This window comes from Serratia sp. A07 (assembly GCF_058725505.1).
This window is the reverse complement of record NZ_JBZXDO010000007.1, coordinates 1-113,535: the sequence shown is the minus strand read 5'-3', so window position 1 is coordinate 113,535 and position 113,535 is coordinate 1. Positions and strand designations below refer to the sequence as shown.

At 60.8% G+C, this 113,535-nt stretch carries 106 protein-coding genes; 66 read left to right on the top strand and 40 right to left on the bottom strand.

What is annotated here, in order from left to right:
- Positions 1–136: 136 nt before the first annotated feature.
- From gntR to gntK, 3 genes are all read left to right on the top strand, one after another.
- On the top strand, positions 137–1,132 hold the full coding sequence (gene gntR, locus AC4PR2_RS10105) for a gluconate operon transcriptional repressor GntR (protein WP_060424481.1): 996 nt from the start codon (positions 137–139) through the stop codon (positions 1,130–1,132).
- 340 nt (positions 1,133–1,472) lie between these two features.
- Entirely contained in the window at positions 1,473–2,789 is a 1,317-nt protein-coding gene (gene gntT, locus AC4PR2_RS10100) for a gluconate transporter (RefSeq protein WP_033636339.1), read from the top strand.
- A gap of 101 nt (positions 2,790–2,890) precedes the next feature.
- Positions 2,891–3,418 (top strand): gluconokinase, encoded by a 528-nt coding sequence (gntK, locus tag AC4PR2_RS10095; RefSeq protein WP_033649350.1) that lies wholly within the window; start codon positions 2,891–2,893, stop codon positions 3,416–3,418.
- A gap of 30 nt (positions 3,419–3,448) precedes the next feature.
- Here gntK and AC4PR2_RS10090 read toward each other — a convergent pair whose 3' ends face one another.
- Entirely contained in the window at positions 3,449–4,042 is a 594-nt protein-coding gene (locus tag AC4PR2_RS10090) for a YhgN family NAAT transporter (RefSeq protein ID WP_025159894.1), read from the bottom strand.
- A 192-nt stretch (positions 4,043–4,234) separates the two neighbouring features.
- On the opposite strand from AC4PR2_RS10090, the gene asd reads away from it, so the two are divergent.
- From asd to glgP, 6 genes are all read left to right on the top strand, one after another.
- Complete coding sequence (asd, locus tag AC4PR2_RS10085) at positions 4,235–5,338, top strand: aspartate-semialdehyde dehydrogenase (RefSeq protein ID WP_016930397.1); 1,104 nt, start codon at positions 4,235–4,237, stop codon at positions 5,336–5,338.
- 443 nt (positions 5,339–5,781) lie between these two features.
- On the top strand, positions 5,782–7,968 hold the full coding sequence (glgB, locus tag AC4PR2_RS10080) for a 1,4-alpha-glucan branching protein GlgB (protein ID WP_060441400.1): 2,187 nt from the start codon (positions 5,782–5,784) through the stop codon (positions 7,966–7,968).
- Positions 7,965–9,947, top strand: a complete 1,983-nt coding sequence (glgX, locus tag AC4PR2_RS10075) for a glycogen debranching protein GlgX (RefSeq protein ID WP_060424485.1) — start codon at positions 7,965–7,967, stop codon at positions 9,945–9,947. The genes glgB and glgX overlap by 4 nt, the downstream gene beginning before the upstream one ends.
- A gap of 15 nt (positions 9,948–9,962) precedes the next feature.
- A complete protein-coding gene (glgC, locus tag AC4PR2_RS10070) occupies positions 9,963–11,240 on the top strand; it encodes a glucose-1-phosphate adenylyltransferase (protein WP_004930810.1) in 1,278 nt (425 codons plus the stop codon).
- Between the two features lie 135 nt (positions 11,241–11,375).
- Positions 11,376–12,806: a glycogen synthase GlgA gene (glgA, locus tag AC4PR2_RS10065; RefSeq protein ID WP_049202834.1), complete on the top strand. Its 1,431-nt coding sequence runs from the start codon at positions 11,376–11,378 to the stop codon at positions 12,804–12,806.
- A gap of 141 nt (positions 12,807–12,947) precedes the next feature.
- Complete coding sequence (gene glgP / locus AC4PR2_RS10060; RefSeq protein WP_055311829.1) at positions 12,948–15,395, top strand: glycogen phosphorylase; 2,448 nt, start codon at positions 12,948–12,950, stop codon at positions 15,393–15,395.
- Between the two features lie 62 nt (positions 15,396–15,457).
- Here the strand turns inward: glgP and glpD are convergent, their stop codons facing one another.
- The 6 genes from glpD to ulaG form a co-directional block, all read right to left on the bottom strand.
- The gene (gene glpD, locus AC4PR2_RS10055) at positions 15,458–16,966 is read right to left on the bottom strand and encodes a glycerol-3-phosphate dehydrogenase (RefSeq protein WP_197803736.1); all 1,509 of its coding nucleotides are present in this window, start codon (positions 16,964–16,966) and stop codon (positions 15,458–15,460) included.
- Positions 16,967–17,214: 248 nt separating this feature from the next.
- Positions 17,215–17,973, bottom strand: a complete 759-nt coding sequence (locus AC4PR2_RS10050; RefSeq protein ID WP_004930797.1) for a DeoR/GlpR family transcriptional regulator — start codon at positions 17,971–17,973, stop codon at positions 17,215–17,217.
- Between the two features lie 50 nt (positions 17,974–18,023).
- Positions 18,024–18,860: a rhomboid family intramembrane serine protease GlpG gene (gene glpG / locus AC4PR2_RS10045; protein ID WP_084827091.1), complete on the bottom strand. Its 837-nt coding sequence runs from the start codon at positions 18,858–18,860 to the stop codon at positions 18,024–18,026.
- 171 nt (positions 18,861–19,031) lie between these two features.
- Positions 19,032–19,358, bottom strand: coding sequence for a thiosulfate sulfurtransferase GlpE (gene glpE, locus AC4PR2_RS10040; RefSeq protein ID WP_004930790.1), 327 nt, complete (start codon positions 19,356–19,358; stop codon positions 19,032–19,034).
- A gap of 84 nt (positions 19,359–19,442) precedes the next feature.
- Positions 19,443–20,198 (bottom strand): HTH-type transcriptional regulator UlaR, encoded by a 756-nt coding sequence (gene ulaR, locus AC4PR2_RS10035; RefSeq protein WP_060424494.1) that lies wholly within the window; start codon positions 20,196–20,198, stop codon positions 19,443–19,445.
- Positions 20,199–20,308: 110 nt separating this feature from the next.
- On the bottom strand, positions 20,309–21,373 hold the full coding sequence (ulaG, locus tag AC4PR2_RS10030; RefSeq protein WP_060424495.1) for an L-ascorbate 6-phosphate lactonase: 1,065 nt from the start codon (positions 21,371–21,373) through the stop codon (positions 20,309–20,311).
- Between the two features lie 354 nt (positions 21,374–21,727).
- Between ulaG and ulaA the strand changes: the two genes are divergently transcribed.
- From ulaA to AC4PR2_RS10000, 6 genes are read left to right on the top strand one after another with little or no spacing between them, the layout of a single operon-like run.
- Positions 21,728–23,125: a PTS ascorbate transporter subunit IIC gene (ulaA, locus tag AC4PR2_RS10025; RefSeq protein WP_060424498.1), complete on the top strand. Its 1,398-nt coding sequence runs from the start codon at positions 21,728–21,730 to the stop codon at positions 23,123–23,125.
- Positions 23,126–23,139: 14 nt separating this feature from the next.
- On the top strand, positions 23,140–23,448 hold the full coding sequence (gene ulaB, locus AC4PR2_RS10020; RefSeq protein ID WP_047729673.1) for a PTS ascorbate transporter subunit IIB: 309 nt from the start codon (positions 23,140–23,142) through the stop codon (positions 23,446–23,448).
- 10 nt (positions 23,449–23,458) lie between these two features.
- Positions 23,459–23,929 (top strand): PTS ascorbate transporter subunit IIA, encoded by a 471-nt coding sequence (gene ulaC, locus AC4PR2_RS10015; protein WP_047729674.1) that lies wholly within the window; start codon positions 23,459–23,461, stop codon positions 23,927–23,929.
- 12 nt (positions 23,930–23,941) lie between these two features.
- Entirely contained in the window at positions 23,942–24,598 is a 657-nt protein-coding gene (locus AC4PR2_RS10010; protein ID WP_197803738.1) for a 3-keto-L-gulonate-6-phosphate decarboxylase UlaD, read from the top strand.
- A 9-nt stretch (positions 24,599–24,607) separates the two neighbouring features.
- Positions 24,608–25,462: an L-ribulose-5-phosphate 3-epimerase gene (locus tag AC4PR2_RS10005; protein WP_197803739.1), complete on the top strand. Its 855-nt coding sequence runs from the start codon at positions 24,608–24,610 to the stop codon at positions 25,460–25,462.
- A 4-nt stretch (positions 25,463–25,466) separates the two neighbouring features.
- A complete protein-coding gene (locus tag AC4PR2_RS10000; RefSeq protein WP_197803770.1) occupies positions 25,467–26,153 on the top strand; it encodes an L-ribulose-5-phosphate 4-epimerase in 687 nt (228 codons plus the stop codon).
- Positions 26,154–26,156: 3 nt separating this feature from the next.
- Here AC4PR2_RS10000 and malT read toward each other — a convergent pair whose 3' ends face one another.
- Positions 26,157–28,871 (bottom strand): HTH-type transcriptional regulator MalT, encoded by a 2,715-nt coding sequence (gene malT / locus AC4PR2_RS09995; RefSeq protein ID WP_060424501.1) that lies wholly within the window; start codon positions 28,869–28,871, stop codon positions 26,157–26,159.
- A gap of 460 nt (positions 28,872–29,331) precedes the next feature.
- Here malT and malP point away from each other — a divergent pair, with 460 nt between their 5' ends.
- Positions 29,332–31,737, top strand: coding sequence for a maltodextrin phosphorylase (gene malP, locus AC4PR2_RS09990; RefSeq protein WP_055311831.1), 2,406 nt, complete (start codon positions 29,332–29,334; stop codon positions 31,735–31,737).
- Positions 31,738–31,746: 9 nt separating this feature from the next.
- Positions 31,747–33,837 (top strand): 4-alpha-glucanotransferase, encoded by a 2,091-nt coding sequence (gene malQ / locus AC4PR2_RS09985; RefSeq protein WP_141960474.1) that lies wholly within the window; start codon positions 31,747–31,749, stop codon positions 33,835–33,837.
- A gap of 69 nt (positions 33,838–33,906) precedes the next feature.
- Here malQ and nfuA read toward each other — a convergent pair whose 3' ends face one another.
- Together nfuA and gntX are read right to left on the bottom strand one after the other, a co-directional pair.
- Positions 33,907–34,482, bottom strand: a complete 576-nt coding sequence (gene nfuA, locus AC4PR2_RS09980; RefSeq protein ID WP_033631902.1) for a Fe-S biogenesis protein NfuA — start codon at positions 34,480–34,482, stop codon at positions 33,907–33,909.
- Between the two features lie 58 nt (positions 34,483–34,540).
- Positions 34,541–35,224, bottom strand: a complete 684-nt coding sequence (gntX, locus tag AC4PR2_RS09975) for a DNA utilization protein GntX (protein ID WP_149571542.1) — start codon at positions 35,222–35,224, stop codon at positions 34,541–34,543.
- Between the two features lie 40 nt (positions 35,225–35,264).
- Here gntX and bioH point away from each other — a divergent pair, with 40 nt between their 5' ends.
- On the top strand, positions 35,265–36,035 hold the full coding sequence (gene bioH, locus AC4PR2_RS09970) for a pimeloyl-ACP methyl ester esterase BioH (protein WP_060424507.1): 771 nt from the start codon (positions 35,265–35,267) through the stop codon (positions 36,033–36,035).
- 270 nt (positions 36,036–36,305) lie between these two features.
- Positions 36,306–36,590 (top strand): YdgH/BhsA/McbA-like domain containing protein, encoded by a 285-nt coding sequence (locus tag AC4PR2_RS09965; RefSeq protein WP_049202818.1) that lies wholly within the window; start codon positions 36,306–36,308, stop codon positions 36,588–36,590.
- 41 nt (positions 36,591–36,631) lie between these two features.
- Here the strand turns inward: AC4PR2_RS09965 and AC4PR2_RS09960 are convergent, their stop codons facing one another.
- From AC4PR2_RS09960 to greB, 5 genes are all read right to left on the bottom strand, one after another.
- Positions 36,632–36,871: a FeoC-like transcriptional regulator gene (locus tag AC4PR2_RS09960; protein WP_048232091.1), complete on the bottom strand. Its 240-nt coding sequence runs from the start codon at positions 36,869–36,871 to the stop codon at positions 36,632–36,634.
- On the bottom strand, positions 36,871–39,186 hold the full coding sequence (gene feoB, locus AC4PR2_RS09955) for a Fe(2+) transporter permease subunit FeoB (RefSeq protein ID WP_049272751.1): 2,316 nt from the start codon (positions 39,184–39,186) through the stop codon (positions 36,871–36,873). Before feoB ends, AC4PR2_RS09960 begins: the two co-directional genes overlap by 1 nt.
- Before the next feature lie 72 nt (positions 39,187–39,258).
- A complete protein-coding gene (gene feoA, locus AC4PR2_RS09950; protein WP_038878234.1) occupies positions 39,259–39,483 on the bottom strand; it encodes a ferrous iron transporter A in 225 nt (74 codons plus the stop codon).
- 606 nt (positions 39,484–40,089) lie between these two features.
- Positions 40,090–42,423: a Tex family protein gene (locus tag AC4PR2_RS09945; RefSeq protein WP_443014554.1), complete on the bottom strand. Its 2,334-nt coding sequence runs from the start codon at positions 42,421–42,423 to the stop codon at positions 40,090–40,092.
- 157 nt (positions 42,424–42,580) lie between these two features.
- Positions 42,581–43,054 (bottom strand): transcription elongation factor GreB, encoded by a 474-nt coding sequence (gene greB / locus AC4PR2_RS09940; RefSeq protein WP_038878177.1) that lies wholly within the window; start codon positions 43,052–43,054, stop codon positions 42,581–42,583.
- Between the two features lie 230 nt (positions 43,055–43,284).
- On the opposite strand from greB, the gene cbpA reads away from it, so the two are divergent.
- From cbpA to envZ, 4 genes are all read left to right on the top strand, one after another.
- Positions 43,285–44,247 (top strand): curved DNA-binding protein, encoded by a 963-nt coding sequence (gene cbpA / locus AC4PR2_RS09935; protein WP_070913842.1) that lies wholly within the window; start codon positions 43,285–43,287, stop codon positions 44,245–44,247.
- 5 nt (positions 44,248–44,252) lie between these two features.
- Positions 44,253–44,558, top strand: a complete 306-nt coding sequence (locus AC4PR2_RS09930; RefSeq protein ID WP_049202813.1) for a chaperone modulator CbpM — start codon at positions 44,253–44,255, stop codon at positions 44,556–44,558.
- A gap of 257 nt (positions 44,559–44,815) precedes the next feature.
- Positions 44,816–45,535 (top strand): osmolarity response regulator transcription factor OmpR, encoded by a 720-nt coding sequence (gene ompR, locus AC4PR2_RS09925; protein WP_004709363.1) that lies wholly within the window; start codon positions 44,816–44,818, stop codon positions 45,533–45,535.
- On the top strand, positions 45,532–46,902 hold the full coding sequence (envZ, locus tag AC4PR2_RS09920) for a two-component system sensor histidine kinase EnvZ (protein WP_038881686.1): 1,371 nt from the start codon (positions 45,532–45,534) through the stop codon (positions 46,900–46,902). Before ompR ends, envZ begins: the two co-directional genes overlap by 4 nt.
- A 34-nt stretch (positions 46,903–46,936) precedes the next feature.
- Here the strand turns inward: envZ and AC4PR2_RS09915 are convergent, their stop codons facing one another.
- From AC4PR2_RS09915 to AC4PR2_RS09885, 7 genes are all read right to left on the bottom strand, one after another.
- Positions 46,937–47,416, bottom strand: a complete 480-nt coding sequence (locus AC4PR2_RS09915; RefSeq protein ID WP_015379310.1) for a type II toxin-antitoxin system VapC family toxin — start codon at positions 47,414–47,416, stop codon at positions 46,937–46,939.
- Positions 47,413–47,673: a FitA-like ribbon-helix-helix domain-containing protein gene (locus AC4PR2_RS09910; RefSeq protein WP_015379309.1), complete on the bottom strand. Its 261-nt coding sequence runs from the start codon at positions 47,671–47,673 to the stop codon at positions 47,413–47,415. Before AC4PR2_RS09910 ends, AC4PR2_RS09915 begins: the two co-directional genes overlap by 4 nt.
- Before the next feature lie 126 nt (positions 47,674–47,799).
- The gene (gene pckA, locus AC4PR2_RS09905; protein ID WP_015379308.1) at positions 47,800–49,419 is read right to left on the bottom strand and encodes a phosphoenolpyruvate carboxykinase (ATP); all 1,620 of its coding nucleotides are present in this window, start codon (positions 49,417–49,419) and stop codon (positions 47,800–47,802) included.
- A gap of 194 nt (positions 49,420–49,613) precedes the next feature.
- The gene (gene hslO, locus AC4PR2_RS09900) at positions 49,614–50,492 is read right to left on the bottom strand and encodes an Hsp33 family molecular chaperone HslO (RefSeq protein ID WP_015379307.1); all 879 of its coding nucleotides are present in this window, start codon (positions 50,490–50,492) and stop codon (positions 49,614–49,616) included.
- 25 nt (positions 50,493–50,517) lie between these two features.
- A complete protein-coding gene (gene hslR, locus AC4PR2_RS09895) occupies positions 50,518–50,925 on the bottom strand; it encodes a ribosome-associated heat shock protein Hsp15 (RefSeq protein ID WP_197786628.1) in 408 nt (135 codons plus the stop codon).
- Positions 50,922–51,602, bottom strand: a complete 681-nt coding sequence (gene yrfG / locus AC4PR2_RS09890) for a GMP/IMP nucleotidase (protein ID WP_025304546.1) — start codon at positions 51,600–51,602, stop codon at positions 50,922–50,924. The genes hslR and yrfG overlap by 4 nt, the downstream gene beginning before the upstream one ends.
- 98 nt (positions 51,603–51,700) lie before the next feature.
- A complete protein-coding gene (locus AC4PR2_RS09885) occupies positions 51,701–53,836 on the bottom strand; it encodes an IgaA/UmoB family intracellular growth attenuator (RefSeq protein WP_197803744.1) in 2,136 nt (711 codons plus the stop codon).
- A gap of 445 nt (positions 53,837–54,281) precedes the next feature.
- Between AC4PR2_RS09885 and nudE the strand changes: the two genes are divergently transcribed.
- Positions 54,282–54,836, top strand: coding sequence for an ADP compounds hydrolase NudE (gene nudE / locus AC4PR2_RS09880; RefSeq protein WP_038878156.1), 555 nt, complete (start codon positions 54,282–54,284; stop codon positions 54,834–54,836).
- Between the two features lie 51 nt (positions 54,837–54,887).
- Here the strand turns inward: nudE and mrcA are convergent, their stop codons facing one another.
- A complete protein-coding gene (mrcA, locus tag AC4PR2_RS09875) occupies positions 54,888–57,446 on the bottom strand; it encodes a peptidoglycan glycosyltransferase/peptidoglycan DD-transpeptidase MrcA (RefSeq protein WP_047729686.1) in 2,559 nt (852 codons plus the stop codon).
- 121 nt (positions 57,447–57,567) lie between these two features.
- Here mrcA and pilM point away from each other — a divergent pair, with 121 nt between their 5' ends.
- The 12 genes from pilM (at position 57,568) to trpS (ending at position 67,598) form a co-directional block, all read left to right on the top strand.
- Positions 57,568–58,401: a pilus assembly protein PilM gene (gene pilM, locus AC4PR2_RS09870; RefSeq protein ID WP_060424519.1), complete on the top strand. Its 834-nt coding sequence runs from the start codon at positions 57,568–57,570 to the stop codon at positions 58,399–58,401.
- Positions 58,401–58,940 (top strand): PilN domain-containing protein, encoded by a 540-nt coding sequence (locus AC4PR2_RS09865; RefSeq protein ID WP_060424521.1) that lies wholly within the window; start codon positions 58,401–58,403, stop codon positions 58,938–58,940. The genes pilM and AC4PR2_RS09865 overlap by 1 nt, the downstream gene beginning before the upstream one ends.
- Positions 58,933–59,427, top strand: coding sequence for a hypothetical protein (locus AC4PR2_RS09860; protein WP_149571539.1), 495 nt, complete (start codon positions 58,933–58,935; stop codon positions 59,425–59,427). The genes AC4PR2_RS09865 and AC4PR2_RS09860 overlap by 8 nt, the downstream gene beginning before the upstream one ends.
- Positions 59,420–59,782: a HofP DNA utilization family protein gene (locus AC4PR2_RS09855; protein WP_048232072.1), complete on the top strand. Its 363-nt coding sequence runs from the start codon at positions 59,420–59,422 to the stop codon at positions 59,780–59,782. Before AC4PR2_RS09860 ends, AC4PR2_RS09855 begins: the two co-directional genes overlap by 8 nt.
- On the top strand, positions 59,779–61,023 hold the full coding sequence (hofQ, locus tag AC4PR2_RS09850; RefSeq protein WP_102985414.1) for a DNA uptake porin HofQ: 1,245 nt from the start codon (positions 59,779–59,781) through the stop codon (positions 61,021–61,023). The genes AC4PR2_RS09855 and hofQ overlap by 4 nt, the downstream gene beginning before the upstream one ends.
- A gap of 349 nt (positions 61,024–61,372) precedes the next feature.
- The gene (gene aroK, locus AC4PR2_RS09845) at positions 61,373–61,894 is read left to right on the top strand and encodes a shikimate kinase AroK (RefSeq protein WP_004391482.1); all 522 of its coding nucleotides are present in this window, start codon (positions 61,373–61,375) and stop codon (positions 61,892–61,894) included.
- A 106-nt stretch (positions 61,895–62,000) separates the two neighbouring features.
- Positions 62,001–63,101, top strand: coding sequence for a 3-dehydroquinate synthase (gene aroB, locus AC4PR2_RS09840; protein WP_149571537.1), 1,101 nt, complete (start codon positions 62,001–62,003; stop codon positions 63,099–63,101).
- Between the two features lie 156 nt (positions 63,102–63,257).
- Positions 63,258–64,271, top strand: a complete 1,014-nt coding sequence (locus AC4PR2_RS09835; protein ID WP_330113112.1) for an SPOR domain-containing protein — start codon at positions 63,258–63,260, stop codon at positions 64,269–64,271.
- Positions 64,272–64,355: 84 nt separating this feature from the next.
- Positions 64,356–65,168 carry an adenine-specific DNA-methyltransferase gene (gene dam / locus AC4PR2_RS09830; RefSeq protein ID WP_038878140.1) on the top strand — a complete coding sequence of 271 codons (813 nt, stop codon included), beginning with the start codon at positions 64,356–64,358 and terminating at the stop codon, positions 65,166–65,168.
- Positions 65,169–65,219: 51 nt separating this feature from the next.
- Positions 65,220–65,897 carry a ribulose-phosphate 3-epimerase gene (gene rpe, locus AC4PR2_RS09825; RefSeq protein ID WP_019456160.1) on the top strand — a complete coding sequence of 226 codons (678 nt, stop codon included), beginning with the start codon at positions 65,220–65,222 and terminating at the stop codon, positions 65,895–65,897.
- The gene (locus AC4PR2_RS09820) at positions 65,890–66,588 is read left to right on the top strand and encodes a phosphoglycolate phosphatase (RefSeq protein ID WP_038878137.1); all 699 of its coding nucleotides are present in this window, start codon (positions 65,890–65,892) and stop codon (positions 66,586–66,588) included. Before rpe ends, AC4PR2_RS09820 begins: the two co-directional genes overlap by 8 nt.
- Before the next feature lie 2 nt (positions 66,589–66,590).
- On the top strand, positions 66,591–67,598 hold the full coding sequence (gene trpS / locus AC4PR2_RS09815) for a tryptophan--tRNA ligase (RefSeq protein WP_025304534.1): 1,008 nt from the start codon (positions 66,591–66,593) through the stop codon (positions 67,596–67,598).
- A 51-nt stretch (positions 67,599–67,649) separates the two neighbouring features.
- Here trpS and cysG read toward each other — a convergent pair whose 3' ends face one another.
- Genes cysG through nirB form a run of 4 tightly spaced genes read right to left on the bottom strand, consistent with a single transcriptional unit; the run spans position 67,650 to position 72,793 of the window.
- Entirely contained in the window at positions 67,650–69,053 is a 1,404-nt protein-coding gene (gene cysG / locus AC4PR2_RS09810; protein ID WP_087762468.1) for a siroheme synthase CysG, read from the bottom strand.
- A 50-nt stretch (positions 69,054–69,103) separates the two neighbouring features.
- The gene (gene nirC, locus AC4PR2_RS09805; protein ID WP_087762469.1) at positions 69,104–69,904 is read right to left on the bottom strand and encodes a nitrite transporter NirC; all 801 of its coding nucleotides are present in this window, start codon (positions 69,902–69,904) and stop codon (positions 69,104–69,106) included.
- A gap of 16 nt (positions 69,905–69,920) precedes the next feature.
- Positions 69,921–70,247, bottom strand: a complete 327-nt coding sequence (nirD, locus tag AC4PR2_RS09800) for a nitrite reductase small subunit NirD (RefSeq protein ID WP_038878129.1) — start codon at positions 70,245–70,247, stop codon at positions 69,921–69,923.
- Positions 70,244–72,793: a nitrite reductase large subunit NirB gene (nirB, locus tag AC4PR2_RS09795; RefSeq protein ID WP_492175076.1), complete on the bottom strand. Its 2,550-nt coding sequence runs from the start codon at positions 72,791–72,793 to the stop codon at positions 70,244–70,246. Before nirB ends, nirD begins: the two co-directional genes overlap by 4 nt.
- A gap of 303 nt (positions 72,794–73,096) precedes the next feature.
- On the opposite strand from nirB, the gene AC4PR2_RS09790 reads away from it, so the two are divergent.
- Positions 73,097–74,365 (top strand): cytosine deaminase, encoded by a 1,269-nt coding sequence (locus AC4PR2_RS09790; RefSeq protein ID WP_207188402.1) that lies wholly within the window; start codon positions 73,097–73,099, stop codon positions 74,363–74,365.
- A 54-nt stretch (positions 74,366–74,419) separates the two neighbouring features.
- On the opposite strand, the gene tsgA is transcribed toward AC4PR2_RS09790, so the two are convergent.
- The 4 genes from tsgA to AC4PR2_RS09770 all read right to left on the bottom strand — a co-directional run bounded on the left by tsgA (position 74,420) and on the right by AC4PR2_RS09770 (position 78,492).
- Positions 74,420–75,604: an MFS transporter TsgA gene (gene tsgA, locus AC4PR2_RS09785; protein ID WP_033636290.1), complete on the bottom strand. Its 1,185-nt coding sequence runs from the start codon at positions 75,602–75,604 to the stop codon at positions 74,420–74,422.
- A 191-nt stretch (positions 75,605–75,795) separates the two neighbouring features.
- Positions 75,796–76,776 carry a LacI family DNA-binding transcriptional regulator gene (locus AC4PR2_RS09780; RefSeq protein WP_038878117.1) on the bottom strand — a complete coding sequence of 327 codons (981 nt, stop codon included), beginning with the start codon at positions 76,774–76,776 and terminating at the stop codon, positions 75,796–75,798.
- 73 nt (positions 76,777–76,849) lie between these two features.
- Positions 76,850–78,157 carry a 6-phospho-beta-glucosidase gene (locus tag AC4PR2_RS09775; protein WP_492175075.1) on the bottom strand — a complete coding sequence of 436 codons (1,308 nt, stop codon included), beginning with the start codon at positions 78,155–78,157 and terminating at the stop codon, positions 76,850–76,852.
- The gene (locus AC4PR2_RS09770) at positions 78,154–78,492 is read right to left on the bottom strand and encodes a PTS lactose/cellobiose transporter subunit IIA (protein ID WP_038878111.1); all 339 of its coding nucleotides are present in this window, start codon (positions 78,490–78,492) and stop codon (positions 78,154–78,156) included. Before AC4PR2_RS09770 ends, AC4PR2_RS09775 begins: the two co-directional genes overlap by 4 nt.
- A 353-nt stretch (positions 78,493–78,845) precedes the next feature.
- Here AC4PR2_RS09770 and ppiA point away from each other — a divergent pair, with 353 nt between their 5' ends.
- The 3 genes from ppiA to btsR all read left to right on the top strand — a co-directional run bounded on the left by ppiA (position 78,846) and on the right by btsR (position 81,982).
- The gene (gene ppiA, locus AC4PR2_RS09765) at positions 78,846–79,415 is read left to right on the top strand and encodes a peptidylprolyl isomerase A (RefSeq protein ID WP_038878108.1); all 570 of its coding nucleotides are present in this window, start codon (positions 78,846–78,848) and stop codon (positions 79,413–79,415) included.
- Positions 79,416–79,571: 156 nt separating this feature from the next.
- Positions 79,572–81,257 (top strand): sensor histidine kinase, encoded by a 1,686-nt coding sequence (locus AC4PR2_RS09760; RefSeq protein ID WP_033636285.1) that lies wholly within the window; start codon positions 79,572–79,574, stop codon positions 81,255–81,257.
- Entirely contained in the window at positions 81,257–81,982 is a 726-nt protein-coding gene (btsR, locus tag AC4PR2_RS09755) for a two-component system response regulator BtsR (protein WP_047729698.1), read from the top strand. The genes AC4PR2_RS09760 and btsR overlap by 1 nt, the downstream gene beginning before the upstream one ends.
- Here btsR and AC4PR2_RS09750 read toward each other — a convergent pair whose 3' ends face one another.
- Together AC4PR2_RS09750 and AC4PR2_RS09745 are read right to left on the bottom strand one after the other, a co-directional pair.
- Entirely contained in the window at positions 81,983–82,261 is a 279-nt protein-coding gene (locus AC4PR2_RS09750) for a type II toxin-antitoxin system RelE/ParE family toxin (protein ID WP_197803755.1), read from the bottom strand.
- Positions 82,262–82,278: 17 nt separating this feature from the next.
- A complete protein-coding gene (locus AC4PR2_RS09745; RefSeq protein ID WP_142110622.1) occupies positions 82,279–82,548 on the bottom strand; it encodes a hypothetical protein in 270 nt (89 codons plus the stop codon).
- Between the two features lie 210 nt (positions 82,549–82,758).
- Here AC4PR2_RS09745 and AC4PR2_RS09740 point away from each other — a divergent pair, with 210 nt between their 5' ends.
- The 3 genes from AC4PR2_RS09740 to argD all read left to right on the top strand — a co-directional run bounded on the left by AC4PR2_RS09740 (position 82,759) and on the right by argD (position 86,282).
- Positions 82,759–84,285, top strand: a complete 1,527-nt coding sequence (locus AC4PR2_RS09740; protein ID WP_033649312.1) for a helicase HerA-like domain-containing protein — start codon at positions 82,759–82,761, stop codon at positions 84,283–84,285.
- Positions 84,286–84,357: 72 nt separating this feature from the next.
- Entirely contained in the window at positions 84,358–84,933 is a 576-nt protein-coding gene (locus AC4PR2_RS09735) for an aminodeoxychorismate synthase component II (protein ID WP_049198366.1), read from the top strand.
- Between the two features lie 131 nt (positions 84,934–85,064).
- Complete coding sequence (argD, locus tag AC4PR2_RS09730; RefSeq protein ID WP_060441376.1) at positions 85,065–86,282, top strand: bifunctional acetylornithine/succinyldiaminopimelate transaminase; 1,218 nt, start codon at positions 85,065–85,067, stop codon at positions 86,280–86,282.
- 40 nt (positions 86,283–86,322) lie between these two features.
- On the opposite strand, the gene AC4PR2_RS09725 is transcribed toward argD, so the two are convergent.
- The gene (locus tag AC4PR2_RS09725) at positions 86,323–88,401 is read right to left on the bottom strand and encodes a YccS/YhfK family putative transporter (protein ID WP_443014552.1); all 2,079 of its coding nucleotides are present in this window, start codon (positions 88,399–88,401) and stop codon (positions 86,323–86,325) included.
- A 50-nt stretch (positions 88,402–88,451) separates the two neighbouring features.
- Positions 88,452–89,084, bottom strand: a complete 633-nt coding sequence (crp, locus tag AC4PR2_RS09720; protein ID WP_004090925.1) for a cAMP-activated global transcriptional regulator CRP — start codon at positions 89,082–89,084, stop codon at positions 88,452–88,454.
- Positions 89,085–89,466: 382 nt separating this feature from the next.
- Here crp and AC4PR2_RS09715 point away from each other — a divergent pair, with 382 nt between their 5' ends.
- Positions 89,467–89,874, top strand: coding sequence for an OsmC family protein (locus tag AC4PR2_RS09715; RefSeq protein ID WP_004930372.1), 408 nt, complete (start codon positions 89,467–89,469; stop codon positions 89,872–89,874).
- A gap of 38 nt (positions 89,875–89,912) precedes the next feature.
- Here AC4PR2_RS09715 and AC4PR2_RS09710 read toward each other — a convergent pair whose 3' ends face one another.
- The 3 genes from AC4PR2_RS09710 to AC4PR2_RS09700 all read right to left on the bottom strand — a co-directional run bounded on the left by AC4PR2_RS09710 (position 89,913) and on the right by AC4PR2_RS09700 (position 92,144).
- Positions 89,913–90,782 carry a phosphoribulokinase gene (locus tag AC4PR2_RS09710; protein WP_033636275.1) on the bottom strand — a complete coding sequence of 290 codons (870 nt, stop codon included), beginning with the start codon at positions 90,780–90,782 and terminating at the stop codon, positions 89,913–89,915.
- Positions 90,783–90,933: 151 nt separating this feature from the next.
- A complete protein-coding gene (locus tag AC4PR2_RS09705; RefSeq protein WP_004930376.1) occupies positions 90,934–91,167 on the bottom strand; it encodes a YheU family protein in 234 nt (77 codons plus the stop codon).
- A complete protein-coding gene (locus tag AC4PR2_RS09700; RefSeq protein ID WP_047729705.1) occupies positions 91,164–92,144 on the bottom strand; it encodes a hydrolase in 981 nt (326 codons plus the stop codon). The genes AC4PR2_RS09705 and AC4PR2_RS09700 overlap by 4 nt, the downstream gene beginning before the upstream one ends.
- A gap of 119 nt (positions 92,145–92,263) precedes the next feature.
- On the opposite strand from AC4PR2_RS09700, the gene AC4PR2_RS09695 reads away from it, so the two are divergent.
- From AC4PR2_RS09695 to tauD, 6 genes are all read left to right on the top strand, one after another.
- A complete protein-coding gene (locus AC4PR2_RS09695) occupies positions 92,264–92,866 on the top strand; it encodes a LysE family translocator (protein ID WP_060424559.1) in 603 nt (200 codons plus the stop codon).
- Positions 92,867–92,876: 10 nt separating this feature from the next.
- Positions 92,877–93,659 carry a PhzF family phenazine biosynthesis isomerase gene (locus tag AC4PR2_RS09690; RefSeq protein ID WP_197813620.1) on the top strand — a complete coding sequence of 261 codons (783 nt, stop codon included), beginning with the start codon at positions 92,877–92,879 and terminating at the stop codon, positions 93,657–93,659.
- Positions 93,660–93,773: 114 nt separating this feature from the next.
- Entirely contained in the window at positions 93,774–94,769 is a 996-nt protein-coding gene (tauA, locus tag AC4PR2_RS09685; protein WP_197862557.1) for a taurine ABC transporter substrate-binding protein, read from the top strand.
- Between the two features lie 9 nt (positions 94,770–94,778).
- Positions 94,779–95,546, top strand: a complete 768-nt coding sequence (gene tauB / locus AC4PR2_RS09680; RefSeq protein ID WP_060424566.1) for a taurine ABC transporter ATP-binding subunit — start codon at positions 94,779–94,781, stop codon at positions 95,544–95,546.
- On the top strand, positions 95,543–96,379 hold the full coding sequence (gene tauC, locus AC4PR2_RS09675; RefSeq protein ID WP_033631937.1) for a taurine ABC transporter permease TauC: 837 nt from the start codon (positions 95,543–95,545) through the stop codon (positions 96,377–96,379). Before tauB ends, tauC begins: the two co-directional genes overlap by 4 nt.
- Positions 96,376–97,224, top strand: a complete 849-nt coding sequence (gene tauD / locus AC4PR2_RS09670; RefSeq protein ID WP_033636267.1) for a taurine dioxygenase — start codon at positions 96,376–96,378, stop codon at positions 97,222–97,224. The genes tauC and tauD overlap by 4 nt, the downstream gene beginning before the upstream one ends.
- Before the next feature lie 3 nt (positions 97,225–97,227).
- Here the strand turns inward: tauD and AC4PR2_RS09665 are convergent, their stop codons facing one another.
- Positions 97,228–99,141, bottom strand: coding sequence for an ABC transporter ATP-binding protein (locus AC4PR2_RS09665; protein WP_060424569.1), 1,914 nt, complete (start codon positions 99,139–99,141; stop codon positions 97,228–97,230).
- A 129-nt stretch (positions 99,142–99,270) separates the two neighbouring features.
- On the opposite strand from AC4PR2_RS09665, the gene kefG reads away from it, so the two are divergent.
- The 7 genes from kefG to AC4PR2_RS09630 all read left to right on the top strand — a co-directional run bounded on the left by kefG (position 99,271) and on the right by AC4PR2_RS09630 (position 106,408).
- Entirely contained in the window at positions 99,271–99,822 is a 552-nt protein-coding gene (gene kefG, locus AC4PR2_RS09660; RefSeq protein WP_033645385.1) for a glutathione-regulated potassium-efflux system ancillary protein KefG, read from the top strand.
- Positions 99,823–99,824: 2 nt separating this feature from the next.
- A complete protein-coding gene (gene kefB, locus AC4PR2_RS09655; protein WP_033645251.1) occupies positions 99,825–101,633 on the top strand; it encodes a glutathione-regulated potassium-efflux system protein KefB in 1,809 nt (602 codons plus the stop codon).
- 14 nt (positions 101,634–101,647) lie between these two features.
- Positions 101,648–101,851 (top strand): YheV family putative zinc ribbon protein, encoded by a 204-nt coding sequence (locus tag AC4PR2_RS09650; RefSeq protein WP_015379274.1) that lies wholly within the window; start codon positions 101,648–101,650, stop codon positions 101,849–101,851.
- 112 nt (positions 101,852–101,963) lie between these two features.
- Positions 101,964–102,551, top strand: a complete 588-nt coding sequence (gene slyD, locus AC4PR2_RS09645; RefSeq protein ID WP_038878063.1) for a peptidylprolyl isomerase — start codon at positions 101,964–101,966, stop codon at positions 102,549–102,551.
- Between the two features lie 92 nt (positions 102,552–102,643).
- The gene (locus tag AC4PR2_RS09640; RefSeq protein ID WP_102985419.1) at positions 102,644–103,672 is read left to right on the top strand and encodes a LacI family DNA-binding transcriptional regulator; all 1,029 of its coding nucleotides are present in this window, start codon (positions 102,644–102,646) and stop codon (positions 103,670–103,672) included.
- 122 nt (positions 103,673–103,794) lie between these two features.
- Positions 103,795–105,234, top strand: coding sequence for a Na+/H+ antiporter NhaC (gene nhaC, locus AC4PR2_RS09635; RefSeq protein ID WP_492175071.1), 1,440 nt, complete (start codon positions 103,795–103,797; stop codon positions 105,232–105,234).
- A gap of 1 nt (position 105,235) precedes the next feature.
- Complete coding sequence (locus AC4PR2_RS09630; RefSeq protein ID WP_100396737.1) at positions 105,236–106,408, top strand: MalY/PatB family protein; 1,173 nt, start codon at positions 105,236–105,238, stop codon at positions 106,406–106,408.
- Positions 106,409–106,423: 15 nt separating this feature from the next.
- Here the strand turns inward: AC4PR2_RS09630 and AC4PR2_RS09625 are convergent, their stop codons facing one another.
- A complete protein-coding gene (locus tag AC4PR2_RS09625) occupies positions 106,424–106,651 on the bottom strand; it encodes a SlyX family protein (RefSeq protein ID WP_033649297.1) in 228 nt (75 codons plus the stop codon).
- 356 nt (positions 106,652–107,007) lie between these two features.
- Between AC4PR2_RS09625 and fkpA the strand changes: the two genes are divergently transcribed.
- The 9 genes from fkpA to AC4PR2_RS09580 all read left to right on the top strand — a co-directional run.
- Positions 107,008–107,847: an FKBP-type peptidyl-prolyl cis-trans isomerase gene (fkpA, locus tag AC4PR2_RS09620; RefSeq protein WP_100396736.1), complete on the top strand. Its 840-nt coding sequence runs from the start codon at positions 107,008–107,010 to the stop codon at positions 107,845–107,847.
- Positions 107,848–108,220: 373 nt separating this feature from the next.
- On the top strand, positions 108,221–108,943 hold the full coding sequence (locus AC4PR2_RS09615) for a helix-turn-helix transcriptional regulator (protein ID WP_004930418.1): 723 nt from the start codon (positions 108,221–108,223) through the stop codon (positions 108,941–108,943).
- Positions 108,943–109,332 carry a sulfurtransferase complex subunit TusD gene (gene tusD, locus AC4PR2_RS09610; protein ID WP_015379269.1) on the top strand — a complete coding sequence of 130 codons (390 nt, stop codon included), beginning with the start codon at positions 108,943–108,945 and terminating at the stop codon, positions 109,330–109,332. The genes AC4PR2_RS09615 and tusD overlap by 1 nt, the downstream gene beginning before the upstream one ends.
- A gap of 7 nt (positions 109,333–109,339) precedes the next feature.
- Positions 109,340–109,699 (top strand): sulfurtransferase complex subunit TusC, encoded by a 360-nt coding sequence (gene tusC / locus AC4PR2_RS09605; protein WP_443014321.1) that lies wholly within the window; start codon positions 109,340–109,342, stop codon positions 109,697–109,699.
- Positions 109,700–109,708: 9 nt separating this feature from the next.
- The gene (tusB, locus tag AC4PR2_RS09600) at positions 109,709–109,996 is read left to right on the top strand and encodes a sulfurtransferase complex subunit TusB (RefSeq protein ID WP_019456119.1); all 288 of its coding nucleotides are present in this window, start codon (positions 109,709–109,711) and stop codon (positions 109,994–109,996) included.
- 143 nt (positions 109,997–110,139) lie between these two features.
- Positions 110,140–110,514: a 30S ribosomal protein S12 gene (rpsL, locus tag AC4PR2_RS09595; protein WP_004930426.1), complete on the top strand. Its 375-nt coding sequence runs from the start codon at positions 110,140–110,142 to the stop codon at positions 110,512–110,514.
- Positions 110,515–110,610: 96 nt separating this feature from the next.
- Entirely contained in the window at positions 110,611–111,081 is a 471-nt protein-coding gene (gene rpsG / locus AC4PR2_RS09590) for a 30S ribosomal protein S7 (RefSeq protein ID WP_004956203.1), read from the top strand.
- Between the two features lie 93 nt (positions 111,082–111,174).
- Positions 111,175–113,289 carry an elongation factor G gene (gene fusA, locus AC4PR2_RS09585; protein ID WP_060428649.1) on the top strand — a complete coding sequence of 705 codons (2,115 nt, stop codon included), beginning with the start codon at positions 111,175–111,177 and terminating at the stop codon, positions 113,287–113,289.
- Between the two features lie 70 nt (positions 113,290–113,359).
- On the top strand, positions 113,360–113,535 hold a 176-nt coding region (locus AC4PR2_RS09580; protein WP_016831079.1), incomplete at its 3' end, for a GTP-binding protein.

Genomic DNA, 113,535 nt, shown 5'->3' with positions numbered 1-113,535 from the left:
TTTTTCCCCTTTGTCACCGTATGAAGGGCTCACGTTGTGAGCCTTTTTGCGTTGGCCGTCGCATAACCGACAATATCGGCCCGCCGTTTTTTTTGCTAAAATGACTGCCCATTCACGGTTAGTCAGTTCATTGATAATGAAGAAAAAACGGCCGGTACTCCAGGATGTGGCGGACAAGGTGGGCGTGACCAAGATGACGGTGAGCCGTTATCTGCGCAATCCCGACCAGGTTTCTGCCGCCCTGCAGCAAAAAATCGCCGTCGCGCTGGATGAGCTGGGCTACATCCCCAACCGCGCGCCGGACATCCTCTCCAACGCCACCAGCCGGGCGATTGGCGTGCTGTTGCCGTCGCTGACCAACCAGGTGTTCGCCGAAGTGCTGCGCGGCATCGAAAGCGTCACCGACGCGCACAACTACCAGACTATGCTGGCGCACTATGGCTACCTGCCGGAGCGTGAAGAAGAGCGTCTGACCTCGCTGCTTTCTTACAATATCGACGGCCTGATCCTGTCTGAGCGCCATCACACGGCGCGCACCCTGAAAATGATCGAGGTGGCGGGCATTCCGGTGGTGGAGCTGATGGACTGCGTCTCGCCGTGCATCGATCTGGCGGTGGGCTTCAACAACTTCGAGGCAGCGCGCCAGATGACCCAGCAGATCATCGCGCACGGCCACCGTCACGTGGTCTATTTCGGTGCCCGTCAGGATGAACGTACCCTCATCAAGCAGCAGGGGTATGAGCAGGCGATGCGCGAATCCGGCCTGGAACCTTACAGCATCATGACCGCGCGTTCTTCCTCCTATTCCGCCGGCGGCGAGCTGCTGCGCCTGGCGCAGCGCGACTATCCGCAGATCGACAGTATCTTCTGCACCAACGATGACCTGGCGATCGGCGCGGCCTTCGAGTGCCAGCGGCAGGGGCTGTCGATCCCGCAGGACATGGCGATCGCCGGTTTCCACGGCCATGATATCGGCCAGGTGATGGTGCCTAAGCTGGCCAGCGTGCTGACGCCGCGCGAACGCATGGGGCAGATCGGTGCCGAGCGTTTGCTGGCCCGGCTGCGCGGCGAAACGGTGTGCCCGCGCATGGTGGACGTCGGTTTCACCGTGATCCCCGGCGGCAGTATCTGAGCCATTTTAACGTTCTGTTTTAACACCCTTTCTTTTTGCAGCGCGCCCTGAGGCGCGCGGGTTATCCCGCCTGTAAGCCCGCCGGTCGTTGCCGGCATAAGTTTGATCTCTGTCCCAGAACGCGAATTTTAGCCGCTTACCCGGTTCCGGCGCTCATGTTGTTACCGGTATCATGATACCGGTAACAACGAGCGTGCGGTCATCTTGCTGCAAGACTGAACCTCTGAATCAACAACACCTACAGCTCTTCTTAAACACCGGGAAAGAGCCTAAAAATAAAACAACCGCACGCTTTACGCCTATCGTAAAGAGAGTCGCGATAAAAGGTTGGAGAAAAATTATGCCATTAGTGATTGTTGCAGGCGGCGTAGCGCTGCTGCTGCTGCTGATGATCCGCTTCAAGCTGAACGGCTTTATCTCTTTGGTGCTGGTTGCTCTGGCGGTCGGGATCGCACAGGGTATGCCGGTCGATAAGGTCATCGGCTCCATCAAGGCCGGCGTGGGCGGCACGTTGGGCAGCCTGGCGCTGATCATGGGCTTCGGCGCCATGCTCGGCAAACTGCTGGCGGACTGCGGCGGCGCACAGCGCATCGCCACCACGCTGATCGACAAGTTCGGCAGAAAACATATTCAATGGGCGGTGGTGCTGACCGGCTTCACCGTCGGCTTCGCGCTGTTCTACGAAGTGGGCTTCGTGCTGCTGTTGCCGCTGGTGTTCACCATCGCCGCCTCCGCGCGCATCCCGCTGCTGTACGTCGGCGTGCCGATGGCCGCCGCGCTGTCGGTGACCCACGGCTTCCTGCCGCCGCACCCGGGCCCGACGGCCATCGCCACCATCTTCCATGCCGACATGGGTAAAACCCTGTTGTACGGCACGCTGCTGGCGATCCCGACGGTGATCCTGGCCGGCCCGGTTTATGCCCGCTTCCTGAAAGGCATCGACAAGCCGGTGCCGGAAGGCCTGTACAACCCGAAAACCTTTACCGAAGCAGAGATGCCGAGCTTTGGCGTCAGCGTCGCCACGTCGCTGGTGCCGGTGATCCTGATGGCGCTGCGCGCGGTGGCTGAAATGGTGTTGCCGAAGGGCCACAGCCTGCTGCGCTTCGCCGAGTTCTTCGGCGACCCGGTGATGGCGACCCTGATCGCCGTGCTGATCGCTATCTTCACCTTCGGCCTGAACCGCGGCCGCACCATGGATGAAGTGATGGGCACCATCACCGACTCGATTAAAATCATCGCCATGATGCTGTTGATCATCGGCGGCGGCGGCGCCTTCAAACAGGTGCTGGTGGACAGCGGCGTCGAGCAGTACATCGCCGGCCTGATGGAAGGCAGCAACGTTTCGCCGATCCTGATGGCCTGGTCGATCGCCGCCGCGCTGCGTCTGGCGCTGGGTTCCGCCACCGTGGCGGCGATCACCGCCGGCGGCATCGTCGCCCCGCTGATCGCCACCACCGGCGTCAGCCCTGAGCTGATGGTGATTGCGGTCGGTTCCGGCAGCGTTATCTTCTCGCACGTTAACGATCCGGGCTTCTGGCTGTTCAAGGAGTACTTCAACCTGAGCATCATGGAAACCATCAAATCCTGGTCGGTGCTGGAAACCATCATCTCGGTGTGCGGCCTGGTGGGCTGCCTGCTGCTGGCGACGGTCGTATAATCGTTATCCGACGCCCTGCGGGGCGTCGGCGTTCCAGAGTATCTTTATCAGTTGGGACGCATTTGGCGCGCTCGCGCCAGTTCCCATAAGGGCATGACACAATGAGTAATCCGCAGAATCACGTATTTATCCTGATGGGGGTGTCCGGCAGCGGTAAATCCGCCGTGGCCAGCGCCGTCGCCCGGGAAGCCGATGCCGCCATGCTGGACGGCGATTACCTGCACCCGCGCGCCAACATCAACAAAATGGCCGCCGGGCATGCGCTGGACGACAACGATCGCGCTCCGTGGCTGGCTGCGCTCAACGACGCCATCTTCGCCATGCAACGCACCAATCCGGTGTCGCTGCTGGTGTGTTCGGCGCTGAAAAAAAGCTATCGCGACCGCCTGCGCGAAGGCAATCGCAACCTGCATTTCCTCTACCTGAAAGGGGATAAAACGGTGATTGAGGAGCGCCTGAAGCAGCGCAAAGGCCACTTCTTCAAACCGCAGATGCTGGTTTCGCAGTTCGCCACGCTGGAAGAGCCGGGCGAGCAGGAGCCGGATGTGCAGGCGATCGACATCAACCAGCCGCTGGACGGCGTGGTCGCCGACACGCTCGCCTGCATCAACCGCATCACCGCCCGCTAAGCGCGGGCCGTCGTCGGCGCCGTCAGGCGCCTACAGCTTCATGTAAGCCCGCACGCCGTCCAGGAACATCTGGGTCGACAGCATCACCAGAATCAGCCCCATCAACCGCTCCAGCGCGCTGACGCCTTTGCTGCCCAGCAGGCGCAGGAACAGGTTCGACATCAGCAAAATGGCCGCAGAGAGACCCCAGGCGATCAACAGCGCCGCCACCAGATGGGGCAGCTGATGCGGATACTGGTGCGACAGCAGCATCAGCGCTGCCAGAATCGACGGCCCGGCCACCAGCGGGATCGCCAGCGGCACCAGGAAGGGCTCTTCGCCGGCGGACAGCCCCGAACTGTTGCCCTCCTGAGACGGGAAAATCATCTTGATGGCGATCAGAAACAGGATGATGCCGCCGGAAATGGAGACGGTTTCGGTACGCAGGTTGAGGAACGCCAGAATTTTCTCGCCGGCGAACAGGAAAATCAGCATCAGCAGCAGGGCGATCAGCAGCTCGCGGATCAGCACCACCCGGCGCCTGCGCGGCTCCAGGTGCTTGAGCACCGACATGAAAATCGGCAGATTGCCCAGCGGATCCATAATTAAAAACAGCAATACCGTAGCGGAAATCATCTCTGTCATGGTGACCTCGTGATCGGGAAAACGCCTCGGCCTTTCCGGCCGCGTCCTTGCCTATAAGAAGGATTGCTGAGAAATCCTCAGCCATCGAATAAATTCACTTTGCGCCCGCGCCGACATTTTGTAAGGTGAGGAGATATTGCACACAACTCGTTATCACCTACATAGCCCTTATCCGGGCGGGAAACAGATATTATGAAAAACGTTGGTTTCATCGGTTGGCGCGGAATGGTCGGCTCGGTTCTCATGCAACGCATGACGGAAGAGCGCGATTTCGATGCCATTCGCCCGGTCTTTTTCTCCACCTCGCAGCACGGTTCTGCCGCGCCGGCCTTCGGCGGCCAGCAGGGCACGCTGCAGGATGCGTATGACATCGACGCGCTGAGCGCGCTCGATATCATTATTACCTGTCAGGGCGGCGATTATACCAACGAAGTGTATCCTAAGCTGCGCGCCAGCGGTTGGCAGGGTTATTGGATCGACGCGGCCTCTTCGCTGCGCATGCAGGACGATGCCATCATCATCCTGGATCCGGTCAACCACGCGGTGATTCAGCAGGGCCTGGACAAAGGCATCAAAACCTTCGTCGGCGGCAACTGCACCGTCAGCCTGATGCTGATGTCGCTCGGCGGTCTGTTCGCCAACGATCTGGTGGAGTGGGCGTCGGTCGCCACCTACCAGGCGGCCTCCGGCGGCGGCGCGCGCCACATGCGCGAACTGCTGACCCAAATGGGCATGCTGCACGCCGACGTGGCGAAGGAACTGCAGGACCCGGCCTCCGCCATTCTGGATATCGAGCGCAAGGTGACCGAGGCCACCCGCAGCGGCAAACTGCCGACCGATAACTTCGGCGTGCCGTTGGCCGGCAGCCTGATCCCGTGGATCGACAAGCAGCTCGACAACGGCCAGAGCCGTGAAGAGTGGAAAGGTCAGGCGGAAACCAACAAGATTCTGAACACCGGCAGCGTGATCCCGGTCGATGGTCTGTGCGTGCGCGTTGGCGCGCTGCGCTGCCACAGCCAGGCGTTCACCCTGAAGCTGAAAAAAGACGTGTCGCTGCCGGAAATCGAGCAGATGCTGGCGACGCACAATGACTGGGTGCGCGTGATACCGAACGACCGCGAGCTGACCATGCGCGAACTGACGCCGGCGGCGGTGACCGGTACGCTGAATACGCCGGTTGGCCGTCTGCGCAAGCTGAATATGGGGCCGGAGTACCTGTCGGCGTTCACCGTGGGCGACCAGCTGCTGTGGGGCGCGGCCGAGCCGCTGCGCCGCATGCTGCGCATCCTGCTGTAAACCCGCACTTCCTGGGGGCTGGCTGATTTCAGCCCCCTAAAGCCTCATTTTTCGCTTTTTTGTTCGCCGCGCACCGCGCCGGGCAACGTCACCGCAAGCCTCGTTTCACCGGGCTCCACCCCGCATATCTCCTCGTCGGCCGCCGCATGCAGAAGCCGCCGGGCTGGCAGTTTTCTTAATGAAGAATTTTCCTGAGCAATGCTGAGCAGTTTTTAACAGACATTGGCTATGCTTAACGCATGGGCGAACAATTTTTCACCATGACTGAAATATTTCAAAAAATAAGCATAAAGAGCGAAATTCAGGTCGGCAGAGTAAAGATTGGTCAATAACCGACCGCAATCACGCTTTAGAGTCCGAATGCATTGCATGATGACCAAAACGGCCAAGGAATAACCAACAAGCCGTGCTTAGATCATGCTGTTAATCTAAGGAAGAAGACTATGCCTGTACTTCCCGATCGTGACGTGATTGATCAGATCATCTCCGGCCATTACGCCGATCCCTTTGCTCTGCTTGGCATGCATGCGACCGATAACGGTCTGCAGGTGCGTGCGCTGCTGCCGGATGCCACCGAGGTTTGGCTGATTGAGCAGCAAACCGGCCGGCGGTTGGCGCAGCTGAACTGCGACGATCCGCGCGGCTTCTTCAGCGCCGTGGTGCCGCGGCGCAAAAATCCTTTCCGCTATCAGCTGCAGGTCAGCTGGCGCGATCACCAACAGACTGTCGACGATCCCTACCGGTTCGGCCCGCTGCTGCAGGACATCGACAGCTGGCTGCTGGCCGAGGGCACGCACCTGCGCCCCTATGAACGCCTGGGGGCTCACCTCGCCACGCTGGATGGCGTCGACGGCGTCAGCTTTGCCGTTTGGGCGCCTAACGCCCAGCGCGTCTCGGTGGTGGGGGAGTTCAACTTCTGGGACGGCCGCCGCCATCCGATGCGTTTGCGGCGTGAAAACGGCATCTGGGAGCTGTTCCTGCCCGGCGTGCGGGCCGGCCAGCTGTACAAATATGAAATCGTCGATTGCTACGGCAATACCCAGCTGAAAGCCGATCCTTACGCCTTCGAGGCGCAGATGCGCCCGGACACCGCCTCGCTGGTGGCGCCGCTGCCGGAGGTGGTGCCGTCGACGCAGGCGCGCCGCCGCGCCAACGATTTTGACCAGCCGATCGCTATCTACGAGGTGCATCTCGGCTCATGGCGTCGCCACACCGACAACCACTTCTGGCTCAGCTACGGCGAGCTGGCGGTGCAGCTTATCGACTATGTGAAGGACATGGGATTCACCCATATCGAGCTGCTGCCGATCAACGAGCACCCGTTCGACGGCAGTTGGGGCTATCAACCGCTGGGGCTGTATGCGCCGACCCGGCGCTTCGGCACGCCGGCCGATTTCAGGGCGTTCGTGGCGGCGGCGCATGAGGCGGGCATCAACGTGATCCTCGACTGGGTGCCGGGGCACTTCCCGAGCGACGCCTATGGCCTGGCGAACTTCGACGGCACGGCGCTGTACGAATACGCCGATCCGCGCGAGGGCTTCCATCAGGACTGGAATACGCTGATCTACAACTACGGCCGCCACGAGGTGCGCAACTACCTGGCGGGCAACGCGCTGTATTGGCTGGAGCGCTTCGGCATCGACGCGCTGCGGGTCGATGCGGTGGCGTCGATGATCTATCGCGACTACAGCCGCGCCGACGGCGAGTGGGTGCCGAATTACTACGGCGGCAACGAGAACCTGGAGGCGATCGCCTTCCTGCGTTATACCAACCAGACTATCGGCCAGGCGCAGCCGGGCGCGGTGACGTTGGCGGAGGAGTCCACCGACTACCCCGGCGTCACCCTGCCGCCGGACGCCAACGGTCTGGGGTTCCACTACAAATGGAACCTCGGCTGGATGCACGACACGCTCAATTACATGAAGTGCGATCCGGTGCACCGTAAGTATCACCACAACCAGATGACCTTCGGCATGCTGTATGCCTATACCGAGAACTTCGTGCTGCCGATCTCGCACGATGAAGTGGTGCACGGCAAAAAATCGATCCTCGACCGCATGCCGGGCGACGCCTGGCAAAAGTTCGCCAACCTGCGCGCCTACTACGGGTTTATGTGGGCGCATCCGGGCAAAAAGCTGCTGTTTATGGGCTGCGAGTTTGCGCAGGGGCGCGAGTGGAATTTCGATACCAGCCTCGATTGGCATTTGCTGGAAGGGCTGGATAACTGGCACAACGGCGTGCAGCGGCTGGTGCGCGATCTGAACCACTGCTACCGGCAGCAGGCGCCGCTGTATGAGCGTGACTATCGCCCGGACGGCTTCGAGTGGCTGGTGGTCGACGATCACGACAACTCGGTGTTCGCGTTCGCGCGCTACGATTCGCAGGGCAATGAGCTGATCGCCATCAGCAACTTTACCCCGGTGCCGCGCTACCGCTACCGCATCGGCCTCTCCCGCGCCGGCGACTATCGCGAGATCCTCAATACCGATTCGCACCACTATCACGGCAGCAACGCCGGCAATCAGGGGCGGGTCTCTTCCGAAGCGGTCGGCAGCCACGGCCGCGACTTTTCCATCTGCGTGACGCTGCCGCCGCTGGCGACCATTTATCTGCTGCGGGAGGCGCCATGACGGAGCTGACGGCCGGCCTCGCCGCGCCGCTGGGCGCGCATTACGACGGCGAAGGCATCAATTTTACCCTGTACTCGGCGCACGCCGAGCGGGTGGAGCTGTGCCTGTTCGACGGCCAGCAGCGTGAGGTGCGCCTGCCGCTACCGGCGCGCAGCGGCGATATCTGGCATGGCTATTTGCCGGGCGGCAAGCCGGGACAACGTTACGGTTACCGGGTCTACGGCCCGTTCGACCCGGCGAACGGACAGCGGTTCAACCCCAACAAGCTGGCGCTCGATCCGGCCGCGCGCGCGGTGGAAGGGCCGGTGGCGGACCACCCGCACCTGCACGGCGGTTACGATCGGCCGGATCCGCACGACAGCGCCGAGCTGATGCCGAAATGCGTGGTGGTGGACCAATGCTATGACTGGCAGGACGATCGCCCGCCCGCCACGCCCTGGGGGCAGACGGTGATTTACGAAGCGCACGTACGCGGCCTGACGCTGCTGCACCCGAAGATCCCGCCGGCGCTGCGCGGCAGCTTCGCCGCGCTGGGGCACCCGGTGATGATCGCCCACTTCAAACGCCTCGGCATCACCGCGCTGGAACTGCTGCCGGTGCAGCAACATACCTCCGAACCGCGTCTGCAGCGGCTGGGGCTGATCAACTACTGGGGCTATAACGTGCTGGCGCCCTATGCGCCGGACAACCGCTACGCCAGCCTGAGCACCGACGGCACGCCGCTGAACGAATTTCGCGATGCGGTCAAGGCGCTGCATCAAGCCGGCATCGAGGTGATCCTCGACGTGGTGTTCAACCACAGCGCCGAGCTGGATATGGACGGGCCGATGCTGTCGCTGAGCGGCATCGACAACCAGAGCTACTACTGGCTGACGCCGGAAGGGGACTACGTCAACGACACCGGCTGCGGCAATACCCTGCGGCTCGATCAGCCGCAGGGCGTGGCCTGGGTGATGGACTGCCTGCATTTTTGGGTGCGGGAGTGCCACGTCGACGGCTTCCGCTTCGATCTGGGCAGCGTGCTCGGCCGCACGCCGGGGTTCGATCGCGATGCGCCGCTGTTCCAGGCTATGCTGGCGGACGATGTGCTGTCGCGCTGCAAGTTGATAGCCGAACCCTGGGACGTTGGCCCCGGCGGTTATCAGGTGGGGGCGTTTCCCGGCCGCTTCGCCGAATGGAACGACCATTACCGCGACGACATGCGCCGTTTCTGGCTGCAGAGCGGCGTGTCGCTCGGCCAGTTCGCCCGGCGTTTTGCCGCCTCCAGCGATGTGTACAACCAGCGCGGGCGAGCGCCTTACGCCACCGTCAACATGCTGACCGCCCATGACGGTTTTACCCTGCAGGACGTGGTCAGCTTCAACGAGAAGCACAATCAGCCGAACGGCGAAGGCAACCGCGACGGCAGCGATCGTAATTTCAGCAACAACCACGGCGTGGAAGGCCTGGTCGCCGACGACGCCATTGTGCAACGCCGCAGGGCCAGCCAGCGGGCGATGCTCGCCACGCTGTTGCTGTCCCAGGGAACGCCGATGCTGCTGGCCGGCGATGAACAGGGACACAGCCAGCAGGGGAACAACAACGCCTATTGCCAGGACAACGCCACCACCTGGCTCGACTGGTCCACAGCGGATGACGCGCTGACCGATTACGTCGCGGCGCTGATCGCGCTGCGCCGCCGGATCCCCGCGTTGCAACAGGACCGCTGGTGGCAGCAGGACGACGGCAGCGTGCAGTGGCTGAACGCACAAGGGCAGGCGCTCGACGCGCAGCAGTGGGAGCAAGGCGATCTGCTTATGCAGATCCTGCTGTCGCAGCGCTGGCTGCTGCTGGTTAACGCCACGCCGCAAACGGTGGAGATGAGGTTGCCGGAAGGCGATTGGCAGGTTGTCGCTCCGTTCACTCAGGAAGACTCACGGGCGGTGTTACCCGCCTGGCACCAGGACGCGCGCTCGCTTTGCGTTCTGGTACGGAAATAATAAAAGGAGTCCGCTATGGTTAGGTTTGAAAATAAAGACCCCCTGATGTTGGCGCGCCAGCTGCCGATTAAATCCGTAGCGCTGATCCTGGCCGGCGGCCGCGGCTCGCGCCTGAAAGATTTGACCTCCACCCGCGCCAAGCCCGCCGTCCACTTTGGCGGCAAATTCCGCATCATCGATTTCGCCCTGTCGAACTGCCTGAACTCCGGCATCCGCCGCATCGGCGTGATCACCCAATACCAGTCGCACACGCTGGTGCAGCACATTCAGCGCGGCTGGTCGTTTCTCAACGAGGAAATGAACGAGTTCGTCGACCTGCTGCCGGCCCAGCAGCGCCTCAGCACCGAACATTGGTACAAAGGCACCGCCGACGCGGTCTACCAGAACCTGGACATCATCCGCCGCTATGAGGCCGAATACGTGGTGATCCTGGCGGGCGACCATATCTACAAGATGGATTACTCGCGCATGCTGATCGACCACGTCGAGAAGGGGGCCCAGTGCACCGTGGCCTGCCTGCCGGTGCCGCGCAGCGAAGCCGGCGAATTCGGCGTGATGAAGGTGGATGAAAGCGACCGCATTATCGAGTTCCTGGAGAAACCCGCCGATCCGCCGGCGATGCCGGGCAACCCGGATATGTCGCTGGCCAGCATGGGCATCTATATTTTTAATGCCGCCTACCTGTTCCAGCTATTGGAAGAGGATATGTCGACCCCCGGCTCCAGCCACGATTTCGGCAAGGATCTGATCCCGAAAATCACCGCGCAACAGGCGGCGTGGGCGCATCCGTTTACCTTGTCCTGCGTGACCTCCAACCCCGATCTGCCGCCGTACTGGCGCGACGTGGGCACGCTGGACGCCTACTGGCGCGCCAACCTCGATCTGGCGTCGGTAACGCCGGAGCTGGACATGTACGACCGCGCCTGGCCGATCCGCACCCACATGGAGCCGCTGCCGCCGGCCAAGTTCGTGCAGGATCGCTCCGGCAGCCACGGCATGACCATGAACTCGCTGGTGTCCGGCGGTTGCATCGTGTCCGGGTCGGTGGTGGTGCATTCGGTGCTGTTCCCGCGCGTGCGAGTGAACTCGTTCTGTACCATCGACTCTACCGTATTGTTGCCGGACGTGAACGTCGGCCGTTCCTGCCGCCTGCGGCGCTGCATCATCGACCGCGCCTGCCACATTCCGGAGGGCATGGTGATCGGGGAAAACGCCGATGAGGACAGCAAGCGCTTTTATCGCTCGGAAGGCGGCATCGTGCTGGTGACGCGCGAAATGTTGTCAAAATTGTGAGTTAACGTGGGCGGCAGAACGATAGCCTGCCGCCTGATGAACGGTTCGATGGCTTGCGCAACGCGGCAAACATAACAGCGGCAAGCCTGCTTTATTTCTTATCCAGAGGCCTTCGGCCGACTTTCAGGAGTGATAATGCAGGTCTTACACGTATGTTCTGAAATGTTCCCCCTGCTGAAAACGGGCGGACTCGCAGACGTGGTTGGCGCACTGCCGGCGGCGCAAATCGCCGAAGGCGCCGATGTTCGGGTGCTATTGCCCGCTTTCCCTGACGTACGCAACGGCATTCCGGACACCGTGCTGGTGGCGGAAATCGACTCGTTCGCCGGCCGGGTGGGCCTGCGTTACGGCACCTACCATGGCGTGGGCATCTATCTCATCGATGCGCCCTGGCTGTATGACCGGCCGGGCAGCCCGTACCACGACCAATCCATGTACGCCTACCCCGACAACCATCGCCGCTTTGCGCTGCTGGGCTGGATGGCCTGCGAGCTGGCCAAGGGGCTGGATCGCTACTGGCGCCCGCAGCTGGTGCACGCCCACGACTGGCACGCCGGCCTGAGCTGCGCCTATCTGGCCGCCAACGGCCACCCGGCGCGCTCGGTGTTCACGGTGCACAACCTGGCTTATCAGGGGCTGTTCTCCGCCCATCATGTGACCGAGCTGTGGCTGCCGGCGTCGTTTTATGACGTTTATGGCCTGGAGTTCTACGGCCAGATGTCGTTCCTCAAGGCCGGGCTGTTTTATGCCGACCACGTGACCGCCGTCAGCCCGACCTATGCACGCGAGATCACCCGGCCGGAGTTCGGCTATGGCATGGAGGGGCTGCTGCAGGAACGGCAGCGGCAGGGCCGGCTGAGCGGTATCCTCAACGGGGTGGACGACAAGATTTGGGATCCGGCCCACGACCCGCGGCTGAGTACCCGCTACGACGCCGACGATCTGAAAAGCAAGGTCAAAAACAAGCTGCATCTGCAAAAGGCCATGGGGCTGAAGGTGGACGAATCGCTGCCGGTGTTCGCGGTAGTGAGCCGCTTGACCAGCCAAAAAGGTCTGGACCTGGTGCTGCAGGCATTGCCTGAGCTGCTGGCGCAGGGCGGGCAGCTGGCGCTGCTGGGCGCCGGCGACGCGGTGCTGCAACAGGCGTTTCTGGCTGCCGCCGCCGACTATCCCGAACAGGTTGGGGTGCAGATCGGCTATCACGAATCCTTCTCCCACCGCATCATCGGCGGCGCCGACGTGATTCTGGTGCCGAGCCGCTTCGAGCCCTGCGGCCTGACGCAGCTCTACGGCCTGAAATACGGCACGCTGCCGCTGGTGCGCCGCACCGGCGGGCTGGCAGACACGGTGGTGGACTGCGCGCTGGAAAATCTGGCCGACGGCACTGCCAGCGGCTTCGTGTTCGACGATTGCGATGCCGTCGCGCTGGGCAACGCCATCCGCCGCGCCATGGTGCTGTGGAGCCGGCCGAAACACTGGCGCCACGTTCAGCGTCACGCCATGAGCGTGGACTTCGGCTGGCCGGTGGCGGCGAAAGAGTATCTGTCGCTTTATCAACGTTTGTAGCCTGCGTTTCGCGTCTTGGGTTGACGCGCGGCGGGCAGCCGTTTGGGTTGATTGTCGGGGCGCGGCGTACCGCGTCCATGTTCAGCGGGGCCAGCTATTCCGCGGCGAATGGCTGGGCTCCCTAAAAGGGATCAAAAAGCCATGACTTCACCGTTTAGTTACACCTCACCTACGGTCAGTGTGGAAGCGCTGAAACACTCCATCGCCTATAAGCTGATGTTTATCGTCGGCAAGGATCCGGCCATCGCCAACCGGCACGACTGGCTGAACGCCGTGCTGTTCGCGGTGCGCGATCGCATGGTTGAACGCTGGCTGCGCTCCAACCGCGCCCAGCTGTCGCAGGACGTGCGGCAGGTGTATTACCTGTCGATGGAGTTCCTGATCGGCCGCACCCTGTCGAACGCGCTGCTGTCGATGGGCATCTATCAGGACATCGACAACGCGCTGAACGAAATGGGGTTGAGCCTGGGTGAACTGCTGGAAGAAGAGAACGACCCTGGCCTCGGCAACGGCGGTCTGGGGCGTCTGGCGGCCTGCTTCCTCGATTCGCTGGCGACGCTGGCGCTGCCGGGGCGCGGCTACGGCATTCGCTACGAGTACGGCATGTTCAAGCAAAACATCGTCAACGGCCAGCAGATGGAATCGCCGGACTATTGGCTGGAGTACGGCAATCCGTGGGAGTTTCCGCGCCACAACACCCGCTACAAGGTGCGCTTCGGCGGCCGCGTGCAGCAGGAGGGCGCCAAGGCGCGCTGGCTGGAAACCGAAGAGATCGTGGCCATCGCCTACGATCAGGTGATCCCCGGTTTCGACACCGACGCCACCAACACCCTGCGGCTGTGGAGCGCGCAGGCCAGTAACGAGATCAACCTCGGCAAGTTCAACCAGGGCGATTATTTCGCCGCGGTGGAGGATAAAAACCACTCGGAGAACGTGTCGCGCGTGCTGTATCCGGACGACTCGACCTCCTCCGGGCGCGAGCTGCGGCTGCGGCAGGAGTATTTCCTGGTGTCGGCCACGGTGCAGGACATCCTCAACCGCCATTGGCTGATGCACAAAACCTTCGACAACCTGGCGGACAAGATCGCCATTCACCTCAACGACACTCACCCGGTGCTGTCGATTCCCGAACTGATGCACCGGCTGATCGACGAGCACAAATTCAAGTGGCTCGACGCCTGGGAAGTGGTGGAGCAGGTGTTTTCCTACACCAACCACACGCTGATGAGCGAGGCGCTGGAAACCTGGCCGTTGGACATGATAGGGCGCATCTTGCCGCGCCATCTGCAGCTGATTTTCGAAATCAACGATCACTTCCTCAAGATGGTGCAGGAAGTGGCGCCGGGCGACAACGACCTGCTGGCGCGGGTCTCGATCATCGATGAAACCAACGGCCGCCGGGTGCGCATGGCGTGGCTGGCAGTGGTGGCCAGCCACAAGGTCAACGGCGTTTCCGCCCTGCATTCCGAGCTGATGGTGCAGTCGCTGTTCGCCGACTTTGCCCGGCTGTTCCCCAATCGCTTCTGCAACAAAACCAACGGGGTGACGCCGCGCCGTTGGCTGGCGCTGGCCAACCCGCCGCTGGCGGCGGTGCTGGACGACTGCATCGGGCAAACCTGGCGCACCGATCTCAGCCAGCTGAGCGAGATCAAAGCCAACGTCGATTACCCGAGTTTCCTGCAGGCGGTGCAGCGCGCCAAGCGGCAGAACAAGGAGCGGCTGGCGCTGTACATCGCCAAAACGCTCAACGTGGTGGTCAACCCGGATGCGCTGTTCGACGTGCAGATCAAGCGCATCCACGAGTACAAACGGCAGCTGCTCAACGTGTTGCACGTCATCACGCTGTATAACCGCCTGCTGGACGATCCGGAGATCGAGCGCGTGCCGCGGGTGGTGATCTTCGCCGGCAAGGCGGCGTCCGCCTACTACGCCGCCAAGCAGATCATCCGCTTAATCAACGACGTGGCCAAAGTGATCAACAACGATCCGCGCGTGCATACCCAGCTGAAGGTGGTGTTCATTCCGAACTACGGCGTCAGCCTGGCGCAGATCATTATCCCGGCGGCGGATCTGTCGGAACAGATCTCGCTGGCGGGCACCGAAGCCTCAGGCACCAGCAACATGAAGTTTGCGCTGAACGGCGCGCTGACCATCGGTACGCTGGACGGCGCCAACGTCGAGATGCGCGAGCACGTGGGGGAGGAGAACATCTTTATCTTCGGCAATACCGCCGAACAGGTGGAGGAACTGCGCCGCAACGGTTACAACCCGCATCAATACTACGAGCAGGATCCCGAGCTGCATCAGGCGCTGACGCAGATCGCCACCGGCGTGTTCAGCCCGGACGAACCGAAGCGCTACAGCAACCTGTTCGACTCGTTGGTGAACCTGGGGGATCACTACCAGCTGCTGGCGGATTATCGCAGCTACGTGGATACGCAGGACAAGGTGGACGAGGTGTATCTCAATCAGGACGAGTGGACGCGGCGCGCGGTGCTGAATATCGCCAACATGGGCTACTTCTCCTCCGATCGCACCATTCAGGAATACGCAGACGAAATCTGGCACATTCAGCCGGTGAAGCTGTAAGACGGAAGAGAAAGCGCAAAGAAAAGGGCCGGATAACCGGCCCTTTTTCGTTACGCTGCGGCTCAGGAAGCCAGAGACAGCGCTTTCGTTTTCGCGTGTTCCGCCAGCCAGGTTTTCACCCGCGCCTGCTGCGCGTCGTCCAGCCACATGCCCAGCTTGGTGCGGCGCCAGATGGCGTCGTCCAGCTCTACGACCCACTCTTTGTCGGTCAGGTAGCGCAGTTCGGCTTCATACAGACCGTGGCCGAAATCTTCGCCCAGATCGCCGAGGCCGTTGGCGCCGGCCAGGATCAGCTCGCTCTGGCTGCCGTAGGTGCGGGCATAGCGGCGCGCCAGGGCTTCCGGCAGCCAGCCGTGTGCACGGCGCAGTTTGGCTGCGTAGCCGTCGCGATCGCCGCCGATGTCACCGCCCGGCAGCGTGGCGTTTTTGGTCCACGCCGGGCCGCAGCCTGGGTAGTAGTGGGCCAGTTTTTCCATCGCGTGCTCGGCCAGCTTGCGGTAGGTGGTCAACTTGCCGCCGAAGACCGACAGCAGCGGCGCCTTGCCTTGCTCGTCGTGCACGTCCAGCGTGTAATCGCGGGTGATCGCCTGCGGCGAATCGGATTCGTCGTCGCACAGCGGACGCACGCCGGAGTATGTCCAGACGATGTCGTCGCGGCCCAGCTGCTTCTTGAAGTGATCGTTGTACACTTTCAGCAGATAAGCGATTTCGTTCTCGTCGATCTTCACGTCCTTCGGATCGCCTTTGTACTCCACGTCGGTGGTGCCGATGATGGAGAACTCGTCATTCCACGGGATCACGAACACGATGCGGTGGTCTTCGTTCTGCAGAATGTAAGACTGCGGCTGATCGTGCACGCGCGGCACCACGATGTGGCTGCCTTTGATCAGGCGGATGCCGTAAGGCGATTTCAGCTTCAGGCCGTCGTCGAAGAAGTTTTTCACCCACGGGCCGGTGGCGTTCACCAGGCCTTTGGCGCGCCAGGTGAAGGTTTTGCCGCTGTCGATATCGACCGCTTCCACCATCCACAGGCCGTTTTCACGCCATGCGCGGGTCACTTTGGTGCGGGTGCGCACTTCGCCGCCGCGTTTTTCCACTTCCTGCGCGTTCAGCACCACCAGGCGAGCATCGTCGACCCAGCAGTCGGAATATTCGAAACCGCGCTTCAGTTCAGGCTTCAGCACCGACTCTGGTCCAAAGCGCAAGCCCTTGCTGCCCGGCAGGCTGGTGCGTTTGCCCAGGTGATCGTACAGGAACAGGCCGATACGGATCATCCAGGCCGGACGCAGGTGCGGCTGGTGCGGCAGGCGGAAACGCATCGGGAACGCGATGTGCGGCGCCAGCTTCAGCAGCACTTCACGCTCGGCCAGCGCTTCGCTCACCAGACGGAATTCGTAGTGTTCCAGGTAGCGCAGGCCACCGTGGATCAGTTTGGAACTGGCGGAAGACGTAGCACAGGCCAAGTCTTGCGCTTCCAGTAGCAGTACCGACAGCCCGCGCCCGGCAGCATCCGCCGCGATGCCGGCACCGTTGATGCCGCCACCGATAACGATCAAGTCTTTGGTTTCCACGTCATCTTCCTCCAGATGTTCGAAATAGCTCTTTCATGTTCGTTTTCGCTCATGATTGTAATCAAAAACCAACAAGCAAGCCAAGACTTAACCAAACAAAAACATTTAGGCGTGATAGAGGTAACAGTTTGGTGATGATAGTCACATAAATGATGTGGATATGGCGCAAGCGCGCAAACGGCTGTCGATGAAGAGGGGCGGGGGGGGAGGAAACGGGGCGGCGGCGCGCCCCGCAGGTTAACAGCGGATCAGCACAGCTCCAGCTGCACGTCGTACTGCTCGATGATTTTCATCACGCTCGGCGGCGGCAACTGGTCGGTAAACAGGTAGTCGATCAGATTCATGTTACCCAGGTTGACCATGGCGTTGCGGCCGAATTTGGAGTGGTCGGTGACCAGCATCACGCAGCGGGAATTTTCGATAATCGCGCGTTTGGTGCGCACTTCGTGATAGTCGAATTCGAGCAGCGAGCCGTCCATATCGATGCCGCTGATGCCGAGAATGCCGTAATCGAGGCGGAATTGAGAGATGAAGTCCAGGGTGGCTTCGCCCATGATGCCGCCGTCGCGGGTGCGCACTTCGCCGCCGGCCAGGATCAGGCGGAAGTCTTCCTTGGCGGTCAGCAGGGTGGCGACGTTGAGGTTGTTGGTGACCACGCGCAGGTTCTTGTGGTTCATCAGCGCATGGGCCACCGCTTCCGGCGTGGTGCCGATATCGATGAACAGCGTGGCGCCGTCCGGGATCTGGCTGGCGACGCGCTGCGCGATGCGGGCTTTCTCTTCCGACCACATCACCTTGCGATCGTTATAGGCAGCGTTGACCGAGCTGGAAGGCAGCGCCGCGCCGCCGTGGTGACGCTGGATCTTGTTCTGGTCGGCCAGGTCATTCAAATCGCGGCGAATCGTTTGCGGGCTGACGTCAAAATGTTCCACCAGCTCTTCCGTGCTGACGTAACCTTGCAGGCGCACCAGCTCGATAATTGCGTCATGACGCTGTGTTTGCTTCACGATAATCCCCTAAAACGCCCGCTGTGCCCGCTGGGCACAGCTCCCGGCTGTTATTGTTCGTTGTGTGCGCGATGACGCGTATCCCAAAATGCCATCAATAACCCTAACACTAAACCGGCTACGTGTGCCGCGTTGGCGATCGACATTCCTAAAATATCGAAATATCCGGCCACCAGCCACAGCACCGAGAACACCATCAGCCCGCGCGGCAGCATCAGGCCGCGCTCCGGCGCCCGCTCGCCCGTCAGCCACACATAGCCCATCAGCGCATAGACCACGCCCGACAGCCCGCCGAACAGCGCGCCGCTGAACAGCGATTGCGCCCAGCCGCTGAAGAAGGCCGACACCACCGCCAGCACGAACAGCTTGCCGGCGCCGAGGCGTTTTTCCATCTGGCCGCCGAGATACCACCACCACATCAGGTTAAACAGGATATGCAGCAGGGAGAAATGCAGGAACGCATGGCTGACCCAGCGCCACAGCTGCGTGTATTGGCTGCTGTCCTGCGGCCAGGAGAGCCAGTACATCACGGTGTTGTCGCCCAGCACCTGCATCAGGATGTAGACCGCGATGCACAGCACCATCACGCCGAGCGTCAGCGGCCCGGCCTTGCTGCGCAGGGTGTGCAGGTAGGATTCGCTCTGATAGTGCAGGCCGGCGTCGGTATGGCCGGTCTGCCAGCTGGCGGCCTGATAACGGCGGTTGAGCGGATCGACCAGAAACTGCTGCAGCTCGTGTTGCACCTGTTCGAGGTGGCCGTCGTCGGCCAGCCAGATTTCCGCCGCCTCGCCGCTGTTGCGCAGCTCAAGCCTGATGCCCTGGGTCGCCATATAGTCGACAAAGGCCAGCGCCAGGCGCGGGTTGGATATGGCGATTACTCTAACCATTGCTCTTCCGTCGTAAGTGAATGATTTTGGCCGCGGCTTGCTCGCCGGCGACCCTGACGGCCGATTATAACGTCGAAATCCTGAGCGCTGGCAAACGGATCTGCGAAAAACCCGCGAAAACGCGCACAAAAATGAAGGGGAAGCCCGCCGACGCACGGCGGGCGGCGGGAATCAGGCAGAGGTTTCCACGTCCTGCGGATACTGGCGGGCCCAGGCCTCGAAGCCGCCGTCGATGCTGTAGACCGCGTCGAACCCCTGGTGCAGCAGGTACTGCGCCGCGCTGCGGCTGCTGTTACCGTGGTAGCACATCACCATCACCGGCCGCTCGAAGTCGTTTTGCTGCATAAAGGCCGACAGGGTGGCGTTGGTGAGGTGAAAGGCGCCCGGCGTATGCCCGGCTTCAAAACTTTGCGGATCGCGGATGTCGACCAGGGCGGCGCTGCCCTCTTTCCAGCGGGTGTACGCCTGCTCAACGTTGATCGCTTCGAACTGTTCCATACTGCTGACTGCCTCGTAATTGGGGGACGCCGCTATTGTAACCAACTCTGCGGCGTTTAAGACCAGAGTAAGGTTGTGGTTTTGTCACACCAGCAGCACTTCAACGCCTTGCTGACGCAGTTGCTCAACGATTGCCGGATCGGCGGCCCGGCCGGTGATCACCATGGCAATTTGCTCGGTGCGGCTGAACAGCATGCCGGCGCGTTGGCCGACTTTGCTGCTGTCGACCAGCACCACCAGTTTACCGACATAGTTGAGCATCTTCTGTTCTGCCATCGCGGTCAGCATATCGGTTTTATACAAACCGTCAGCGGTGAGGCCGATACCGCTGGTGAACATCCAGTGCCCGGCGTACAGGGTTGCGTCGCCTTCCTGAGGCGCCAGAGTAATCGACTGGGTTTTGTTGTACTGGCCTCCCATGATCACCACGCTGTCGTGTTCCTGATCGATCAGGTAATTGGCCAGCGGCAGATAATTGGTGATCACCTGAACCGGCTTGCCGCAAATTTCACGGCCCAACAGAAATGCGGTGGAGCCGCAGTTGATCACCACGCTTTCACCCGGCTGACAGAGCTGTGCCGCGGCCGCCGCAATGCGCATTTTTTCATCGAGGTGCTGGGTTTGGTGGATATTGAGCGGCGTCCAAGCCGGGCGCGGAGTTTGCGTGGCTTCGGCGCCGTTGCGTACTTTGCGCAATTTGCCGATTTCATTCAGCTTGTTGATGTCCCGGCGCGCGGTGGCCGGAGAGATGTCAAACGCCGCGATGACGTCCGCCACGGAGATTTGCCCCTTGCGCTGCAAGAGATCGAGAATAGCGTTGTGGCGTTGGGACTCTGTCATGCGGGCTCCGTGGAGAGAAAAAACGTCGTTGCCTTCGATTATATGCGCGCCGTTTGACGATTTGAATCATTGCCGTTCAAAAGCGCGCATCCGTATGCAACACCGATTGATTACAAGAAAGACTTGAAGGGCAGGTCGGGTTCCTGGATGAAACAATCATCGAACCCGCGCGGGTAGTGATATTCCAGATTGTCTTTGTCCTGCGGCCAGATGAACTTGCCGCCAACCTGCCAGATAAACGGTTTGAAACCGTACTTGAGCCGGTCCTTTTTCATATCCCACAACACGCGGATCTCCTGCGGATCTGCCTGGAAATTAGACCAAATATCGTGGTGGAAGGGGATAACGACCTTGGCGTTCAGCGATTCCGCCATGCGCAAGATGTCGGCGCTGGTCATCTTGTCAGTAATGCCGCGCGGGTTCTCGCCGTAGGAACCGAGGGCGACATCGATCTGATGATCGTTGCCGTGCTTGGCGTAATAGTTGGAGTAGTGGGAATCGCCGCTGTGATAAAGGTTGCCGCCCGGCGTTTTGAACAGGTAGTTGACCGCCCGCAGGTCCATGCCGTCCGGCAGAACGCCCGCCGCTTTTTGTTCCACCGGCAATGTGATGAGTGCCGTGCGATCGAAAGCATCCAGCGCATGAATTTCAATGTCTTTGATTTTTATCACGTCGCCAGGTTTGACGGTGATGCAGCGCTCCGGCGGCACGCCCCAGCCGATCCAGATATCTACGCAGCTTTGCGGCCCGATAAACGGGACGGTGGGGGCGCAGTTCTGCAGCACTGCCGCCGCGACGTTCACATCGATATGATCGTTGTGATCGTGCGTGGCCAACACGGCGTCGAGCTGGGTAATGGCGAACGGATCGAGCACGAATGGGGTCGTGCGCAGGTTCGGTTGCAGTTTACGCACCCCGGCCATGCGCTGCATTTGGTGGCCGGTTTTCATCAGCGGGTTGCCGTGACTCTGCTTGCCGGTGCCGCACCAGAAATCGACGCACAGGTTGGCGCCTTCTTCAGACTTGAGCCAGATGCCGGTGCAGCCCAGCCACCACATGGCGAAAGTACCGGGCGCGACGTTCTCCTGCTCTATCTCTTCGTTCAGCCAGGTGCCCCATTCGGGAAAGGTGTTCAATATCCAGGACTCGCGGGTGATGTCGTTGACTTTACTCATGGGTCTTTCCTCGTTGGTGGTGATAATAAAATCACAAATAATCATTTAAAGATTTTATGTGATTTGTTTTGATCGAATCTAGCACCGTTTTTTTCAACTGACAACGATCGAAATACACGTAAACGCCGCAGAATTTACGCGCTGCGCCGGCGTTTTCTCTCCTTTTCGTTTGATTAACTGCTATTAAATTCAATAGGTAATAAAGTGTGAGTCGTCTAATTCATTGAATGTTAGTGGAATTGATTTTTAACTTGCGAAGTTGTTCACAAATAATCATTTATGATCTTTTTGTGATTTATTGTGATTGGTATGGTGAAGGCGTTACCTGCATGCCAACCTTTTCGGGAGAGCCGTATGGAAACTCTTTACACCATCTTCACCGTCTTTTTTAACCAGGTGATGACCAATGCACCGCTGCTGTTGGGGTTGGTTACGCTGTTGGGTTACACGTTGCTGCGCAAAAGCGCGGCGGTCATTATCAAAGGCACGATCAAAACCATTATCGGTTTCATGTTATTGCAGGCCGGCTCCGGCATCCTGACCGGCACGTTCAAACCCGTTGTGGCGAAGTTGTCCGAGGTATACGGCATCAACGGGGCGATTTCGGACACCTATGCCTCGATGATGGCCACCATCGAACGTATGGGGGACGCCTATAGTTGGGTCGGCTACGCGGTCTTGCTGGCATTGGCGCTGAACATACTCTACGTGTTGTTGAGGCGCATCACCGGCATCCGCACCATTATGCTCACTGGCCACATCATGTTTCAGCAAGTTGGGCTGATCGCGGTATTTTTCTACATTCTGGGTTACGGCATGTGGACGACGGTATTGTGCAGTGCGCTCTTGGCTTCACTGTACTGGGGCATCACCTCCAACATGATGTTCAAACCGACGCAGGCGGTAACGGAAAACAGCGGTTTCTCCATTGGGCACCAACAGCAGTTCGCTTCGTGGCTGGCATACAAGGCCGCACCGTATCTCGGTAAAAAAGAGGACAGCGTAGAAGATCTGAAGCTGCCCGGATGGCTGAACATTTTCCATGACAACATCGTGTCCACCGCCATCGTGATGACGCTGTTTTTCGGCATCATTCTGTGCTCGTTCGGCTTGGACACTCTGCAGGCGATGGCCGGTAAAACTCACTGGAGCATCTATATCCTGCAAACCGGGCTGATGTTCGCGGTGGCGATTTTCATCATCGTGCAGGGCGTGCGCATGTTCGTCGCCGAATTGACCGAGGCCTTTAACGGCATTTCCCAACGTCTGATCCCCGGCGCGGTACTGGCCATCGACTGTGCCGCCATTTATAGCTTCGCGCCCAACGCCGTGGTGTGGGGTTTTATGTGGGGCACCATCGGCCAACTGATCGCCGTCGGCATACTGTTAGCGCTTGGCTCTTCCATCATGATTATTCCCGGTTTCATTCCCATGTTCTTTTCTAACGCCACCATCGGCGTATTCGCTAACCACTTTGGTGGCTGGCGCGCGGCGATGAAGATCTGTCTGGTGATGGGAATGATAGAGATCTTCGGCTGCGTGTGGGCCATCAAACTGACTGGGCTAAGTGCCTGGATGGGCATGGCGGACTGGTCGATTCTGGCGCCGCCGCTGATGCAAGGGCTGAGTCTGGGCCTGTGGTTTATGGGCGTGGTGATCGTTATCGCCCTGCTGTACATGTTCTTCGCCGGACGCACCCTGCGTGCGGAAGAAGATGCTGAAAAACAATCGGTTGAATCGGCGTCACGTTAATAGGAGTGCAGATTATGACGGTACGAATCCTGGCGGTATGCGGTTGCGGACAAGGCAGTTCCATGATCATGAAAATGAAAGTCGACCAATTTTTAACGCAGCAAGGCGTGGATCATTCGGTCAACAGCTGTGCGGTGGGGGAATACAAATCCGAGTTGAATGGGGCTGACATCATCATTGCTTCCACCCATGTCGCGGATGAAATCGTCGTCAGCGGCAACAAATACGTGGTTGGGGTACGCAATATGCTCTCGGCGGCGGACTTCGGCCCGAAGCTGATGGACGTCATCGGCGCGCATTTTCCGCAAGATTTGAAGCAGTGAGGAGCGAGTCATGAAGCTGAGCGATTCGTTGGCGCAGAATAACGCTATCCAACTGCAGGCGGAGGCTGCCGACTGGCGCCAGGCGGTGCGACTGGGGGTCGATCTGCTGGTGGCCGCCGGCGTGGTGGAACCCCGCTATTTTGACGCCATTTTGGCCGGCGTCGAACGGCACGGCCCTTACTTCGTGCTGGCGCCGGGCCTGGCGATGCCGCACGGCCGGCCGGAGGAAGGGGTGCTGAAAACCGGCTTCGCCTTAGTCACCCTGAAGACGCCGGTGTGTTTCGGCGATGAGGACAACGATCCGATAGACATCTTGATCACCATGGCGGCGGTGGACGCCAAAACGCATCAGGAGGTGGGGATCATGCAAGTGGTGAACCTGTTTGAAGATGAGGCGAATTTCGATCGCTTGCGGGCCTGTCGCCACGCGAGCGAGGTATTGGCGTTGATCGACAAAACGTCTACGGCGGCGGCGAATTGAAGGAGACAACCAATGAACACGCATTTACCGATGTTGCAGGTGGCGCTGGATAACCTGTCTATGGCTGCGGCTTACGACACGACTCGCCTGATCGCGGCCGAAGTCGACATCATCGAAGTCGGCACTATTTTGTGCGTGGCGGAAGGCGTGCGAGCCGTACGCGATTTAAAAGCGCTGTATCCGGATCGCATCGTGTTGGCGGACGCAAAAATCGCCGATGCGGGTCAGATTTTGGCGCGAATGTGCTTCGAGGCGCATGCCGATTGGATCACGGTGATCTGCTGCGCCGATATCAATACGGCCAAGGGAGCCCTGCAGGTGGCGCATGAGTTCGGTGGTGACGTGCAGATAGAACTGACGGGATTCTGGACCTGGGAACAGGCGCAGGCGTGGCGTGAAGCGGGAATTGGTCAGGTGGTGTATCACCGCAGCCGTGACGCGCAGGCGGCGGGGGTATCCTGGAGCGATGACGATATCCGCGCGGTTCGTCGCCTGAGCGAGATGGGTTTTAAGGTGACGGTCACCGGCGGACTGGCGCTGGAGGATTTGCCTCTGTTCCAAGGTATTCCCATCCATGTCTTTATCGCCGGGCGCAGCATTCGTGATGCCGCCGATCCGGTCGCGGCGGCGCGGGAATTTAAACGTGTCATCGCCCAGCGGTGGGACTGAGGAGCGGTTATGTTGCACAAATCCGTGCCGTTGGGCATCTATGAGAAAGCGTTGCCGCCGGGCGAGGACTGGCTGACGCGCCTGCAACTGGCGGGTGAGTTGGGATTCGATTTCGTTGAAATGTCGATCGATGAAAGCGACGGCCGCCTGGCGCGGCTGGACTGGAGCGTTGAACAGCGGCTCGCGTTGGTTAGCGCCGTTGCGGCGAGCGGTGTGCGCGTGCCTTCTTTATGCCTCAGCGCCCACCGGCGTTTTCCGTTGGGCAGTGAAGACGACACGACGCGCGAGCGGGGACTGGAGATCGTGCGAAAAGCTATTCGGCTGGCGCAGGATACCGGCATCCGGGTGATCCAACTGGCCGGGTATGACGTTTATTACCAGCAGTCTACTGCGCAGACCCGCCCCCGTTTCCGCGCCGGATTGGTGCAGGCGGTAGAGATGGCCAGCCGTGCACAGGTCATGCTGGCGATGGAAATCATGGACTATCCGCTGATGAACTCGATCAGCAAGGCGCTGGGCTATGCCCACTACCTGAATAACCCGTGGTTTCAGCTGTACCCGGATATCGGCAACTTGTCTGCCTGGGACAACGATGTGCCGATGGAGCTCATGGCCGGGCGCGGACATATTGTGGCGGTACACGTTAAGGATACGCGGCCGGGGGAGTTTAAGAATGTACCGTTCGGCGAGGGCGTAGTGGATTTCGTACGCTGTTTCGAAACGTTGCTTGCGAGCGGCTATCGTGGTCCCTATCTGCTCGAGATGTGGAGCGAGAAAGCGAACGATCCGCTGCGGGCGGTGCGGGAGGCGCGTGCCTGGGTGGTTGAACGCATGGTCGAGGCCGGGTTGGAAATAAGGAGGTAGCATGCTGGAGCAACTGAAAAGTCAGGTGTACCGAGCCAATATGGCGTTGCCTGAGCACGGGCTGGTGACCTATACCTGGGGCAATGTCAGCGGCATCGATCGGGCCAGTGGGCTGGTGGTGATCAAACCCAGCGGCGTACCTTATGAAACGATGCGGGTTGAGGATATGGTGGTGGTGAATGCGCGAGGTGAGGTTGTTGAGGGGCAACTGCGGCCTTCGTCCGATACGCCGACGCATTTGGCGCTGTACCGGGCGTTCCCTCAACTCGGCGGTGTGGTGCATACGCACTCCACCCATGCCACCGCCTGGGCGCAGGCAGGGGAAGCGATACCGGTGCTCGGCACCACCCACGCCGACTATTTTTCCGGCGATATTCCTTGTACCCGCGGGCTGACGGCGGAAGAGGTGGCGCGGGAATATGAGCTGAACACCGGTCGGGTGATTATAGAAACCCTGAAAGGGCGTGAACCGTTGCACATTCCCGGTATCCTGGCGTATCAGCATGGCCCGTTCAGTTGGGGAAGGACGCCGGATGAGGCGGTGCATAACGCCGTGGTGTTGGAGGAGGTGGCGAAAATGGCGTGGATCAGCCGGGATATTAACCCCGGCCTACGGCGGATCGATGACTATCTGCTGGAAAAGCATTTCAGCCGCAAACATGGCGCCGGTGCCTATTACGGCCAGCGCTGACTCTCAGGCGCCGTACCCCATCATCTTCAACAGCTGCTGCGCCTGCTGCACCGCTTCCTGGCGATGGGCCACGCCGAGCTTCTGGTACAGGTTGCGGATGTGCGTCTTGATGGTGGTGGCCGCCACGTCCAGCTCGCCGGCGATCTGGTCGTTGCTGTAGCCGGAATAGATCAGCCCCAGCACCTGCCATTCGCGCTGGGTGAGCGGGCTGGTGCGGATCAGTTCCGGCACCTGCGGGTGGGTCAGCAGCTTATCGACGAAGTTCTCGTCAAAATGCGCGAACTTGTGCCGATGATGCTGGTTGATGTCGCGCAGGATGCGCTGGGCGCGATGCTGTTCCAGCTCCGGCAGCGTGTTGAGCTGGATCAGCTGGCGCAGCTGCTGCGCCATCGCTTCGCCCTCGATGACGAAGTGGCTGATGAAGCCGGTGCGGTTGGCCAGCGACAGCGCTTCGATCAACGCCTGCTGCGCTTCGCCCTTGCGCTCTTGCAGCCAGTACAGCTGGTTGCTGAGCAGCAGGTTGCGGTTGAGATCGCTCACCAGCCGCAGCCGGCGGGCGTTCTCGTTCAGTTCATCCAGCACCACGCCGGCCTCGTCATACTGGCCGAGCAGAATCTGCACCCGCGCAATGTTGCGCCACTGGCCCTGCGTGAAGTGGTTGTCCGCCATGCCGGGCTTTTCGGTGTGGCGTAGCCACTGGGCGGCGGCGGCGGTGTCGCCGGTCATCTGCCAGTGGATCACCCGCGACTTGTCGGTGTTGGTCAGCCAGTCGCGATGGTAGTGGGCGCCGTGCAGCAGGGTTTCGCAGCGCTGCAGGTGAGTATTGGCATTGTCCAGATCGCCGCGCGCCAGCGAGCATTTGGCCAGCATGGCGATGCACTGCAGCTGTTGCTGCGGCTGGTAGTTCGCCAGGATTTTCAGCCCGGTGCGCGCCGCGTCTTCCGCCTCGTCCAGCCGCGACCACGACCACAGGATCTGCGCGCGAATGCGCAGCAGAAATTCGTGCATCGGCAGTTGTTCCAGGTGCTGCTCGCGGATCAGTTCGAACGCTTTATCCTGGGTTTCGTAAGCGGCCTGCAGGAAGCCCTGGGCGATGAGGATTTCGCTCTGCTGCAGCAGCGCCCAGAGCGCGTAATGGTTGGCCTGATGGCGACGCGCCATCTGCTCGGTTTGCTGCATCATCGGCAGCGCGCGCGCCAGCTCGCCCTTGCAGTGGTGCACTTCGCCGGTCACCGAGGTGGCGACGATGCGGCTGTAATAGCTGGACAGCGGCAGGAATTTCAACGCTTCGGTCGCCAGCCGTTCGGCCTCTTCCGGTTTGCCGGCGTTGATCGCCACCTGTGCGCGCAAGGCGTCGAACTCGGCGTGCAGCGTTTGGTCTATCTCGATTTTCTGTTCGCGCATGGTGCGCTCGGCGCGTTCCAGCAGGGTGTTGACCTCGCCGTAGCGGTGCTGGCTCTGCGCCAGCCAGGCCTGCAGCAGCGCCAGCTTGGGATTCTGGATCAGGCGCTCATAGGGCAGCGCGTTGAGGCACTCTTCCAGCAAGGCCAGTTCGCTGTGGTGGAACAGCGACCAGGCGTGTTGCAGCAGGATATCGCGCAGCATGCTGACGTCGCTGGCCGCCAGCGCATGGTGAATGGCCTCTGCCGGATATCCCAGCGCCAGCCAGCCTTCGGCGGCGGCGCGGTGCAACCCCGGCAGCTCCAGCGCCAGTTCCCACTGGCAACGCTGGCGCAGGAAAGAGGCGAACAGCGGGTGGAAGTTGAACCATTCGCCGGTGTCGTCCATGCGGTGGATAAACAGCCCCTGGCGCTCCAGCTCCTCCAGCCGCTGCTGGCCGTTGTCTTCACCGGTCAGCCGCACGATCAGCGCGTCGTTCATCGAGCGCAGCACCGAACAGCGCAGCAGGAAGGCGCGCGCATCGGCATCGACGTGATCCAGCACTTCGTCCACCAGGTAGTCGGACAGGTGACTGGCGTTCAACCCCGCCAGGCGCTTGGCCGACAGCTGGGCCGACGAGGCGGACTGACGGGCCGACAGCGCGATCAGCTGCAGCGCGGTGGCCCAGCCTTCGACTTCGTCGCACAGGCGGCTGCTGTCCTGCTGTTCCATCGGTGCCGCCAGGCGGCAGTCGAAGAACTGTTTGGCTTCCTGATGGGTAAACGCCAGCTGCTGCGTACCCATTTCCAGCAGCTGATCGCGCACCCGCAGATTGGCGATGCCGAGCGGCGGCAGGGTGCGCGAGAGCAGGATCAGCGTCAGGTTTTCCGGCTGATGGCGCAGGAAAAAGCGCATGGCTTCGTGGATGGCGTCGTTGGTGATCAGGTGGTAGTCGTCGATCACCAGGTACAGCGGCTGGTGCCAGTCGGCCAGCTCGATAAACAGCTGGGCGAACAGCGCCGACAGGCTGGCGTACTGATGCTTCTGGCTCAGCGCCTCGCTCTTGACGCAGCGGCCGCCGCTGGCCTGCTGCAGCGCGGCGATCAGGTAGCTGGCGAAGCGCTCCGGCTGGTTGTCGCTCTCATCCAGGGAATACCAGCCCAGATCGGCCTTGCCGGCCGCCCATTGGGCGATCAGCGTGGTTTTCCCGTATCCCGCCGGGCAATTGACCAGTGTCAGGCGATAGTTGCCCGCGCTGGCCAGTTTGGCCAGCAGGCGATCGCGGATCACGGTATTTTGCAGCCGTACCGGGCGGCTCAGTTTTGATGGGATCAGCATAGTATTCCAGGGTATAAATCGCGGTTCCCGCCGGGATTGGAGTGGCGCTAATTATTTTATGGTTCGTAATTAATAGCTCCCCCTAACTTCTGCCAACCCTAAACGTATTGCAACAAGCTTCCGCATCGGCTTGGAGTTAAGTTGCTATCGATCACACTTTTTTACGTTTGGCGCCGGCGCGCGGCGATGCGGTTGCAGATCGCATTTCCGGCCATGGACAAAACTTCAGCAGTGCGAATACTTGTGCTAACGTCATGGTTAACGTTCTCAGTGCTCGCCGCACGCGTTGGCGGGCTTTTTTGCATCGTTGCAAGGGAGTCAAAAAGTGCCTGAGATCACAATTCCAGCTACGCCCCAATCCTCCTCCCCAGCTAATCCCCAGGCGGGATGATGCCGTCAGGCTTTCTCACCGGCACGATAGCGGCAATTTGACCCACTTACTGGATAGAGAGTTTTCCTTATGTCACAGCCTACGCTCAAGAAGGATGCTTTTCTGGCGGCGCTTGCCCGCCAGTGGCAACGGTTCGGCCTCAGTTCCGCACAGCAGATGACGCAGCATCAATGGTGGGAAGCCGTCAGTGCGGCGCTGGCCGAGCAGTTGGCCGCGCAGCCGGCGCCGCGCAAAAGCGCCAAACCGCTGCGCCACGTGAACTACATCTCGATGGAGTTTCTGATCGGCCGGCTGACGGCGAACAACCTGATCAACCTGGGCTGGTACGACACCGTCGAGCAGGCGCTGGCGGAGCAGAACGTCAAGCTGGCGGATTTGCTGGAGCAGGAAACCGATCCGGCGCTGGGCAACGGCGGGCTGGGGCGCCTGGCGGCCTGTTTCCTCGACTCGATGGCGACGGTGGAGCAACCGGCCACCGGCTATGGGCTGAACTACCAGTACGGGCTGTTCCGCCAGTCGTTCCAGGGCGGGCAGCAGCAAGAGGCGCCGGATAACTGGCAGCGCGAGAGCTACCCGTGGTTCCGCCACAACGCCGCGCTGGCGGTGGACGTGGGCATCGGCGGCAAGCTGGAAAAGCAGGCCGACGGCCGCGAACTGTGGCGCCCGGCCTTCACCCTGCGCGGCGAAGCCTGGGATCTGCCGGTGCTGGGGTATCGCAACGGCGTGGCGCAGCCGCTGCGCCTGTGGCAGGCGACCCATCAGCATCCGTTCAACCTGAGCGATTTCAACGACGGCAAATTCCTGCAGGCGGAGAAGCAGGGCGTAGAAGCCGACAAGCTGACCAAGGTGCTCTACCCGAACGACAACCATCAGGCCGGCAAGCGCCTGCGCCTGATGCAGCAGTATTTCCAGTGCGCCTGCTCGGTGGCGGACATTTTGCGCAAGCACCATCAGGCCGGCCGCAAGATTGAAGAGCTGCCGAAGTACGAAGTGATCCAGCTGAACGACACCCACCCGACCATCGCCATTCCGGAAATGCTGCGCATTCTGCTGGACGAACACCAGCTGGAGTGGGAGGCGGCCTGGGCGATCACCAGCAACACCTTCGCCTATACCAACCACACCCTGATGCCGGAAGCGCTGGAGTGCTGGGATGAAAAACTGGTGCGCAGCCTGCTGCCGCGCCATTTCTCCATCATCAAACAGATCAACGCCAGGTTCAAAAAGCAGGTGGATAAGCATTGGCCAGGCGACGAGGCGGTGTGGGCCAAACTGGCGGTGCATCACAACAAGCAGGTGCGCATGGCCAACCTGTGCGTGGTCAGCGGCTTTGCGGTCAACGGCGTGGCGCAGCTGCACTCGGATCTGGTGGTGAAGGATCTGTTCCCGGAATATCACCAGCTGTGGCCGAACAAATTCCATAACGTCACCAACGGCATCACGCCGCGTCGCTGGCTGAAACAGTGCAACCCGGCGCTGTCGGGCCTGATCGACGAGACGCTGAAGGTGGAATGGGCGAACGATCTCGACGCGTTGCGCGGGCTGGAAAAATTCGCCGACGACGCAGCGTTCCGCCAGCGTTATCAGCAGATCAAACGCGACAACAAGGTGGCGCTGGCCCATTACGTGCACGGCGTGATGGGGTTGACGCTCGATCCGGACGCGATTTTCGACGTGCAGATCAAGCGTCTGCACGAGTACAAACGCCAGCACCTGAACCTGCTGCACATCCTGTCGCTGTATCGCCAGCTGCGCGACAACCCGAATCTGGACATCGTACCGCGCGTCTTCCTGTTCGGCGCCAAGGCGGCGCCGGGCTACTACCTGGCGAAAAACATCATTTACGCGATCAACCAGGCGGCCGAGAAGATCAATAACGATCCGTTGGTGAAAGATCGCCTGAAAGTGGCGTTCATTCCCGACTACCGCGTGTCGGTGGCCGAACTGATGATCCCGGCGGCGGATATCTCCGAGCAGATCTCCACCGCCGGTAAAGAGGCCTCCGGCACCGGCAACATGAAGCTGGCGCTGAACGGCGCGCTGACGGTCGGCACGCTGGACGGCGCCAACGTCGAAATCGCCGAGCAGGTGGGCGAAGACAATATCTTTATCTTCGGCAATACCGTGGAGCAGGTGAAGGCGATACTGGCGAAGGGCTACGATCCGCTCAGCTACCGCAAGAAAGACAAGCACCTGAAGGCGATTTTGGACGAGCTGGCGAGCGGCGCGTTCAGCCACGGCGACAAGCACGCGTTCGACATGATGCTGCACAGCCTGCTGGAAGGCGGCGATCCCTATCTGGTGCTGGCGGACTTCGCCTCGTACTGCCAGGCGCAGCGCCGGGTCGACGAACTGTACCGCGACCGGGACGAATGGACGCGGCGGACTATCCTTAACACTGCGCGCGTCGGCATGTTCAGCTCGGATCGCTCGATTCGCGATTACCAGCAGCGCATCTGGCAAGCCAAACGTTAAGGAGAGCGAATGGATCGTAAGCGTATCGATCAGGCGGCAGCGCAGGCGGGGATCGCTGCCGATTTCATCAATGCCCACGGCAAGCGGCAGGCGATTGAGCCGGAGACCAAGCGCAAGCTGCTGGCGGCCATGAACCGGGCCGATGCCGCGCAGGAAGGGGCGGCATCGCCGTTGCCGGCGGTTAAGGTGTTCTATCAGGGCGCGCCGCTGGCGCTGACCCCGGCGGGCGAAGGCGACTACCTGTGGGTGCTGCAGCGTGAAGACGGCGAATGCCTGCAGGGGCGCGTCGGCGCGCGCAAGACCCTGACGCTGCCCGGCGACCTGCCGGCGGGGTATCACCAATTGACGCTGAGCCAGGGCGCACGGCAGTGGCCATGCCGAGTGATCGTCGCGCCGAGGCGCTGCTTCGAGCCGGACGCCTTGCTGACCGGCAAGAAACTGTGGGGCGCCTGCGTTCAGCTGTATACGCTGCGTTCCGATCGCAACTGGGGCATCGGCGATTTCGGCGATCTGCGTCTGATGGTGGAGCAGGTGGGGGAGCGCGGCGGTGCCTTCGTCGGTCTCAATCCGATCCATGCGCTGTATCCGGCCAACCCGGAGAGCGCCAGCCCTTACAGCCCCTCGTCGCGCCGCTGGCTGAATCTGGCGTATATCGACGTCAACGCGGTGGAGGATTTCCAGCGCAGCGACGCAGCGCAGCGCTGGTGGCAGAAGCCGGCGACGCAGAAGCAGTTGGCCAAGGCGCGCGCCGCGGAGTGGGTGGATTACACCGCCGTGATGCAGCTGAAGCTGGCGGCGCTGAAGCTGACGTTCCCACTGTTTCAGGCGCGCAAGCCGAACGACGCGCAGCGTCAGGCGTTCGAACGGTTCGTGACTGAGGGCGGCGACAGCCTGTATCAGCAGGCGGCGTTCGACGCGCTGCATGCCCACCTGGCGGCCAAAGACGCCAGCCAGTGGGGATGGCCGGCCTGGCCCGAGGGCTATCGGCGGGGGCAGAGCGAAGCGGTGCGGCAGTTCTGCGACGAACATCAGGACGCGGTCCGCTTTTACCTGTGGCTGCAATGGCTGGCGGCCACGCAGTTTGCGCAGTGTTTTGAGCAGAGCCGGCAGCAGCAGATGCCGATTGGTCTGTATCGCGATCTGGCGGTCGGGGTGGCGGAAGGCGGGGCGGAAACCTGGTGCGACCGCGAGCTGTACTGCCTGAAAGCGTCGGTCGGCGCACCGCCGGACATCCTGGGGCCGCTGGGGCAAAACTGGGGCCTGCCGCCGATGGATCCGCACGTGATGGCGGCGCGCGGTTATCAGCCGTTCATCGATCTTTTGCGCGCCAACATGACCAGCTGCGGCGCGCTGCGTATCGATCACGTCATGGCGCTGCTGCGGCTGTGGTGGATCCCTTATGGCGAAACCGCCGATCGCGGCGCCTACGTCAAATACCCGGTGGACGATCTGCTGGCGGTGCTGGCGCTGGAAAGCCAGCGCCACCGCTGCATGGTGATCGGCGAGGATCTCGGCACCGTGCCGGTAGAGATCGTCGGCAAGCTGCGCGACAGCGGCGTCTATTCCTACAAGGTGCTGTATTTCGAAAGCGACGGTGAACACCATTTCCGCGCGCCGCAGGCCTATCCGGTGCAGGCGATGGCGACCATCACTACCCACGATCTGCCGACGTTGCGCGGCTATTGGCAAAGCGGTGATCTGACGCTGGGCAACCGACTGGGGCTCTATCCGGACGCGGAGATCCTGCGGGCGCTGTTCGCCGATCGGGAACGCGCCAAGCAAGGGCTGCTGGACGGGTTGCATCGCTATGGCTGCGTGCCGCAGAAGGTGGGCAAGAGGGCGGCGCTGCTCGGCATGAGCCCGCTGCTTAACCGCGGCCTGCAGCGTTATGTCGCCGACAGCGCCAGCGCCCTGCTCGGCCTGCAGCCGGAAGACTGGCTGGACATGGCCGATCCGGTTAATATTCCCGGCACCAGTGACCAGTACCCTAACTGGCGGCGCAAGCTGACCCAAACGCTGGAGGAGATGTTCGCCGATCCGCGGATAAACCGGCTGCTGAAGGATTTGGACAAACGGCGGCGCAAGGTGTCGGTGGGCTAAAAACGACAATGCCGGAACGGGTTCCCCCTTCCGGCATTGCGTTATCTACCGTGGCGTGAGCGCCGGGTATCAGTAGTAAGAGTGCTCGCCGCGCTGGTGTTCGGTCAGATCACGCACGCCCTTCAGCTCCGGGAACTTCTGCAGCAGCTCTTTCTCGATGCCTTCTTTCAGCGTGACGTCGACCATCGAACAGCCGTTGCAACCGCCGCCAAACTGCAGGATCGCCATGTTGTCGTCGGTGATCTCCATCAGCGTCACGCGGCCGCCGTGGCCCGCCAGCTGTGGGTTGATCTGCGACTGCAGCACGTATTCCACGCGCTCCATCAGCGGCGCGTTGTCATCGACCTTGCGCATTTTGGCGTTCGGCGCCTTCAGCGTCAGCTGAGAACCCAGCTGGTCGGTCACGAAGTCGATTTCGGCGTCTTCCAGATACGGCGCGCTCAGCTCATCGACATAGGCGGACAGTTTGTCGAACTTCAGTTCGGTATCCGTCGCTTCTACCGCGTCCGGCGGGCAATAAGAGACACCGCATTCGGCCGTCGGCGTGCCCGGGTTGATCACGAATACGCGGATTTGGGTGCCTTCTTCTTGATTTGCCAGCAGTTTGGCAAAGTGTTCCTGTGCAGCATCTGTTATACGGATCATAGCATTAGCTCAATAGTTGACTTCTATAGTCGGTTATAATACGCCCATTGCAGTGGCACTACAACGTGCGGCAAACGCACCAGATCTGCACCGAGGCGGCGCCTTGCCGCCGCAGCAGTGCCGCGATCTCCGCGACGGTGCTGCCGGTGGTCACTACGTCATCCACCAGGGCGATATGCCGGCCGGCGACCGAGACGGTGCAGACGAACGCGCGCTGCAGATTGCGCCTGCGTGCTCCGGCGCTCAGCCGCTGTTGCAGGGCGGTCTTGCGTACCCGGCGCAAGGCGGCGGGCCGATAGGGGCAGCCCAGCCAGCGCGCCAGCGGCCGGGCCAGCAGATCGCTCTGGTTATAGCCGCGGCGCCAGCAGCGTGATGCATGCAAGGGTACCGCTAAAATCAGGTCGGGTCTGTTCAGATACTGCTCTCTGCGCGCCTGCTGCCAGCGCAACAGCATCAGGCGCGCCAACGCCGGGGCCAGCTCGGGCGCGCGGTGAAACTTGAACCTCTTTACCAGTTGGCTGAGGGGCGCAACGTAGTCGCCGACGAACACCAGCCGTTGCCAGGGCGGCGGCCGTTGCAGGCAGCGGCCGCAGGGCGTTTGCGTTCTCCCGGCGGGCAACCCGCAGCGCGGGCAACACGGGGGGCTGGCCGGCAGATGGCGCAGGCAGCAGCTGCAGATGCCATGACGCATCAGGCTCAACGGCTGTCGGCATAGCCAACAGCGGCTGCGGATTGATAGCATAGAGCCTCCGAGACGGATAAGCATGAAAGGACAATAACCAATGACAGCGCTGTACTGGCAAACAATAGGTGAAGGCGAACGCGATCTTGTGCTGCTGCACGGCTGGGGATTGAACGCCGAAGTGTGGAGTTGCATTCAGGCGCGACTGGCGCCGCATTTTCGCCTGCACCTGGTCGATCTGCCGGGGTACGGCCGCAGCCAGGGGTTCGGCGCCCTGTCGCTGGAGCAGATGACGGAAATTGTGCTGGCGGCCGCCCCGTCGCAGGCCTGGTGGCTAGGCTGGTCGCTCGGCGGGCTGGTGGCCAGCCAGGCGGCGTTGATGCAACCTGAGCGGCTCAAGGGCTTGATCACCGTGGCCTCTTCGCCTTGCTTTGCCGCCCGCGATGAGTGGCCGGGGATCCGCCCGGACGTGCTGAGCGGTTTTCAGCACCAGCTGAGCCTGGATTTCCAGCGCACCGTCGAGCGTTTTCTGGCGCTGCAGACGCTGGGCACCGAGAGCGCGCGTCAGGATGCGCGCCAGCTGAAAGCGGTGGTGCTCAACCAGCCGACGCCGAGCGTCGAGGTGTTGAACGGCGGGCTGGAGATCCTGCGCACCGCCGATCTGCGTGCGCCGTTGGCCGCGCTGGAGCTGCCGCTGCTGCGGATTTACGGCTATCTGGACGGGCTGGTGCCGCGCAAGGTCGCCGAGCTGCTCGACGCGGCCTGGCCGAATTCTACGTCGCAGGTCGTGGTCAAAGCCGCCCATGCGCCGTTTATCTCTCATCCCGACGAATTTGTGACGATGATCGAAGCGTTTATTGCAGCACATTGAATGCGGCGGGAAAACGCACGATAGGGCGCGAAAAAAAACGCCGCCGGGTGGATAAAAGACAAAGCTGTTCGATACTTAGTGAGTCAATGCGTTGGCTGCAAAATGAAAAGACCGCGTGCGGCGCTTTTCATTTTGGCGTTTCGTCTCTGGGAAACAGGCCCCGTCAGGGAAAGCAACGAGGCCTGAGGATGTCGCGGCAGCCTGCTGTACTACGCATGGATTCTTGACGGCTTTCATAACAGATAAATTATCCATTGAGAGGTTAGTGTCATGAAATCATTGAAGATGATTATTGCAGCGGCAGTGCTGGGTTCGGTGTCTTTCGGCTCCATGGCGGCAACCCTGCTGACCAAGGAAGATCTGGATAAGAACCCGGGTAAATACGAGAAGATCGGCACCGTGACCACCACGGCGCAGACCACCTCGCCGATGGATGCCAAGGATGAGCTGTCCAAACTGGCGGACGAAAAGGGCGGTCAATACTACGTGATCCTGGCAGGCCGCGAGCACGGTAAATTCAGCGCCATCGCTGAAGTTTACAAAGACAAGCAATAAGCCTTCAACGGCAAGGGGCGCCGCTGCGGCGCCCCTGATCGTTAGGCCTTCAGCCGGTAGAAAACCGTGCTGCACCCCTGGCCCTGCGGGCAGCCTTTGCAACTGCCGCTCAGACAGGCGCCGTCATCCTGTTCGATACGCTCTACTTTTCCCATCGCCGCCAAACGGTCCAGCATCGCCTGCACCAACGGCAGCGGCGTCGCCAGCGATTGGCTGAGCTGCTGCGCCTGAGCGCTGCCAAGCAGCGCCAGCGCATCGCGCACCTGCAGCAGCCCGGCCATCAGTGACAGCTCCCCTTGGCGCCCTGGCAACAGGCCGCCGGCGTAGCGTTGCCCAGGCGCACCGTAACGCGGCTGCGCGCCCGGCGCAGGCCGAACAGCACCAGTAGGTTCACCGCCAGCACCACCAGGATCGCCGTCAGGCTGTACTGCGGGTGTTGGTTGAAGGTGGCTACCTGGTAGAACAGCGTCGCCAGCGAGTAGGCCACGTTCAGTCCCCACAGAATAGAGAAGGTCATCCAGCCGCGGCTCGATTCACGAGCGATGGCGCCCATCACCGAGACGCAAGGCACATACAGCAGCACGAAGATCAGGTAGCTGTAAGCGGAGATACCGGAGCCGAATTTGCTGCTCATTACGCCCATCGAGCCGACACCCATCTCGCCGTCGCCCTTGCTGGCTTCGATTGGGTTGGAGAGCACGCTCAGGCTGAAGGTGTTTTTCAGGCCGTCCCAGGTTTCGTTCAGCGCGCCGCCCAGCTCATCGAGCAGGTTGAAGTTGGCGGCGTCGAACGCCTCTTTGTTGATGTGCTCGGCGGTGTACAGCGTGTTCAGCGTGCCGACCACCACTTCTTTCGCCATCGCACCGGTCACCAGACCGACGGTGGCCTGCCAGTTATCGCTGTGGACGCCCATCGGCTGCAGCAGCGGCGTCAACACCTTGGAGACCGAGGCCAGCGCGGAGTCGTTGATATTGTCGACCGTCTTGCCGCTGAACGAGAAGCTGTTCAGGCCGCCGATGAACATGCTGGCCACCACGATCACCTTACCGGCGCGCAGCACGAAGCCTTTCAGCCGCTGCCAGGTTTGCAGCAGCAGGCTTTTCAGGTGCGGCACGTGGTAGACCGGCAGCTCCATCACGAACGGCGAGGCCTCGCCACGCATGATGGTGTATTTGAGCACCAGACCGGTGAGGATCGCCACCGCAATGCCGAGCATGTACAGCGAGAACACCACCCCGGCGCCGTCCTGGCCGAAGAAAGCGGCGGCGAACACCGCAAAGATCGCCAGACGGGCACCGCATGACATGAACGGCGCCATCATGATGGTGATCAAGCGCTCACGCTGGGCGTCCAGCGTCCGGGCACCCATGATGGACGGCACGTTGCAGCCGAAGCCGACGATCAGCGGCACGAAGGATTTGCCCGGCAGCCCGAGCGCCTGCATCAGACGGTCCATCACGAACGCCGCGCGCGCCATGTAGCCGGAATCCTCCAGGAAGGACAGGAACAGGTACATCATGCCGATCTGTGGCACCAGCGGCAGCACGGTGTTGATACCACCGCCGATGCCCTGCGCCAGGAAAACGGTCAGCCAGTCGGGGAAGTGCAGGGTGTAGCCGAGCCACTGAATGCCCTGAATGAAGATCGCCGCCGAGCCGATATCGAAGATCGGCTGCAGCGCGCCACCGATGTTGATCGCCAGCAGGAACATCAGGTACATCACCAGCAGGAAGATCGGCACGCCCAGCCAGCGGTTGAGGATCACTTTATCCAGCATCTCGGTCAGGCGGTTGGGCATCGCCTGCTGCGAGTTGCTGACCGCGTCGCACAGGGCGGCGATAGACTGGTAGCGCGCGTCGGCGATCACCAGCGCCGGGTCTTCTTGCTGCTGCTGTTGCAACGCCTGGGTGGCTGCAGGCAGCAGTGCGACGGCGGGGCCGGCCAGCCGGTGGCTGTAGATGTCGCCTTCCAGCATCTGCAGCGCCAGCCAGCGGCGCTGTACTGCCGGCAGCGTTTGCGGCATGGCGTCGCTCAGCGTGGCGACCTCTTTCAGCAACAGCGGCGGATAGTTCACCAGCGCCTGCTGTTCGTTGATATGGTGATTGTCGATCATCTGTTTCAGCACGCCGATGCCGTCGGCGCGGGTGGAGACCATCGGCACCACCGGGCAGCCGAGGCGCGCCGACAGCGCGGCGACGTCGATATCGATATGCTGGCTTGTGGCGATGTCGAGCATGTTCAGCGCCACGATGCAGGGAATGCCCAGCTCCAGCAGCTGCAGCGTCAGATAGAGGTTGCGCTCCAGGTTGGAGGCGTCGACCACGTTGATCAGCAGATCGGCGTCGCCGCTCAAAATGTAGTGGCAGGCGATCTGCTCATCGAGCGAGGTTTGCTCTGAAATGGTGGTCAGGGAATAGGTGCCCGGCAAATCGACCAGCCGCACGTCGGACTGCGGGGTCGTGAAATGGCCTTCTTTGCGTTCGACCGTCACGCCCGCCCAGTTGCCGACCCGTTGGCGTGCGCCGGTCAGCTGGTTGAACAGCGTGGTTTTGCCGGAGTTCGGGTTACCGATTAAGCCGATGGTGAGTTTTTTCATAGTTCAGCGTGTCGTCTTCAAGGAGAACAGCGCCGGCGCAAGGGCGCGTCGGCAAACGGAGGGCGTGCCGGCTCAGGACTGGCCGTCGAGCTGCAGCAGCGCCAGATCCTTCCTGCGCAGCACCAGGCTGACGCGGCGAGTTTTAATTTCTATCGGATCGCCCAGCGGCGCGACGCGCACCACGTCGAACGAAGAGCCGGGCAGCATGCCGAGCGATAACAATTTCTGGCGGTAGGCCGGCGCAATTTCACCGGAAAAGCCGACAATCTTATACGTGCGTTTAGGTTGAAGCTGCATGTGATTAACCTTCCGGGTGCCGATGAACATCGGGCTGATGATAATTGGACGTTGCCGGCGAAAATGCCACGCCGTCGGCGGTATTCATCCATAAGGTCATGCAATAAAGTGAGCGCAAATAATAGTAATTATCATTATCGCGTTCAATACAAAAAGTAAGGGTATTGTAACCAATTATTATGGCGACGACAGTTTTTGATGGCGTTGCCTGGATTAATGACGTTTTACCACCGCTGGCGAGCGGGAACAAATGAGAATGACGAGTTAAATCAGTTACGTATTTGTAGCCGAGTTTTCTCGTTTGCAAACTTCGAGGGTTTTTTCCCTTTATTTATTTCCGCCGAAAGGCAATTCAATAACATTATTCCGGCGTAATGCGAGCGGTAACCATTTGTGTTTCGTTCACAATTCGCGAGATGAAACAGGCGTGTTAACGAAGTTGTTAATAAATGGCTGCGGAGAGGATTTTTATTGCCTGAATAATGGGAGGACGGTCACGCAGGAACGGGGCGTAAAAAGATGACGGTTTATTGAGACGGGTCAAAAAATGCCGCAGGTTTTATTCATCAGAAAGGGCGGAGCAGGCTCCGCCCTGTCGGTTCCGACTTAGCGTTTCTTACCGAACGCCGCCGCCAGCGCGTCGCCCATGGCGCTGTTGCCGGCCGGCGCCGCGTTGCGCGGTTTGGCCTTGTTGCCGCCCGCCGAACGGCTGGCGTTGTCGCGTGCCTGCGCTGGCGCGTTGCCGCCGCGGCGCGGTGAACCTTCGCCCGGCTGTTCATCCAGGCGCATGCTCAGCGCGATGCGTTTACGCTGCAGATCGACTTCCATCACCTTCACTTTGACGATGTCGCCGGCCTTCACCACGGTGTGCGGATCTTCAACGAACTTGTCCGCCAGCGAGGAGATGTGCACCAGGCCGTCCTGATGCACGCCGATATCCACGAAGGCACCGAAGTTGGTGACGTTGGTGACCGATCCTTCCAGGATCATGCCCACCTGCAGATCGTTGAGGGTTTCCACCCCTTCGGCAAAGGTCGCGGTTTTGAACTCAGGGCGCGGATCGCGGCCCGGTTTCTCCAGCTCTTTCAGGATATCGGTGACCGTCGGTACGCCGAACTTGTCGTCGGTGAAATCGACCGCTTTCAGGCTGCGCACCGCCGAAGCGTTGCCCATCAGATCCTGCAGCGCCTGCTCGGTAGCGGCCAGAATGCGCTGCACCACCGGGTAGGCTTCCGGGTGAACGGTGGAAGCGTCCAGCGGGTTGTCGCCGTGGTTGATGCGCAGGAAGCCGGCGCACTGTTCGAAGGCCTTTGGCCCCAGGCGGCTGACCTTCAGCAGCTGTTCACGGTTGCTGAAGCGGCCGTTCTCGTCGCGCCAGTTGACGATATTTTGCGCCATCATGCGCGTCAGGCCGGCCACGCGGGTCAGCAACGGCACCGACGCGGTGTTCAGATCGACGCCGACGGCGTTCACGCAGTCTTCCACCACCGAGTCCAGCTTCTTCGCCAGCTGGCTCTGGCTGACGTCGTGCTGATACTGGCCGACGCCGATGGATTTCGGGTCGATCTTCACCAGCTCCGCCAGCGGATCCTGCAGGCGACGAGCGATGGACACCGCGCCGCGCAGCGACACGTCGAGATCCGGGAATTCCAGCGCCGCCAGTTCGGACGCGGAATACACCGATGCGCCCGCTTCGCTGACGATCACTTTCTGCGCTCGGACCTCGGCGAACTGCTTTTGCAGGTCGAGATAAAAGCGCTCGGTTTCACGCGAGGCGGTGCCGTTGCCGATGGCCACCAGCTCCACGTTATGTTGGATACACAGCGCCGCGACGATGGCGGCGGCTTTGGCCGCTTGCCCGGTGTGTGGGTAGACGGTATCTGTGGCGACCAGCTTGCCGGTCGCGTCGACCACGGCGACTTTCACCCCGGTGCGCAGGCCAGGATCGAGGCCCATGGTGGCGCGCATGCCGGCCGGCGCGGCCATCAGCAGATCGTGCATGTTGCGGGCGAACACGTTGATCGCTTCGTCTTCCGCGCGCTCACGCACCGTGCCCATCAGCTCGGTTTCCAGGTGTAGCAGCACCTTGATGCGCCAGGTCCAGTTGACCACTGCCTTGCGCCAGGCGTCGGCCGGGGCGTTGTTCAGGCGCAGGTTGAGGTGATTGATGAGGATCAGCTCCGCCTGGCTTTCGCGCGGCGCTTCCTCAAACTGCGGATCGGCGTTCAACGCCAGCTGCAGCACGCCTTCGTTGCGGCCGCGGAACATCGCCAGCGCGCGGTGCGAAGGCACCTGGGAAATCGGTTCGTGATGATCGAAATAGTCGCGGAACTTGGCGCCTTCTTCTTCCTTGCCCTCGACCACTTTGGACACCAGATGGGCGTTTTTCCACAGGTAGTCGCGCACCTTGGCCAGCAGCGTGGCGTCTTCGGCGAAGCGCTCCATCAGGATATAGCGCGCGCCGTCGAGGGCGGCTTTGACGTCCGCCACGCCCTTGTCGGCATCGACGTAGCGTTCAGCCAGCTGTTCCGGCTGCTGTTGCGGATCCTGCCACAGCGCGTCCGCCAGCGGTTCCAGACCGGCCTCGATGGCGATCTGGCCGCGGGTGCGGCGCTTCGGTTTGTACGGCAGGTAGAGGTCTTCGAGTTCGGTCTTGCTCAGCGTGGCGTTGATCGCCCCCGCCAGTTGTTCGGTCAGTTTGCCCTGTTCATCGATCGACTTCAGGATGGTCTGGCGACGATCTTCCAGTTCACGCAGATAACCCAGGCGGGTTTCCAGCTGGCGCAGTTGGGTGTCGTCCAGGCCCCCGGTGACTTCCTTACGATAGCGTGCAATAAAGGGCACGGTATTACCTTCATCCAGCAGACGGATGGCGGAGTCGACTTGCTCCGGCCGGGCCTGCAGTTCTGTTGCAATAATGCGGCTCAGTGGGTCATTCATAGGTCTGGTATCTGTATTGAGAACGGTGAATAAACAGGGGACAGTTATACGGATTGATCGCGGAAAATGCCAGCGGAGCGGGCCGCCGCCGCGCGGCCGCGGCGTGGAGAACAGCTCAGGCGGCGGCGTTGGCGGCGGTTCGGAAAAAGCTGAAAGCTTACTTCGGGTAGTCTATCTCGTTCACGTACCACTGCGCCTCGCCCAGCGGCGTATTGACGGTGGCGACATCCCCGACCTCTTTTTTCAGCAGGGCGCGCGCCATCGGCGCGTCGATGGAGATGTAATCCTTGCGGCCGAAGATCTCGTCGTAACCGACGATGCGAAAGCGTTTGGTCTCGCCGTCTTCGTTCTCTACTTCCACCCAGGCGCCGAAGAACACTTTGCCTTCCTGCTGCGGGGAGTAATCGACGATCTTCAGCTGCTCCAGGCATTTGGTCAGATAGCGGACGCGGCGGTCAATTTCGCGCAGCCGCTTCTTGTTGTACTGGTAGTCGGCGTTTTCGCTTCTGTCGCCCAGGCTGGCGGCCCAGGTCACTTTCTTGGTCACCTCGGGGCGTTCTTCGCGCCAGAGGTAATCCAGCTCTTGTTTGAGCTTGTCATACCCTTCACGGGTTATCAGTTGAGTTCTCATCGTGATTTATCTTTATGGGGCCACCGCCACAGTGTACGTGAATGCGCAGGGCTTTAGAAATGGCGTGCGGGCCTGCGTGTTGTCGCACGGTTTTTATTCAGTTTGCGCAGCTTTTAACAATCGGGAGTATGCTTAGCGATAGCGGAAAAGGAATGTGACGAAAGGAGGATATCTGGCGAGAGAGACAAGGAATTTTGGCGCACAACCCAACACATTGAAGGTATTACCGCATGGAATTTAAAGATTACTACGCAACGATGGGCGTTGAGCCCAACGCCGATCTGAAAACCATCAAAACGGCCTACCGCCGGCTGGCGCGTAAATATCACCCTGACGTGAGCACCGAAGAAGACGCCGAGAGCAAATTCAAGGAGCTGGCCGAAGCCTATGAGGTGCTGAAGGACGAAGAGCGCCGCGCCGAGTACGATCAGATCCGGCTGCACCGCAACGATCCGAACTTTGGCCGCCAGGCGCGCGGCGATCGCGGCGGCTATCAGCAGAGCGCTTCATGGCACGGCGGCGGCGCCGACGCGCAAGACTTCTCCGATTTCTTCGAAAGCATGTTCGGCGGGCGTGCGGCGGGCGGGCACCGCTCCGCTTCGCACTCGCACGGCGGGCATGGCTTCCGCGGCCAGGATCTCGAGATGGAGGTGCCGCTGTTCCTCGAGGAAACGCTGCATGGCCAAAGCCGCGAGATCGCCTACAAGCTGCCGGTGTACGACGAGCTGGGGCGGCAGGTGAGCGAAGCCAGCAAAACGCTGAACGTGAAAATCCCGGCCGGCGTGGGTGACGGCGAGCGCATTCGCCTCAAGGGGCAGGGCGTTGCCGGCGTGGGCGGCGGCCAGAACGGCGACCTGTATCTGGTCATCCGCCTCGCGCCGCATCCGCTGTTCGAGATTGACGGCCACAACCTGAGCATCGTGGCGCCGCTCGCCCCGTGGGAAGCGGCGCTGGGGGCCAGCATCGAGGTGCCGACGCTGACCGGCAAAATCGCGCTGACCGTGCCGGCCGGCAGCCAGAGCGGCAAACGGCTGCGGGTCAAGGGCAAGGGGCTGGCGGGCAAGAAAGAGCCCGGCGATCTGTATGTCATTCTCAAGGTGGTGATGCCGCCGAAGCCGAACGAGAAGGCCAGCGCCCTGTGGCGAGAACTGGCTGAACAGGCGGCGTTCAACCCGCGCGCGGAATGGGAGTAAAGCACATGATGAAAAAAGAGATCACATTCACCGTGGTGGAACTGTGTCAGAGGGTGGAGATTTCAGAGGATGAGCTGGTCGAGATCGTCGGCCTGGGCGTGATCGTGCCGCTGGAGCCGGCGCAGCCGAGCTGGGAGTTCGATTACCCGGCGCTGAGCCATCTGCAGCGTGCGCGCAGGCTGCGGGCCGAACTGGATCTGGATTGGCCGGGGATCGCCATGGCGCTGACGCTGCTCGACCGGGTTGATGCACTGCAGCAAGAGAACCGGCAGCTGCGCCGGCAGCTGGCGCGTTTCCTGCAGACTTCCTGACTCGTCGTCAAAACGCCACCGTGCGGTTTGCCGGTGGCGAAATTGCGTAAAATTGGGCCACTGCCCCACATTGCGCCGATAAAGGGCGAAATTTTGACGAACCCCCGTCGACATTCGATGAAAATTGTTGATAAATGGGGAAAAGAATAAGCTTTGTAACAATTTCGTCTAGAATACATACCATTAAACGCTGTCTCAAATGGCAAGGTTTTCTAACAATATTCGAGTCAGGCAATAAAGCCTTTGGGAGTAATACCATGCAAGAGAATCATAAGATCCTGGTTGTCGATGATGACATGCGCCTGCGCGCGCTTTTAGAACGTTATTTAACCGAGCAGGGCTTCCAGGTTCGCAGCGTTGCCAACGCTGAGCAAATGGATCGCTTGCTGACCCGTGAATCCTTCCATCTGATGGTGCTCGATCTGATGTTGCCGGGCGAAGATGGGCTGTCCATCTGCCGCCGCCTGCGCAGCCAGAGCAACCCTATGCCGATCATTATGGTCACCGCCAAAGGCGAAGAGGTCGATCGCATCGTGGGGCTGGAAATCGGCGCCGACGACTACATTCCTAAGCCGTTCAACCCGCGTGAGCTGTTGGCTCGCATCCGCGCGGTGCTGCGCCGCCAGGCTAACGAACTGCCGGGCGCGCCTTCGCAGGAAGAAGCGGTGATCGCGTTCGGCAAATTCAAACTGAACCTCGGCACCCGCGAGATGTTCCGCGAAGACGAACCGATGCCGTTGACCAGCGGCGAGTTCGCGGTCCTGAAGGCGCTGGTCAGCCACCCGCGTGAACCGTTGTCGCGCGATAAGCTGATGAACCTGGCGCGTGGCCGCGAATACAGCGCCATGGAGCGCTCCATCGACGTGCAGATCTCGCGCCTGCGCCGCATGGTGGAAGAAGATCCGGCGCATCCGCGTTATATCCAGACCGTTTGGGGTCTCGGCTACGTGTTCGTCCCGGACGGCAGCAAGGCATGAGGCGATTGCGCTTTTCACCGCGTAGCTCGTTTGCCCGAACCCTGTTATTGATCGTCACCTTGCTGTTCGTCAGCCTGGTGACGACCTATCTGGTGGTGCTGAACTTCGCCATCCTGCCCAGTCTGCAGCAGTTCAACAAGGTATTGGCGTACGAAGTGCGTATGCTGATGACCGATCGGCTGCAGCTGGAGGACGGCACGCTGCTGGAAGTGCCGCCGGCGTTCCGCCGTGAGATCTACCGCGAACTGGGCATCTCTCTCTACACCAACTCGGCGGCGGAGGAGAGCGGCCTGCGCTGGGCGCAGCACTACCAGTTCCTCAGCCAGCAGATGGCGCAGCAGCTCGGCGGGCCGACCGATGTGCGGGTGGAGGTGAACAAGAACTCCCCGGTGGTGTGGCTGAAAACCTGGCTGCAGCCCGATATCTGGGTGCGCGTACCGCTGACGGAAATCCACCAGGGCGACTTCTCTCCGCTGTTCCGCTATACGCTGGCGATCATGCTACTGGCGATCGGCGGCGCCTGGCTATTTATCCGCATTCAAAACCGCCCGCTGGTGGAGCTGGAACATGCGGCGCTGCAGGTGGGCAAGGGCATCATTCCGCCGCCGCTGCGCGAGTATGGCGCTTCCGAAGTGCGGTCGGTGACTCGCGCATTCAATCAGATGGCGTCGGGCGTCAAGCAGCTGGCGGACGACCGCACCTTGCTGATGGCCGGGGTCAGCCATGACCTGCGCACGCCGTTGACGCGCATCCGGCTGGCAACGGAGATGATGAGCGCCGAAGACGGCTATCTGGCCGAGTCGATCAATAAAGACATCGAAGAGTGCAACGCCATCATCGAGCAGTTCATCGATTACCTGCGCACCGGGCAGGAGATGCCGACCGAAAGCAGCGATCTGAACGCCATTTTGGGCGAGGTGGTCGCGGCGGAGAGCGGCTATGAGCGGGTGATTGAAACCGCGCTGTCGCCGGGCGAGCTGATGATGAACGTGCATCCGCTGTCGATTAAGCGGGCGGCGGTGAACATGGTGGTGAACGCGGCACGTTACGGCAACGGCTGGATCAAGGTCAGCAGCGGCCGTGAGCTGCAGCGCGGCTGGTTCCAGGTGGAGGATGACGGCCCGGGCATCAAGCCGGAAGAATTGAAGCATCTGTTGCAGCCGTTCGTACGCGGTGACAGCGCGCGCAGCACCAGCGGCACCGGTCTGGGGCTGGCGATCGTGCAGCGCATTATCGACGCGCACGACGGCGAACTGGATATCGGCACCAGCGAACGCGGCGGGCTATTGATCCGCGCGTATATTCCGTTGCCGATGGAGAAGAAAGAGTCGGCCAACGGCCATCAAACCGCCAGGGAAAACGCCTGACGCTCTTGGCGCGGGCCGCGTTGCTGCGGCCCCGTCAGGACTTCCTGCTCATCACGTAGTATTCCGCCGCATCCTCATGCAACCGACGGCCGGTCGGCGCCTGCCACGGATCGATTAACTCGATGCCGCAGTGGAGGAAGTCTTTGGTATTGCGGGTGGCCAGGGCGGCGCCGTAATGCAGGCAGGTGGCGGCGATTTGGGTATCCGGCATGCTGACGCCAATGCCTCGGCGGCGATTGGCGCCCATTAATTCCGCATGCTGCATCGCACAGCCGACGTCAAAGGGTAAGATTCTGTCTGAAAACTCTTCCTGCAGCATGTCGCCGAGGTTAGTTTGCAGTTCGAGCTGTTTCTTGCCGTGAGGCATGCAGGCGATGCCCGTATACAGCTCCGCAACCACGATGGCGCTCAAATAGAACCGATACGTATCCTGCTCATCTAACCAGCGCAATACATTGTAGTGAGGCGCCGGCCGCAGCAATTCCGAAACGACGTTGGTATCCAGCACAATCATTTTTCATCGTCTTCATCAAAGTTGACAATACGATGAGGGGCTTCATCACGTGGGGGGATCTCCAACTCAACGCCGCCGAATTCGGCGAAGTACTGATGCATGCGTGTTCCTAACCCATAGCGCGGTGGCTTTTTCACCAGCGCCTGTTTCAGGATCATGCGCGCTTCCTCTTCCATAGAATGGCCGTTTTTCGCCGCTGAAATACGCAGCAGCTCTTTGATTTCGTCGTCCAGATTTCTGACGGTGATAGTAGCCATTGAAACCTCCTTTGCTATCAATGATTGCATTGACTTATTTTCTCGCCTTGCTGGTTAAAAAGCAATCGCTGAAAATAAAAAAAGGCGCGGGATCCGCGCCTTAGCTGAAGAGGTAACGCTACCGAATTACAGCTTAGGGCCGGCGCTGACCAGCGCGGCGCCCGCAGGCGTGTCGGTGTATTTGTCGAAGTTGGTGATGAAGCGCTCGGCCAGATCCTGCGCTTTTTCCTGCCACTGCTCGAGGCTGGCATAGGTATTGCGCGGATCGAGGATCTCCGGGTTCACGCCCGGCAGCGCGGTCGGCATCGCCAGATCGAAGATCGGCAGGGTAACGGTTTCCGCCTTGTCGATTTCACCGCTCAGGATGGCGTCAATGATGCCGCGCGTATCTTTGATCGAGATGCGCTTGCCGGTACCGTTCCAGCCGGTGTTGACCAGGTAAGCCTGGGCGCCGGCGGCCTGCATGCGTTTCACCAGCACTTCGGCGTACTGCGTCGGGTGCAGCGACAGGAATGCGGCGCCGAAGCAGGCGGAGAAGGTTGGCGTCGGTTCGGTTACGCCGCGCTCGGTGCCGGCCAGCTTGGCGGTGAAGCCGGACAGGAAGTGGTACTGAGTCTGGTTGGCGGTTAGACGCGATACCGGCGGCAGCACGCCGAAGGCATCGGCGGTCAGGAAGATCACCTTGGTGGCGTGACCCGCCTTGGACACCGGCTTGACGATGTTCTGGATATGGTAGATCGGGTAAGAAACGCGGGTGTTCTCGGTTTTCGAACCGTCGTTGAAGTCGATGCTGCCGTCGGCCAGCACGGTGACGTTTTCCAGCAGCGCGTCGCGTTTGATGGCGTGATAGATGTCCGGCTCGGCTTCTTCAGACAGCTTGATGGTCTTGGCGTAGCAGCCGCCTTCGAAGTTGAACACGCCGTCGTCGTCCCAGCCGTGCTCGTCATCGCCGATCAGCTGACGCTTCGGATCGGTGGAGAGGGTGGTCTTGCCGGTACCGGACAGGCCGAAGAACACCGCCACGTCGCCTTTCTCGCCCACGTTGGCCGAGCAGTGCATCGAGGCGATGCCTTTCAGCGGCAGCAGGTAGTTCATCATCGAGAACATGCCTTTCTTCATTTCGCCGCCGTACCAGGTGCCGCCGATCAACTGCATGCGCTCGGTCAGGTTGAAGGCGACGAAGTTCTCCGAGTTCAGGCCTTGCTGCTGCCAGTTCGGGTTGGTGCATTTGGCGCCGTTCATCACCACGAAGTCCGGCTCGAAGTCAGCCAGTTCTTCATCGCTCGGGCGGATGAACATGTTTTTCACGAAGTGCGCCTGCCAGGCCACCTCGGTGATGAAGCGCACTTTCAGGCGCGAGTCGGCGTTGGCGCCGCAGAAGGTATCCACCACGAACAGGCGTTTGCCGGACAGTTGTTCGGTGACCAGGTGTTTCAGATCGGCCCACACTTCCGGGCTGAGGGGTTTGTTGTCGTTTTTGCCTTTGCCCTGATCGGCCCACCACACGGTATCGCGGGTGATGTCGTCGCGGACGATGTATTTGTCTTTCGGCGAGCGGCCGGTGAAGATGCCGGTATCGACGGAGACGGCACCCAGCTTGGTGACTACCCCACGCTCAAAACCTTCCAGAGATGGGTCTGTTTCTTCCTTAAACAGCAGTTCATAGCTCGGGTTGTGAACGATTTCGCTAACGTCGTGAATGCCGTAAGCGGCCAGATCCTGAGGGGTTATACCTTTAACGCGCATGTTACTACTCCTTGGTCACAGAATTTCTGGCGGCAATTGTAGGGATCTAACGGTGCGTAACCGCGATGGGTATCAAATATTTAACGTTTTAGGCGGTATTTCGTTACGATCTGAGAGATAGCACACGGAAAAAAGCAAACGTGCAAACGGCGGGCGTTGGCGGGCGCCGAGCGCGCCCGCCGAGGGGGTGTGACTTAGTGCAACTGGTCGCTTTCGCCGGTGTTACCCGCATACAAAGCGGCAACATCAACCGGGTCAAAGACATAGTGGCTGCCACAGTAGTCGCAGTGCATGTCGATATTGCCGTCCTGCTCCAGCATGTCCGCCACTTCGTCGGTCGGCAGGGTCAGCAGCGCGTCGGCGCAACGCTGGCGCGAACAGGTGCAACGGAACTGCACGTCCTGCGGTTCGTACAGGGTGACCTCTTCCTGGTGATACAGGCGGTACAGCACTTCGTTGGCCGGCAGGCCGAACAGCTCTTCGCTTTTTACCGTGTTGGTCAGTTGCACCAGATGATCGAAATCATCGAGGTTGCCGTCCTGCGCCGGCAGCACCTGCAGCAGCATACCGGCCGCCGCGGCGTTGCCTTCCGCTTCGCCGGTGCGGATGAACAGGCGGGTTGGCAGCTGCTCGGACTGGCGGAAGTAGGCTTCCAGGCATTCGGCCAGGGTTTCACCTTCCAGACCGACTACGCCCTGATAGCGCTCGCCTTCCGTCGGCGAAATGGTGATGACCATGACGCCGTTGCCGATCATCTGATGCAAGGTGCTGTCGTCGGCGATAGGCGCCTGGGTGCGCGCAACGCCGCGCATCTCCTGACGGTTGTTGCCGTTGATCACCGCCAGCTTCAGCGGGCCGTCGCCTTGCAGCTGCACGGTGATGTCGCCGTCGAACTTCAGGGTCGCGGTCAGCAGACTGGTGGCGACCAGCAGTTCGCCCAGCAGCTTCTGTACCGGCGCCGGGTAGTCGTGGTTGTTCAGGATCTGCTGATAGGTTTCGCTGACGGTAACCAGCTCGCCGCGCACCGCGTAGTTTTCAAACAGGTAACGGTGCAATTGGTCATGGTTGGACATAATCTTCTCTCATTGCGGTGAGGGGTTATTCCGGCTCACCAAATTTAAATTTCATCAGGTCTCGCCGCTCCTTTTTGTCCGGACGACGGTCCGGATGCGGCATGGTCAACGCGTTCATCTTGCGCGCCAGCGCCATCTTTTCGCGGTTGGCGGTGCTGGCTTCGGTTTCCTGATACATTTGCTGCGCCTCGCCGGCGCCGCGGCGTTGGCTGGTCAGCGCCAGCACGATCACCGTACGTTCTTCGTTGCCTTGCCGCAGCTTGAGCTCGGCGTTGAGTTCGACAATCTTGCTCGGCTTGCCGCGCTGGCCGTTGTAATGCACCTTGCCGCCGTCGATCATTTCGCGTGCCAGCGCACGGGTCTTATAGAAGCGAGCGGCCCAGAGCCACTTATCCAGCCGTACCGCGTCGTCGCGCGTCGCTTTTTCCTTCATGCTTCCCCCTTGGCCAGCGCCGGTATCAGCAGGCGGTAGTCACGCATCGACGGATGGCGCTGGAAGCTTTTCTCCGCCGTACTGGAGTCCGGGTTTTGCACGCCCAGGCAGTAACGAATGCCGAAAGTGCGCGCCGCGTCGAGGATCGGCTCGCCGTCGTCGACGAACAGCGTGCGCTGCGGATTGAATCCGGTGTGCTGTTGCACCGCCTGCCACAGACGCTGATCTTCTTTCGGATAACCAAATGTGTGGGTGGAAAACAATAAATCAAGGTGCCGATCGAGGCCGGTATGCTCGATTTTCACCGCCAGGCTGTGCGGATGGGCGTTGGTCAGCAAAATGGTTTGCAGACCGGCGTCGCGCAGCGCCCGTAAAAACGGCTCGGTGTCTTCGCGCAGCCGGGCGCGGCTGCCGACTTCGCTGGTCATGCGGTAGATATCCAGATCCAACCGCTCGCTCCAGTAATCGAAGCAATACCAGTTCATGGTGTGCTGCACCGCCTGATACTCCCGCTCAATGATATGACGGGCTTCGTCGAAAGGAATGGCGCGCCTTTCGCTCAGCGCCTGCGGCACCAGGCTGAGCCAAAAGTGGCTGTCGAACTCCAGATCCAGCAAGGTGCCGTCCATATCCAGCAGCACGGTATCGATCTGCGGCCAATCAAACTCGGGAACCATAAAAACTCCACGGGCGGACCGACGGGCGGTCCGCAGATGAGAATAATAGCGTTAGCGTAGCATAAGCAGATGACAGGGCGGAGGCCCCGGCGTCAGGTTCAGGCCATCGGCCGCATCGACATCGGATTGAGCTGCGGATTGAAGCAGCTGTCGTAGTAACGCTGGATATCGGCGACGCGGTGCTGATTGATGCGCCGACGCTGCACCAGCCGCCAGGCGTTATAGCCCAGGCTGATGACGACCGCCAGCAACAGCAGACTGGTACCGAGGTAGCGCCACAGGGTGATCATGTCCGGTTCGCTGTGCAGCGCCACATGACGGGTGCCGTTGGCGTCGACGCTGAGGCTGGTGATCACGCCCTGTGCCTGGAAGGGGGTGTGCAGCAGCAGAGTGGAAAGGCGCTGCAACTCATTCCACTGGTCGAGGGCGTTGTATTCGCTCTGCGGCGCCGACGGCTGCGGATGGCTGACCAGCTGGCGGCCTTCGTCGCTGCTGATCAGGAAACCGCCCGGCGGCGGGCTGTTGAGCGCTGCGGCGGCCAAACGCGTTTCATTGAAGATGAACGACGATGTGGCCACTTTGGTCAGGCTTTCCAGCGACTCGGCGCTCACCGGGCGCAGCAGAACGTTGACGCCTTGCAGCGCGCCGGACCTGGCGCGTTTCACCAGGCCGCTCCAGTTTTTGGCGTTGCCCAGGTTGACCAGGGCGTTCTTCAACCGCACGCAGTCGCTTTCTGCCTGGCACAAATCCTGTGTTTTCAAAACGATATCAGAGAAGTCGTCCAACAGGATCATGCCGGATTTCTCGATGGCGCTGGCCAACTGCGGGTTGACCTTCTGATCGGCGCCGCTCGGATGCAGCTGGCTGTTGACCGTGGCCAGCAGGGCCGTCGCTTTGTCTATGACTTCCGATTCCGGCTGCGGCAGTGGGGCGGCGTTGTTCCAGTAGATGCCGGAACAGTCGAACGGCGCAAAATTGACGGCGCTGCCCCCATTGGCCGGCGGGGGCACATAGCACATGCCGCTGCCGCGCACTTTCAGCGTGTCGCCGATGCGCAGCGGCGTGGCTTCCAGCGCCTGAACGCTGGTCACTTCCACTTTTTGCGCACCCTGCAGCCAGGCCATGCTGAGGGTCAGCGGCAGGTTGAGCGGGATATAGATCAGCAGCAACAGCAGCACCAGCGCCGAGCTGGCGACCAGCACCGCGTTGCGGCCCCACTGCTGCAGCGGGAAGTTTTTCACTTCGTCATGCAGCGAGAGGAAGCGCCCCTGGCGCACTACCTGCCGATTGAGGTAGACGTCCACATCGGTGGTCTTGCCCAGGTCCTGCGTCAGGTAAGGCTGCCAATGCGGCGGGTAGATAAGATCGATGATGCCGAGTGAAATGTTGCTGATCTGCCCCTGGCCGGATTCGCCGAACAGGCCCCAGCGCTTCGGCGTACCGCGCAGACAGTGGATCTCTTTCAGCTCGCGTGACGCCGGACGGCGGAACAGGTTCCAGCATCCCCAGGCGATCATCAGCACCGCCACGAAAATCATCCAGGGGATCACCAGCACCGGGCTTATCAGGCTGAAGAACAGCAGCAGCAGCGCGGCGGAGATGATGACGGCTTCACGGATGCCGTTCGGCCGGTTCAGCGCATGCTCTTCCGGCGTTTCCTTGCGAATATTGACCAGCTCGACATGCTCGCTCTCTTCCTTGCGGATAGAGGCGTTTTTGGTCGGCACGGCGCTCACCACCGGCGGTTGCGGCCGGTCGTGAATATGATCTTTCAGCGAGTGCCCGTTGAGCGAAATCACCAGCGGCAGCGTCTGGGTACGGATCACTTCCACATGGTTGTCGGCGGTGATATAGGGTTCCCAAAACGGCGGCAGGTGCACCTCTTCGGCATCGAGGTAATAGCGCCATTTATTGGGATCGTCGCTGGCCAGCCCATAGCGGGTGATGGCGTGCGTGACGGGATAAACGTTATCGCTTTGCGGGGTGAGCGCCAGTTTGGCTGCGGGCAAGGTAGCGCCGCCGCCGGGCAACAGCTTGTTGCTCAGCTTGTTTTGCTGATTGAGATAGAACTCGACCGCAGCACGCTCTTCGTCGGTCAGCTTGCGGTGGGCAGGTTTGATAAACGGCAGCGCGTGCGCCAGCGCCGACGGGTTGCGCGCCTTGAACCACAGGTACAGGCCGGCGGCAATCAGGCAGACAAGCACTAAGGCCAATATCAACACTATTGTGCTCATGCAATCCCCATCTCACACCCGTGAATTTCGCCAACCTGATGAAAAGGTGAATATTATACGGAGTAAACCGCCAGGAGGCACCCAGAACTAATGAGGGAACAAACAGATTCTCGCTCTGGATCTCATTCCTTCATGACGCAAGGCCATTTTATCACTGATTCTTGCCTGCGTGATACTAGCAACCGGCCTCTGCCGTCGATATCGGTATTATCCTATTTTCATGCGTGCTGTTTGCTGAATCAGTACGGAAAATCGCCCGCCGCTGGCTACGCTTGTTAAAAGAAAGTAAATTACTGCTCATGCTCGTTGCGGCGGAGCTTACCCTTAACGCACAATGTGATCAGGATCGAATTTGGTCAGCGTTTGAGCGCCAACGAGCCGTGCGTTACGCCAATCATTATTTCGGTTGCCCCGTCCGCGCCTGGGTAACCTCTTTGAGGCAATCATGGATAAACACCTGCAAAAACCTAAAATTCTGAAAGTGGAAACCGTCGCGCGTTCGCGTTTGTTCAACGTCGAGTCGGTCGATTTGGAATTCAGCAACGGTGTGCGGCGGGTGTATGAGCGCATGCGTCCTTCGGATCGCGAAGCGGTGATGATCGTGCCGGTGATTGGCGATGACCTGCTGCTGATCCGCGAATATGCGGTAGGCACCGAATCCTATGAGCTGGGGTTCCCGAAAGGGCTGATCGATCCCGGTGAGGGGGTGCTGGAGGCCGCCAACCGCGAGCTGATGGAAGAGGTGGGATACGGCGCGAAGCGCTTCGATTTTCTCAGCAAGCTGACGATGGCGCCCTCATACTTTTCCAGCAAAATGAATATCGTGCTGGCGCACGATCTCTATCCGCAGAGTCTGGAAGGGGATGAGCCGGAGCCCCTGCCGCAGGTGCGTTGGCCGATCGCCGACATGATGGCGCTGCTGGCGGAACCGGATTTTCGTGAGGCGCGCAACGTCAGCGCGCTGTTCCTCTCAGAGGCATTTTTGCGCGCTTCGCGCTGATACGCTTCGCGCCAAACAAAAAAAGGGCCAGATTTCTCTGGCCCTTTTCGATCAGAACAGCTCGTGGCTTTCACCGCCCGGATCGGTCAACGTAGTGCCGGTATCGCGCGATGGGTAGTCCGTCGGCTGAGTGCCTTCGATGAAGTACTCGGAACGGCTACCGCCGCCACCGCCAGAGAGCTTGCCGCTGCTCTTGTCGATGGTGACACTGATGATGCCCGGCGGCGGCGTGACTTTCTGCTCCGGGATGCCTTCCAGCGCGGTCTTCATGAAGTCGTCCCACGCCGGCTGGGCGCTCTTGGCTCCGCCTTCACCGCCGGAAATCTGATCCGGGATGGCGCCGGATACCGTCGAACGGCCCAGGTCGCGGCGGTGATCGTCGAAACCGATCCACACCGACGTCACGGTATCCGGGCCATAGCCGGAGAACCAGGCGTCTTTGGAACTGTTGGTGGTACCGGTTTTGCCGCCGATGTCATGACGCTTCAGATCGCGCCCGGCGCGCCAGGCCGTGCCCATCCAACCCGGTTCACCGAAGATGTTGCTGTTCAGCGCGTCGTGGATGAGGAAGGCCAGCGGCGTGCTGATCACGTGCGGCGCATACTGTTGGTCGCCGTCCTGCTGCACCTGAGCCGGGGTAACCTGCTCCAGCTGCGGCATCGGCACCGTGCTGTTGCTGCCTTCCTGCGAGGTAGCGACGTTTTCGATGTTGTCGTCGGACAGCACCGCCGAACGGTGGGTGTCGCCGTAGATCACCGGCAGGTTGCAGCTGCTGCACACCACTTTCGGTTTGGCTTCGAACACCGTATTGCCGTTGTCGTCTTCAATTTTGGTGATGAAGTACGGGTCAACCAGGTAACCGCCGTTCGCCAGCACCGCGTAGCCGCGTACCAGCTGCATCGGGGTGAAGGAGGCGGAGCCCAGCGCCAGCGATTCGGTATGCACGATGTTCTGCGCCGGGAAGCCGAAGCGCTGCAGATATTCCGCCGCGTAGTCGACGCCCATCGCACGCATCGCGCGCACCATCACCACGTTCTTCGATTGCCCCAGTCCCTGCCGCAGGCGAATCGGGCCGTCGTAGGTCGGCGGCGAGTTCTTCGGCCGCCAGTCGGTGCCGGCGCCGGCATCCCAACGGGTAATCGGCAAGTCGTTCAGAATGGTGGCCAGCGTCAGGCCTTTATCCATCGCGGCAGTGTACAGGAACGGTTTGATGTTCGACCCTACCTGGCGCAGAGCCTGCGTGACGCGGTTGAACTTGCTCTGGTTGAAATCGAAGCCGCCAACCAGCGCTTTCACCGCGCCGTCGTTCGGGTTGATTGAGACCAGCGCCGAGTTGACGTCCGGCACCTGCGACAGCCACCAGGCCTCGTTCACTTTACGCACCCACACCTGCTGGCCGGCCTGCACCACGTCGGTGACGCGTTTCGGCGTTGGGCCTTGCTGCGTGTCTGAACGGTATGGGCGCGCCCAGCGCATGGTCGCCATCGGCAGGGCAATGCTGCTGCCGTCGGCCAGCATCGCCGTCGCTTCCTGCGGGTTGGCGGCGGTGATCACCGCCGGCGCCAGCGGGCCGTAGTTCGGCAGGTTTTTCAGCGAATCAACAATCTGTTTGCGATCCCAGGCCGCTTCGCCGACTTTCCACAACACGTTGGACGGGCCGCGGTAGCCGTGGCGCATGTCATAGGCCAGCACGTTGTTGCGTACCGACTCCTGCGCCGCCAGCTGCAGCCGCTTGGTGACGGTGGTGTAAACCTTGTAACCGTCGGTATAGGCATTTTCACCGTAGCGCTTGATCATCTCCTGACGCACCATCTCGGAGAGATACGGCGCGGAGAAGCTGATTTCCGGCGCATGGTAGTTGGCGACCAGATCTTCGGCGCGCGCCTGATCGTACTGCGCCTGCGTGATGTAGTGTTCGTCCAGCATGCGCGACAGCACCACGTTGCGACGGGCAACGGCGCGATCGTGCGAATAGAGCGGGTTGAAGGTGGACGGCGCTTTCGGCAGGCCGGCGATGGTCGCCATTTCGCTCAGGGTCAGCTGGCTGACGTCTTTGCCGAAATAGACCTGCGCGGCGGCGCCCACGCCGTAGGCGCGGTAACCCAGATAGATCTTGTTCAGATACAGCTCAAGGATTTCATCCTTGGTGAGCATCTGCTCGATGCGCACAGCCAGGAAGGCTTCCTTGATTTTACGCATCAGGGTGCGTTCCGGGCTTAAGAAGAAGTTACGCGCCAGCTGTTGGGTAATGGTACTGGCCCCCTGCGAAGCGTGGCCGGAGACCAGCGCGATGGAGGCGGCGCGGAAGATGCCGACCGGATCGACGCCGTGGTGATCGTAGAAGCGGCTGTCTTCGGTGGCGATGAATGCGTGCACCATCACCGGTGGAATTTGATCCAGCTTCAGCGGAATGCGGCGCTTCTCGCCGTATTGGGCGATCAGTTCGCCATCGGCGCTGTAAACCTGCATCGGTATTTGCAGCCGCACATCTTTCAGCGTTGCGACGTCGGGCAGCTGTGGCTCGACATATTTGTACAAGCCGAAAATCGAGGCTGCTCCCAGCACGATGCAACATACTGCAAGGATTAGTAAATACTTTACGAACTTCACCTGAGATTTCCCATTTCTAAGTCATTTGGGCAGTTTATAAACAACCGCGCGGTAGTATAAAGGCAAGCCTGCGACATGGATATGTTCTTTTATCATCTGATGTTATGGAGGCTTGCGAAACATGTTCCCTCAAGCATGGCAGGTGGGGCTGGATATACAAATCGACTGCGTGCGGGCGGTGGCGGCCCAACGCCGCCGCAACGGCTGGCAGTTGCGCCACTGGTGGCAGCAGGCGCTGCCGCAGGCAGTTTTACGCGACGGCTGCCTGGAACCTTCCGAATTCCTGATCCGGGCGCTGCGGCAATGGCGCGTCCAGCTGCCGCGACATATTTCCTTACGCATTGCCCTGCCGGCGCAGCGTGTGTTGCAGCAGCGTATGGCACGGCCTGATGCGCGGCTGCGCGAGCCGGAACGCAGCGACTATATCGGCGGCCACGGTTTGAAGCAGTTTCCGCTCGACGGCCAGACGCTGGCGCTCGACTATCGCGCCGCACCGGGGGATGAGGCGGCGCTGCTGTTGACCGCCGCGCGGCGGCAGGAACTGCAGCAGTGGCTGCTTTGTCTGCGTCAGGCTGGCCTGCATCCGCAGGCGGTCGATATCACCCCCTGCGCGCTGCGGATGATGGCGACGGCGGCAGGCGTGCCGCCCGCCGCGGGGCTGATGCATCGCCTCGAACGAGAATGGCTGTGGGTGGCGCCGGCCGATGGCGCCTTCGCCTTTGGTCTGGCGCCGGGCGACGATGGCGCCCAGGCGCTGCGGGCGCTGCAAGCCCAGACGCCGGCGGGCGACGATCGGCCTGTCTATGCCGGCAGCGTGCTGGCGGGAGCCCTGCCCGCCGGCTGCCTGGCCTGGTCGCCGCTCAGCGCCTTTACGCAGCTGCGTCCGCCGTTGCCCGTGCATCCCTCGGCGTTCGCGTTGGCCGGTGGTCTGGCGCTGCGCGAGGAGGATCGTTGATGTATCAGGTTAACTTTCTGCCCTGGCGCCAGCGCCGCGATCGGCGACGCGCCTATTTCTGGCTGGGCGTGCTGCTGTTGCAGGTAACGGCGCTGCTGCTGGCACTGTTCCTGGCCGCCGGCCAACTGCGTCACCAACAGACGCAGCGGCAGGCGCGGCAGGCGATGCTGGGTGAGGAGCTGGCGGCATTGACGTCGCTCGCCCGCCAGCAGCAGCAAGAGCGGGCGCAGCAAGCGATGCACAGTGCCCGCGCCGAACGGCAGGCAAATAACGCCCAACATAACCGGCGTTATTTGCAGCTGCTGCAGCAATTGTCCTCCAGCATTCCTCCGCCGCTGTGGCTCACGGCGTTGGACTGCAATGCGGCGAACGGCCTGCGGCTGCGTGGATTGAGCCGCTCTCCTGCGGCCATCACGCAGTTCGAACGGCGGCTGGCGGGGATACCTGCGTTGCCACGGCTGCATTTGGCGGAGATGGCGCAACGCGAAGACGGCCTGTACTCCTTTCATCTGGCGGCGCAGTGGGGGCGTGATGGATAGCCGTTTGTCCTCCGGGCTGCGCCTCTGGCTGAGCTTACCGGGCTGGCTATTGCTGCTGTCGCAAGGGTTGGGCATCGGCACGCTGGCGCTGTTGGGCGGCGGTTGGCTGCTGCAAGACGAATGGCGTCAGCGGGAAAATGCGGCGGAGCGGCAACAGCGCCTGCTGCAACAGATCGCTATGGTGCAGAGCCAGTTGGAAGAGACGCCGCAAACCATTATCCCGGCGGCGGTGCTTGCGCCGACCACCACCGGCGATTTGGCGAGCGTGCTGCAACGGGCGGGGAGCGCTTTGCTGCGCTGGCAGCGGCAGGAAAAACCGCTACGGCAAACGCTGAGTTTGCGCATTGACTACGCCGGTTTGTTGGCGCTGCTGGAGGCGCTGCCCGCCGATTTGCGCCTCGAGCAGCTGAGCGTGGAGACGCTGCCCCTTGGCATGACGGCGCGGTTGGTTTTGCAGGATGCCACCGAGGAGCAGGCAGATGAGTAAAAGACCCGGCCGTGGGTGGTGGTGGCTGCTATGGCCGTGGGCCCTATGTGCTGAGCCGCGCGACCCGTTTGCGCCGCCTCCGCTGCCTGCTTGTGCCCAAACGGCGGCATCGCCGGCGGGCTGGCGACTGAAAGGCGTCATCGGGCAACCGACGCTGCGCTATGGCTGGGTGGTGACGCCGGCGGGGCAGTGGCTGCGCCTGCGGCCGCAGCAGCGGGTGCTGGCCGAGCGTTGGCAGGTGACGCAGGTGCAGGCGCGCAGCCTGACGTTAACGGCGCTGGCGGCCGAACCGGATTGCCCGGCGAGCCAGGGCGACATCTCGCTGATAATGGACAACAAGGATGGGAAACCATGAAAGGACGCGCTGGATTGGGCGTGGCGCTGTGGTGTCTGACGCTCGGCGCCGCACAGGCGCAGGATAAACAGGTTATTTCGCTGGAGTTTCAGGATGCGCCGGTCACGGTCATCCTGCAGGCGCTGGCGGATTATCGGCAGATGAACCTGATCGCCGCGCCCGGCGTGAGCGGCAACCTGACGCTGCGGCTGGAGAATGTGCCCTGGCCTCAGGCGCTGGCGCTGACCCTGCGCATGGGCAAATTGGCGATGACGCGTGAGGGTAACGTGATGCTGATTGCGCCGGAGCCGGACGCGCAGGAAAAAAGGCAGCAGCGAGAGGCGCTGGCGCAGCGGCAACCGCTGCACAGCCTGAGCCTGACGTTACAGAACGGCGATGCGGCGGAGATTGCCGAAAGCCTCAATGCCCAACGCGGCGCCTTGCTCAGCGAGCGGGGCAGCGTGCTGGCGGATAAGCGCACCAATACGCTGCTGCTGCGCGACACCGCGCCGATCCTGGCGCAGTTGAAAAAGCGGGTAACGGAAATGGACGCGCCGCTGGCACAGGTCCAGCTGGCGGCGCATATCGTGACCATCAACAGCGAAAGCCTGCGCGAACTCGGCGTGCGTTGGGGATTGGCGCCTGACGACAGGCCGGCGCAGCCGCTGCGGCCGGGCAATCTCGGCGTCAACCTGCCGCTGGAGCGCAGCGCGGTGAACGCCGGTTTCCATCTGGCGCGCATCAGCGGGCGTTTGCTGAGCCTCGAGCTGACGGCGCTGGAACAGGAGAATCAGGTGGAGATCATCGCCAGCCCGCGCCTGCTGACGGCGCACCTGCAAACCGCCAGCATCAAGCAGGGAACCGAGATCCCTTACGAAGTGTCAAGCGGCGCCAGCGGTGCGACCGCCATCGAGTTCAAAGAGGCGGTGCTGGGCATGGAGGTGACGCCGAAAGTGTTGCCGGACGGGCGCATCACGCTGACGTTGCACATCAGCCAAAATATGCCGGGGCGCGCCATCAGCCGGGGCGCGGGGGAAGCGCTGACCATCGATAAACAGGAGATTAAAACGCAGATCACGGTGAAAAACGGTGAAACCCTGGTGCTCGGCGGTATTTTTCAACGGCATAGCGGCAAGACGGCGGACAAGGTGCCGGGATTGGCGGATGCGCCGTTATTGGGAGGCTTGTTCCGACAAAGCGGCGCACAACAGAAAAAACGTGAGCTGGTGATCTTCATTACGCCGACCCTGATTAAGGGATAAGCGGCTACCTGTCAGCCGGACGGCAAATCTCCTAAAGTTGATGAGCAGATACACTTTTTTATCTCCTTGGGGGGATCTGCGTTTGACGCTGCGGCCGATTTAGCTTACAAGGGTTACCGAATTGAGCACCGAGGTTTTTTGTTAGCGTCAAGACGCCGTTAAAAACATATGGTTTCCCTCCCGCGGCGTGGATTGCGATTTATTCGGTTGCCAAACTACCAAGAGTGTTGAGATAATTTTTCGTCTGATCTCGCACTATCGCTCATGAGGTTTCAGTTTAGGTCCCGCCGCTGATTTGATTGGCGGGGCGGGTTAACATTAACGAATTGTCTTAGTAATACCGAAAAACATGGCAGAGAAACGCAATATCTTTCTGGTTGGGCCTATGGGTGCCGGCAAAAGCACTATTGGCCGTCAGTTAGCTCAGCAACTCAATATGGAGTTCTTCGACTCCGATCAAGAAATTGAGCGACGTACCGGAGCTGACGTGGGCTGGGTATTCGACGTGGAAGGGGAAGAAGGTTTCCGCGATCGTGAAGAAAAAGTCATTAATGAACTGACGGAAAAACAAGGGATTGTGTTGGCGACCGGCGGCGGTTCGGTGAAGTCGCGCGAAACGCGCAACCGTCTGTCCGCGCGCGGCGTGGTGGTCTATCTGGAAACCACGATCGAAAAGCAGCTGGCTCGTACCCAGCGTGATAAAAAACGCCCGCTGCTGCAGGTCGATTCTCCGCCGCGTGAAGTGCTGGAAGCCTTGGCGAAAGAGCGCAATCCGTTGTATGAAGAGATTGCCGATGTCACCATCCGCACCGACGATCAGAGCGCTAAAGTGGTTGCTAACCAGATCATCAACATGCTGGAAAGCAACTGATTGTCGATTTTCGCGTTCGCCGTCGGCCAATGCGGAAAACTGATTTGTGTTCCCCGCCGCTGCGGGGATCAACCACCGCCGCACCATACAGAGAACTGAGCGCGACATGGAGAGAATTACTGTAACGCTTGGGGAGCGCAGCTACCCGATTACCATCGCCGCCGGATTGTTTAACGATCCGGCTTCTTTTATGCCGTTGAAGGCGGGTGAGCAAGCGATGTTGGTCACCAACCAGACCCTGGCGCCGCTCTATCTGGAGCGCGTCCGGCAGGTGCTGGAGCGGGGCGGCATCGTGGTGGATCAGGTGATCCTTCCCGATGGTGAGCAGTACAAATCTCTGGCGGTGTTGGAGCAGGTGTTTTCGGCGCTGCTGGAAAAACCGCACGGGCGCGACACGACGCTGATCGCGCTCGGTGGCGGCGTTGTCGGCGATCTGACCGGCTTTGCCGCCGCGTGCTATCAACGCGGCGTGCGCTTCATTCAGGTTCCCACCACGCTGTTGTCGCAGGTGGATTCTTCCGTGGGCGGCAAGACCGCCGTCAACCACCCGCTCGGCAAAAACATGATCGGCGCTTTCTATCAACCCGCTTCGGTGGTGGTTGATCTGGATTGCCTGAAAACGTTGCCGACGCGTGAACTCTCTTCCGGTCTGGCTGAAGTCATCAAATACGGGATCATCCTCGATCGCGAGTTCTTCGTCTGGCTGGAAAACAACATCGATGCGCTGATGGCGTTGGATATGCAGGCGTTGGCCTACTGTATCCGCCGCTGCTGCGAGCTGAAGGCTGAGGTCGTGGCCGCCGACGAACGCGAAAGCGGCCTGCGCGCCTTGCTGAATCTGGGCCATACTTACGGCCACGCCATCGAAGCCGAAATGGGCTACGGCGTATGGCTGCACGGCGAAGCGGTGGCTGCGGGCATGGTGATGGCGGCGGAAACCGCGCACCGTCTCGGCCAGTTCTCCGTTGAAGATATCGAACGCATCAAAGCGCTGCTGCTGCGCGCCGGCTTGCCGGTCTGCGGGCCGCAGGAAATGACGCCGGAATCCTATCTGCCGCACATGTTGCGCGACAAGAAAGTGCTGGCGGGTGAACTGCGTCTGGTGCTGCCGACCGCGATCGGTGCGGCGGAAGTGCGCGGCGGCGTAGGGCATGAGCTGGTGCTGGCGTCGATCGCCGCCTGCCTGCCTGAGCAGCAGCGTAATTAAATCGGACCAAGTAACAGTGGCTTAGCCGCCATTTGCATCTATATTAATACAGTGAGCAGAGCACGACGGGTGTCGCTTTGCCATCATCGGGTTAATCTGCCCGTGCCACGGTAGGTCTACGGTGGTGGGCTTTTGCCTCTAGTTGGAGGGTTTCAGATGGACGAGTTTAAACCGGAAGACGATCTCAGACCTGATAGCAGCGATCGTCGTCCTACGCGTTCGCGCAAGCCGGCCGCCGCGCCGCGCTTCGCCGTTTCGCGCCAGCATTTGATGATCGGCATCGGCATTTTGGTGCTGTTGCTGCTGATTATCGGTATCGGTTCCGCCTTGAAGGCGCCGACCAAGCATGAGGCGGCTCAGGATAGCGGCGCGCAAAACGGCGCGGCTCGCGATATCAACCTGTCCGGTTCTTCGTCGCTGACCACCGCCAACAACGGCGTGCCGGGCGGCACGACGGATACCCACGACAACAACGGCGTGAGTACGACTCAGCCGCAGCAACCGCAGAACGTCAGCGTTCCGCCGATCTCCGGCACGCCGACCGAAGCGCAAACTCAGCCTCAGCAGGGCGGTGCGCAGCAGCGCGTCGATCTGCCGGGCAACATGGCGGATGCGCTGTCGCAGCAGCAGGGGCAAGTGGATGCCGCGACCCAGGGCATGACCGGCGCAGCGTCGACGCTGCCGACCGCACCGGCGACGGTGATGAGCGGCACCGCGGCGCGCGAGGCGACTCGCCCTGTGCAAGGTACCGCGCAGCAACAGCATAAAACGCCGGCGAAAACCGCCGCCACCAAACCGACCGCGACGCAGCATAAATCGCCGACTACGGTGTATACGCCGCCGGTCAAGCCGTCTTCCACCGCGAAAGCGGGAGCGGTCAGCAGCAGCGGCAGTTCGCTGCAGTCTGCACCGGGCAGCCATTACACGCTGCAGCTGAGCAGCGCTTCGCGTTCCGATACGCTGAACGCCTACGCCAAACAGCAGAAGCTGCAGAACTACCTGGTGTACGCCACCAAGCGTGACGGCAAACCGTGGTATGTGCTGGTAAGCGGCAACTACGCGTCTTCCGCAGAAGCGAAGCGCGCCATTGCTTCGTTGCCGGCGGATGTACAGGCGAAAAAACCATGGGTCCGACCTGTACATCAGGTACAGCAAGATCTTAAAAAATAAATCATTTAAATTTGTGCGCTGATGTGCTGTCTGAAACAGAGTACAATCCGCCGCTCTGAATTGTATAAGTAGCTAATTGACGGCATGAAGAAAAACCGCGCTTTTTTAAAATGGGCTGGTGGAAAATACCCGCTGGTAGACGAGATTCGTCGCCATCTGCCGGCGGGAGACTGCTTAATCGAGCCCTTCGTGGGTGCGGGATCCGTCTTCCTGAATACGGATTACGACGCCTACATTCTCGCCGACATCAATAGCGATCTTATCAACCTGTATAACATCGTTAAGCTGCGCACGGATGACTTCGTGCGCGATGCCCGCACGCTTTTCGCCGATGAATTCAATAACTCGGATCAGTTTTACCTGCTGCGAGAAGAGTTCAATACTAGCACCGAGCCTTACCGCCGGGCGCTGCTGTTCCTGTACCTGAACCGCCACTGTTATAACGGCCTGTGCCGCTATAACCTGCGCGGCGAGTTCAACGTACCGTTCGGCCGCTACAAGAAACCGTACTTCCCGGAAGAAGAGCTCTACTGGTTTGCTGAAAAATCGCGCAATGCCACTTTTGTCTGCGAGCATTACCGCGATACCATGGCGAAGGCCGTGGCCGGCGCCGTGGTGTATTGCGATCCGCCTTATGCGCCGCTGTCGGCGACGGCGAATTTCACCGCTTACCACACCAACAGCTTCAGCATCGCCGATCAGCAGAGCCTGGCGCAACTGGCGCATCAGCTCTCGGTAGAGAGCCGGGTACCGGTATTGATCTCCAATCACGATACCGAACTGACGCGCGACTGGTACCAGAATGCTGCGCTGTATGTGGTGAAAGCGCGCCGCACGATCAGCCGCAATATTCTCGGCCGCAGCAAAGTGAACGAGCTTTTGGCGCTGTATCGCTAAGCCGGGGGCACCCCGGCGCATAACAACTCGACCCTACGTTTGGAGAAGCGGATGAAAAAGTTTTTGATTGCCCCGTCCATTCTGTCGGCAGATTTTGCCCGGTTAGGTGAAGATACCGCCAACGTGCTGGCCGCAGGCGGTGACGTGGTGCACTTCGACGTGATGGACAACCACTACGTGCCCAATCTGACCATCGGTCCGATGGTGTGCGAAGCGCTGCGCAATTACGGTATTACCGCGCCGATTGACGTGCACCTGATGGTCAAACCGGTGGACCGCATCGTGCCTGATTTCGCCAAGGCCGGCGCGTCTTATATCTCTTTCCACCCCGAAGCTTCCGAGCATGTCGATCGCACCATTCAGCTGATCAAAGAGCACGGCTGTAAAGCCGGCCTGGTGTTCAACCCGGCCACGCCGCTGAGCTATCTCGACTACGTGATGGATAAAATCGACGTGATCCTGCTGATGTCGGTTAACCCGGGCTTCGGCGGCCAGTCGTTCATCCACGGCACCCTGGACAAGCTGCGCCAGGTGCGCAAGCTGATCGACGACAGCGGTCGCGACATCCGCCTGGAAGTCGACGGCGGGGTGAAGGTGGATAACATCGCCGAAATCGCCGCTGCGGGCGCCGATATGTTCGTCGCCGGTTCCGCCATCTTTGGCCAGCCGGACTACCGCAAGGTGATCGACGAGATGCGCAGCGAGTTGGCGAAGGTTTCCCATGGCTGATTTCGGCGCGATCCGCGCATTGGCCTTCGATCTGGACGGCACGCTGGTCGACAGCGCGCCGGGCCTGGCGGCCGCCATCGATATGGCGCTGGAAGAAGCGGGCCTGCCGCAAGCGGGTGAGGAGCGGGTTGGCACCTGGATCGGCAACGGCGCCGACGTGCTGGTGCAGCGCGCGCTGCGCTGGGCGGAAGCGGAAGGCACGCCGGAACAGTGCGGCCGGCTGCGTGAACGCTTCGACCATTTCTATGCGCAGACCGTCGACAGCGGCAGCCGCCTGTTCCCGCAGGTGCAAGAGACGCTGGCCCGACTGGCCGCGCACGGCTACCCGATGGCGCTGGTGACCAACAAGCCGACGCCGTTCGTGGCGCCGCTGCTGGCATCGTTGGGGATTGGCGACTATTTCTCGCTGGTGATCGGCGGCGACGACGTGACGGAAAAGAAACCGCACCCGGCGCCGTTGTATCTGGTGCTCGGCAAGCTTGGGCTGCGCGCGCATGAACTGCTGTTCGTCGGCGATTCACGCAACGATATTCAAGCCGCGCAGGGCGCCGGTTGCCCAAGCGTCGGTTTTACCTACGGTTATAACTACGGTGAATCGATAGCCCTGAGCCACCCCGATCGGGTGTTGGAGCGCTTCGCCGATTTGTTGCCCGCTCTTGGGCTGTCATCTTTAGAGAATCAGGAAATTTAAACATGAGTAAGCCCATCGTATTTAGCGGCGCGCAGCCGTCCGGCGAACTGACCATCGGCAACTACATGGGTGCGCTGCGTCAGTGGGTGCAGATGCAGGACGACTACGACTGCATCTACTGCATCGTCGATCTGCATGCCATCACCGTGCGCCAGGATGCCGAGAAACTGCGCAAGGCCACGCTGGATACGCTGGCGCTGTACCTGGCCTGCGGTATCGATCCGGAAAAAAGCACCATCTTCGTGCAGTCGCACGTGCCTGAGCACACGCAGCTGAGCTGGGTGCTGAACTGCTACACCTATTTCGGCGAACTGAGTCGCATGACGCAGTTCAAAGACAAATCCGCGCGCTACGCGGAGAACATCAACGCCGGGCTGTTCAGCTATCCGGTGCTGATGGCGGCGGATATCCTGCTGTATCAAACCAACCAGGTGCCGGTGGGCGAAGACCAGAAGCAGCACCTGGAACTGAGCCGCGACGTGGGGCAGCGTTTCAACGCGCTGTATGGCGACGTGTTCAAAGTGCCGGAGCCGTTTATTCCTAAATCCGGCGCGCGCGTGATGTCGCTGCAGGAACCGACCAAGAAGATGTCCAAGTCGGACGATAACCGCAACAACGTGATCGGCCTGCTGGAAGATCCGAAAGCGGTGACCAAGAAGATTAAGCGCGCAATGACCGACTCGGAAGAGCCGCCTGTCGTGCGTTACGACGTGGTCAACAAGGCGGGCGTCTCTAACCTGCTGGATATTCTCGCCGGCGTGACCGGCAAGAGCATCGCGCAGCTGGAAGCCGAGTTCGAAGGCCAGATGTACGGCCACCTGAAAGGCGCGGTGGCGGAAGCCGTCTCCGGCATGCTGGGTGAGCTGCAGGAGCGCTATCACCGCTTCCGTAACGACGAAGCCTATCTGCAGCAGGTGATGCGCGACGGCGCCGCCAAGGCCCGCGCACGCGCGCAGGAAACCCTGGCGAAGGTCTATCAGGCCGTTGGTTTCGTACCGCCGCAGGCGTAACGCCGGCGAAAATAAAAAAAGCGGCCACGGGCCGCTTTTTTTATGTCGGTATCACGCCATTTGCGCCAGGCTGACGGGTGATGCCTCGCTGGCGAACCAGTTGAGTTTGCTGCGCAGGCTGACCACGCTGCCGACGATGATCAGGCTGGGGCTGGCGGCCTGCAGTGACAGGGCGCCCAGTTGGCCGAGCTCGCCTTCGATCACCCGCTGGTGGCAGGAAGTGCCGTTTTCTACCAGCGCCACCGGCGTGGTGGCCGCCAATCCATTCACGATCAGCTGGCGCTGGATCTCCGCCGCCTGCGACAGCCCCATATAGAACACCAGCGTCTGTTGCCCGGCGGCCAGCGTCGCCCAGTCCAATCCGCCGTCGGCCTTGGCGTGGCCGGTCACCAGGCGCACGCTCTGCGCATGGTCGCGGTGGGTAAGCGGGATACCGCTGTAGGCGGAACAGCCGGAGGCGGCGGTGATGCCCGGCACCACCGAGAACGGCACGTTGGCGTCCGCCAGCGTCTCCAGCTCTTCGCCGCCGCGGCCGAAGATAAAGGGGTCGCCGCCTTTCAGGCGCACCACGCGTTTGCCTTGCTGCGCCTGCTGCAGCAGGATTTGGTTGATTTGCTCTTGCGGCACGCAGTGGTGGCCGGCGCGTTTGCCGACGAAGATGCGTTCGGCGTCGCGGCGCACCAGCGTCATGATCTCTTCGGAGACCAGCCGGTCGTAAACCACCACGTCGGCCTGCTGGATCTGCTGCAGCCCTTTCAGCGTCAGCAAGCCGGCATCGCCCGGCCCGGCGCCCACCAGCACCACTTCACCGCGATCTTCCGGCTGTTCGCTGAACAGCTGCTCGAGCTGGCGTTCGGCCAGCGTGGCGTCGTCGTTGGCCAGCGACTGCGCCAGCCGATCGTGGGCGAATAACCGTTCCCAGAAGCGACGGCGCGCGCCGAGGCTGCTGAAGCGTTGTTTTACCCGCTGCCGCAGCGAGCCGCCCAGCTGGGCCAGCTTGCCGAGGTGCTGCGGCAGCATCGCTTCCAGCTTCTCGCGCAGCAGCCGCGCCAGCACCGGCGCTTTGCCGCCGGAGGACACCGCCACCATGATCGGCGAACGATCGATGATTGACGGCATGATAAAGCTGGCGCGTTTCGGATCGTCCACCACGTTGCAGAACACCCGCTGCCGGTTGGCGCACTGATACACCAGTGCGTTGACCTCCAGCCGGTCGGTGGCGGCGATCACCAGCCATTTTTCCGCCAGCAGGGCCGGGCTGAATTCGCCTTCGGCCAGCGTCAACCGGCCTTCTTCCGCCCACAGGCGGAACTGCGGGGTGAAGTCCACGGCGTTGACGGTCAGCGCTGCGCCGGCGTCCAGCAGCAGGCGCGCCTTGCGTTCGGCGATCTCGCCGCCGCCCACCAGCAGGCAGGCTTTATGTTGCAGTTGGCAGAAAATCGGCAGGTAGTCCATCGGCACTCCTCGGGGTAATCAGTGTGGGGGCGAAATGCGCCCCCGAAAACTCAGGCGGTCTGACGTGCGGCGGCTTTCGCCGCCTGCGGGCGTTCGGCGCGCGGCGTGGCGTACCAATACCCCAGGCCCATCAGCACCGAGCCGGACAGGATATTGCCCAGCGTCACCCACAGCAGGTTGTGGCCGATGCCGGTGAGGGTATAGGCCTCGCTGTGGTTGCCGAACCAGGAGAGGGCGAACAGCGTCATGTTGGCGACGGAGTGTTCGTAACCCGAGGCGATAAAGGCCAGCAGGCACCACCAAATGGCGATGAACTTGGCGGCGCCTTCTACGCGGATCGCCATCCAAATCGCCAGGCAAACCAGCCAGTTGCACAGCACCCCCTTGAAGAACAGGACTTCGGCCGGCGCGGTGGTTTTCGCCAGCGCGGCGCTGTGCACCAGGCTGGTATCCACCGGCAGCAGGCTGCCGCCGCCGTAGTAATACATCAGCGCCACCAGCACCGAGCCGAGCAGGTTGCCGAGCCAGGTTTGCGGCAGCACCGCCCACATCTGGCTTTGGCGGATGGTGCCGGCCTTGACGCCGAGCGTCAGGAACATCGTATGGCCGGTGAACAGCTCGGAACCGGCGATGATCACCAGCGTCAGCGCGATGCCGAAGGTGGCGCCCATCACCAGCGGCCGCACGCTTGGGTCGACCAGGTTGCCGAGTGTGAAGATCAGGATGATGCCGAGGCCGACGTAGGCACCGGCCATCGCCGAGCTGATCCAGAAGCCGAGCGGGCTCTCCTTCGCCAGGCGGACGATGCGCGCCGCGTTGGCGGCGCATTTATTGATCGTGTCGGTAAACATGTTGCCTCCCGAAAGGTTATGCCGCGACTTGCACGATGCCGTCGACCACCCGGCTGGTGAAGCTGGCGACGGAACGGCTGTCGTCTTCCAGACAGTGGCCGTCGTACAGGCGGAAATGTTGTTTCTTCAGCGGGCTGGCGACCCACAGCTCGCCCTGATGCTCGGCGATGAGGCCGCGCGACAGCACGCTGGCCTGGGCGAACGGGTCGATATTGCTGATGGCGAACACCTGCTCGTCGGCATAGGGGCGGAACACCGCCACCTGCCGATCGCCGATCAGGGCGCACACGCCGGTGCCGGGCAGAATGTCGGCGACGGGACAAACGGTAATCCACTGGCTCATGCGTGGCTCTCCTCGGTATCGATCAGGGTGACGGGAATGCGCTCGTCCGGGCGCGCAGGGCGGTGCTGGTCGCGTTCGGCCACCACCTGCACATTCGGATCGCGCAGCGGGCTGTTGATGAAGTGGGCGAAGCGCAGCTGCGTTTCCGGATGCTCGACGGTCTCTTTCCACTCGCAAATCACCGCGTCGCGCAGGTGGGCGATCTCCGCTTCCAGTTGGTCGTTGATGCCGAGCTTGTCGTCGACGATCACCTTGCGCAGGTAGTCGATACCGCCTTCCAGGCTTTCCAGCCACACCGAGGTGCGCTGCAGTTTATCGGCGGTGCGGATATAGAACATCATGAAGCGGTCGAGATAGCGCACCAGCGTCTCGCGATCGAGGTCGGCGGCCAGCAGGTCGGCGTGGCGCGGTTTCATGCCGCCGTTGCCGCAGACGTACAGGTTCCAGCCGTTCTCGGTGGCGATGATGCCGACGTCCTTGCCCTGCGCTTCGGCGCATTCACGGGTGCAGCCCGAGACGCCGAACTTCATTTTGTGCGGGGTGCGGATGCCTTTGTAGCGATGTTCCAGCGTGACGCCGAAACCGACGCTGTCGCCGACGCCGTAGCGGCACCAGGTGCTGCCGACGCAGGTTTTCGCCATGCGCAGCGCCTTGGCGTAAGCGTGGCCGGTTTCAAAGCCGGCGGCGAGCAGCTTGCGCCAGATGGCCGGCAGATCGTCTTTCTGCGCGCCGAACATGCCGATGCGCTGCGAGCCGGTCATTTTGGTGTAGAGATTGTACTCCTTGGCGATCTGGCCAATGGCCAGCAGGCCGTCCGGGGTGATTTCGCCGCCGGCGGAGCGTGGGATCACCGAGTAGGTGCCGTCTTTCTGGATATTGCCGAGGAAGTTGTCGTTGGTATCCTGCAGCGGCGTATGCTGCGGCTTGAGGATGTATTCGTTCCAGCACGAGGCCAGCAGCGAGCCGACGGTGGGTTTACACACTTCGCAGCCGTAGCCTTTGCCGTATTTGGCCAGCAGCGCCTCGAACGACTTGATGCCTTCGACGCGGATCAGGTGGAACAGCTCCTGGCGCGAATAGGCGAAGTGTTCGCACAGGTGGTGGTTGACCTCGATGCCTTGCTTGCTCAGCTCGGCGTTCAGCACTTGGGTGAGCAGCGGGATGCAGCCGCCGCAGCCGGTGCCGGCCTTGGTTTCGGCCTTCAGCGCCGCTACGGTGTGGCAGCCTTTGTTGACTGCCTGGATGATGTCACCTTTGCTGACGTCGAAGCAGGAGCAGATCTGCGCGCTTTCCGGCAGCGAATCCACGCCGATGGCCGGTTTGCTGCCCGCGTGGGCCGGCAGGATCAGGCCGTCCGGGTTTTCCGGCAGTTCGATGTCGTTCAACGCCAGCTGCAGCAGGTTGCCATAATCGCTGGTGTCGCCCACCAGCACCGCGCCGAGCAGGGTTTTGTTGTCGGCGCTGACCACGATGCGTTTGTAGACTTCTTTGCTTTCATCCAGATAAACGTAGCTGCGGGCGCCCTCGGTGCGGCCGTGGGCATCGCCGATGCCGCCGACGTCTACGCCCAGCAGCTTCAGCTTGGCGCTCATGTCGGCGCCCTGGAAGCCGTTTTCGCGGCCCAGCAGGTGATCGACGGCCACCTGCGCCATTTTGTACCCCGGCGCCACCAGGCCGAAGGTGCGATCGCGCCAGGCGGCGCACTCACCGATGGCGTACACGTCCGGATCCGACGTCTGGCAGCTGTCGTTGATGGCGATGCCGCCGCGGCGGCCAATCTCCAGCCCGCACTGACGCGCCAGCTTGTCCTGGGCGCGGATGCCGGTGGAGAACACGATGAAATCCACTTCCAGCAGGCTACCGTCGGCGAAATGCATGGTTTTGCGCGCCGTGCCGCCGCCGTTGACGATCTCCTGGGTATTTTTGCCGGTGTGTACCTTGACGCCCATGCGCTCGATCTTACGGCGCAGCTGATCACCGCCCATCGGGTCGAGCTGTTCGGCCATCAGCACCGGAGCGAACTCGATCACGTGCGTTTCCACCCCCAAGCTTTTCAGCGCGCCGGCGGCTTCCAGCCCCAACAGTCCGCCGCCGACTACCGCACCGCGTTTGCTGCGGCGCGCGCAGGCTTCGATGGCGTTCAGATCTTCGATGGTGCGGTAAACGAAGCAGTCCTGGCTATCCGAGCCTTTAATCGGCGGGATCCACGGATAGGAGCCGGTGGCCATGATCAGCTTGTCGTAATAGACGGTGCGGCCGGTGTTGGAGTGGATCACCTTCTCGTCGCGATTGATGGTGATAGCGCGCTCGCCGACCAGCACCTTCACGCCGTGTTTTTCGTAAAAGCCTTCGCGCACCAGCGACAGCTCTTCGGCGGTGTGGTGCGAGAAGTAGGAGGAAAGGTGCACGCGATCGTAAGCGATGCGTGGCTCTTCGCAAAATACGGTGATTTCGAACTGGTCTTTGTCTGCTTTATCCAACAGATCTTCGATGAACCGGTGGCCGACCATGCCATTGCCGACGACGGCAAGTTTGACTCTGCTCATTATTGCCTCAAAATTCTGGTTTCCTAGGCTTACCTTATCTCTCCCGATGGGCAATTTATTGATGCAAATCAATCACACCCTTATATACCTCTAACGTGGTATATGGATGATTTTTCACGTTTTTTGATAAGTTGCGGATTTTATTCACCTTTAGCTGAAGCGAGTCAGTTTGCATGCAAATTACCCCACAGGGAGTAAACACAGGGGGTAGGCAGGCAACGGCGACTTTGTCAGCGCGATCCGCTGCCAGTATGATGAAGAAAACCAGCGCAACGGCAGAGGTGAAGGGTGGCGAAACGTCCATTGAAGTTTATCGACAACCTGCGTTTAAGCGGGCATGAAGGGTTGTGGCAACTGGCGATCGAACAGGGGCGCATCGCGCATCTGGTGCCGCAGCCGGAAGGGCAGGAGTGGCGCAGCGACGTGTTGGATGCGCAGGGCGGGCTGGCGTTGCCGGCGTTCGTCGAACCACATATCCACCTGGATACCACGCAAACCGCCGGTCAGCCGGCCTGGAACCAGTCCGGCACGCTGTTCGAGGGCATTGAGCGCTGGGCCGAACGTAAAGCGTTGCTGACCCATGAAGACGTCAAACAGCGCGCCTGGCAAACGCTCAAGTGGCAGATCGCCAACGGCGTGCAGTATGTGCGCACCCACGTCGACGTTTCCGATCCCACGCTGACCGCGCTGCGTGCCATGCTGGAGGTGAAGCAGGAGGTGGCGCCCTGGGTGACGCTGCAGATCGTCGCCTTCCCGCAGGAGGGAATCCTTTCCTATCCTAACGGCGAAGCGCTGCTTGAAGAGGCGCTGCGGCTGGGGGCCGACGTGGTGGGTGCCATTCCGCACTTCGAATTCACCCGCGAATACGGCGTGGAGTCGCTGCATAAGGCGTTCGCGCTGGCGCAAAAATACGATCGGCTGGTGGACGTGCACTGCGATGAAATCGACGACGAGCAATCGCGCTTCGTCGAGACCGTGGCGGCGCTGGCGTTGAAGCTGGAGATGGGGGCGAAAGTCACCGCCAGCCACACCACGGCGATGCACTCTTACAACGGCGCTTACGCCTCGCGGCTGTTCCGCCTGCTGAAAATGTCCGGCATCAACTTCGTCGCCAACCCGCTGGTGAATATTCACCTGCAGGGGCGTTTCGACAGCTACCCGAAACGGCGCGGCGTGACGCGGGTGAAGGAGATGCTGGAGGCAGAGATCAACGTCTGCTTCGGCCATGACGACGTGTTCGATCCCTGGTACCCGCTCGGCACCGCCAACATGCTGCAGGTGCTGCATATGGGGCTGCACGTGTGCCAGCTGATGGGCTATGGCCAGATCGACGATGGGTTGAAGCTGATCACCCACCACAGCGCGCGCACCCTTAACCTGAGCGACTACGGCCTGGCGGCCGGCAACAGCGCCAACCTGGTGATCCTGCCGGCGGAAAGCGGCTTCGACGCAGTGCGCCGCCAGACGCCGGTGCGTTATTCGATTCGCCAGGGAGCGGTGATCGCCGAAACGCGGCCGGCGGAAACCACGCTGCATTTGCAGCAGGATGAGACGGTGGATTTTCGGCGCTAAGGCGCAAAAAAAGGGCGCCTTGCGGGCGCCCTTGATGTATTTGATGCGAAGACGTTAGTGCGTCACGTGACCGTGGCTGCGGTGCTTGGTCACGAAGCCCAGCAGCAGACACATCACGAACACCGCCAGGTACAGGCCGTTGGCGGTGGTTAGCGCTGCGTGCGCGCCGCCTTTCGCCACGATCGGGCCGGTGACAACGAAGGTCAGCATGGTGCCGATGGTGCCGCAGGTCAGGATAAAGTTGACCAGCTTCGGTGAGGAGACCTTGGTCTGCAGCGAGCCGAGGGTGATCAGCGTGGTGTAGATGGCGCTGGAAACGAAGCCCAGGGCCATGATGTAGTAGCCCAGGTGCTCCGGGTTGTCGGTGCTGACGAACAGGTACATCGCGCCGGTAGCCAATGCGGCCAGCACGGTAACGATGCGCTGCAGATCGAAGAAGCGCAGGATGAAGCTGAACACCCACATGCCGACCATGTAAGAGGTCCAGAAGTCGCTCACCAGCTTACCGGCCTGGCCGATGTCCATGTTGAACGACTTGGTGGCGTACTCAGGCACCCACTGAATGAAGCCCAGCTGGCCGAGGATGTAGCACAGTGCGGCGATCGACAGGAACAGCACGCCGATGCCCCATTTTTCTTTTTCGACCGGCTGACCGGCGTCGGCGCCTTTCTTGCCCAGCACCGGGAATTCGGAGCACAGGGTCAGCACGAAGATCCCCACGTACAGCAGGCCGATGCAGGCATAAACCCAGTACCAGCCGATGTGGCGAGCCAGCAGCATCGCGGCGACGATCGGGAAGATCATCCCGGCCATGCTGAAGAAGGAGTCGGTGAACAACAGGCGTGAACCGCGCTGGCGGCCGGCATACATGTGCGTGATCAGGAAGGTGCCTATCGACATGGTGATACCGCTAACCACGCCGAGGATAAACATGCACAGCGAGAACATGGTCAGGCTCTTGCCGAGCATCAGCCCTGCGACCGCCAGCACCATCAGGACAAAGCCGAAGATCAGCTGACGCTTCAGCGGGATGATTTCCATCAGCCAGGCATTGAGGAAGATCGAAATCAAAATACCGGCGTTGAGGAAAGTAAAGGTGTTACTCATGCTGGAAACCGGCAGGTTAAAGTACTCTGCAATGTTTCCCATCACCATCCCTGTGACGATCACTAAAGCACCGGTCAGCGCGTACGAAAAGAAGCTGATCCAGGTAAGCCGTATGCGGTTACTGTCATTCATTGTATAGGCCTGAATATGTCTGTTAGAGGTTTTAAAGCTGGCATAAGGCCGCTGGCTTTTCCTGACAAACGCAGAAAAAAGTCCCGATCAGGCCACCAGGGGGCGGATCCTAGCACAGACAACGGGATTTTTTGTGATGGCTGTCGATTTTTTGATGTAACCCATGAAGGGGTGATGCGCATTATTGTGATCTATTTGCGTACCGTCACAATGGAATCACGGTTGACTATCGTCGGCTCAAACCGGTGCGCCGGGGTGGCGGGGTCGATCAGCCTGCGCGCCGCGTATTGGGCCATCTCGCTGATGGGAAAATGGACGCTGCTCAACGCCGGGCGCACGAAAGGCGCGCGTTCGCCGCTGTCGTAGCAGATCAAGGAGATATCCTGCGGTACCCGCAGGCGGTGCTCGTTGATCGCCAGCAGCGCGCCGATCGCCATCTCTTCGTTGCAGCAGTAGATGGCGCTGGGCCGCGCGGCTTGCTGCAGCAGTCGATCGGCGCAGCGGTAACCGCTTTCCAGATCGTAGACGCCCTCCAGGCAGGCCACCGGTTCGATATTCGCCGCCTGCATTGCCTCTTCAAACCCCTGCAGCCGCAGGCGGCTCGACGGGCGTTCACGCGGGCCGCTGATGCAGGCGATGCGCCGGTGCCCGGCATCGAGCAGTTGCTGCGTCGCCATGCGGCTGGCGAGCGGGTGATCGAAGGTGACACAGCGGGCTTCCAGCCCCGGTACCAGACGATCGAGCAACACGAAATCACGTTGTTCCGCCGCCAATTGGCGCAGCCGATCGTCGCTGAGAAAACGCACGTGCAGGATCACGCCGTCGCAGCGCAGGCTAAATAGCCGCTGTATCGCCTGCCATTCGTTTTCGGCGCTGTTGCGGCCCTGGGTCACCAGCAGCTGTTTGCCGTGGGATTCGGCCTCGGTCTGCACGAAGTCCATCAGCGCGCCGAAGAAGCCGCCGCGGTACGACGTGGTGACCAGTCCGAGGGTATTGCTGTGGCTGGAGGCGAGCGCGCGGGCCGCCGGGTTGGGGGTATAACCGAGCTGGGCGACGGCGCGTTCAACCTTCTCGCGGGTCGGCGCCTTGACGTTGCTGTCGCCGTTCACCACGCGCGATACGGTGGCGCGCGAAACGCCCGCCAGCGCCGCGACATCTTCCAGTGTCACCATCGTCCCACTCCTGAATTACGGCTAAAAAAATGGGTTCGGCGCGCCGAACCCCTGTCTGGCTGCGTATAGCCGCTTACCTGAACTGCGGCAAGTACGGCGCGTTTATCGTCAACACCTCGTCCAGCAGCGGCTGCGCCAGGTTGGCGTTGCCCACTAACGGGTTGGCGATCAGCGCCAGCAACCCGCTGCGGCGATCGCCGTGCACCGCGGCTTCGATGGTTAGACGTTCGTAGGCTTTCACCTGCTGCGTCAGGGCCTGCATCGGCTCCGGCAGCGGGCCGAAGGTCAGCGGGTGTGCGCCCTGGGCATCGACGATACAGTTGATTTCTATCACAGCATCGTCCGGCAGGCCATGGATTGCGCCGCGGTTTGCGGTGTTGACCACTAATTGCGTGCCGAGATTATTATGGATAGCACGAATCAGCTCCAGCGCAACTTCGGAATAGAAAGAACCGCCGCGGAAGCTGAGCTGCTCCGGTTTCGTGTTTAACTGCGGATCGGCATACAGCTCGAACAGCTCTTTTTCTACCTGCATCACCTGCTCGGCGCGGGTGCCGCGCTCGCCGGCGGCGGCCATCTCTTCCGCCAGCATCTCGCGGGTCTGGTAAAAATAGCGGTGGTACGGGCAGGGGATCGCGCCGAGCGCGCGCAGGAAGTCCGGCTGCCAGGGCTCTTCCTTGATGTTGTTCATGGTCAGCGCCGCACCGTCGCACAGCATGTCGATCACCTTGGCGGTGACGTCGCGCCCCAGGTGCGTGACCTGATGCACCCAGACCATGTGGTTCAGGCCGGCGAACTGCAGCTGTACGTCGGCGTAAGGCGCCTGCAGCATGTTGGCGATCATGTGATGCATGCTGATCGGCACGTTGCACAGGCCGATGATCTTCGCTTTGGTAAAGCGAGACACCGCCTCGGTGACGATGCCGGCCGGGTTGGTGAAGTTGATGATCCAGGCGTCGGGTGCCAGCTTTTCCACCCGGCGAGCGATATCCAGCATCACCGGGATGGTGCGCAGCGCTTTGGCGAAGCCGCCGACGCCGGTGGTCTCCTGGCCGAGCAGCTGATATTTCAGGCCCAGCCGTTCATCGGCGGCGCGTGCCGGCAGTTGCCCGACGCGGAACTGGGTCAGCACGAAAGCGGCGTCGCGAATGGCGTCGTCCAGCGCGAAGTGCACGCTGACCTTCACCTGCTCCAGCCCGTGGCACGCCAGCATGCGGCGGGTCAGGGCGGCGATGGTTTCCACTTTTTGCCGGCCCGGTTCGACGTCCACCAGTGCCAGTTCGGTGACCGGCAGCTCCTCGATGCGCTGGATCAGCCCGTCCACCAGTTCGGGGGTGTAGCTGCTGCCGCCGCCGATCACGGCGATTTTGAGCGTGCTCATGGGCGGCCCTCCGTCTGCGACTGACGGCGATAGAGCTCGATCATGTCGTCGGCCAGATCCTGGATCACCATGGCGTTCATCAGATGGTCCTGCGCATGCACGGTGATCAGGTTGATCGCCAGCTTGCCGCAGCCTTCGTCCAGGCCGATCAGCTCGGTCTGGATCAGGTGCGCCTTCTTCACCCATTCTTTGGATTCGGCCATGTGCTTGGCCGCGGCGGCGAAGTCGCCGGCGCGCGCTTGCCGCAGCGCCATCAACGCATTGCTGCGCGCGCTGCCGGAGAACACCAGCAGTTCCATGATGGTGCTTTCAAACTCGGGGCTGACTTCAGTCATCAATTCACTCACGTCATTTCTCCAGGGGTTGCGCGGCGACGCCGCCGTGGGATGCTTCAGTATCCGTTCTTTTTATAATGAGAGCGCTCTCATTTAAATAGAGTAACGACAATGCGTGTGCAAACTGGGAGGCAGATCGCAAAAACCGACCCAGGGTGGCGCGGGGCAAAAAATGCGTGATGCGGTTGGCAAAAAAGTCTTCTGCGCCCATACTTTCCGCAGCAAAATTCAGGGCCGCCTAGGATATGTCCCGTAATTGGGTAAATATAGGTAAATGGCTGGCACTTGCCGATACAGCTCTTTAGAATCAAAGCGCTTTTCCGTTGTTTGTCTCTCAGAGAAAGGACCCGTTAATGTTCAAACGTACTTTAGTGACCTTCGTCGCGCTGTGTTCCCTGACCGCAGTGGCGCCAGCCGCACTCGCCGCCGGTGAGACCCACGTCATGCTGACGACCTCGGCGGGGAATATCGAGTTGGCGCTCGACAGCCAGAAGGCACCGGTTTCCAGCCAGAACTTCGTCGACTACGTGAACAGCGGGTACTACAACAACACCATCTTCCACCGCGTGATCCCGGGCTTTATGATCCAGGGCGGCGGTTTCACCGCTGACATGCAGCAAAAATCCACCAAGGCGCCGATCAAGAACGAAGCCGACAACGGCTTGCGCAACCTGCGCGGCACCATCTCGATGGCGCGCACCGCCGACAAGGACAGCGCCACCAGCCAGTTCTTCCTGAACGTGGCGGATAACGCCTTCCTGGATCACGGCCAGCGTGACTTCGGCTACGCGGTGTTCGGCAAAGTGGTGAAAGGCATGGACGTGGTGGACAAAATTGCCCAGGTGCCGACCGGCAACGTCGGCCCTTACCAGAATGTGCCGACCAAACCGGTGGTGATTCTGTCGGCCAAGGTACTGCCGTAAGTTTTTTGGCCGATCCCGCCGGGGTCGGCCGCTCCTTCCTCCCGAAGCCTTGCCTTCATCACTGTTTTCTCCTGCGCCCCATGCTCTAATCGGCAGACAATAATCAGACCGGAAATCCGGCGTTCGCCCTTTGTTGTCTCTGGATGAGTTGCTGCCATGTATGAATTTAACCAGGTGCTGTTGCTGCTGCAGCAGATGTGCGTCTATCTCGTTATCGCCTATCTGCTGAGCAAAACCCCGCTGTTCATCCCGCTGATGCAGGTGACCATCCGCCTGCCGCACAAGCTGCTGTGCTACGTGATCTTCTCGGTGTTCTGCATCATGGGCACCTATTTCGGGCTGCACATTCAGGATTCGATCGCCAACACCCGCGCGATAGGCGCGGTCCTGGGCGGTCTGCTGGGCGGGCCGTCGGTGGGCTTTCTGGTCGGGCTGACCGGTGGCCTGCACCGGTATACGCTCGGCGGCATGACCGATGTGGCCTGCGCGATTTCCACGGTGTCGGAAGGCCTGGTCGGCGGCATTGTGCACAGCATCGCCATGCGCCGGGGGCGCATCGAGCTGCTGTTCAATCCGCTGTTCGTCGGCGGCGTGGCGCTGGTGGCGGAAGTGCTACAGATGGCGATCATCCTGGCGGTAGCGCGCCCTTACGACGAAGCGTTGCAGCTGGTGGAGCACATCGCGCTGCCGATGATGATCGCCAATACCGTCGGCGCGGCGATGTTCATGCAAATCCTGCTGGATAGGCGCGCGATGTTCGAAAAATACACCAGCGCCTTCTCTTCCAAGGCGCTGAAGATAGCCGAGCGCACCGAGGGCATCCTGCGGCAGGGGTTCGATCAGGAGAACAGCATGAAGGTCGCCCGGGTGATCTATCAGGAGCTGGGCATCGGCGCGGTGGCGATCACCGATCGCGACAAGCTGCTGGCGTTTATCGGCATCGGCGACGATCATCACCTGCCGGGCACGCCGATCGCCTCGGTGCATTCGCATCGCGCCATCGACAACAACGAGGTGGTGTACGCCGACGGTAATCAGCTCTCTTATTGCTGCTCGATCAACCCGGCCTGCAAGCTGGGTTCGACGCTGGTGATCCCGCTGCGCGGCGAAAACCAGCGGGTGATCGGTACCATCAAACTGTACGAACCGAAAAGCCAGCTGTTCAGCACCATCAACCGTACGCTGGGCGAAGGCATCGCCAGCCTGCTGTCGGCGCAGATCATGGCCGGACAGTACGAGCGCCACAAGCAGCTGCTGGCGCAGTCGGAGATCAAGCTGCTGCATGCGCAGGTCAATCCGCATTTCCTGTTCAATGCCTTGAATACCCTGGTGGCGGTGATCCGCCGCGATGGTGAGCGTGCCTGCGATCTGGTGCAGTCCCTCTCGACCTTCTTTCGTAAAAACCTCAAACGCTCGGATGACGAAGTCAGCCTGGCGGATGAGATTGAACACGTGAACGCCTACCTGCAGATCGAGAAAGCGCGCTTCGCCGATCGGCTGGAGATCGCGGTATCGCTGCCGGAGGCGTTGTTGGCGGTGCGGCTGCCGGCGTTCTCGCTGCAGCCAATCGTCGAAAACGCCATCAAGCATGGCACCTCGCATCTGTTGGGCGTGGGTCGCATCGAAATCGGCGCCTGCTGCGAAGGCGAGCATCTGCTGCTGCAGGTGACGGACAACGCCGGGCTGTTCCAGCCGAAACCGAACTGCAGCGGGCTGGGGATGAATCTGGTGGATAAACGCATTCGCGTGCGCTACGGCGAAGGCTATGGCGTGCAGGTGGATTGCCGGCCGGACGCCTACACCCGCATTACGCTCAATGTCCCCATGGAGAGGGCCGCCTGATGTTAAACGCACTGATTGTTGACGATGAACCTTCCGCCCGCGATAACCTGCGCCATCTGCTGGAGGCCGAGGCGGAGATCGCGATTATCGGCGAATGCGCCAACGCCATCGAAGCCATCAGCCAGATCCACCGGCTGCAGCCGGACGTGGTGTTTCTCGATATCCAGATGCCGCGCATCAGCGGGCTGGAAATGGTCGGCATGCTGGATCCCAACCGCATGCCGCACATCGTGTTTCTGACCGCCTACGACGAATACGCGGTGCAGGCGTTCGAGGAGCATGCCTTCGACTATCTGCTGAAGCCGGCGGAGCCGAAGCGGCTGAGCAAGACGCTGCAACGCCTGCGGCAGCGCAGTGCACCGCAGGACGTGGCGGCGCTGGAAGAGAGCGCCGGTTACCTGAAATACATTCCCTGCACCGGCCACAGCCGCATCTACCTGCTGCGGTTCGACGAAGTGCTGGCGATCCGTTCCAAACTGAGCGGGGTCTTCGTGGTGCGCAGCGACGGCATGGAGTGTTTCACCGAGCTGACGCTGCGCACGCTGGAAAGCCGTACGCCGCTGGTGCGCTGCCATCGGCAGTATCTGGTCAACCTGGAACAGGTGCGCGAGATCCGCTTCGAAGAGGGCGGCGCAGCGGAGATGATCATGTCGGCCGGCGATCCTGTACCGGTCAGCCGACGCTATTTGAAGGCGCTGAAAGAGCAACTGGGGCTGCGGGGATAACTATGCCGGCGGCCACCGGCGGCGAGTATGCACAATGGCCAATACGATGATGCGCTGAGCCGCCCATTCATAGACCAGCAGATAGGACGGTGAGATGACCAGCTCGCGCGTGCCGGCTATCCGACCCGTTTTCCCGCTGGCGGGATGATGCACGAGGCGTGCCGCCGCGTCAGCGATTTTTGCATCATTTTCTGCGGCGGCGGCCGGATTTTTAAGTTCCAACCATTCATAAATCGCCAGACGATCGGCGATGGCGGGTTCCGTCCATGTCAGTTTCACAAAAGTCCTTTTGTGTTTTATTGCGTTGATTTCGCTCTGCGTTCGGCGAAATAAGCGGCCACCTCTTCATCGTCGGCGAACTTGCCTTCACGCAACGCCTTGCGGCTCACCTCGACCTTTTCCTTCAACCACTGGTCGTACTCTTTCTGCTGCGCCTGGCGGCTGACAAACTCGCGCATGAAATCTCGCAGCAGTTGCGAAGCCGTGCGATCGGCGGCCTTTGCCGCGCTGGCGAAAGCAGTTTTTAACTCTTCATCCACGCGAATTACCACGGTAGATTCAGACATGGTATTTACCTCGTATATACAGCGTAATGGTCACTATAGCACTGGTGCTATATTGTTCAAACAAAGACGCTCTGACGCTAAGCGCAATCTGAATTCATCAGGCTCCGACGGCGCCCATTTTGTTTGTCCTTGACGGGGTTACGCGGCGCTTATAGCTTTATTGCATCAACAGGCGCGTTTCGCGCTGCGTCAGCGTCAAAGGAACAGAAAATGAGTGAACCACGGATTATCGCCAAAGCGATGAAAGACGGAAAACCGGAGCAGGATCTGGTGATTTTGCCGGCGTTGGCCAACCGCCACGGGCTGATCACCGGGGCAACCGGCACCGGCAAGACGGTGACGCTGCAGAAAATGGCCGAACAGTTCTCGCGCATCGGCGTGCCGGTGTTCCTGTCCGACGTGAAGGGCGATCTGTCAGGCATCGGCGCCGAGGGCGTGCCTTCCGAGAAACTGCAGGCGCGCCTGGCGGCGATCGGCGTCACCGACTGGCAGCCGCAGGCCTGCACCATTATCCCGTGGGATATTTACGGCGAAAAGGGCCACCCGATCCGCGCCACGATTTCCGATCTCGGGCCGCTGTTGCTGGGGCGCCTGTTGGATCTGAACGAGGTGCAAAGCGGCGTGCTGCAGCTGGTGTTCAAGATCGCCGATGACAATGCGCTGCTGTTGCTGGACATGAAGGACCTGCGCGCCATGGTGCAGTTCGTCGGCGACAACGCCAAACAATTCCAGACCCAGTACGGCAATATCTCTGCCGCGTCGATCGGCGCCATCCAGCGTGGGTTGCTGACGCTGGAAGAGCAGGGGGCCAACCAGTTCTTCGGCGAGCCGATGCTGGACATCAACGATCTGATGAAAACCGACGCCAACGGTCACGGCGTGATCAACCTGCTGGCGGCGGACAAGCTGATCAATCAGCCGAAGCTGTATTCGGTATTCCTGCTGTGGCTGCTGGCCGAGCTGTTTGAGCACTTGCCGGAAGTGGGCGATCCTGAACAGCCGAAGCTGGTGTTCTTCTTCGATGAGGCGCACCTGCTGTTCAACGATGCGCCGGCGGCGCTGTTGACCAAGATCGAACAGGTGGTGCGTCTGATCCGCTCCAAAGGCGTCGGCATTTACTTCGTCACCCAGAACCCGTTGGACATTCCGGACAGCGTGCTGGGCCAGCTGGGCAACCGCGTACAGCATGCGCTGCGCGCCTTTACCCCGCGCGATCAGAAGGCGGTGAAGACGGCGGCGCAAACCCTGCGCGCCAATCCGGCCTTCGATGCCGAAACGGCGATCACCGAGCTGGGTGTGGGCGAAGCGCTGGTGTCATTCCTCGACGAGAAGGGCCGGCCTAACGTGGTGGAGCGGGCGATGGTGATCGCGCCGGAATCCAAAATGGGCATGCTCGGTGCGGAAGGGCTGAACAGCGCGATCAACAAGTCGCCGCTGTATGGCCGCTATGAGGATATGATCGACCGCGAATCCGCCTACGAGAAGCTGTCGTCGGGCGGCTTCGCCACCGTCGGCACCCCGCAGCAGGGGCAGCAACCGCAGGCGCAACAGCAACAACAGCAGGCGGGCGGCGGCCTGATGGACGGCCTGAACGAGCTGCTGTTCGGTTCCACCGGCCCGCGCGGCGGCAAGCGCGACGGCATCGTCCAGACCGCCGCCAAGAGCATGGCGCGCGATCTCGGCCGCCAGATCCTGCGCGGCGTGCTGGGGTCGATCACCGGCGGCCGTAAAAAGTAAGCGGAAATTATCGTCGGCAGCGGCGGGTTAAATCAGTACACTGTGGCGGCATTTTTCTCTGCCGGACCTAACATGCTGCTGCTGATCGATAACTACGACTCCTTTACCTATAACCTTTACCAGTACTTCTGCGAATTGGGCGCCGAGGTGCTGGTGAAGCGCAACGATGAGCTGCAGCTGGCCGATATCGAGCGGCTGGCGCCGCAGCATCTGGTGATTTCCCCTGGCCCCTGTACCCCGAACGAAGCGGGTATCTCGCTGGCCGCCATTCGTCATTTCGCCGGCAAGCTGCCGATCCTCGGCGTGTGCCTGGGGCACCAGGCGCTGGGGCAGGCGTTCGGCGCCGAGGTGGTGCGCGCCCGCGCGGTGATGCACGGCAAAACCTCGGCGATTCGTCACCTGGGCGTCGGCGTGTTTCGCGGCTTGAGCGATCCGCTGACCGTGACCCGCTATCACTCGCTGGTGCTGAAAGCCGATACGCTGCCGGACTGCTTTGAAGTGACCGCCTGGAGCGAGCGCGACGGCGTGCGCGACGAGATCATGGGCATCCGCCACCGCACTTTGGCGCTGGAAGGCGTGCAGTTCCATCCGGAAAGCGTGCTCAGCGAGCAGGGCCACCAGCTGCTGGATAATTTCCTCAAGCGTTAATTCCGGTGCGTTTTTTTCGCCCGTCAGGCGTTTTGCGTTTGCGCTTGATTGGTTTTTTATGCATATTTCGTGATTATGTTTTCAATCTGACATTACGATAGCGCTGAAAAACTTTCAGGGTGGAGCCGAAAATGACTGAAAAATCCGCAGTGAGCCGCAGTACCTTTGACCAGGTGATCCTGCCTGTTTATGCGCCTGCCCAGTTTGTGCCGGTGCGCGGCCAAGGCAGCCGGGTCTGGGATCAGCAGGGAAAAGAGTACATCGATTTTTCCGGCGGCATCGCGGTGACGGCGCTGGGGCACTGCCATCCGGCGCTGGTCGAGGCGCTCAAACGCCAGGGCGAAACCCTGTGGCATACCAGCAACGTCTTCACCAATGAGCCTGCGCTGCGCCTGGCAAGCAAACTGATCGACGCTACCTTCGCCGATCGGGTGTTCTTCGCCAACTCCGGCGCTGAGGCCAACGAGGCGGCGTTCAAACTGGCGCGTCATTACGCCATCACCCGCCACAGCCCGTACAAAACTAAAATCATCGCTTTCTATAACGCGTTTCACGGCCGCACGCTATTCACCGTGTCGGTGGGCGGGCAGGCTAAATACTCCGACGGGTTCGGGCCGAAGCCGGCCGACATCGTGCACGTGCCGTTCAACGATTTGGCGGCGGTGAAGGCGGTGATGGACGACCACACCTGCGCGGTGGTGATGGAGCCGATTCAGGGCGAGGGCGGTATTACGCCGGTCGACGCCGGCTTCCTCAAAGGCGTGCGCGAGCTGTGCGACCAACATCAGGCGCTGTTGGTGTTCGACGAAGTGCAAAGCGGCATGGGGCGCAGCGGCAAACTGTTCGCCTATATGCATTATGGCGTGACGCCGGACATTCTCACCACCGCCAAGGCGCTGGGCGGCGGTTTCCCGGTCAGCGCCATGCTGACCACCGAAGACATTGCGTCGGTGATGCAGGTGGGCACCCACGGCACCACCTACGGCGGCAACCCGCTGGCCTGCGCGGTGGCGGAGGCGGCGCTGGACGTGATCAATACGCCGGAGGTGCTGAGCGGCATTGAGCAGCGTCATGTGCTGTATGTGCAGGCTTTGCAGCATATCGGCGATAAATACGGTATTTTCACCGCGATTCGCGGCATGGGGCTACTGATTGGCGCCGAGCTGACGCCGCATTATCACGGCAGGGCGCGCGACTTCCTCACCGCCGCCGCCGCGCGTGGGTTGATGATCCTCAACGCCGGGCCGAACGTGATCCGCTTCGCGCCGTCGCTGGTGGTGGAGCTGCAGGATATCGAAGCCGGCATGGCGCTGTTCGAGCTGGCGGTGCAGGATGTGATCAACGCCTGAAGCCCGCGCGGCATATAACGGGGCGCGGCATGCCGCGCCCTTATTGATCGCGCAGTTTGCGCTTGAGCCAGATGCCGTGGTGCGGGCGCTGGCGCCAGGCCAGCGACGAAATGGTGTGCATCACGCTCAGGTGCGACAAAATGCGCCGCAGATGGCGCTCCATCTCGGTAACGGGCATGTCCGGATGCAGATCCGGCGGCTGCATGATGCCGCTGTTGCCGCTGCTCGGGCCGTCGTATTCCAACCGCTGCTGGCAGCTTTGCAGCGCGATTTCACAGGTCTGCAGATACTCTTCCGCCAGTTTCGGCGTCAGCATGTAGTGCTCGCGTGCCAGAATGGTCATGGCGTTCAGGTGTTCGACGATGAACTGGCTGTGAGTGACCCACAGCCGCATGTCCGCCAGATAGTTTGACGCGAACCCCGGCTCTTGCATCGCCTGATTGAGCGAGGTGAACAGCGCGTTGTGTGCCTGGTTGACCTGCATGCGGGTATAGGCCAACGCGGTGGCGTCCGGTTCCGGTTGCTTCAGCATCAGCCGCAGCGCGGCTTGATCGTTCTCCAGCGCCTGATGGGCATTCTTGCGCAGCAGCCCGCTTTGCCACTGCGGCCACAGCCAAATGGTGCCGCCGAACGCCAGCACGCAGCCGATCAGCGTATCGATCAGGCGCGGTACCAGAAAATGCGAGCCGTTCAGCGCCAGCAGCTGCAGGGTGTAAACCGCCGTGACCGTAAAGCCAATCACCGACAGCCCGTAGTTCTTGCGCGAAACCAGGTAGGCCAGCAGTGTGATCACCAGCATGATGCTCAGCGTTTCTCCCTCCGGCAACTGCAGCTGCAGCAGCCCGGCTGCCAGCAATAGCCCGGCAATCGTGCCCAGCGCACGGTGCTGAATACGCACCCGGGTGGCGTTATACCCGTTTTGGCTCACCAGCATGATGGTGAGCAGGATCCAGTAAGGCTTCGGCAGGTTGAATACCGTACCCAGGCTGCTGCCGACCGCCAGCGTTACGCCCAGCCGCGCGGCGTTGCGCAGGGCGGTGGATTTGAACGACAGATAGCTGACTAGCGCCGGCCAAAACGGCAGGCGGTGCTGGCCGGGCATCAGGTCGCGGCGGTACAGCGGATGCTGGGTGCGCAGCAGGCGGGCGATGCGGCTGAAGTGGTAATAACAAAACTGGCCGACCGGATTATCGGGATGCTGCGCCGCCATTTTTTCCAGCGCCGCCAGCTCGTGGGTCATGGAGAAGCGCTTCGAATGTTGATGATAGAGAATATCGTGCGCCACCACGCGCAGCCGGCCGGCGATCACCTGAGCATTGCGGCGAATGATCGCTTCGGCCTGGCTCTGCTCCACCAGTTTTTGCACCTCTTCCGGCAGATGCAGGCTGACGGTGATGTGCTCCTGCAGGTCCATCGCCACCTGAAAGGCGCGCTGCAGGCGCTTTTGCTCGAGATTGTTGGCGTGCGGCAGGAAATTAAGCTGTTGGTACAACAGGCTGATCAGGTCCATCACCTTTTGCTGGCGCACCAGCAGCGGCGGCAGCGCGGTCTGCGGATCGGTGTGCTGGGTCAGCAGCGAGTATTTGGCTTCGAAATAGTCCGCCAGTTCCAGGTAGAGCTGGCTCAGCGTCTCGCGCATCGGCTGCTCTTTCCACAGCTTGAACCAGAACCAGGTGAATAAGCCGTACCAGGCGGTGCCGATCGCGTACAGCAGCGGCGCCTGCCAGATAGGCACCGTGCCGGCCGTGCTGAGGGCGAAGATGGCGGCCACCAGCGCCGCCGGCAACAGCCGGGCGTGCAGCGGGCTGATTTCGCCGGTGACGCCGAGCAGCAGCGCCAGGCCCAGCATCAGCGCCGGCAGCGGCACGTGCCACAGCAGGGCCTGTTGCAGCAGCACGCTGCTGAAGGCGAACAGCGAACCGCCGACGATCAGTCGTTTAAAGAAGCGCTTATGCGGCGTATCCAGCCCGGCGATATTGCAGCAGGCGGGCACGAGGGAGAACATCAGGCCGAGCTGCAGCTGGCCTATCAGCAGGCCGAACAGCACCGGCAGGCACAACACCAGCGTTTGTCGCAGTGCGTAGTTGATTTCCGGGTGGTAGATCAGGCGGCGCCACATGGCAGAGAGCAGACAAAAAAACGGCGCAGACTGCGCCGTTTTTTCAGGGATTAACGGGTGCCGTAGACGACAATGGTTTTGCCGTGGGCGGAAATCAGGTTTTGATCTTCCAGCATTTTCAGAATACGGCCAACGGTTTCACGCGAGCAGCCGACGATCTGGCCGATCTCCTGACGGGTGATCTTGATCTGCATGCCGTCCGGGTGAGTCATGGCGTCAGGTTGCTTCGCCAGATTCAGCAGGGTTTGCGCGATGCGGCCGGTAACGTCCAGGAAGGCGAGGTTGCCCACTTTTTCGGAGGTGACCTGCAGGCGGCTCGCCATTTGGGCGGACAGACGCATCAGGATGTCCGGGTTCACCTGGATCAGCTGGCGGAATTTCTTGTAGGAAATTTCGGCCACTTCACAGGCGGTTTTCGCGCGAACCCAGGCGCTGCGCTCCTGGCCTTCTTCGAACAATCCGAGCTCGCCGATGAAATCCCCCTGGTTGAGGTAGGACAGGATCATCTCTTTACCTTCTTCATCCTTGATCAGCACCGCGACGGAGCCTTTCACGATGTAGTAAAGCGTTTCGGCCTTTTCACCTTGGTGAATCAGCGTACTCTTCGATGGATATTTGTGGATATGGCAATGAGACAGGAACCATTCGAGAGTAGGGTCTGTTTGCGGTTTGCCGAGAACCATTCGCTGTTATCCTCTGTTGTTATCGCTGCCTTGTGTCACAGGGGTCAGAGTTCCCTGTAAAACTCGCCTGTAGCCGCAGTCATGAGCGAGGGCTACCGGCAAGTTTTGAGGCGTGTCATAAAAATACGCTGTCGCTCTAGCATATTAACTTGCCGTAAGCGCTGCAAGCTACATTCTGTTAACATACCGGTAAAGGAGCCTTTCTCTGGGCGTTTCCCTGAAATTCAGTGTCCCGGAAAGATTTATTGCGGCTCTGTTTGTAGCACAGAGTAAGGCGGGTGTCTCGTGTTGTCTCGCTTCAGCATGATTAGCATCAGGTTACGTTGCCTGTTTCTATGCGAAAGCGTACTCTGATTTTAAGAAATCAACCGGAGTGACCAGAATGCAGGCAAGAGTTAAATGGGTGGAAGGGTTAACGTTTTTGGGGGAATCGGCCTCCGGCCACCAGGTCCTGATGGATGGCAACGCCGGTGATAAAGCGCCCAGCCCAATGGAGATGGTGCTGATGTCGGTGGGCGGCTGCAGCGCGATCGACGTGGTGTCCATCCTGCAAAAAGGGCGCAACGACGTGCGCGACTGTGAGGTGAAGCTGACCTCCGAGCGCCGCGAAGAAGCCCCGCGGTTGTTCACCCATATCAACCTGCACTTCATCGTTACCGGCCAGGACCTGACCGACAAGATCGTCGAGCGTGCGGTGAACCTGTCGGCGGAGAAATACTGCTCGGTGGCGCTGATGCTCAACAAGGCCGCCACGGTGACCCACAGCTTCGAGATCCGCCAACCGGCGTAATCGAGACGGAGCGCGGCCCGGCGCCGCGCTCAACGCATTTATTCGATCTTCTTGCCTTCCAGCAACCGCTGCACCAGCGGCGCCATGATCAGCTCCATCGCCAGCCCCATCTTGCCGCCCGGCACCACTAACGTATTGATGTGTGAGATAAACGAGCCCTGCAGCATCGCCAGCAAATAGGGGAAATCTATCTGATCCAGCCCGCGGAAGTGGATCACCACGAAGCTTTCGTCCAGTGAGGGAATCGCCTTGGCGGCGAACGGGTTGGAGGTGTCCACCGTCGGCACGCGCTGGAAGTTGATGTGGGTGCGCGAGAACTGCGGCGTGATGTAGTTGATGTAATCTTCCATCGAACGCACCACCGAATCCATCACCGCTTCGCGAGAGTGGCCACGCTCGCCGGTATCGCGGATCAGTTTCTGAATCCACTCCAGGTTGACGATCGGCACCACGCCGACCAGCAGATCGACGTGGTTGGCCACGTCATGGTGCTCGGTGACCACGCCGCCGTGCAGCCCCTCGTAGAACAGCACGTCAGTCGGCGCCGGCAGCGGTTCCCACGGGGTGAAGGTACCCGGCACCTGATTGTAGGGCACCGCTTCGTCGTAGGTGTGCAGATACTTGCGCGAGCGCCCGGTGCCGTTCTTGCCGTAGTCGATAAAGCTCTGCTGCAGCAGGCCGAAGTCGTTGGCCTCGGGGCCGAAATAGCTGATGTGTCTGCCCAGATCGCGCGCCTTGCGGATCGCCGCGTCCATTTCCGGCCGGGTGTAGCGATGGAAGCTGTCGCCCTCCAGCTCGGCGGCGCGGATGTTGAGCTGTTGGAAGATCTTACGGAACGCCACGCTGGTGGTGGTGGTGCCGGCGCCGCTGGAACCGGTCACCGCGATAACGGGATGTTTGGCAGACATGATGGTTGTCACTCCGTGTTGAATGCGCCGGCGTCAGGGGATTATTGTGGCTCTTGTTGACGCTCTCTATCTCAGGAAAAAATGGCGCGCGCTGGTTTGCAATGCCCCATTGTTACCTGATTTTTTCCGTCAGTCATAGAACCGAGCGCCACTAAATTTCTTCCTGCCCGGCGCGGAACTGGCCGCGCGGCATGATGTTGACGCTCTCGTGCAGTTCCGACCACACCAGCACCACTTCGCCGTTTTTCAGCTGGCGGCGCACGTCCTCCACCTTCTGTTCCAGCGAGCGTTCATGTTCGCCGTAATCGGTGCCTTCGCGCAGTACAAAGGATTCGATCAGGCTGTTCAGGGTGTCGGTTGCCAGTTCTTGCCAGGGAATGATCACGTCGGGATGTCCAGATAAGGGGAAAGCCAGGCCGGAATGCGATGTTCCAGCCACATGTGCGGTTTTTTCAGCGTGCCGCCGACGAAGCCGACGTGGCCGCCGTACTCGGTCAGTTGATATTCGATATTGCGCGGCAGGCCGGCGACGTCGGGGATCACCTCATGGGTCATGAAGGGATCGTCCTTCGCATGGATGATCAGCAGCGGCGTCTGAATAGCCGGCAACAGCGGCAGGGCGCTGCAGCGGCGATAGTAGTCGATAGCGTCGCTAAAGCCGTGAATGCGCGAGGTAATGGCGTCGTCGAATTCGCGGATGCGCCGCAACCCGTTCAGCTGTGACAGCTTGAGCGGCAGAGTGTCCGGGTAGTGCAACAGCTTGCGGGTGGCGTTTTGTTTCAGCTGCCCCAGCAGGTAGCGTTGATAAACACGGGAGAAACCTTGCTCCATGCGGTAGGCGCAGGGCTCCAGCATCAGCGGCGCCGAGACCACCACCGCCGCTTGCAGCAGGCTGTCGGCGCCTTGCTGCGCCAGATAGCAGGCCAGCATGTTGCCGCCGAGCGAAACGCCTACCGCCGCGGTCGGCACCTCGCCGTAGCGGTCGCGCAGCCAGCGCAGAAAGAAGCGCGCATCTTCGGTTTCACCGGAGTGGTAGATGCGCTGCTTGCGGTTGGGCACGCCGCTGCAGCCGCGAAAGTGCATCACCACGCCGAGCCAGCCACGCTCACGCCAGGCGTTGAGCAGGCCATGTGCGTAGGGGCTGTAGAAGCTGCCTTCCAGGCCGTGGAACAGCACCGCGCGCGGTTTGTCGCGCGCCTGCGCCGGATCTTCGCTCCAGGCGAGATCGACGAAATCGCCGTCGGGCAATTCCAGCCGTTGCCAATGCGGTTTCAATAACACGCGGCGGCGCACCAACCGCGGCAACAGCGTTTGCAGGTGCGGGTTACTGGCCCCGGTCAGAGGGCGAAAGGTGTTAGGCATAGGCTGAGTAAAAATGTTGTGGGCGGCTATTGTGAGATCCCTAGCGCACTGTTAGCTTCAATACCAAGAACTAACAATGATACTGCAAAAAAGCGCCTTGGGTGAGGAGCACCCGTGCCATGGAACCGAGTTTATTCCTTTCGATGCTGGGCTTCCTGTGGGTCGCCGCCATCACGCCTGGCCCCAATAACCTGCTGTTGACTACCTCCGGCGCTAACTTCGGCTTTATGCGATCGCTGTGGCTGATGGTCGGTATCATGCTCGGCATGCAAAGCATTTTGCTGCTGGTGGCCTTCGGCGTCGGCAGCCTGATCCTGGTCTACCCGTCGCTGCACCTGATCCTGAAAATCCTCGGCAGTTTGTACCTGCTGTGGCTGGCGTGGAAAGTCGCCACCGCCGCCTATGAAAAGCTGGAAACCGACGTGGCGCCGCCGCAGCCGGTGCGGCTGTATCAGGGCTGGCTGCTGCAGTTCCTCAACCCGAAAGCCTGGCTGATGGCGCTGGGGGCGGTGGCCAGCTTCAGCCTGGCGGGCGATAAGTACAACGGATCCATTGCGGCGATCGCGCTGGGCATTTTGGTGGTCAACATTGTCGCCGGCATTATCTGGCTGGCGTTCGGCACCGTGATCGGCCGCCTGCTGCGCAGCAAAAAGGCCTGGGTTATCTTCAACGGTTCCATGGGGTTGTTGACCGCAGCCTGTGTGTTACTGATCTGGCATTAAGGAGCGAACGATGGCGGAAAATTATTATCACGTGGTTGCCTTTACCGGCAAAGGGCTGCGCGGCAACCCGGCCGGGGTTTGCCTGCTGACGCAGCCGCTGCCGGCGGAGCGGCTGCAGGCGATCGCCAACGAGATCGGCCTGCCGGAAACCAGCTTTGTCTGGGATGACGGCGACATGACCGCTATCCGCTGGTTTACCCCGGAACGCGAGGTCGATCTTTGCGGCCACGGCACCCTGGCGGCGGCGCATGTGATGTTCAGCGCGATCAATCCGGCGCTGCAGGATATCCGCTTCCGTTCGGCCGGCGGCGAGCTGTTCGTCAAGCGCGATGCGCAGGACGGGGAACGGCTGGTGCTCGACTTCCCCGCACGGCCGCCGCAGAAGGTGGCTGAACCGGCGGGCCTCGCGGCGCTGCTGGGCGAGCAGCCGCTGGAGGTGTGGCAGGCGAAAGCGCTGATGGTGGTGCTGGAAAATGAGGCGCAGGTACGCGCGCTGCGGCCTGACATCCCGGCGCTGATCGCGCTGGCCGGGCGTGCGGTAATCGTTACCGCGCCGGGTGACACCGTGGACTTCGTGTCGCGCTATTTCACGCTCGACGGCGGTGAAGATCCTGTTACCGGCTCCGCGCACTGCACGCTGATGCCTTACTGGACGGCGCGTCTCGGCCGCCATCGGCTGCATGCGCAGCAGATCTCGGCACGCGGCGGCGAACTGTTCTGCGAACTGCACGGGGATCGCACGCTGCTCGGCGGCTATGCTCATGTGTTCCTGCGCGGAAGTATCGCGCTGTAACCCGCGTTTATATTACTCACGGTAATAAAGAAGACTTTTTTATTCTTTTATAGCCCGTCATCGCTCAGATAAAACTGTCAGCAACTGAACAGATTTTTATCAACGGAGCGGAACATGGCGGGCAAACTCTTTTCCTTACGCAACGCGGCGCTGTTGGCGCTGTCGCTCAGCGCAACCAGCGCCTACGCGGTGGACGTGACCGTGGCGTACCAGACGTCGGCGGAACCGGCCAAGGTGGCGCAGGCGGAAAACAGCTTCGCCAAACGGTCCGGCGCGACGGTCGACTGGCGTAAGTTCGACAGCGGCTCCAGCGTGCTGCGTGCGCTGGCCTCCGGCGACGTGCAGATCGGCAATATCGGCTCCAGCCCGCTGGCGGTGGCCGCCAGCCAGAAACTCCCCATCGAAGTGTTCCTCATCGCCTCGCAGCTCGGCAGTTCCGAAGCGCTGGTGGTGAAGAATGACATCAAAAGCCCGCAGGATCTGATCGGCAAGCGCATTGCGGTGCCGTTTATCTCCACCACCCATTACAGCCTGCTGGCCTCGCTCAAGCATTGGGGCATCAAGCCTGAGCAGGTGAAGATCCTCAATCTGCAGCCGCCGGCCATCGCCGCCGCCTGGCAGCGCGGCGACATCGACGGCGCCTACGTCTGGGCGCCGGTGGTCAACGAACTGGCCAAACAGGGCAAGGTGTTGACCGACTCCGCGCAGGTGGGCGAATGGGGCTCGCCGACGCTGGACGTGTGGGTGGTGCGCAAAGATTTTGCCGAGAAACATCCCGACGTGGTGACCGCCTTTGCCGCCAGCACCCTGCAGGCGCAAAAAGCCTACCTGGCGGCGCCGGAACAGTGGCTGAAAGATCCGAACCACCTCAGCACGCTGGCGCGCCTGAGCGGCGTGCCGGAAGCGCAGGTGCCGGAGCTGGTGAAGGGAAACCGTTATCTGCCGGTGGCGGATCAGGTTGCCCAGCTCGGCCAGCCGGTGGACAAGGCGATCCGCGATACCGCCGAATTCCTCAAGCAGCAGGGCAAGATCCCGCAGGTCGACAGCGACTACAGCGCTTACGTGACCGACCGCTTTGTGAAACAGGTGCAGGCTGCGCCGCAGTCGTAAGGAAGCAGGATGCTAAACGTCAATCATCTTTCAGCAGAGTATCAGGGGCGGCCCGCGCTGCGTGACGTGTCGTTCCAGATCGCCGCCGGGCAACTGGTGGTGGTGCTCGGCCCGTCGGGCTGCGGCAAGACCACGCTGCTGAATTTGATCGCCGGGTTTATCGAGCCTTCAGCTGGCAGCATCACGCTGGATGGAACGCCCGTTCACGGCCCGGGCGCCGAACGGGGCGTGGTGTTCCAGCATGAGGGCTTACTGCCGTGGCGCAACGTGGTGGACAACGTCGAGTTCGGTCTGCAACTGGCCGGCGTCGGCAAGGCGCAGCGCCGCCAGGTGGCGGAGCAGATGCTGCAGCGCGTGGGGCTGGCGGGCTATGAACAGCACTTCATCTGGCAGCTTTCCGGCGGCATGCGCCAACGCGTCGGCATCGCCCGCGCTCTGGCCGCCGATCCGCGGCTGTTGTTGTTGGACGAGCCGTTCGGCGCCCTGGACGCGTTCACCCGCGAGCAGATGCAGGAGCTGTTGCTGACCATTTGGCGTGATACCGGCAAGCAGGTGCTGCTGATCACCCACGATATCGAAGAGGCGGTGTTCCTCGCCAGCGAACTGCTGCTGCTGTCGCCGGGGCCAGGGCAGGTGGTGGAGCGGCTGTCGCTGAACTTCGGCCAACGCTATGCCGACGGTGAAGCCTGCCGCGCCATCAAGTCAGATCCTGAATTTATCGCGCAGCGCGAATACGTGCTGGGCAAAGTTTTCCAACAGCGCGAGGCCTTGCTATGAGCCTGCATTCCACTTTGAAGGCCGCGGCGCAGCCGCAGGGCAAAGCGGCACGCCGTTTCAGCGTGCCGCGCAACGTTTGGCTGAGCGGCGCCACGCTGTTGACGGTGTTGATCGTCTGGTGGGGCGTAACGGCGCTGCAGCTGATCAGCCCACTGTTTTTGCCGGCGCCGCAGCAGGTGCTGCACCAGTTGATCACCATCGCCAGCCCGCAAGGCTTTATGGACGCCACGCTGTGGCAACATCTGGCGGCCAGCCTGGGGCGTATTCTGGTAGCGCTGTTGGCGGCGGTGATCGTCGGCATTCCGGTGGGCATCGCCATGGGGCTGAACGACACGGTACGCGGCATCCTCGATCCGCTGATTGAAATCTATCGCCCGGTGCCGCCGCTGGCCTATCTGCCGCTGATGGTGATTTGGTTCGGCATCGGCGAAACCTCAAAGATCTTACTGATTTATCTGGCGATCTTCGCGCCGGTGACGCTGTCTGCCGTGGCCGGCGTGCGCAGCGTGGCGCAAGTGAGGGTGCGTGCCGCCCGCGCGTTGGGCGCCACGCGTTGGCAGGTGCTGCGTTTCGTGGTGCTGCCGAGCGCGCTGCCGGAGATCCTGACCGGCATTCGCATCGGGCTGGGCGTCGGCTGGTCGACGCTGGTGGCCGCCGAACTGATCGCCGCCACGCGCGGCCTGGGATTTATGGTGCAATCCGCCGGTGAGTTTCTGGCGACCGACGTGGTGTTAGCCGGCATCGGCGTGATTGCGGTGATTGCATTTGGGCTGGAGCTGGGGCTGCGTGCCCTGCAGCGCCGATTGACCCCGTGGCATGGAGTACAGCAATGAACGAACGTCTGAATATCACCCCGCTGGGGCCTTACATCGGGGCGCTGGTGGAAAACGTCGAGTTGGCCCGGCCGCTGGGCGACGGCCAGTTTGAACAGCTTTATCATGCCTTGCTGAAGCATCAGGTGCTGTTCTTCCGCAATCAGCCGATCACGCCGCTGCAGCAGCGCGATCTGGCCGGCCGCTTCGGCGATCTGCATATCCATCCGGTCTATCCGCACGCCACCGACGTGGAAGAGATCATCGTGCTCGATACCCACGACGACAACCCGCCGGACAACGATAACTGGCACACCGACGTGACCTTTATCGAGAACCCGCCGCTGGGGGCGATCCTGGCGGCCAAGACCTTGCCTTCCACCGGCGGCGATACGCTGTGGGCCAGCGGCATCGCGGCCTACGAGGCGTTGTCGGCGCCGTTCAGAACGCTGCTCGCAGGGCTGCGTGCGGAGCATGACTTCACCAAGTCGTTCCCGGAACACAAACATCGCGGCAGTGAAGAGGAGCATCAGCGCTGGCAGCTGGCGGTGCAGAAAAACCCGCCGCTGCTGCATCCGGTGGTACGCACCCACCCGGTCAGTGGCCGGCAGGCGCTGTTCGTCAATGAAGGGTTTACCACGAGGATCGTCGATCTGGCGCCGAAAGAGAGCGACGCTTTGCTGAACTTCCTGTTTGCTCACATCACCAAACCGGAGTTTCAGGTGCGCTGGCGCTGGCAGGAAAATGACGTGGCGATCTGGGATAACCGTGTGACGCAGCACTACGCCAACGCGGATTATCTGCCGCAGCGGCGCATCATGCACCGCGCGACCATTCTGGGGGATAGGCCTTTTTACAAGGCCTGAGGCTTAGGCTTCGAACGCCTGCGTTAACTGTTCCAGCTGTTCCTGTGCATCCAGCCAGGTCATTTCCGTCTCTTCCAGCGCGGATTTGGCCTGGCTTTGCTTTTGCAGGCAGTCGGTCAACTCGGCCTTGCGGCTGATGTCGTACAGTGCGGAATCCGCCAGCTGTTCCTCCACCGCCGCCAGTTCGGCGCCCAGTTTTTCCATCTGCTGTTCCAGCTTGGCGATCTGCTTGCGCAGCGGCTGGGTCTGCGTACGGAACTCCGCCTCGCGGCGTTTTTGATCCTTGCGCGCCTGCGCGCTGTTGCCGCCGCTCTCTTTTTCCGGTGCGTCCTGCTGGCTTTCCTGGCGCTGCAGGTCGACAAGCCACTGCTGGTAGTCGTCGAGATCGCCCTCGAAAGGCTCGACCTGGCCGTCGTGCACCAGGTACAGATCGTCGGTGGTAGAGCGCAGCAGGTGACGGTCGTGCGAGACCACCACCAACGCGCCTTCGAAATCGATCAGCGCCTCGGTCAGCGCCTGACGCATGTCGAGATCCAGGTGGTTGGTCGGTTCATCGAGCAGCAGCAGGTTAGGGCGCTGCCAGACGATCAGCGCCAGCACCAGCCGCGCCTTCTCGCCGCCGGAGAAACGTTCGGTCACTTCGCTGACCTTGTCGCCCTGGAAGCCGAAACCGCCCAGATAGTCGCGCAGCTGCTGCTCCAGCACCCGTGGTGCGATGCGGCTCAGGTGCTGCAGCGGCGATTCGTCGGCGCGCAGGAATTCCAGCTGGTGCTGGGCGAAGTAACCCAGCTTGATGCCTTTCGCCAGGCCGATCTCGCCGCTCAGCGGTTCCAGAGTGCCGGCCAGCAGTTTGATCAGCGTCGATTTACCGGCGCCGTTGCGGCCGAGCAGGCCAATGCGCGAGCCGGGCACCAGGTTCAGCTTGATTGACTTCAGGATCACCTTGTCGCCATACCCGGCGCTGACTTTGTCCATGCGCAGCAGCGGATTTGGCAGGCTTTCCGGCGGACGGAAGCTGAAGGTGAACGGGTTGTCGACGTGCGCCGGGGCGATCAGCTCCATGCGCTCCAGCATCTTGATGCGGCTCTGCGCCTGCTTGGCCTTGGTGGCCTGCGCGCGGAAACGGTCGATATAGCTTTGCAGGTGCGCCACTTTCTCTTGCTGGTGCTGATACAGCGACTGCTGCTGCGCCAGCTTGGTGGCGCGCTGGCGTTCGAACGACGAATAGTTGCCGGTGTATTCATTCATCGTCTGCTGTTCGATATGCAGGATTTTGTCGACGATCGGATCGAGGAAGTCGCGGTCGTGCGAGATCAGCACCAGCGTGCCGGGATAGCTTTTCAGCCAGCGCTCCAGCCAGATCACCGCATCGAGATCCAGGTGGTTGGTCGGTTCGTCGAGCAGCAGCAGGTCGGAACGGCACACCAGCGCCTGCGCCAGGTTGAGGCGCATGCGCCAGCCGCCGGAGAAGTCGCGCACCGGGCTTTGCAGCTGTTCGTTGGAGAAGCCGAGGCCGTGCAGCAGGCTGGCGGCGCGGGAGCGGATGGTCCAGGCGTCGATGGCGTCCAGCTTGCCGTGCAGGGTGGCGATGGCGTGGCCGTCGTTGCGATCGTTGGCCGCCTGCAATTCGGCTTCGAGTTGGCGAAACTCGCGGTCGCCGTCGATAACATACTCGATTGCCGGCACGTCCAGCGCCGGCGTCTCCTGGTTGACCCAGGCCAGCGCCCAGTTGCCGGGGAAGGTGAAGCTGCCGCCGTCCGCCGCGATCTCGCCCTTCAGCAGCGACAGCAGCGTGGATTTGCCGCAGCCGTTTTTGCCCACCAGGCCGACCTTCTGACCTGGATTAACCGTCGCCGTGGCGTTGTCCAGCAGGACGCGGATGCCGCGTCGGATTTGTAGCGAGGAGAATACAATCATAAAGCGCCGTATGTTCAGAGTATGTTAAATTATCATTAAGGTAACAGAACGCGCACCGCGCGCTGTTTTTGTCTTTGCGATGCATGGTAACGGAAAACCGCTACCCTGACGACGCTTTGGAGGGGAATGATGTCGCAGCCGCCCAAGGTCTTGCTGCTGTATGCCCATCCGGAATCCCATGACTCGGTGGCGAACCGGGTTTTGCTTCGACCGGCGCAGCAGTTGGAACATGTCACCGTGCACGATCTCTACGCGCACTACCCTGATTTTTTTATCGATATCCATCACGAACAACAGCTGCTGCGTGAGCATCAGGTCATCGTGTTTCAGCACCCCCTGTATACCTACAGCTGCCCGGCGCTGCTGAAGGAGTGGCTGGATCGCGTGCTGTCGCGCGGCTTTGCCAGCGGCGTGGGCGGCAATGCGCTGGCGGGCAAATACTGGCGTTCGGTGATCACCACCGGCGAACCGGAAGGCGCCTACCGCACCGGCGGTTATAACCACTACCCGATGGAAGATATTCTGCGGCCGTTCGAGCTGACCGCCGGGATGTGCCATATGCATTGGCTGACGCCGTTCGTGGTGTATTGGGCGCGGCGGCAAAAGCCGGAGGTGCTGCGTAGCCATGCGGACGCCTATGGCGAGTGGCTGAGCCACCCGCTGCCACGCGGAGGGCGGTGAGCATGGAAGGATCGACCTTACTGACCGCCATTTTACTGTTCCTGTTCGCCGCGGTGGTGACGGTGCCGATCGCCCGTCGCCTGGGGATCGGCGCGGTGCTGGGCTATCTGATCGCCGGCATCGCCATCGGCCCCTGGGGATTGGGCTTCATTCGCGACGTCGACGAGATCCTGCACTTCTCCGAGCTGGGCGTGGTGTTCCTGATGTTCATCATCGGCCTGGAGCTGAACCCCAGCAAGCTGTGGGAGCTGCGGCGTTCGATCTTCGGCGCCGGCGCCGGCCAGGTGTTGATCACCGCGGCGGTGCTGGGTGCGTTGCTGTACCTGACGCACTTCGCCTGGCAGGCGGCGGTGATCGGCGGCGTCGGCCTGGCGATGTCTTCCACCGCCATGGCGCTGCAGCTGATGCGCGAGAAGGGCATGAACCGCAACGAAGGGGGGCAGCTCGGCTTCTCGGTGCTGCTGTTCCAGGATATGGCGGTGATCCCGGCGCTGGCGCTGATCCCGATTCTGGCCGGCGCCGGCGGCACCAGCGACGACTGGGCGAAGATCGCGCTTAAGGTGGCGGCGTTCGGCGGCATGCTGATCGGCGGCCGTTTCCTGCTGCGGCCGCTGTTCCGCTATATCGCCGCTTCCGGCGTGCGCGAGATCTTCACCGCCGCGGCGCTGTTGCTGGTGCTCGGCTCGGCGCTGTTTATGGAAGCGCTCGGCCTGTCGATGGCGCTCGGCACCTTCATTGCCGGGGTGCTGCTGGCGGAGAGCGAATACCGCCACGAACTGGAAATTTCCATCGAGCCGTTTAAAGGGCTGCTGCTGGGGTTGTTCTTTATCTCGGTGGGCATGGTGTTGAATATCGGCGTGCTCTACACCCATCTGGCCGAGGTGTTGATCGGCGTGCTGGTGCTGGTGACGGTCAAATCCGGCGTGCTCTACGGCGTGTCGCGCCTGTTCGGCCTGCGCAGTTCGGTGCGGCTGCAGTTTGCCGGGGTGCTCAGCCAGGGCGGTGAGTTCGCCTTCGTGCTGTTTTCGGCGGCGGGCGCCCAAAAGGTGCTGCAGCCGGATCAACTCTCTTTGCTGCTGGTGGTGGTGACGCTGTCGATGATGACCACGCCGCTGTTGATGCAGGCCATCGACCGCATTTTGGCGCGCCGCTATAACGCCAAAGACGAAGATGAGGAGACGCCGTACGTGGAAGATGACGATCCGCAGGTGATCATCGTCGGCTTCGGGCGTTTCGGCCAGGTGATCGGCCGCCTGTTGATGGCCAACAAAATGCGCATTACCGTTCTGGAGCGCGACGTCAGCGCCGTTGGCGTACTGCGGCGCTACGGCTACAAGGTTTATTACGGCGATGCCACCGAGCTGGAGCTGCTGCGCGCGGCGGGCGCCGAGAAGGCCAAGTCGATCGTGATCACCTGCAACGAGCCGGAAGACACCATGGAGATCGTGCGGCTGTGCCAGCAACACTTCCCGAACCTGAGCATTCTGGCGCGGGCGCGCGGCCGCGTGGAGGCGCATGAGTTGCTGCAGGCGGGGGTGAAACAGTTCAGCCGCGAAACCTTCTCCAGCGCGCTGGAACTGGGGCGCAAGGCGCTGATGGAGTTGGGGATGCACCCGCATCAGGCCTTCCGCGCCCAGCAGCATTTCCGCCGCCTGGATATGCGTATGCTGCGTGAACTGATGCCGCCGCATCAGGGCGACGTGGCTCAAATTTCCCGCGTGAAAGAGGCGCGGCGCGAGCTGGAAGAGCTGTTCCATCGCGAAATGCAAAAAGAAAGCCGCCAGTTCGACGGCTGGGACGAATACGAATAAGCGGGAGCATAACGATGTCTGCAACACGTAAAAGATTTATCGCCGGGGCGGTGTGCCCAAGCTGTAGCGCCATGGATACGCTGGCGGTATGGCGGGAGGATCAGGTGGAGGTGGTGGAGTGCGTCAAGTGCGGCCACCATCAGCGCCAGACCGAACAACAGGTGGAAAAACACGTTCGCCCGCAAGAGCAGGTGATCGGCATTTTCCAGCCGAAGTAGCGTTTTTTTATCCCGGAGGGTACAGCGAGGCAGATTTCCGTTACAATCTGTCCGGAAAAGGCGCGCATCCCGATAACGGTGTGCGTCCTAGTAGCCAACGGTAGGAGATATCATGAAAGTAGCAAAAGACTTGGTGGTCAGCCTGGCTTACCAAGTACGTACAGAAGACGGTGTTTTGGTTGATGAGTCTCCGGTGAGCGCACCGCTGGACTATCTGCACGGGCATGGTTCTCTGATCGCAGGTCTGGAAAAAGCACTCGAAGGCCACGACGTTGGCGATCGTTTTGACGTTCACGTCGGCGCGAACGACGCGTACGGCAACTACGACGAAAACCTGGTGCAGCGCGTACCGAAAGACGTCTTCATGGGCGTTGACGAACTGCAGGTCGGCATGCGTTTCCTGGCTGACACCGATCAGGGCCCGGTACCGGTTGAAATCACCGAAGTTGACGGCGACCACGTGGTGGTTGACGGCAACCACATGCTGGCCGGCCAAAACCTGAACTTCAACGTGGAAGTTGTCGCGATCCGCGAAGCGACCGAAGAAGAACTGGCGCACGGCCACGTACACGGCGAGCACGACCATCACCACGAACACGGTGAAGGCTGCTGCGGCGGTCACGGCCACAGCCACGATCACGACCATGGTCACGACCACGGTAAAGGTGGTTGCGGTAACGGCGGCTGCGGCTGCCACTAAGCAGAGCGCAGTGACGAGACAAGAGGGCGGCCATCGGCTGCCCTTTTTTATGCGCGGCGCACCGGGCGCCGAACGGCACAACAGGACATGCCATGGCCACCATGAAAGACGTTGCGCGCCGCGCCGGCGTTTCCACGGCCACCGTCAGCCGGGTGATCAATAATACCGCCTACGTTGAACCGGTGACCCGCGAACGCGTCGAGAAAGCGATGCGCGAGTTTAACTACCATCGCAACGCCGCCGCGCTGGCGCTGGCGAAAAGAAGCGGCAATATGCTGGGATTGCTGACCGGCAACCTCGACGATCCGTTTTTTTCACGCCTGGCGCGGGGCGTGGAAGACATCACGCGGCAGGCCGGCGTGCGGTTGATGTTGTGCAGCGGCGGGCATCAGGCCGAGCTGGAAAAAAGCGGCCTCGATTTTCTCATCAACCAGGGATGCGAAGCCATCGTGGCGCACGTCACGCGCATGGGGGAGGAGGAGCTGCTGCGCTACGCCGCCCACACGCCTGCGCTGGTGCTGATCAATCGTTATCTGCCCGCCATCGCCAACCGTTGCATCTGGCTCGACAACGCCAATGCGGCGCAGACGGCGACCGAGTTGCTCATACGCCAGGGGCATCGGAGAATTGCCTGCGTGACGGCGGATCTGCCGATCGACGACCGCGCGCAGCGGTTAGCGGGTTACCGCAAGGCCATGGCCGCCGCCGGCATTGAGGTACCCGGCAGCTGGATCATCAGCGTGCCCTTCAACGAGCGAGGGGGCGAACTGGCGGCCGAGCGCGTGCTGGCCAGCGACCCATGCTTCACCGCCGCAGTGACCTTCAACGACGTAATGGCCGCCGGCATGATGCGCACCTGCCACCAACGGCACATTCAGCTGCCTGAGGCGCTGTCGATCGTCGGTTTTGACGACATTGCCCTGGCGAAGTATCTCCACCCCGCGTTGACCACCGTGCATTATCCCATCGAGAAAATGGCTCGGCGTGCCGCGCGCCTGGCGCTACAGATTCACAGCGGCAGCGACGTCGCGCCACGAAACAACCGCTTTTCGGCCGAACTTATCCTGCGAGACTCCGTAGCCGACGGCGAACCGCATGAGCAAAGCAAGCGCGGTGAATGAGAGACGGCTCACACAACGCCATCTCATGAAACCGATTACATGGCCGGTTGCCTGCGCTCACATCCTCCAATTACCGAAGCCATTACGCTGTTGCAGTACCCCATCTTCAACAGGAGCCGTATATGGATAATAAGAAAACGCTCAACCTTGGGCTGGCGACGCTGCCGATTGTGGCCATGCTGTTGCTGCTCATCATCGGCTATGGCCAGTTTGGCCTGCGCATTGAACCGCTGCTGCTGGTTTCCGCCGCCATCGCCGCGGCGTTAGCCTGGTGGCAAGGCTACCGCTGGGACGACATCATCGAGGCCATCGTGGCCAAGCTGGCGAAGGCGATGCCGGTGATCATGATCCTGATCTGCGTGGGCGGCCTGATCGGCACCTGGATGATCAGCGGCACCATCCCTTACATGGTGTATTGGGGGCTGAAGCTGATCAGCCCGCAATATATTCTGATCGCCGCGTTCTTCATCACCAGCGTGATCTCGGTGTGCACCGGCACCTCGTGGGGGGCGGCCGGCACCGTGGGCGTGGCGCTGATGGGCGTGGCCGCCGGTCTGGACGTGCCGCTGGCCGCCGCGGCCGGGGCGGTGGTGTCCGGCGCTTACTTCGGCGACAAAATTTCGCCGTTGTCCGATTCGACGAACTTCGCGGCTATCGTTGCGGATACCGATCTCTACAGCCATATCCAGCATCTGATGTACACGACGCTGCCGAGTTTTATCCTGACCGCCGTGGTGTACCTGATCGCCGGCCACACCGGTGCGGTGGGCAGCGTGGCAACGCCCGAAAAAGTGACCGAAATTGTCGGTGCGCTCGAGGGGCTGTACCACTTCAATCTGCTACTGATCCTGCCGCCGGTGCTGGTGCTGTGGGGCGCGGTGACCAAACGGCCGGTGATCCCCGTCATGCTGGCCGCCTGCGCGCTGGCGATCGCCATCGGCGTCGCGCTGCAGGGCTTTAGCCTGCAGCAGGGGCTGAATGCGTTGATGGACGGCTTCAATCTGTCGATGTTCGCCACTCAGGGCCATAACGTCGAAGGGATCGTCGCCGATGTGCCGCGCCTGCTGAACCGCGGCGGCATGTTCTCGATGATGAGTACGATCCTGCTGGTGTTCTGCGCCTTTTCCTTCGCCGGCGCCCTGACGCTGACCGGCGCGCTGACGGTGATCATCAGCCGGCTGTTGAAAGTGGTGCACACCACCGGCCAGCTGATCGCCGCCACCGTTGCCACCACTATCCTGGTGACCGGCGCGACCAGCGACGGCAAGCTGGCGCTGCTGATCCCGGCGGAGCTGTTCAAAGGGGCCTATCGACGCATGGGGCTGGACAACAAAAATCTGTCGCGCACCGTCGAAGATGCGGGCACCGTCATCGAACCGCTGATCCCGTGGACGGCCGCCGGCATTTACATGGCCACCACGCTGGGGGTCAGCACCCTCGATCTGCTGCCGTGGGCGATCCAATGTTATGCCGCGGTGGTGTTCGCCCTGATTTATGGGTTCACCGGCTTCGGTATCGCCAAACTCCAACCTCAGAACGACTTGCAGCGTAAGGAAGCCTGACATGACGAGTCATTTCAACGCCATCATCGATCGCCACAACACCGGCTCCGTGAAGTGGGACTTCATCGACCGCTATCTGCAACTGGACGGCAGTGAACTGTTGCCGATGTGGGTGTCCGATTTCGACTTTCCGTGCCCGCCGGAGGTGCAGCAGGCGCTGCATCAGCGGGTGGACCACGGCGTCTTTGGCTACAGCGAACGCGACGACGCTTACTATGAGGCGGCGATCGACTGGTTTGCCAAGCGGCACGGCTTGCCGCTGCGGCGCGAATGGTTCACGTCGATTGAAGGGGTAGTGCCGGGGTTGGCGATGCTGATCCAACTGCTCAGCAGGCCGGGGGATGGCGTGGTGGTGCAGGGGCCGTACTATGGCTCGTTCGCCAAGATAGTCACCATGAACGGCAGAGAGGTGATTGAAAACCCGCTGCTGGAAACCCCGCAGGGATACCGGATCGATTTCGACCAGCTGGCCGCCTGCCTGGCGCAGCGTAAACCGCCGCTGTTGTTGCTGTGCAATCCGCACAACCCGACCGGCCGTTGCTGGCGCCGTGATGAACTGGAGCGGCTCATGGCGCTCTGCCACGCCCACGACGTCACGGTGATCTCCGATGAAATTTGGGCCGACCTGCTGCTGCCCGGCGAGACGTTTACGTCGGTGTTGCATCTGGGCGAGGAATATCGCGAGCGGGTCATTGCGGCGACGTCCGCCAGCAAAACGTTCGGCCTTTCCTCGCTGCGCATTTCGAATTTCCTGATCCCCAATGCCCGGCTTCGGCAGGCGTTTGTCGATCGGCTGAACGCCCACGGGCTGGATGTGTTCAACGCGCTGTCGATGACGGCGGCGACCGCGGCCTATCAACGGGGCGCGGCCTGGCTTGATGAGCTGCTCGACTACCTGGCGGAGAACCGGCGTTGGTTTAAGCAGGCGCTGGCGGACGCCGCGCCCTGGTGCACGATGACCCAGGCTGAAGGGACCTATCTCGCCTGGCTGGATTGCCGCTCGCTGGGTTTGAACGATGCTGACTTGCAGCAGGCGCTGGTGGCGGTGGCGAAGCTGGCGCCGTCGATGGGCAACGGTTTCGGCCCGCAGGGGAGCGGTTTTATCCGTATCAACCTGGGGTGCCCGCGCCGGTATCTCGAGCGTGCCGTCGCAGGGCTGGCACGCCTGAAATAACCGCATGGCGGGCCCTCAATAGTGCGGCGGAGGCGTTTCTTCCGATTGCGAGGCGATCATTGAGGTTTGGGTCGAGCGCAGCTTGTCGGTCAACATGCGCAGATGTTCGCGCATCTTCAGCATTTCCATTTGATGCTGGATGACGGTCTGGTTGAGCTCTTCGATGGTGAGCTCTTGGAAGGCCTGACGGCTCTCCAGTTCTTCAAGCCGCTGTAGCAGGCGTTGAGTGTCGGCGTTGTGCATGAGGCTACCTCTGACGCGATAAAATCCTGATTCGGCGCTATGGTAACAGCTGGCGCCGGGTTTGCTCGCGCTATTTCTCCAGACGGCGCGCAACGTTGCGATCGGCAGTGTAAAGTGCTGAAAAGTTGCGCGCCTGATACGCCGTTTTTTGCTAACCTCGCCGAATATTCTGCAAGAAAAATCTGATTTATCATGCGAGTAGCACGCGGTGGGAAACTTCTTGGCAAAGCGGGAGTCACACTTTGACTCGATTGGTTACCTGTGCGACTGTTTTGTTTTGTTTCAGGCAGCTATAGTAGCCCGGTTATCTTACCTAATGATTGTTTGGGGCATTGCTTCAGACACTGGAGAAATGGATGAAATCTTTGTTTAAAGTCACGCTTCTGGCAACCACCATGGCTTTTGCTCTGAATGCGACCCAGGTCATGGCAGCCGATGCCGCCAAACCGGCAGAAGCCGCTAAACCAGCGGACGCGGCAGCAGCACCGAGCACCGGCAAGTTCAAAAACGACGACGAGCAAGCGGCTTACGCACTGGGCGCCTCTCTCGGCCGTTACATGGACAACTCTCTGAAAGAGCAAGAGAAGCTGGGCATCAAGCTGGACAAAGATCAGCTGATCGCCGGCGTTCAGGACGCGTTCGCCAACAAGAGCAAGCTGAACGATGCCGACATCGAGAAGACCCTGCAGGGCTTCGAAGCGCGCGTGAAGGCTTCCGCTCAGGCGAAGATGGAACAGGACGCCAAGGACAACGAAACCAAAGGCGCCAAGTACCGCGACAGCTTCGCTAAAGAAAAAGGCGTGAAGAAAACCGAATCCGGCCTGCTGTACCTGGTAGAGAAACCGGGCGCGGGTGAAGCACCGAAAGACAGCGACACCGTGGTAGTGAACTACAAAGGCACCCTGACCGACGGTACCGAGTTCGATAACTCCTACACCCGCGGCGAGCCGCTGTCGTTCCGTCTGGACGGCGTGATCCCAGGCTGGACCGAAGGCCTGAAACACATCAAGAAAGGCGGCAAAATCAAGCTGGTGATCCCACCGGCGCTGGCCTACGGTAAAACCGGCGTTCCGGGCATCCCGGCTAACTCCACGCTGGTCTTCGACGTTGAGCTGCTGGACGTGAAAGCGGCGCCGAAAGCCGACGCTAAAGCCGAAAAACCGGCTGACGCGAAAGCCGCTACCAAAGCGAAATAACATCGTCGCTCTGTTTGCCACCGCCGCGGATGCCCTCCGCGGCGGTTTTCATTTCGGCAGCCGCCGCCTCTCTCTCCATTGAACGCTTGACGCCTGCCGGGCATCGGGCTTAACGTCAATACCACGCGCAAACGCAAGGACTTTGCTCCGGCCGCTTTGCTAGACTAATAATTCTGATTTATCAGTCATGCGTCTGCCCCTTAGGGCGTGTACCTAAAATTGTTCCCGGCCGCCTCGCCCGCGGATGTCATCGTGCCGTTTGATGCCGCTCTCAGCCGGCCGCGCTGCGGCGTGCCGACGACGGCAGCGATCCGGTCCGAGCGGTTTTAGCTGCGCCCCCTGGCACAGGCGATCTATGAGGGTGGTATCTTCGATGTCGAATTCGCTTTTATCCAGCGAAGCCAGCGAACTTGATTTGCTGAATGAACGTCCGTTTACTCAAACGGATCATGAAATCCTGAAATCCTATGAAGCGGTGGTCGACGGGTTGGCGATGTTGATCGGCGGCCACTGCGAGATCGTACTGCACGCGCTGGAAGACCTGAACAGCTCTGCGGTACGCATCGCCAACGGTGAACATACCGGGCGTAAAATCGGCTCGCCGATCACCGATCTGGCGCTGCGCATGCTGCACGACATGGCCGGCGACGACAGCAGCGTGTCGAAAGCCTACTTTACCCGCGCCAAGAGCGGCGTGTTGATGAAGTCGGTGACCATCGCCATTCGCAATCGCGAGCAGCGGGTGATCGGCTTGCTGTGCATCAACATGAACCTCGACGTGCCGTTCTCGCAGATCATGCAGACCTTTATGCCGCCGGCCACGCAGGACGTGCCGTCGTCGGTGAATTTCGCTTCTTCCGTCGACGATCTGGTGGCGCAGACGCTGGAGTTCACCATCGAAGAGGTGAACGCCGACCGCTCGGTGTCCAATAATGCCAAGAATCGTCAGGTGGTGCTCAATCTCTATGAGAAAGGCATCTTCGACATCAAGGATGCGATCAACCAGGTGGCGGATCGCCTGAATATCTCCAAACACACCGTGTATCTGTATATCCGCCAGTTCAAGAGCGGCGATCTGTTGGGAAGCGACCGTTGATGCTCGATTATTGCCTGTTGGTCACCGGCCCGGCTTACGGCACGCAGCAGGCCAGCAGCGCCTATCAGTTCGCTCAGGCTTTGCTGGCGAAAGGGCACCGGCTTTCCAGCGTTTTTTTCTACCGTGAAGGGGTGTTGAACGCCAACCAGCTGACCGCGCCGGCCAGTGACGAGTTCGACCTGGTGCGCGGCTGGGCGCAGCTGGCGCAGCAACACGGCGTGGCGCTCAACGTCTGCGTTGCTGCTGCGCTGCGTCGTGGCGTCACCGACGAGCAGGAGGCGGCGCAGCAGGGGCTGGCAAGCGCCAACCTGCAGCCCGGTTTTACCCTGAGCGGGCTGGGTTCCCTGGCCGAAGCGTCGCTGAGTTGCGACCGTCTGGTGCAGTTCTGAGGATATGATGAAACGAGTCGCTTTTGTTTTCACCCACGGGCCGCACGGCGGCGCCGGCGGCAGGGAAGGGCTGGATGCGCTGCTCGCCACGTCGGCGCTCAGCGAAGAATTGGGGGTGTTTTTTGTCGGCGATGGCGTATTGCAGCTGTTGCCGGGCCAGCAACCGGAAAAGATTTTGGCGCGCAATTACATTGCCACCTTCGGCGTGCTGCCGCTGTATGACGTGGAGCGCTGCTATCTGTGCCAGGCTTCGCTGCAGGAGCGTGGGCTGAGCCAGGTGACCGATTGGGTGCTGGACGCCGAGGTGTTGGCGCCGGACGAACTGCGCCGCGAACTGGCCGGCTACGACGCCGTGATGACGTTTTAGGATCCTTTGATGCTGTATACCCTGAGCCATTCGCCAAACCAATGTGACTTACCTGCGCTGCTGCGCCTGACGGCAGAGGGCGACGCGCTGCTGCTGCTGCAGGACGGCGTGCTTGCCGGCCTTGCCGGCAGCGCCCATCTTGAATTGCTGCTCGCCGCCCCCATATCCCTTTACGCGCTGCAGGACGACCTGGAAGCCCGGGGATTGGTTGGTCATTTCTCGCACAAAATCACTGTCGTCGGCTATAATCACTTCGTTGAATTAACCGAACAACACCGCAGCCAAATGGCCTGGTGATGAGAGTGATGTTGTATATTTCTTGACACCCATACTGGTCAGCCCTAAAATTCTGCGTCCTCGTACTTTGCCAATAGTGCATACGAGGGGATTTATCACATGTTTACGAAGCTAGTACGAAGCAAAAACCAGGAGCTTTTTTAATGGCAACAATTAACCAGCTGGTTCGCAAACCACGCTCTGTGAAGGCTGCTAAAAGCAACGTTCCAGCGCTGGAAGCCTGCCCGCAGAAACGTGGCGTATGCACCCGCGTATACACCACTACCCCGAAAAAACCAAACTCCGCACTGCGTAAAGTTTGCCGTGTGCGTTTGACCAACGGTTTCGAAGTAACTTCCTACATCGGTGGCGAAGGCCACAACCTGCAGGAACACTCCGTAATCCTGATCCGTGGCGGTCGTGTAAAAGACCTGCCAGGTGTGCGTTACCACACCGTCCGTGGTGCACTTGACTGCTCCGGTGTTAAAGACCGTAAGCAAGCTCGTTCCAAGTACGGCGTGAAGAAGCCAAAGGCTTAATGGTTCTCCGTTAAGTAAGGCCAAACGTTTTAACTTTAATGTCAAAATAAACTCGTAGAGTTTTGGACAATCCTGAATTAACAACGGAGTATTTCCATGCCACGTCGTCGCGTAATCGGCCAACGTAAAATCCTGCCAGATCCTAAGTTCGGATCTGAGCTGCTGGCCAAATTTGTAAATATCCTGATGGTAGACGGTAAAAAATCTACTGCAGAAGCAATCGTCTATACCGCGCTGGAGACCCTGGCTCAGCGTTCTGGTAAAGATCACCTGGAAGCTTTCGAAGTCGCTCTCGACAACGTTCGCCCGACTGTAGAAGTTAAGTCGCGTCGCGTTGGCGGTTCTACTTATCAGGTACCAGTTGAAGTCCGCCCGGTTCGTCGTAATGCTCTGGCAATGCGTTGGATCGTTGATGCTGCACGTAAACGCGGTGATAAATCCATGGCTCTGCGCCTGGCGAACGAGCTGTCTGACGCAGCAGAGAACAAAGGTTCTGCTGTTAAGAAGCGTGAAGACGTTCACCGTATGGCCGAAGCCAACAAGGCGTTCGCCCACTACCGCTGGTAATCACCCGGCTGTAGTCATGCTAACCAAGCGGGCGCGTCAAATCGGCCCGCTTGGGTTAACTGAACTTGAACGCCCTAGGAATAGAGGAATCAAATGGCTCGTACAACACCCATTGCACGCTACCGCAACATCGGTATCAGTGCTCACATCGACGCCGGTAAAACCACCACTACCGAACGTATTCTGTTCTACACCGGTGTAAACCACAAAATCGGTGAAGTTCATGACGGCGCTGCCACCATGGACTGGATGGAACAGGAGCAGGAGCGTGGTATTACCATCACTTCTGCAGCGACTACTGCTTTCTGGTCTGGTATGGCCAAGCAGTTCGAACCGCATCGCGTAAACATCATCGACACCCCAGGGCACGTTGACTTCACCATCGAAGTAGAACGTTCCATGCGTGTGCTGGATGGCGCGGTAATGGTTTACTGTGCTGTTGGTGGTGTTCAGCCACAGTCTGAAACCGTATGGCGTCAGGCTAACAAATACAAAGTGCCACGTATCGCGTTCGTTAACAAAATGGACCGTATGGGTGCTAACTTCCTGAAAGTTGTTGGCCAGATCAAATCTCGTCTGGGTGCTAACCCTGTTCCTCTGCAGCTGGCTATCGGCGCAGAAGACAAATTCACCGGCGTTATCGACCTGGTGAAGATGAAGGCGATCAACTGGAACGAAGAAGACGCAGGCGTAACCTTCGAATACGAAGACGTGCCGGCTGACATGATGGATCTGGCTGAAGAATGGCGCCAGAACCTGATCGAGTCCGCTGCGGAAGCTTCCGAAGAGCTGATGGAAAAATACCTGGGCGGCGAAGAGCTGACCGAGGAAGAAATCAAATCCGCTCTGCGTCAGCGCGTACTGAACAACGAAATCATCCTGGTTACCTGTGGTTCTGCGTTCAAGAACAAGGGCGTGCAGGCGATGCTGGATGCGGTAATCGAATACCTGCCGGCACCAACTGACGTTCCTGCGATCAACGGTATCCTGGACGACGGTAAAGACACTCCGGCTGAGCGTCACGCAAGTGATGACGAGCCGTTCTCTGCTCTGGCGTTCAAAATCGCTACCGACCCGTTCGTAGGTAACTTGACCTTCTTCCGCGTGTACTCCGGCGTTGTTAACTCCGGCGACACCGTGCTGAACTCCGTTAAGTCTGCGCGCGAGCGTTTCGGCCGTATCGTTCAGATGCACGCTAACAAGCGTGAAGAGATCAAAGAAGTTCGCGCAGGCGACATCGCCGCTGCGATCGGTCTGAAAGACGTGACCACCGGGGACACCCTGTGTGACCCAGACTCTCCAATCATCCTGGAGCGTATGGAATTCCCTGAGCCGGTAATCTCTATCGCCGTTGAACCGAAAACCAAAGCTGACCAGGAAAAAATGGGTCTGGCTCTGGGCCGTCTGGCTAAAGAAGACCCGTCATTCCGCGTATGGACTGACGAAGAGTCTAACCAGACCATCATCGCCGGTATGGGTGAACTGCACCTCGACATCATCGTTGACCGCATGAAGCGTGAATTCAACGTTGAAGCTAACGTGGGCAAACCTCAGGTAGCTTACCGCGAAGCGATTCGCGCGAAGATTACCGATGTTGAAGGTAAGCACGCCAAGCAGTCTGGTGGTCGCGGTCAGTACGGTCACGTTGTGATCGACATGTACCCACTGGAGCCGGGCTCTAACCCGAAAGGTTACGAGTTCATCAACGACATCAAAGGTGGTGTAATTCCTGGCGAATACATCCCTGCCGTTGATAAAGGCATCCAGGAGCAGCTGAAGTCTGGTCCGTTGGCTGGTTACCCGGTAGTAGACATGGGTATTCGTCTGCACTTCGGTTCTTACCACGACGTTGACTCCTCTGAACTGGCGTTTAAACTGGCCGCGTCTATCGCCTTTAAAGAAGGCTTTAAGAAAGCGAAACCAGTTCTGCTTGAGCCTATCATGAAGGTTGAAGTTGAGACTCCAGAAGAGAACACCGGTGACGTTATCGGTGACTTGAGCCGTCGTCGCGGCATGCTGCGCGGTCAGGAATCTGAAGTGACTGGCGTTAAGATCCACGCTGAAGTACCGTTGTCCGAAATGTTCGGCTACGCAACTCAGCTGCGTTCTCTGACTAAAGGTCGCGCATCATACACCATGGAATTCCTGAAGTATGATGATGCACCGAACAACGTCGCTCAGGCCGTAATCGAAGCCCGTGGCAAATAAGCCGCAGGGTTAAAACCAAAGTCCCGTGCTCTCTCCAGAAGGGGAGAGCGCTATAGTAAGGAATATAGCCGTGTCTAAAGAAAAATTTGAACGTACAAAACCGCACGTTAACGTTGGTACTATCGGCCACGTTGACCACGGTAAAACTACCCTGACTGCAGCGATCACCACCGTACTGGCTAAAACCTACGGCGGTTCTGCACGTGCTTTCGACCAGATCGATAACGCGCCAGAAGAAAAAGCTCG

Excerpts from the sequence above, each read along its gene's own strand:
- asd (WP_016930397.1), top strand. The coding sequence starts at position 4,235 with ATGAAAAACGTTGGTTTCATCGGTTGGCGCGGAATGGTCGGCTCGGTT.
- AC4PR2_RS09910 (WP_015379309.1), bottom strand. The coding sequence starts at position 47,673 with ATGGCTACTATCACCGTCAGAAATCTGGACGACGAAATCAAAGAGCTG.
- AC4PR2_RS09625 (WP_033649297.1), bottom strand. The coding sequence starts at position 106,651 with ATGCACAACGCCGACACTCAACGCCTGCTACAGCGGCTTGAAGAACTG.
- rpsL (WP_004930426.1), top strand. The coding sequence starts at position 110,140 with ATGGCAACAATTAACCAGCTGGTTCGCAAACCACGCTCTGTGAAGGCT.
- nhaC (WP_492175071.1), top strand. The coding sequence starts at position 103,795 with ATGGATAATAAGAAAACGCTCAACCTTGGGCTGGCGACGCTGCCGATT.
- feoB (WP_049272751.1), bottom strand. The coding sequence starts at position 39,186 with ATGAAAAAACTCACCATCGGCTTAATCGGTAACCCGAACTCCGGCAAA.
- AC4PR2_RS09740 (WP_033649312.1), top strand. The coding sequence starts at position 82,759 with ATGAGTGAACCACGGATTATCGCCAAAGCGATGAAAGACGGAAAACCG.
- AC4PR2_RS09690 (WP_197813620.1), top strand. The coding sequence starts at position 92,877 with ATGGCGGAAAATTATTATCACGTGGTTGCCTTTACCGGCAAAGGGCTG.
- AC4PR2_RS09640 (WP_102985419.1), top strand. The coding sequence starts at position 102,644 with ATGGCCACCATGAAAGACGTTGCGCGCCGCGCCGGCGTTTCCACGGCC.
- aroB (WP_149571537.1), top strand. The coding sequence starts at position 62,001 with ATGGAGAGAATTACTGTAACGCTTGGGGAGCGCAGCTACCCGATTACC.
- envZ (WP_038881686.1), top strand. The coding sequence starts at position 45,532 with ATGAGGCGATTGCGCTTTTCACCGCGTAGCTCGTTTGCCCGAACCCTG.
- feoA (WP_038878234.1), bottom strand. The coding sequence starts at position 39,483 with ATGCAGCTTCAACCTAAACGCACGTATAAGATTGTCGGCTTTTCCGGT.
- AC4PR2_RS09780 (WP_038878117.1), bottom strand. The coding sequence starts at position 76,776 with ATGGTGACACTGGAAGATGTCGCGGCGCTGGCGGGCGTTTCGCGCGCC.
- AC4PR2_RS09715 (WP_004930372.1), top strand. The coding sequence starts at position 89,467 with ATGCAGGCAAGAGTTAAATGGGTGGAAGGGTTAACGTTTTTGGGGGAA.
- tusB (WP_019456119.1), top strand. The coding sequence starts at position 109,709 with ATGCTGTATACCCTGAGCCATTCGCCAAACCAATGTGACTTACCTGCG.
- rpe (WP_019456160.1), top strand. The coding sequence starts at position 65,220 with ATGAAAAAGTTTTTGATTGCCCCGTCCATTCTGTCGGCAGATTTTGCC.
- aroK (WP_004391482.1), top strand. The coding sequence starts at position 61,373 with ATGGCAGAGAAACGCAATATCTTTCTGGTTGGGCCTATGGGTGCCGGC.
- malP (WP_055311831.1), top strand. The coding sequence starts at position 29,332 with ATGTCACAGCCTACGCTCAAGAAGGATGCTTTTCTGGCGGCGCTTGCC.
- nudE (WP_038878156.1), top strand. The coding sequence starts at position 54,282 with ATGGATAAACACCTGCAAAAACCTAAAATTCTGAAAGTGGAAACCGTC.
- pilM (WP_060424519.1), top strand. The coding sequence starts at position 57,568 with ATGTTCCCTCAAGCATGGCAGGTGGGGCTGGATATACAAATCGACTGC.
- glgX (WP_060424485.1), top strand. The coding sequence starts at position 7,965 with ATGACGGAGCTGACGGCCGGCCTCGCCGCGCCGCTGGGCGCGCATTAC.
- glpG (WP_084827091.1), bottom strand. The coding sequence starts at position 18,860 with ATGGTTAGAGTAATCGCCATATCCAACCCGCGCCTGGCGCTGGCCTTT.
- AC4PR2_RS09615 (WP_004930418.1), top strand. The coding sequence starts at position 108,221 with ATGTCGAATTCGCTTTTATCCAGCGAAGCCAGCGAACTTGATTTGCTG.
- greB (WP_038878177.1), bottom strand. The coding sequence starts at position 43,054 with ATGAGAACTCAACTGATAACCCGTGAAGGGTATGACAAGCTCAAACAA.
- hofQ (WP_102985414.1), top strand. The coding sequence starts at position 59,779 with ATGAAAGGACGCGCTGGATTGGGCGTGGCGCTGTGGTGTCTGACGCTC.
- ppiA (WP_038878108.1), top strand. The coding sequence starts at position 78,846 with ATGTTCAAACGTACTTTAGTGACCTTCGTCGCGCTGTGTTCCCTGACC.
- tauA (WP_197862557.1), top strand. The coding sequence starts at position 93,774 with ATGGCGGGCAAACTCTTTTCCTTACGCAACGCGGCGCTGTTGGCGCTG.
- AC4PR2_RS09820 (WP_038878137.1), top strand. The coding sequence starts at position 65,890 with ATGGCTGATTTCGGCGCGATCCGCGCATTGGCCTTCGATCTGGACGGC.
- glpE (WP_004930790.1), bottom strand. The coding sequence starts at position 19,358 with ATGGAACAGTTCGAAGCGATCAACGTTGAGCAGGCGTACACCCGCTGG.
- malT (WP_060424501.1), bottom strand. The coding sequence starts at position 28,871 with ATGCTGATCCCATCAAAACTGAGCCGCCCGGTACGGCTGCAAAATACC.
- AC4PR2_RS10005 (WP_197803739.1), top strand. The coding sequence starts at position 24,608 with ATGTTGCACAAATCCGTGCCGTTGGGCATCTATGAGAAAGCGTTGCCG.
- nirD (WP_038878129.1), bottom strand. The coding sequence starts at position 70,247 with ATGAGCCAGTGGATTACCGTTTGTCCCGTCGCCGACATTCTGCCCGGC.
- cysG (WP_087762468.1), bottom strand. The coding sequence starts at position 69,053 with ATGGACTACCTGCCGATTTTCTGCCAACTGCAACATAAAGCCTGCCTG.
- AC4PR2_RS10010 (WP_197803738.1), top strand. The coding sequence starts at position 23,942 with ATGAACACGCATTTACCGATGTTGCAGGTGGCGCTGGATAACCTGTCT.
- hslR (WP_197786628.1), bottom strand. The coding sequence starts at position 50,925 with ATGAAGGAAAAAGCGACGCGCGACGACGCGGTACGGCTGGATAAGTGG.
- rpsG (WP_004956203.1), top strand. The coding sequence starts at position 110,611 with ATGCCACGTCGTCGCGTAATCGGCCAACGTAAAATCCTGCCAGATCCT.
- crp (WP_004090925.1), bottom strand. The coding sequence starts at position 89,084 with ATGGTTCTCGGCAAACCGCAAACAGACCCTACTCTCGAATGGTTCCTG.
- tusD (WP_015379269.1), top strand. The coding sequence starts at position 108,943 with ATGCTCGATTATTGCCTGTTGGTCACCGGCCCGGCTTACGGCACGCAG.
- nfuA (WP_033631902.1), bottom strand. The coding sequence starts at position 34,482 with ATGATCCGTATAACAGATGCTGCACAGGAACACTTTGCCAAACTGCTG.
- cbpA (WP_070913842.1), top strand. The coding sequence starts at position 43,285 with ATGGAATTTAAAGATTACTACGCAACGATGGGCGTTGAGCCCAACGCC.
- AC4PR2_RS09745 (WP_142110622.1), bottom strand. The coding sequence starts at position 82,548 with ATGTCTGAATCTACCGTGGTAATTCGCGTGGATGAAGAGTTAAAAACT.
- ulaA (WP_060424498.1), top strand. The coding sequence starts at position 21,728 with ATGGAAACTCTTTACACCATCTTCACCGTCTTTTTTAACCAGGTGATG.
- AC4PR2_RS09735 (WP_049198366.1), top strand. The coding sequence starts at position 84,358 with ATGCTGCTGCTGATCGATAACTACGACTCCTTTACCTATAACCTTTAC.
- AC4PR2_RS09695 (WP_060424559.1), top strand. The coding sequence starts at position 92,264 with ATGGAACCGAGTTTATTCCTTTCGATGCTGGGCTTCCTGTGGGTCGCC.
- AC4PR2_RS09665 (WP_060424569.1), bottom strand. The coding sequence starts at position 99,141 with ATGATTGTATTCTCCTCGCTACAAATCCGACGCGGCATCCGCGTCCTG.
- AC4PR2_RS09960 (WP_048232091.1), bottom strand. The coding sequence starts at position 36,871 with ATGGCCGGGCTGCTGCAGGTGCGCGATGCGCTGGCGCTGCTTGGCAGC.
- AC4PR2_RS09650 (WP_015379274.1), top strand. The coding sequence starts at position 101,648 with ATGTCTGCAACACGTAAAAGATTTATCGCCGGGGCGGTGTGCCCAAGC.
- AC4PR2_RS09945 (WP_443014554.1), bottom strand. The coding sequence starts at position 42,423 with ATGAATGACCCACTGAGCCGCATTATTGCAACAGAACTGCAGGCCCGG.
- ompR (WP_004709363.1), top strand. The coding sequence starts at position 44,816 with ATGCAAGAGAATCATAAGATCCTGGTTGTCGATGATGACATGCGCCTG.
- kefG (WP_033645385.1), top strand. The coding sequence starts at position 99,271 with ATGTCGCAGCCGCCCAAGGTCTTGCTGCTGTATGCCCATCCGGAATCC.
- AC4PR2_RS09700 (WP_047729705.1), bottom strand. The coding sequence starts at position 92,144 with ATGCCTAACACCTTTCGCCCTCTGACCGGGGCCAGTAACCCGCACCTG.
- tsgA (WP_033636290.1), bottom strand. The coding sequence starts at position 75,604 with ATGAATGACAGTAACCGCATACGGCTTACCTGGATCAGCTTCTTTTCG.
- tusC (WP_443014321.1), top strand. The coding sequence starts at position 109,340 with ATGAAACGAGTCGCTTTTGTTTTCACCCACGGGCCGCACGGCGGCGCC.
- AC4PR2_RS09725 (WP_443014552.1), bottom strand. The coding sequence starts at position 88,401 with ATGTGGCGCCGCCTGATCTACCACCCGGAAATCAACTACGCACTGCGA.
- malQ (WP_141960474.1), top strand. The coding sequence starts at position 31,747 with ATGGATCGTAAGCGTATCGATCAGGCGGCAGCGCAGGCGGGGATCGCT.
- gntK (WP_033649350.1), top strand. The coding sequence starts at position 2,891 with ATGAGTAATCCGCAGAATCACGTATTTATCCTGATGGGGGTGTCCGGC.
- bioH (WP_060424507.1), top strand. The coding sequence starts at position 35,265 with ATGACAGCGCTGTACTGGCAAACAATAGGTGAAGGCGAACGCGATCTT.
- fusA (WP_060428649.1), top strand. The coding sequence starts at position 111,175 with ATGGCTCGTACAACACCCATTGCACGCTACCGCAACATCGGTATCAGT.
- tauD (WP_033636267.1), top strand. The coding sequence starts at position 96,376 with ATGAACGAACGTCTGAATATCACCCCGCTGGGGCCTTACATCGGGGCG.
- dam (WP_038878140.1), top strand. The coding sequence starts at position 64,356 with ATGAAGAAAAACCGCGCTTTTTTAAAATGGGCTGGTGGAAAATACCCG.
- tauB (WP_060424566.1), top strand. The coding sequence starts at position 94,779 with ATGCTAAACGTCAATCATCTTTCAGCAGAGTATCAGGGGCGGCCCGCG.
- gntR (WP_060424481.1), top strand. The coding sequence starts at position 137 with ATGAAGAAAAAACGGCCGGTACTCCAGGATGTGGCGGACAAGGTGGGC.
- trpS (WP_025304534.1), top strand. The coding sequence starts at position 66,591 with ATGAGTAAGCCCATCGTATTTAGCGGCGCGCAGCCGTCCGGCGAACTG.
- ulaG (WP_060424495.1), bottom strand. The coding sequence starts at position 21,373 with ATGAGTAAAGTCAACGACATCACCCGCGAGTCCTGGATATTGAACACC.
- glgA (WP_049202834.1), top strand. The coding sequence starts at position 11,376 with ATGCAGGTCTTACACGTATGTTCTGAAATGTTCCCCCTGCTGAAAACG.
- hslO (WP_015379307.1), bottom strand. The coding sequence starts at position 50,492 with ATGTCCAACCATGACCAATTGCACCGTTACCTGTTTGAAAACTACGCG.
- AC4PR2_RS09760 (WP_033636285.1), top strand. The coding sequence starts at position 79,572 with ATGTATGAATTTAACCAGGTGCTGTTGCTGCTGCAGCAGATGTGCGTC.
- tauC (WP_033631937.1), top strand. The coding sequence starts at position 95,543 with ATGAGCCTGCATTCCACTTTGAAGGCCGCGGCGCAGCCGCAGGGCAAA.
- AC4PR2_RS09770 (WP_038878111.1), bottom strand. The coding sequence starts at position 78,492 with ATGACTGAAGTCAGCCCCGAGTTTGAAAGCACCATCATGGAACTGCTG.
- btsR (WP_047729698.1), top strand. The coding sequence starts at position 81,257 with ATGTTAAACGCACTGATTGTTGACGATGAACCTTCCGCCCGCGATAAC.
- nirC (WP_087762469.1), bottom strand. The coding sequence starts at position 69,904 with ATGTTTACCGACACGATCAATAAATGCGCCGCCAACGCGGCGCGCATC.
- AC4PR2_RS09965 (WP_049202818.1), top strand. The coding sequence starts at position 36,306 with ATGAAATCATTGAAGATGATTATTGCAGCGGCAGTGCTGGGTTCGGTG.
- AC4PR2_RS09855 (WP_048232072.1), top strand. The coding sequence starts at position 59,420 with ATGAGTAAAAGACCCGGCCGTGGGTGGTGGTGGCTGCTATGGCCGTGG.
- pckA (WP_015379308.1), bottom strand. The coding sequence starts at position 49,419 with ATGCGCGTTAAAGGTATAACCCCTCAGGATCTGGCCGCTTACGGCATT.
- ulaB (WP_047729673.1), top strand. The coding sequence starts at position 23,140 with ATGACGGTACGAATCCTGGCGGTATGCGGTTGCGGACAAGGCAGTTCC.
- AC4PR2_RS09630 (WP_100396737.1), top strand. The coding sequence starts at position 105,236 with ATGACGAGTCATTTCAACGCCATCATCGATCGCCACAACACCGGCTCC.
- AC4PR2_RS09775 (WP_492175075.1), bottom strand. The coding sequence starts at position 78,157 with ATGAGCACGCTCAAAATCGCCGTGATCGGCGGCGGCAGCAGCTACACC.
- glgC (WP_004930810.1), top strand. The coding sequence starts at position 9,963 with ATGGTTAGGTTTGAAAATAAAGACCCCCTGATGTTGGCGCGCCAGCTG.
- ulaR (WP_060424494.1), bottom strand. The coding sequence starts at position 20,198 with ATGACAGAGTCCCAACGCCACAACGCTATTCTCGATCTCTTGCAGCGC.
- fkpA (WP_100396736.1), top strand. The coding sequence starts at position 107,008 with ATGAAATCTTTGTTTAAAGTCACGCTTCTGGCAACCACCATGGCTTTT.
- AC4PR2_RS09915 (WP_015379310.1), bottom strand. The coding sequence starts at position 47,416 with ATGATTGTGCTGGATACCAACGTCGTTTCGGAATTGCTGCGGCCGGCG.
- AC4PR2_RS09865 (WP_060424521.1), top strand. The coding sequence starts at position 58,401 with ATGTATCAGGTTAACTTTCTGCCCTGGCGCCAGCGCCGCGATCGGCGA.
- kefB (WP_033645251.1), top strand. The coding sequence starts at position 99,825 with ATGGAAGGATCGACCTTACTGACCGCCATTTTACTGTTCCTGTTCGCC.
- slyD (WP_038878063.1), top strand. The coding sequence starts at position 101,964 with ATGAAAGTAGCAAAAGACTTGGTGGTCAGCCTGGCTTACCAAGTACGT.
- AC4PR2_RS09835 (WP_330113112.1), top strand. The coding sequence starts at position 63,258 with ATGGACGAGTTTAAACCGGAAGACGATCTCAGACCTGATAGCAGCGAT.
- glgB (WP_060441400.1), top strand. The coding sequence starts at position 5,782 with ATGCCTGTACTTCCCGATCGTGACGTGATTGATCAGATCATCTCCGGC.
- gntX (WP_149571542.1), bottom strand. The coding sequence starts at position 35,224 with ATGCTATCAATCCGCAGCCGCTGTTGGCTATGCCGACAGCCGTTGAGC.
- glgP (WP_055311829.1), top strand. The coding sequence starts at position 12,948 with ATGACTTCACCGTTTAGTTACACCTCACCTACGGTCAGTGTGGAAGCG.
- nirB (WP_492175076.1), bottom strand. The coding sequence starts at position 72,793 with ATGAGCAGAGTCAAACTTGCCGTCGTCGGCAATGGCATGGTCGGCCAC.
- gntT (WP_033636339.1), top strand. The coding sequence starts at position 1,473 with ATGCCATTAGTGATTGTTGCAGGCGGCGTAGCGCTGCTGCTGCTGCTG.
- AC4PR2_RS10090 (WP_025159894.1), bottom strand. The coding sequence starts at position 4,042 with ATGACAGAGATGATTTCCGCTACGGTATTGCTGTTTTTAATTATGGAT.
- ulaC (WP_047729674.1), top strand. The coding sequence starts at position 23,459 with ATGAAGCTGAGCGATTCGTTGGCGCAGAATAACGCTATCCAACTGCAG.
- yrfG (WP_025304546.1), bottom strand. The coding sequence starts at position 51,602 with ATGGTTCCCGAGTTTGATTGGCCGCAGATCGATACCGTGCTGCTGGAT.
- AC4PR2_RS09885 (WP_197803744.1), bottom strand. The coding sequence starts at position 53,836 with ATGAGCACAATAGTGTTGATATTGGCCTTAGTGCTTGTCTGCCTGATT.
- AC4PR2_RS09930 (WP_049202813.1), top strand. The coding sequence starts at position 44,253 with ATGATGAAAAAAGAGATCACATTCACCGTGGTGGAACTGTGTCAGAGG.
- AC4PR2_RS09860 (WP_149571539.1), top strand. The coding sequence starts at position 58,933 with ATGGATAGCCGTTTGTCCTCCGGGCTGCGCCTCTGGCTGAGCTTACCG.
- argD (WP_060441376.1), top strand. The coding sequence starts at position 85,065 with ATGACTGAAAAATCCGCAGTGAGCCGCAGTACCTTTGACCAGGTGATC.
- AC4PR2_RS09710 (WP_033636275.1), bottom strand. The coding sequence starts at position 90,782 with ATGTCTGCCAAACATCCCGTTATCGCGGTGACCGGTTCCAGCGGCGCC.